Source organism: Gemmobacter lanyuensis (genome assembly GCF_014652355.1).
Lineage (GTDB): Bacteria > Pseudomonadota > Alphaproteobacteria > Rhodobacterales > Rhodobacteraceae > Gemmobacter > Gemmobacter lanyuensis.
In genome coordinates this window covers 1-113,882 of sequence record NZ_BMYQ01000011.1, presented here as the reverse complement: position 1 = coordinate 113,882, position 113,882 = coordinate 1, and the positions used below count along the sequence as shown (strand labels likewise).

Genomic DNA, 113,882 nt, shown 5'->3' with positions numbered 1-113,882 from the left:
TCCCCGATTTTTGCTCTCCTGACGGCAAAGAAACTGAGGCCGGATGACGTCCGGCTCCCCATCCATGCTGGTGAGGTTTCGTTTTTTCGCAAATATCGTAACTGGCAAGTGGCGCTGTTTGGGTGCAGCATGGTCGCGTCATGAAACATGCCCTTGCCCGAAACCTGCGGTTTTTCGCAACCGTCCTTGCCGTCCTTCTGCTGGTGCCGATGTCAGGTGCCCGCGCAGAGGACCCGCGCGCACTTGATGCCAAGGTGAGTAAGGTGGTCGATGGCGATACATTCACTTTGCGCGGGGAGTCACGCCGGATCCGCGTCTGGGGCCTCGACGCGCCTGAATGGGACCATCCAGGTGGTGCTGCGGCTACTGCTGTGCTGCGCGGACTCATCTCTGGCAGCCAGCTTCACTGTGATGTTCTGGATGTCGACCGTTATGGACGGCTTGTCGCCCAGTGCTTCCTTCCAGATGGCCAAGATGTAGCCGCCGAGATGATCCGCTCGGGTGTGGCCACCGAGTATTGCCGATATTCGCGTGGCTTCTACGGTACCTGCTGAGGGATTGAATACCTTCGGCCGACGCGCACGTGGGAGGAAAGTTCACACCCGACCGGGCAGGATCAGATGTACACCCCATACTCGATCTGGGTCAGGTACTGCTCGACCAGCTCCATTCCGGGATAAGTCGCGAGGAGATCGACAGGTTTTCGGTTCTCGAGCCCTATAGCGGGTTTCGTCATCCAAGCCCCTGCAGCTTCTTCAGACCCGATGACGTCGATGGCGTGCGCAAATATTTTTGCTACGCGCCAGCACCGGCTACCTTGATCAACGCTGAGACGTGGAGGGGCGATCTTGGCCTTACGGCGCCGGAGCGTCGTGAGGCTCATTCCGATCGCCCGATTCAAAGCGTCGCGTTCCTTCAGTACTTCGGCTTTCGAAGCAAGATGCTCCAGTGCGCCGACAGGCAGGCCTCTCAGGAGTAGCTCGTGCGCGTCAAGTGCATTGCAAACCTTGGCTTGAACTACCGTCTCACCGCCGAGAAGGCTGACGGTACGTCCGATACCGCCTGCAGTCCTAGATGTCTTCATCTTGTCTGACCTCGCCACCAAGTTGCGGCACGTTTCGTCGGCCCGCCGATCCTTACCGAGATTAGTGTTAACGAACTGATCAGCCTGCGTTCACCAGACGCTTTGTCGTAACTGGATCTTTCTCGATCAGACTGATCAGGAGCCGGTTTCCGTGGTCGGGGATCTTATTGCCAAGCTCCCACCCTTGCAGAGTTTTCTTCTGAAGATTGTAATCCCGGGCGAACTCTTCCTGAGACATGTGAAGGCGGATACGGAGCTCCTTCAGGCGGGTGGCAAAGTTTTCCTTAAGATCACGGTCTAGAACGCTACGGAAGGTGACCGACATTCCTGCCGATTCAAGATCGTCAGCCAGTGCTTTCTTATCGTCTACCATCGGCAGATCGATCACTGCATCACCCTCCTGCAGCGCCTTCTCCACTGCGCGCTTTGCTTTGAGCATCGTTGTCCCGCGCCGTACCATGGCAAGCGTCGCAGCGATGACATCAGGTGAGGCGCGACCGAGCTTCAGTACGATTTCTTCAGGGGAACCGGAGGACACGCGGGGTATGACCTGGACGCGCCCCTGTTGTGCGAGCCGCTCCCCGAACGATGATGTAACCATAACTGGTATCCTCCAATATTCTTTTGGCGATCATGCCCATCATCCTTCGCGTCAGGACGCGTGCGTCCGGCGGCGAGATTGATATGTGCGTGCGATCCACGACAAGGCCGCCGTCTACATCCATGAGTTCCCCCATGACCATGATCATCGCTCCCGGCACTTCGATCGCGATAGTCGCGAGCTCACCTTGCGATCCATCATCAAGCAGATAGTAGGCGATGTCTTTCTTCTGCAGAACATATACTCCAGTGGAGTATAAAAATCAAGACCAGCCATGTTATGGTCACTCTGCTGTTTGGCGTGCGCAAAGAGACCGGTCAAGAATAACGGTACTGCAGCGACCATGTGACCTTGACCGATAAGTGGCGGGGTTTCTCGATCGCTATGTGGCGTGGCCGATAACGAGGGCAGCGGCGGCGACCTCGACGACGTCTTCCGTGATCGTGGTCAGCTCGTTGAACCGCGACCGGCTGCTCACGACCGACATGTCCCGCAAGGTGATGGCAGCGATCCTAGCGCACCGCGAGGTCGCGCCGCTTCTGACGGATGATCACTTCTCGGTCGACGGCACGCTGGTCACGGCCTGGGCGTCGATGAAGAGCTTCCAGCCGAAGGCTGATGACACGCCGCCCGATGACGGCACGGGCAGCCCGCCCGGACCTGTCCCCCCCCGCCGAGGATCAACCCCACATGACTGAGACCGACCTGATGTCCCGCCCAAACCGTCAGAACCGCAATGCCGAAGTCGACTTCCGGGGTGAGAAACGCTCGAATGCCACTCATGCCTCGACCACCGACCCAGACGCGCGGCTCTACAAGAAATCCCCCGGCACCGGCGCGCTGCTGTGCTTCATCGGCCATGCGCTGATGGAGAACCGCTCCGGTCTGATCGTCTAAGGCGACCTGACGCAGGCCAACGGTCATGCGGAACGGCGCGCGGCGACGGACATGATCCATCGCCATTCCCCCGGATCGACACGACAACTGACACTGGGCGCGGACAAGGGCTTTGACGTGGCCGAGTTCGTAGCTGATCTCAGGCAGGCCTGCGCGACCCCGCATGTCGCGCAGAAATCCCGATATTCAGCAATCGACGGCCGCACCACCCGGCATGAGGGTTATGCCTTGTCGATCAAGAACCGCAAACGGATCGAGGAGGCCTTCGGCTGGGCCAAGACCGTCGGAGGCATGGCCCAGACCGTCTATCGCGGCCTCGAACGGGCGCGCTCCCGCTTCATCCTTACAATGACCGCCAACAACCTGGCACGGTTGCCACGACTGCTGGCCGCCTGACGATGAAAAACCGCGTGAGGCACACACGCCTTCCGGACACGAAAGCCAGAGGCGGGCTGCCAAGCCTGCAACGACAGAAAACTGTTCCGGCTCGGCGACTATTTCAGCGGCCTATTCTCATGATCGCTGTCAACCCCTTGTTTCATAGCGAATAATCCGGCGGAGCCGGGCGCAGCGTGATGGAGACGCGCAGGGTAGGAGACGGAACTGAGACGACGGTTGAGCAAGCTCTCATGCGCGGGTTGGGTACCGCATGACCGTGGTTTCGTCTTGGGGCTGCCTCGCTCTAAGGATCGGGCATCGACAGGTCGGCCCATAACAGGCACGAGGGTTCCCCACCGCGTTCCGTCCCCAACCCTGCGCATCAGACAGGGTCGAGTGTCGTTGGTCGTGGCTTTCTCAAGCCTTGGCTGGCGTGGTGGCGCGGGCGATCGCCCAGATGAAGCCTGCCATCTCGCGCGCGATGGCCGTGATGACCACCACCTTGGCCTTTCCGGCCGCAACCAGATGGCGATAGCGCTGGCACATCCTGAGCTGTCCTTTCCAGGCAATGTCGCGGACCGCCTGCGGCAGCGACGCCAGTCGGGCAAGGAGCTTCGGGCTGACGCGGGCCTGCATGCGGTAATTCCAGGCGCCCTCGACAAGTGCGCGCCGGGCAAGACCGCTACCCGCCTTGGTGATCCCGCCCCGCCGGACACTTGCACCGCTGGAATGCTCCGACGGCGTCAGGCCGAGGTAGGCCATCAGTTGCCGCGGATTGTCGAAACGCTGGAAGTCCCCTACCTCGGCCACCACCGTCACTGCGACGATGAACCCGACACCGCGCATCGCCTGAACTGCGTCAACGACCGGTGCGAGGCTCCAGGTCGGCAAAAGATCCGCGATCTGGCCCGTCAGACGCTCCACCCTTGCCTCCGCATCCGCAAAGTCAACCTGCGCCTGCTGACCTGGCTCGGTCTCGAAGCGTCGTTCGAACTGTCGCGGGACCGCCGGACGGATCAGGCGCAGGTATTCCGTCAGCGTCGAATAAGCCCCCTCATAGCCCATCGCCCTGATTTCACGATGCAACCTGCGTCCCGAAAGTCCAGGGAACGCTTCCAGCCGTTCCGTCAGATACGACCGGAACCGAAGCGCCAGCCGTTCGCCCGGCTCTCGGGGCCCATAGACCGGCGCCTCCAGGCCACGCTCGAGATATTTCCGCACCGTCTTGCGATCGAGACCCGTCTGCCGCGCGATCGCGCTCACGCCCAGGCCCTGACGATTCAATTCCAAGATCATCACGATCTCCCTCAGTCCTACCACCTGCGCGCCCTTCTCTTGGCATCAACAGGGGGAATTCTGCGCCGCCGATGGTCAGGGGGGCATGCCCCCCCTGACCATCGGCATCAGCGCCAAACTGGGGAAATTTCATCCAGCACTCACAGCGGTTGCGGTTTGAGCTGCCATAAACTCGCGGGGCGCGCGCATTTTCAGCCCTGAGTGCGGGTGGTTGGCCAGAACATAAACCCATGTCAAAATCAGTCGAGTTTTGGGAAAGTTTTGTCCATACTCTTGGGCAGCACTCGGGTTGCAACGCGGGACCAGAACCTCGACGTCCAGCGCGACGCCCCAACTGCCGCCAGAACGGAACAGATTGGCAATCCGGCGTGACCTGATCGAGTGGCAGTTGCACCATGGTAGCGGGGCGTCCGTCACCGTGCTGCCGAAAATCGACTTCGCGGCCAACCGGCAATCCATTCTGGTCGAAGCTGCCATCGCCGGGCTTGGCGTCGCGAATCTGCCGACCTTCCTGGTGGATGCTGCTTGCCAGTCGGGCAGCTTGGTGCGGCTATTTCCCGACTGGGAGCCCACGCCCATCGAGATGACAGCCCTTTGGCAGAGGGACCGGATCACCGAGCGGCTCGTCAAAGCCATCGTCGCCGAGTTCGTCGTGGCGTTCGACTGAGCCCGCGTGCCTCCCCGGTTCATCAGACCGGGGAGGCGCCTTTGTTCAAGACTATGCGCTGTAAAATGACGGTCTTCAGGGAGTGGGCCCAAACGCAGGTTGCGCCCGCGACCGATGGCAATCCGGCTCAACGTGCCGGCAGTTCGGTCAAAACGTATTGTGCCGAGCCGCACGTATAAATTGCTGCTCTCATCCGCCTCTCAGCCCGAAGTGCCAGATTTGTCCATGGAGAAAGTTCGGATTCTGCGGGTTGATCATGGCAGAGAAGTCGCGTCATCGGGCACTTGGGCGCGGGGTCAGGTGAACACCCGCCAGCATGCAGCGCACGGATCCGCCTGCCAGTTCGATGGTGGGAATATCCAGCGGCAGTAGCGCTACATGGGCTTCCAGCCGCGCCTTCTGGTCCGGTTCCAACGCCCGCAGCGCGCGGGCCGAAATCGCCAGGACTGGTCCCTGATCGCCGGTCAGTTCGATGGCATTGCCGGCAAACTCCGTGATCTGGCGATGCGACAGGTCCAGGATATCGCGACCGCTATCCGCTAGGCGTTGCTCGATTTCTGCCCGGCGGGCGGGCAGGCGGATCGTGTCCAGCCCGATCAGCGCAAAGCCGGTGCCAATGCACATCAGCACATTTGTGTGATAGACTGGCTTGCCTGCGCCATCCGCGGCATCGAAGACAATGGGTTCGAAGTTGAAATGCGTGCAGAACCGCTCCAGCGCCACTTCATTGGTGCGATGTGATCGCGCAGCGTAGGCCACACGCTCGACATGGTCCAGCACCATTGCCCCGGTACCCTCTAGAAACACATCGTCTTGTTCCAGCCCGGAATAGTCGATCACGTCCTGAACGCGGTAATTGTGCTTCAGCATTTCGATCACATCGGCCCGGCGCTCCAGCCGCCGGTTGGGAGAGTACATCGGATAGATCGCGACATGGCCGCCCGCATGGGTGGAAAACCAGTTGTTGGGGAAACAGGAATCCGGCGTGGTGGTGCCCGCGTCGTCAAACAGATGCACCCGCACCCCGGCGGCCTGCAGGCTTTCAGCGGCCTTGGTTGCCTCGTCATATGCGGCCTGCGCAATTGCGCGGGCGCTGCGCGCTGAATCGGTGCCCTGAAAGGCGTTGTCCACTGCGGTTTGCGGATTGGGGGTGAAGTGGTGCGGGCGGATCATCACCACGCCGCGCGGGGCCTGAACGCTGGACGCGGCGGAACGGGTCGGGGTCATCACAGGGTCTCCATCAGGGGGGCAGGGGCGGCGGCGCGGATCAGCCCGTAGAGGTTGCGCGGATCGGTGGGGGCCGCCACAAGGTCGATATCTTCAACAAAGGGTGTGCCTTGCACCACATCGCGCAGATAGCGCAGGGCCGACAAGTCTTCGGTGGCAAAGCCAACCGAATCGAACAGCGTGATCTGGTCGCGGCTCGTGCGCCCCGGCAATTCACCCGCGATCACGCGCCAGAGTTCGGTCACCGGGAAATCCGGCGCCATCTGCTGGATCTCGCCCTCGATCCGGGTCTGCTCGGGGAATTCGACGAAAACCGCCGCCCGGTGCAGGATATCGGCCTGCAGTTCGGTCTTGCCGGGGCAATCGCCACCGACCGCGTTGATATGCACGCCCGCGCCGACCATGTTGTCGTTCAGCACCGTGGCATTCAGCTTGTCGGCGGTGACCGTGGTGATGATATCGGCGCCGAGCACCGCTTCGGCCGCGGAGGCGCAGGCGGTGATCGTCAGGCCCTGATCCGCCATATTGGCGATGAACTTGGCTGTCGCCGCGGGGGCGATGTCATGGACGCGCAGCCTGTCGATGCCGCAAAGTGCGCGGAAGGCCAGCGCCTGGAATTCCGATTGCGCGCCCAGCCCGATCATCGCCATCACCTGCGCATCCGGCCGCGCCAGATATTTCGCCGCCAGGGCCGAGGTTGCGGCGGTGCGGATCGCGGTGGTGATCGTCATTTCCGACAGGAAGCGCGGATAGCCGGTGGCCACATCCGACAGCAGGCCGAAGGCGGTGACGGTCTGCAGCCCGTCATGGGTGTTCTTCGGGTGGCCGTTCACATATTTGAACCCGTAAAGCGTGCCGTCCGAGGTGGGCATCAGCTCGATCACCCCTTCCGCCGAATGGCTGGCGACGCGCGGGCATTTGTCGAACAGCGGCCAGCGGCGGAAATCTTCCTCGATATAGGCCGCCATGCCCCGGATCGTGGGTTCAAGGCCCTGATGCGCCAGCAGGCGCAGCATGTTCCCGACCCCGAGATAGGGCACCGTCTGGCAGATTTTCGCTTGGGCTTGCATGGATCTTCTCCGGTTGCGGAAGCTCCGGCAAAGGATAGCTTCCGACGATAGTTGGCATAAATTGTGGTTATTACTGAAAGCCGCGCCGAAACTGTACAATTTGCCCGGCTTCGGCTAACAGTTTGTCATGCACATCTTTGATGACCTTGACCGCCGACTGATCGCCATGCTGCGCGAAGACGGGCGGGTGCCGATCTCCAATCTGGCGACCATTCTTGGCGTGTCGCGGGCCACCGCGCAGGCGCGGCTGGACCGGCTGCTGGATACCGGCGCGGTGCTGGGCTTCACCATCCGCGCGCGCGAGGATCACAGCGACAACAGCATCCGCGCCATGATGCTGATCGAGGTGAATGGCCGGTCGACCACCGCAGTCATTCGCCAGTTGCGCGGCATGCCGGAACTGCATTCGCTGCACACGACCAATGGCAAATGGGATCTCGTCGCCCAGCTCCGGGCCGAAAACCTGCATGATTTCGACCGGGTGCTGCGCGAGGTGCGCACCATCGAGGGCATCACCAACAGCGAGACCAGCATTCTGCTCAGCTCGGTCTGACATCAGCTGCCCCCGTGCAGGCAGAGCCGGTCGTTCAACCGGCCCCAGCTGCAGAACAGATCGGCCAGGACGCGGCCCGAGATGCGCTCCACCTCGGCGGCGGCGATCGCCTCTGCGCCCTGCGCGCCAAAGGCCACCGCCACATCGCCGCCCTGCACTGCAGGAATGTCGGTGACATCGGCCATGATGGCATTCATCGACACCTTGCCCATCACCGGGGCGCGGCATCCGCGGATCAGCACCTGCCCGAGATTGGAAAAGCTCCGCCGATAGCCATTGGCATAGCCTAGCGGGATATTGGCCAGCCGGGTATCGCGGGCCAGCCGGGTGGTGCGGTCATAACCCACTGTGCTGCCAGCCGGAAACTCTGCCACCATTGCCACTCTGCCGTAGAGCGACAGCACCGGCGCGAAATCCGGCGGGGTGCCGATGCAGCCATAAAGCGCGGCGCCGCAGCGCAGATTTTTGCTGACATGGTCAGCGGAACTGCCCTGGACAAGACCGGTGCCCGGTGAGCTTCCCGTCAGTGCTTGCGTCTTCCAGTCGACTGCCCCTTTTCTTTAAGGCATTTGTCCCTGTCAAAACCGGATGGGCGGGCAGCCAATATCAGAGGCGCGTCCGAGCTAGCAGCCTCTTCCCTCAACGAGATCAAAGCCGACTGCCGTCATCCACTTGCCAAACTGCCATCTCCATGCCGATCATGGCCTCGAAGTCTGCGCGGGCCGCAGAAAGGTTCTTCTGCCGCCGCCGATCAACAATCAAAGGCCATGGCTTCCCCCGCTGCCCAATGGGTCGAACCTGCAGATAGGTCAGATGTTCGGCATGATGGACCAGCGCCTCGGAAATATCCGTGCGCTGCAGCCATTTTTTCGCGGCTTCGAGGCTGGGAAATATTTCCGGAGCGATCTGCACCAGCGCCTTGGGCGCGACGGGCAGGAAGCCACCGCTGGCCTCCAGCACGGCTTCAGCCCGGTTTCCACCATTACGAATCTCCGGCCAAGACATGCACCGGTCAGCAGGTACACCGAGCTCCTCGGTCGCGGGATCATCATCAAGCCTGCGCAAGTCCAGTGCGTTGAGAAGAAGAACCCTTCGGGGAAATCGGACGGCCCGGACCCGATCGAGGGCCTGAATGACTTCAGCCTCGCGCACCTGCCACAGGATCCTGTTGATCCGAGAATCCAGATGCACCTGGGTCGTCACTGAATGCGCCCTGCCCATCTTGTCCTGCAAGGCTCTGCGGCGGACATCATAGCTCCCGTCGCCCAGATCGAACGGTCGAGCATCGAGTGCGAAATAAGCCCGGGCGATCGCCTCGACGGCAGAAGCGGGCGGTTGTTTGCGTCCGATCAGGATGATCGTTTGCCGGTTGGTGAAAGCGTTGATACCACGCACGGCGCCGAAGTGGGTCCATGCCAGAGGCATCCCCAGAAGGTCGTCGCAGCAGCCCCGCCGCCGCGCCTCCTCGTCGACGGCAAGCGTGGACACCACCAGCACGCCTGCAGGCGCGGCTGCGACCTCCCGCCTCAAGACTGTGTCCAGCCCCTGCCAAAGCTGCTCCCGTTCCGCAGCTATCTTTGCCGAAACCTGATACCCTGGGATCGGAACGAGAGATCCGGTGCCGAACCCTCGCCCAATGCACTGCACGACCTCGCCCTGCCGCCGCAGATCGATCTTTGACACCACCATCCGCCGCCGCAATGCCCGACCCACCAGAACCGGATCGGCCGTCCCGTCGAGCACGATCATCGGCACGTCAGCCTTGATCGCGGGCCGCGCAAGACGGTGCGCCGTGATGGATCGAAGTTCGCCAGTCGCGTCCCTGCGAAAGCTGAGCCCGTTGAAGTCGGACCGGTCGATCACCCCGGAAACGAACAGCCGGACTTCCTCGAGGATGGCAGAAAGGACCACCAGCAGGGATTGCAGGTCCGGCAAGGCCGTGACCGCGAGATGCTCTCGCAAGGCCTGTTCCGGAAGGCCCGGCTTGAGCCCGCCGCGCAGCTTGCGCTCCAGACCACGCAGCATTTTCAGCGCAGCTTCAATTTCTTCGACCATGATGCTCGTTGCGATTTCCTGCAAGGGAGCCGGGCAAGCCAAGCCATCGCGCAGCCTCTCGAGCAGGTCCATTACCGAGCTTGGCGTTGCGTCGTCCGTCTCGTCAGATACCGCGCAGTCACACTCCTGCAGTGACTTTCGCGGTTTGGGCTCATCGCCATCGTCCGGTAGCAGGGTTGCCCAGTCCGCTGCCATCCCCAGCGCCTCGACCTGGATTGTAATAGCTTGTGGCAAGCTCGCGGACGGATCCTCATCAATGATGACAAGATGCGGCGCAGGGAAGGCGGGCAGCTGCGTGAGGCTGGCATGCGTCAGGATGAACACACCGCCTCCGACGTGATCTTTCAGCGTCTTCATCTGGGCGAGATAGGCGCACCCCGCGGCATGCGGGCAGATGGCAACCGCTCCGGGCTCCGAGCTGCCACAGAGGATGGATTTGACGGGATACCCTTTCCCAGCCAGCTCTGCAGCGGCCGCGTGACGTCGGCACATCCGCTCGCTCGCGCCCTCCTGCACAGGCGCCCCCCTGCCCCGAAACACATGGACGGGGCGGGACGATGCCGCCATATCCCGCGCAAATTCATCGGCCTTTTTCAAAGTGGGTTGGAAGACCGCCACGACCGCCTCAGTGGGGAGAGCGTCGATCAGACCCACGACAGACCGGGTCTTTCCGGTACCTGGCGTGGCGAGGGCGAGGTGCGCTGTGGCAGAATCCGCAGATCCGGTTACAGCGGGAAGGAGATCAAGGGTGATGCCGGGGACATCTTTCAGCAGCCCCTGAACGATCCCGGCCATGGCTGGAAAAGATCCAGAATACCCGCCCATGGCGAAAAACGCCGCCAGTGCCTCGAAGCAGGCGGATCTGCTGGGGGGCTCAGGCTTGGTCTCCCTGCCCTCTTCAGTCGCGTTAAGCTCCTGGGCGCGCGCGGCAATCAGTGCAGAAACTTGCGGAACCACCTCGTCCTGGATCGCCTGCATGACCTCGCACAAGCGTGCTTCGCCCTCGGCAAGATCCACCACCTGCTGATCCGGCCGCGCGGAGGCCGCACCTCCGTCGGCCTCCGCCCACTCGAGAAATTGCTGGTCGGACAGTTGCTTGATCGTGCCTGGGCCGGTCTTCGACAGCAGGGCGTAGTTGCCGGACCGTCGCCCTTCCAACCGGACGACGACCGGGCGTTCATCCAAAAGAGCGAGCGCAACACCAGAGGCAGCGTCAAGAATCCGCCCGCCGCGCAGGAGCAGCAGGGCTTCTATGTGTGCTGCCTCGGTGTAGTCCTCGTGACAGTCGAAGGAGAAATGGCGTGACACGCTGCTGGCGTACCCAGGGTAAGAGGGATCGGATGATCTGCCTATTCTACCCCACGAGGACACACCCGCGAAGCCGGGTTGGACCCGTTGTCCACAGGCTTGTACTTACCCGCAGAAATACGGTCTTGCGGCGTTTAACCAAAAATATCCGGCCCGGACGAATGGTCCAGATCGCTCATGGTATCTGGATCTCCGGCATCAGGGGCATCCGGCACGATATGCGCGCCCAGGATCGCCATCGCGTCAGCGGGTCCGCTGAGACAACAGTATTCCCCCGGCGACATGAGGATATGGATCTCCCTACCCTGCACATATTCTGAAGAACTCAGGGCGGCCTGCGCGCCATCTGCCTGCAAGATCCTGAGACTGATGGAACGGCCGGGGGCAGCCCGCGCGCAGACTTGGCGCAGGTTCCTCAGGAATTCGGCCCGGCTGCCCGGGGGAGCGGAGCGCCGAGCCAATCGATCAAAAGCTTCATGTTCTGGTCGATGGCGGTGATGCCCAATGCTTGCTGCCGCATCCGCACCTCCATCTTCTGCACTGCTTCCGCCAAGGTGGACACCGACGTCTCCTGGTCCAGCATTTGAGACATGGCTTCGGCCGTGGTCTGCAAGCTCGTCGCGATCGTACCAAGGGAATGCATCATTGCTTCCATGCGCTCCGTGATCGTGCTGTCCATCCCTTCCTGCGCCTCCAGCAACTGGTGCAGCGGCAGGATCAGGCTCATCAGTCTCTCCACCATAGTCGTCAGGGTATCGAACTGGGCCTGCGACAGGTTTGGCGCGATGTTCGCGGCGGGCAAGGCTTGCATTCAGGATCTCCAGAGTTCGGACAAGTCGCGGCAAGGTGGACAGGCTATCAGGGATGGCGCGCGCGAACCGCAGCAGGCTCAGCCGGGCACCCAGACGCGGCAAGACCGCCAGAAACCGCACCGTCAACGCGGCGAGAATTCGGCCCGGGCCGGCGGGCCCAGCAAGCGTCCGAGCGTATCGGTCAAGCTGTGGATCGCCTCGTCGCGCGCCCGAACCTCCGCTTCCAGAGCCGCGATTTTGAGGTCCTGCTCCGATACCCGCGCCAAAAGCGACTGCGAGAGGGTCTGAATCTGTTGCAGGAGCTGACGCTCCATCGCGGTCAAAGTCGGTGGCGGCTGCAGCATGGGCGGGTTCCAAGGATATGGGGGACAGACGGTTGGCGGGAATCCATCGGGGGGGCCAAGCCAATGGCCCGGCGGACCAGTCGCGCGCGTGGAAACCCGGCTCCGGCCAAGCCCCCAGACCATAGCGGCTCGCATTGAATAGCGCGCGTTTGCGCCAGGCTGTTTCAAGCCGCGTGTTCGCGGAGGTCAACTCTGCCGCACGTGCGGCGACCGCCTCGGGAGGAACGACCCCAGCGCCGGCGAAATCCTCGGCAAACATCCGACCCGTCAGGCGGATCCGCTGCGCGGCTGGGGCACCCGGAGCGGTAATTGTCATGTGATCTCGCCCGACGCCATGCAGGACCAGTCCGTGGCGCCGACAAAGGTCCCGCACATGTGCCAAGACTGTCGCGCGATTGCAGAGATGGCCCGCAGAAGCGGCGTCGGAGAGCTCGGTGACCAGCTGTGACCGCAGGTCAGGTGTCCAGATGTCTCCGGCGCGTTCGGCCGTCTTTTGCTGTTTGATATGCCAGTCGGGGACATGCACGAGACGGCGCCTCGCCGGATCGCGGGGATCCGCCCAGGCAAAACGGAAGTTGAGCAGATCCTCGAACGCATCCCACATGGCGCGGCTTGCCGGACCCGGCGGATCGATATTGAAGGACCGCAGGGACCCGTCGGGTCGCGTTACCCAGCGCGCCACCAATAGATTGACCTCAAGCCGGCCGAGATGCGTGTGCGTCGTAGCAAAGACCGGGGGTCGACACCGGGGCGGGACGCCGGCAAAGGCGATCTCGCACCAAAGCCCCACAGCCAGATCGATCGCACCGCGTGCCGAAGGATCGCCCCGGTTGAACGCGGCGACATCGACATCTTCGGTCGCGAAGGTCAGCACGGCCGACCGGTATTTCAACTGGCCGGGTGCCATGCGAATGGCGGCGCGCGCCAGGGCCGGATCGCCCATCAGGATTTCTGGAACCGGATCGCGGCGTACCATGATGACACCCCCAAACGTCGGCTTGGGCACGGCATGGGCGGATGGGTATTCCACGGCGTCTTGGGCAGACGGCCCCTCAGGATCTTTCGCATATTTCGAAAAGCTCATCAGCATGGCGGCGCGCCATGATCGCAAGCATCATCAAGGACGAGCGACCATGGCATGGCCACATGCCGAAACGCCCGCTCGATCGCTACAAGATGCGCCTGCAGCAGGAGCGCATCCATGGCCGCCTCTTGGTGTTGGATCTGGCGGGCAAGAGATGCCAATTGCCGCTCGGCCATCACCAGAGCCTGCATGATCCGAACGGTTTCGGAGGATGTGTTGCGGGGCGCGCCGCGATGTGCCGCAAGCAAATACTGGCTAACCGACTGCCCTGCCCTCTCCGCCGCAGCGGTCACTTCCGCGCGCTCGGCCTTGGTCACATAGAGGGCGTCCCAGCGGGTCCGCATGTCATCAGCAGCTTTCCGGGGCCGCGCCATAGCCAATAGGTCCAGTTCAGGGGGGAGTTTTACCCCGGTGGTGCGAGGTGTCTTGCTCCAGGGTGGCCGATCCGAACCGCACAAGCACGTCTTTCCCCCACATCAGCATGCATCAAAATTGCATTAACCCTGCACATCGACCGCACAGTTTTGCATCGGTGAGACCCTGGTGGCGCAGCGCGGGTCAACATCTCCGCATGATCGCTGCATCATGCCAAACCCTTCGGGGTTGCGCCCCAATGCGCCCAGCGTAAGGGCGACTCGCGAAAACGCAAAACTATTTATTATCAATGCGTTGCACGATTTTATATTTGGAGGAGACCCTTTTTCCGGCATCATGTTGCGCAAGTGAACACCCAGAAATGCCGACGAGAATACCACGAATGGAACGCGGACGACCCCTGAGCGAACGGCTGAAAATGCGGGCGGAAGACCTGGAGCCCGACAAGGCTACCGCCACCATTTTCAAGATCATCGAAGCCCGGTGTGTGATTGCCGAACAGCGATTGCGGGGGCTGTCCTGGGCCGCGCTGACCCGCCTCCTGGAAGAGGAAGGTGTCAATCTGTCGGAAGGAACATTGCGCAACTACGCGCGTATGATCGGCATTGCCGAAGCCGCCTTGCGGGCCAAGGGCAATCCCGATCCGACGGACAAGGAAATCCACGCCGCTCTCTATGCACCTGGGAACGCGGGGCGCGCAGCGCCGTCCCGGATGCGGCCCCTGCCCCAAAAACCGCTGCCGTCTGCCCCTGCCCACTTCGGTGCACAGCAAAGTACGCCGACCCGCCCGGATCTGTCGCCGCCCCCGGCGCGATCCTCCGTCAACCGCAATCCAGATCGAGACCTGTAAAGGACAAAACCGAGATGAAATCCTTCAAGAGCTATCTGATGCTCACAACGAGCCTCAAGGGCGGGGGCGGCAAGAGTACCTTTGCCTGCGCCCTCCTCGATAACATGCGCGACCACGGCATCCCGACCGCTGCCTATGATGCTGATGGCGCCATCGGGTCGCTGAGCGACATGCATGCCCGGCGAGATGAACACGGCCGCAAGTTGGACAAGCAGGACGCCCTGGAGGGCGTGGCCGGTTACAACATCCGCGATGAAAGCAGGGCGGAGCTCATCAATTCGCTGGACTTTGGCCATCAGCACATCTTGCACGACGTGGCGGGCGGCGCCCTGGTCGAGCTTCAACGGCTCTTCGCCGACCGGGACAGCCTGCGGAATTTCGCCCGGGCCTTGCGGGACTGTGAGACCTGCGTTGTCTTTTTTCACCTCGTGACGCCGGACATCAGCACCATCGAATCCGTCGCACGTCATATGAAGTTGACGGACGATCTTGGCGATCTGGCGGCCTATTTCCGCCATATTGCGGTCCTGAACATGCAAGGCAATCGCAGCGATCAGGATTTCCCCGTATGGTACGGATACACCAACCGACAAGGCGAGATGCGGGGCGGCAAGACCCGCCAGCGCCTCCTCGAAAACGGTGGGGCCGAGATGCATTTGCCCGCCTTGAACGAGCGCACGATGGTCTTGCTCAAAGATCTGGGGCTCCCCTTCGCGCAAGCCTGCCGCGATCGCGGCCTCTCGCTGATCGATCAGCAGCGCATCAGCATTTTCCGCCAGGATTTCGACGAAGCGATGACCGCCGATGTGCGCCAGTTGATCGGGCTCTAACCATGGTTCCCGAAGTGAAGCAGACGCGGCTGGCACATCTTCTCGAGGGGTACGCTCCCCTCGAGAAAGAGCTCGAGGCCAGAATTTGGGACCGGGTCTTTCGAGCGGGCTGGTCGCCCGATGATCCGATGAGCCTCCAGATTGCCCATGATACGATCCAGGAAAGCCGGATGGACAGCTTCGGCGCCAAGATGGCGGCTTTGCCTGGGCAACTTGACCGGGCTGTTCAGTCCGCTCTGGACAAGGTCGAGGCCGCGCGCGCCCGCGCCGCCAAGGCAGATCGCCAGGCCATTGCCGAGCAGGTGGCCCAAGATACGACGGCGGCGCTGCAGGCCGCCCTGCCGCGCTTCGAAAGGACCCTTCATCGCCGCACCGCGCAGCGCCTCGTGCTGACCTTGGCCTTCGTCACGCTAGTCACAGGGACCGGCGGATACATCTGGGGACGTCACGACACCGCCGAGTTGGAAACCCGGTTCGCCGCTTTTGCCACGCGTGCCGATGCGGTGACCTGGATCAGCCTGCTGACTTCCAACGGAAATCTGGACCAGAATATGTCTGAAGCCTGCACACCCGGTGGCTCCGGGTTCGTCGTGACCCCGGAAGGCAGACGGGCCTGCCATGTCCCGCTCTGGCTCGATGCCCCGGACGTGCCGACGCACGGCCCCCTGACCGTCACCGATTTTACCACGGATCACCTGACGTCCTTGCAGACCCGGGCGTCCTCTTTCGTCCTTCTCGCGGTCGGTCTTTTGCTCGGGGCGGTCCTGCGGCCCCTGCCGCGCAAGCTCCGGCGCTGGATGGCGCAGAGGTAAACCTCGAGACTGAGATGGCGCCACGCCATTTGGCGGGGACAGATTCCTCAAAGAAGAACGGCAGCCAGAAATTCAGCCAGTCAAGACCGCTTCGGAACTTTGGTCGAAGCAAGGACCATAATGAGGGCGCACATCGCCCTCACCGTTCCTGCAGCCGGTTGCCATCGGCTTTGGCGATGACCATGACCATGACCATGACCATGACCGGCCGGATAGTCAGGACGGCAGTCCATCAAGATAGACCGCATCCAACCCGGAAAGGCATGTTCAGCGGACCAGCTTGTGCCAGCGCGTGGTGCGTACCCAAAGCCCTATCGGGTCAATGCCGCAGAGCCACGATGCCCGGCTGGCGGCGTAAGCTGTGGCATCCTTCCAAGACATGGGGGCGGCTCCCATCTTTGAGGGCAGAGGACCATCCCCCGCGCGACAGGCGCCCGAAGTGTCTGACCGGATCTGCAATCACCCTCGTGCGTTTGGCCCAGTCCTTTCTGTTCGGGGCCGAATCCGCGAGGGCGGCACGCCCGCGTAGCCGACCCCCCCAGCCTGATGGGAAATCGGGGTTGAGTGTCAAAGAGACGGATCAGACCAAGGTCAGCGAATGGAAGCGGGGGATGGGGCTTCGACCCAGAACTGGAGCCCCTGCCCCGTCCGAGGATGCCCACCGCTCGCTAGCCCTGCCGCCATGCGGGTCTCAAAGATCGGTGGGTTTCAGGCCAGAAAGTAACAGCGGAACGCTGCAACTGATGAATACCGGCGGGCCTGCCCGCCACCTGGAAATCTCTGGCATCAGGCGGAAGCGCCGAACCTGTCGGCACCGTTTTCCTTCCGGCCAGACTGGCCGTCGCGCAAGAGATCGTTACCCGGATGGGGGGAGACTGCCCGGCAGGCTCCAGTCGGCTCGACCAGAGCCCGGTCCCGGCCCTGCCGGGATGTGCCATATTCAATTGCTGGAACGCTTTTGCCCGTACGCCTCACTCATCCAAGCCTAAGATCGCCACACTTGATTGTCAGAAAAATATAGCCTATTTTCTGACACATGATGACGCCATCCTCCTCTGTTGCCGATCGGGTCATGAAGCGTGTCCGTGCAAACGGACGCGGCAGCGTCTTCACGCCGCGCGATTTCCTCGACATCGCCGCCCGGGCCGCTGTCGACCAGGCACTTTCGCGTCTGGCGAAGTCCGGCCAACTGCGAAGGCTTGCCCGCGGGCTTTATGATTTTCCGAAGCTACACCCCAAACTGGGGCCTCTGTCCCCTGCGCCGGATGATGTGGCACAGGCCCTCGCCCGGGAAACCGGCTCGCATCTGCAGATCGATGGCGCCCGCGCTGCAAACGCGCTCGGCCTTTCGACGCAGGTTGCCGCACAAAGCTCCTGGCTCACCGATGGCCCCTCCCGGCGCGTCGTGCTGGGCAAGCGCGTCGTGGACCTTCGCCATGCCTCGCCCAAGCATCTGATTGCGCCCGGCAGCCCAGCCGGAACCGTCGTTCAGGCGCTGCGCCATGTAGGGGCTTCCCGCGCGGCAGATGTGGCACAAGTGGCCGCCCGCACCCTGTCGGATGGCGACAAGAGAATCCTCAGCAAGAGCGCAGCTCAAGCGCCTGCCTGGATGCGCGCAACACTTCTGTCGATTGCCGGTCACGGATTGGGCGACCTTCGTGGATAAGTTCGCCCGTCTCCCCACCGCCGAACGGGCCGCGCTCTTCGGAGAAAGCGCCGCAGCTCGCGGGGTCGCCAACACGATCATCGAGAAGGACTTCTGGGTCTGCTGGACCCTGAGGCGCATCTTTGCATTGCCAAAGGGCGAGACGGCCTCCCTTGTCTTCAAGGGCGGGACTTCGCTTTCCAAGGCATACAACGCAATCCGGCGGTTTTCCGAAGACATCGACCTGTCATTTGACCGCGCCGACCTCGGATACGCAGGCGAGCGTGACCCCGAGAAGGAAGGCCTAGGCCGAAAGAAGGCGGAGAAACTGATCGACGATCTGGGCGTCGATGTCGCTGCGCATATTGCAGCCAAGCTTCTCCCCGCCCCGCAGAGCGCCTTCGTCAGCGCGTTGGGAGAACCTTCCGAGGGTGAATGGTCGCTGGTCATCGATCCTGCCGATGCTCAGACAGTGAACTTCCACTATCCGGCGGCGTTCACCGGCGCCGACTATGCCGGAATGTCCTACATCACCCCCCGCGTGAAACTCGAACTCGGAGCGCGAGGCGATCCCTGGCCCACTGAAGAAAAGGTGATCCGGCCCTATGCGGCTGAGGACTTCCCCGCCTTCTTCGAGGAGCACGACACAACCGTGACCGTTCTCTCCGCGCAACGCACCTTCTGGGAGAAGGTCACGGCACTTCACGCAGAGGCCCATCGGCCCGACGGCTCACCCACGCCGCAGTATTTCTCGCGGCACTTCTACGACATCGTGATGCTGCTTGAGACCGTCGAGGGGAAGGCCGCCGCGCAGGATTTCGACCTCCTGGCACAGGTCGCGCAGCACAAGTCGATTTTCTTCCGATCAGCATGGGCAAGCTATGGCGCTGCAAAACCCGGATCGTTGCGACTCCTGCCCAGCGAGGCGAGGATCAAGGACCTCCGCGCCGACTATCGGGCCATGGCTCCGATGATGTTCGATGCGAAGGCTCCAGCCTTCGACGAAATCCTGGCACGGATCAGGCAGTTCCAGGACGATGTGAACCGCTGAGACCCATCGGGCGCCGAACATCGGTTATCGCGGATCTGGAAGAAGCCATCGGTCCCGGTCTTTCAACCGGGGCCTTTTGCTTTGGCGATCAGTCGCCGCGGCGGGAGTTGGGGCGGGACCACATAATGGTCGAGCCCTCGCCGTCTTCGTCATCGAAAAGGTTGGCGTAGATCGGGGCCGCAAAGCTCGGATCGTCCAGCTTCAGGCCCGGGTATTCGCGGCCTTCGTTCGACGTCTTCGTCCAGGCGGCGCCGATCTCGGCGCGGCCGACCAGGACCCGGTGAGAGGGCGCCTTCTCGCCCGAGACCCGTAGGTCGGGGACCAGCGCATTGGAGCTGGCTGACCGGCTTGGCGCATCAAGGCGCAGCGAGTGGGTCTTCCAACGCGGCCAGTGTTCTGGTAATGTTCTTGCCTCCCCGCCCCCGCGAATCCCGGTGCTGCCCATGTGCAATCTTTATTCACAGCCACTGGGTCTTGGCCGTGGCGTGGTCGGGCTGCGCAAAGGCCGTGGCGATAAAGGCCGAGACCACCCTACGGCTGCTCTTACCGGCGTGGGCCAAGGCATTGCGCTGGAAAGGCACTCGGCAGCGCTGCCAGGTGGTCGACAGCACTCGCGCCGTGGCCGCCTTGATGCCCTCATGCGCATCGCTGATCACCAGCTTCACACCCGAGAGGCCGCGGCGCACAAGATCGCGCAGAAACTCGGTCCAGAACGGCTCAGCCCTTGGCGCACATGCTGTTCCACTTCCGCCTACCGTGGTCGGGCTTCGAACATGCCCATGTCATCTTGGGTGGGGAAAGCCATGTCGCTCTGGCCGAGGGGCTGCAGAATGCGCTCTGGTCAGCAGGTGGCGCGCCGCATCAGCATCGCACAGACAGTCTCTCGGCTGCATTCCGCAACCTCGATGCAGCCACCGAGGCGGATCTGACCAAGCGGTATGAGGCGCTGTGCGCCCATTATCGGATGTCGCCGACGCGGAACAACCGCGGCGTCGCCCACGAGAACGGATCAATCGAAAGCGCACATGGCCACCTGAAGGCCGCGATCCGTGACGCTCTGCTCATGCGCGGCACGCCCGACTTTCTGGATCTGACGGGCTATCGGGCCTTCATCGACGAGATCGTCGGGCGCAGGAATGCGGCGCGGGCTAAGCGGATCGCGGCGGAACGGGCCTATCTTCAGCCCCTGCCTGCAACCCGCACCACGGACTTCGAGGAGGTGATAGTCACGGTCTCGAGCACCGGAGGCTTCACCCTGCGCAAGGTCTTCTACACCGTGCCATCCCGCCTGATCGGCCACCGTCTGCGGGTGCGCCTTCATGACGACCGGCTTGAGGTCTTCATGGGCGGCACCCATCTGCTGACGCTGCCCCGGGGGCGGGCCCATTCAGATGGGCGACATGATCAGGTGGTCAATTACCGTCATGTCATCCATGCCCTGCGCAAAAAGCCGATGGCGCTGCTGAACCTGGTCTACCGTGACAAGCTCTTCCCGCGCCCGGCCTATCGACGTGCCTTCGAAGCGCTGTCAGCCCACCCAACTGCCCGAGAAGATGGCCTGCAAGATCACCGTCGACCTTTTAGCCCTTGCCCATGATCGTGGCTGCGAGTGTGACCTGGCCGAGGAAGTGGACAGAGTGCTGGACACCGGCAGCCTGCCTGATCCGGTGGCCCTGCGTCGCCTGTTCGGTCCAGACCCTGCCGATTTGCCCAGCATCTCGGTGCTGCCGGTCGCCCTCGACAGTTATGACGCGCTGGTTGCCAACGCTTGTGTGGAGGCGTTCGCATGAAGACCGCGCATCCCATCGACGAGGCCCGTCTTGGCATCATGCTGAACGAGCTGCGCCTGCCCACCATCAAGACCCTTTGGCCCCGGTTCGCCGAAACGGCCGACCGGGAGGGCTGGCCCGCAGCGCGCTTCCTGGCTGCCATCGCGGAGCATGAACTGGCCGAGCGCGCCAACCGCAGGATCGAACGCCACCTGGCTGAGGCACATCTGCCGCCGGGAAAGACCTTCGACAGCTTCGCCTTCGAGGCGGTGCCTATGATCTCGAAAGCACAGGTCATGGCCATGGCCGCCGGGGACAGTTGGCTGGCCAAGGGTGCCAACGTGCTGATGTTCGGCCCTCCGGGGGGTGGCAAAAGCCATCTCGCAGCGGCTATCGGCCTGGCTTTGATCGAGAACGGCTGGCGCGTTCTCTTCACCAGAACGACCGATCTGGTCCAGAAGCTCCAGGTCGCCCGCCGCGAATTGCAGCTGGAAGCGGCCATCGCAAAGCTCGACAAGTTCGATCTGCTTATCCTGGATGACCTGGCCTACGTCACCAAGGATCAGGCCGAAACCAGCGTGCTGTTCGAACTGATCTCCACTCGTTACGAGCGCCGGTCCATCCTGATCACCGCAAACCAGCCCTTCGGCGAATGGAACAGGGTCTTCCCGGACCCGGCCATGACCCTCGCCGCCGTCGACAGGCTCGTTCATCATGCGACCATCTTCGAGATGAACGTCGAAAGCTACCGACGACGCGCCGCGATGGAGGCAAAGCGATCCCGTGGCAGGCCAGCCGCATTCGCGACAATCAACAACACGCCCCAGATTGTCGCGGAGCGTCAATCAACTCCGCGACAATCAGGCTGATACCGTCCCTAACACCGCGACGTAGAATCTCATCCAGATTGACGCGCGCATCTCACCCAGATTGTCGCGCTATATGTGCGGCGCGACAAACAAGTTGAGACTCAGCGTCAATCAGGATGGGACGCGGTGTTGGGCCTGTGACGGAAGGAGGGCGTAGCCCGACTGGAGGAACAGGCCCAACACCGCGTGCGCTTCGAATTTGCGTCTGCGATTGCGGCCGGACCGATACGCTGGTGGTTTTCAGGCCTGCGCCAGGCCGCGATTTCCACTCCGCTCGGCCTTGCGCCAGACCCGCTCCAGCACCGGGCGAAATTCCTCCCAAGGCACGATGGCATCGATTTTCGAAACCGTCCCGTTGGGACCTCAACAGCCGACGTCGCGGATTGTCGCGCCATGCTTCAACAGGACCCAGACGAATGACACCGCCAGATAAGTCCGTTTGGACAGTTTGACCGGATCGTCCTTTTTGAAGGACCTTGGCGCTGTATGTCAGCGCGGACCACCAGCATGTCGCGCCGCATGAAAATTTTCAGCAGGAGCGTCCTTGTCATGGCAACAGTTACCCTCAACGAAGCCTTCGGCTTTTTCCAGGATTGGCCTGGGCAGTTGTTCCGGGCGGATGCAGATGCTGCAATTATCACACGGACCAGCACCCGCTTCGTTTACGAGTTTGAAGGTCCCGCGGGGGAGTTCGCGGGCTTTCAGGTCGAAATGACGGGCACGGGGTTCAGCTATGACCGTGGCGAGCCGGTCGGCGGTACGATGAACCGCGTCCGGGTGCTCGATCCGTCCGGGAATGCCATCCTGACTTACAGCAATCTCGGATCGCATCCGATATCGCGTGACTTCGACCAGTTTTGCACCAGCATCTTCGGCACGGTGGGTGATGATGGTCACGGCATCACAGCCAATCCTTATGTCGCAGCCAGTCTGCTCACGGCCGGAAATGACACGGTCACCGGATCAGAGGGCGAGGATGGTCAGGGTGTGATCGGCTTTGACCTTGGCGATGACGTCTATTTCATGCGCGGCGGCGATGACTGGATCACCGCTGGCATGGGCAACGACACGATCGACGGAGGGGACGGGTTCGATACCTATGCCCTGACCGAAAGCAATTACATCATGGGGGGCATCGCTTTCCGCGGGGCCATCGTCAATCTTCAGACCGGCATGGCGCAGGATCCCTGGGGTGGTACCGATACCCTGTCCAATATCGAAGCCGTGCAGGGATCGCGGTTTAGCGATGTGCTGATTGGTCAGAACCGCGATCGTTCGAACCTGATGGGGCTACGCGGGCGCGACACACTTGACGGTGGAGCGAACACTTTCACGCTTTCCGGTGATATCGACGAGGATCGCCGCGACGAGGTGCGCTATGATCAGGATGCCAGGGACGGGGGGCGGCGCGGCATCGTCGTCGATCTCGAAACCAATTTCGACAATAATTCGATCACAGGAACGGCCCGTGACGGCTTCGGAAATCTGGACACGTTGCGCGATATCGAGCGGGTGACCGGGACGCGGTTCAACGACAGCTTTGTCGGTTCGCAAGTCAGAAACGTCTTCGCCGGAGGGCAAGGGGTTGACAGTTACGATGGACAAGCCGGTTTCGACAGCATCAACTTCGACCGCAACACGGGCGATGCCGGTCCCGGAGTCGGGATTGTAGTGAACTTCACTCTGACCTCAGGGCAGATCAGGAATGACGGCTACGGCAATATCGAAACGGCGCGAAACATTGAAGGTGTCTGGGGCACCTCGATGAATGATTGGGTCAAGGGCAATGCGCGTGTCGAGGAGTTCTGGCTGGGAGAGGGACGTGACACCATGACCGGCGGCGGGGGCAGTGACAGCTTCGTCTGGGAAGCGGCGGATGAACTCGGAGATGGTGATCGCATTACAGACTTCCAGACCACCGGTCCCTCCGCAGACCGTCTGGCCTTCGATACCCCCGGGATTACCGGAATGACCACCGACCTGACTTTGGTGAATGGCACCGCGGCCACGGTTACGGGGGTTGGAACCTTCGTGTTCAACACCGCGAATGACACGCTATTCTGGGATTCCGATGGCGCGGGCGGTGCAGCACAAGTTGCGATTGTAGTTCTGGTTGGGGTCAACAGTCTGACGGCGGCCAATTTCGAATTCTGGGGTTGATCAGGCGCGCCGCGATGGCAGTGCGGTAATGGGCAATCATGAATTGAATGCCCTCCTCTGTCACCGCCGCGGAACAACCTGAGCCCCGAGCCGTCGGCGGACGGCCGCAACAACCAGAAGAGATCACTTACCGTCTTTTGGATCATTGACGGGATGGTCCACTCCCATGTTCAATTTTCCGTGATGGTTCGGAGCGGCAGATTTGAAGTGATAAAGAAGTGTCCCGAATTCTGAAGTTGATGAAAGCCGAAGGCCTCAAACACGAAAGGGCAAAGTCCACCGGCCCAAAGGCTCGTGTCGTGCGCCACGCCGACGCCAAACTGACAAAGCAGAGCAAAATGATTTCAGATGATTAGGGTCCAGCCTCATTGAATTTCACAGCCAGAACAAGACGGTTGCGGCGAGCATGATCGCGGAGAAGAAGGTTTCCGGGCAGCGGTCGTATCGGGTGGCGACGCGCCGCCAATCCTTCAGACGGCCGAACATGATCTCGATGCGGTTGCGCCGTTTGTAGCGCCGCTTGTCGTATTTGACGGCCTTCCTGCGGGACTTTCGACCGGGGATGCAGACCTTTATCCCGCTGTCTTTCAACGCTTCTCTGAACCAATCAGCGTCGTAGCCCCTGTCAGCCAGCAGCCAACCCGCCTTCGGCAGACTGCCCAGAAGAGCCGCGGCGCCTGTGTAGTCGCTGACCTGGCCGGCCGACATGAAGAACCCGATCGGCCGCCCCGTGGCATCGGCAACGGCGTGCAGTTTGGTGTTCATGCCGCCTTTTGTCCGCCCGATCTGGCGTGCGCGCCCCCCTTTTTCACGCACAGGCTCGACGCCGTGCGGTGTGCCTTGAGATAGGTCGCATCGATCATGATCGTCTTGTGATCGGCGCTCTCAGCGGCCAGGCCGACCATGATCCTGGCGAAGACCCCGTTGTCACTCCAGCGCTTCCAACGGTTGTAGAGGGTCTTGGCGGGCCCATATTCCTTCGGCGCATCACACCACCGCAACCCATTGCGGTTGACGAAGATTATGCCGCTGAGAACGCGGCGATCATCGACGCGGGGCTTGCCATGACGCTTGGGAAAGAACGGCTTCAGGCGTTCCATCTGGGCATCGCTCAGCCAGTAAAGATTGCTCATCGATCAGGTCTCCTTGCGGAGCCTCAATCATGCCAAACGCCTGAAATCAATGGGTCTGGAGCCTAGTACGGCGGTGTGCGGGCTTGCGCTGTGGCCTTTCGCCTTCAGCGGCATGCGCATGACGCCGTAGAGGACGAGAGCCTGGAAACAGATCGTGGCTTGGCTGCGGATGCGATCAGGCAGACGATGATGCACCGGCGCGATATTGAATTTGAATTCTGCACGCAGAAGCTGCGCTCGATATCCCTTATCGCGGTTCATACGGCGCGTTGCAACTGCCGGTCGGTTGCACTGGATCACCACGCGCACGGGCTAGCGCACCCCATACGGCGGGCATGCAAATGGCGGCGAGACCTCGGGCGAGCTCAGTGAGGCGAAATTGCCTGCTTGCCGGATGGCGCTATCGGGAAGTCGGACCGTACCTCGATCTGACGAGGCCTCGCATGGCTTTCCAACGCCGCGCGACAGTGTTCCCGCAGATCAGCTACAACAGAAGACGAGCCGTCTCTCAGCACGACCTCAGCGACCGGAACAAATCCAAGCAGCGGATGGGCCTGCCGGATGCAACGCGCCTCGGCAACGGCAGAATGACTGAGGAGAACAGCCTCGACTTCAGCAGGGTTGACAAGTTTGCCCCCCGATTTGAACAGCCGGTCCAGCCGTGCGACGTAGTGCAGCGTGCCGTCGGCATCCGCCCGAACCAGATCGGTCGAATGGAAATAACCTTCCGCATCCAGCCCCTCGTAGCCACCATCGGCACAGATGTAGCCCAGAAAGACCGTGGGTCCACGGATCAGCAGCCGCCCCGTTCCGGCAGGAAGGCCGGGGGTGTCGACCGGCGCGATCCGCCAGTCGAGATGGGCGAAGGGGTGTCCCACATTCCCCTCGACAAAGGCATCGGGATCAATTCGCCGGTGGCTGATGCGCGGGCCAGCCTCGGTCATCCCATAGAGATATTCCAGACGGCAGGCCGGAAAGGCCGCGTTCAGCTGGCGGGGCAGATCCTGGCTCATCTGTTCGCCACCCGTGGTGACAAGCCGGACCCCATCGAAGGGTTGCCCATTCCAGTAGGCCAGAAACAGCCGCAGGAAAGAGGGTGGCCCTTGCAGCACGGTCAGATCCTCGCTGCGGAGGGCCGCCTGAATTTCCGTGGGCGGGGCAGCCGGGCCAAAAAGGCGCACAGAGGCCCCAGCCCACAGCGCGCTCATCGCGCCGCCCATCAGCCCGTACATATAGGTGAGAGGCGTCGGCACCGCGACCCGGTCTTGGGGCTGAAGGCCGAGACGGGCGCTGATCTCGGCAGCGTTGCGGGTGATGGCCTCGGCCGGAAGGGCGACCAGCTTCGGCGCGGCCGTGCTGCCCGAGGTGCAGATCACCAGCGCCTCGTCCCTCGGGCCAAGGCTGCGGGGCGGCGCCTCCCCCACCTGCGGCCCGATCCGCGTGACGGCCGCGCCGTCCATCCGTGCGGCGGGATGCAGGAAACGACAGAGGTCTGCGATGCTTTCGGCGGTGCGCCCTTCCCGTAGGATGACGGGGACCAGACCGCGGCTCCAACAGGCAAGAAGGTTAAGTAGCAACTCGAGCGGCTCTGCCTGTGTCAGCAGAACGCGCGCCGCGCCCTGATCGCCTGCCTCGGGAAGCGGCATCGCCCGCGCCCGTACAGTAGCGACCATTTCGCCATAGCTTAGCCGCCCCCCGTCCCACAGCACCGCCGGCCGGTCAGGGATTTCGGCGGCACGGGCGAGAAACGCCTGCCAGATCATGTGCCAAATTCCTTGCGGAACATGCTGCAGAGAAACCGCAAATTCTCGGGCGAGGAGCGTATGATTTCTGCCGCGTGCTGCCAGTGGCTCTCGATCCAGGCGCGGTGCCAGGCATCTGGGGGCAAGTCATCATCGGGGGCCGGAACCGGTCGCGTCCGAAGACGGATTGCGTTCCCCTCCCAGAGCGCGAGTGTCGTGAAGGCGGGTCGCCTGATAATACGCGCGAGCGCCGCGAGACCCGGCGAAAATCGCCAGCTGCGATTGAAGGCCTGAAGCTCAATGATGGCTCCGCTGAAGCCACCGTCGGGCGCGGCATAGACCAGCCCGCCCTGCCGCAAATGCAGCGCCGCCCGCAGCATGATCTGCGCCCGATCAGCGGTGGCCGGGTCGATCAGCAGATCTGACAGGTCGGGCAACCAGTCCGGCATATCCCGGCGGTTGGTCAAGATGAGGGGGTTGCCAGATCGGGTCAGAAGCGCATTCATGCCAAACTTTGGTGGCCCCAGATGAGAGGCTGCAAGGATCACGCCGCCCGACGCCTGCGCGTGCTCAATGTCGGACCAGTCCGGGTTTTCCAGAAGGGCCAAAGCCTCGTGCCGCTGCTTCCGAGTGTAGAGGTAGACCCGCAACAACTCACCAGCAGCAATGCCCCACCAGGCGCGCGCAACCCAGGGCGCAAGGTCATCCCCAGTCAGGTCAAGATGACGGCGCCCCCAGTCGACCAGCCGGGCGTCAGGCTGGCGCTCTCGTGCGTGCTCGCGCAGCCAGTCTAGCTTTTCGACAAGCGATCCCATCGCGCCTGCGTGATGCGGCGCCGAATAGGCGGGGTCAGTCATGCGCCAGACCATCCAAATAGGCCGCCAGGTGCCCGATAGTGGCCAGCGCGTCCGCGGTCAGGGTTTCACTGCGCAAAGGCAGGCCAGTTTCAGCCTCGATCCCGAGCAAAAGTTCGAGAAGCCCGATGGAATCGATGCCTAGCCCTTCTGGGCCAAGCACTGTCTCCGGGGTCAGGTCTTCCGTCCCCTGCCCCATCTGCCGCGCAACCGCACTGAGGACCGTCTCCAAAGTTGCCTGTCCGCCCATGCTTTCTTCCCAACATGCCCTACACGCGGCACTTTTCGCCCTGCACATATACGCTGGGGTTTGCTCTGTGAACCCCTGCTCTGGTCCTCCCTCACAGGGCAGACAGCGAGGACCAACGGGTCGCCAGGATCCACGATGACCGCAGAGGAAAGGTGCCCCTCAATTCCCCCCGGGCTTGTGGCGCGTCAAAAGGTGCAAGAATTAGTGCAGTAAATGAAAAGATCGGCCCATACCGGATAACAAAAGCTTCTCTTCGCTGCGGCAAATCATCTGTGAAGCGGACGTCAAGTCATGTTTGGCTACATGTTTGGCTAGATCTGCCTGCAATATGCTGTTGAGGAATCAGCAGCCTGCCAAAAGCTCTCAAGTGGCCAAGTCGCCGGAAGCGTTTGTCGGTTTTGTGGCGACGCACTACTTATGCCAGTGTCCAAGCCCGATGTTCAAATTGTTCCTGACTTCGATGCCCGTTACGACACCAGGGCCTTGGCCGTTTGTTCATCAGTGATGAATGTTGTCGGGTTCAGAATCTTGATAGCCCCGCGCACCGCAACCCGCTTTTCCTTGCCCCCCGAGATCAATACCCGCTCGGCAGTCCGGCGCAGGATGGAAAGGTTGACCGAGATCACTCGTTCGTTGACGTCGTGCGGTACGAGATTGCCGTTTTCATCTATGAAATTGTAAAGTACGTCCCCCACGGCCCCGGCGTCGATCAAAGAACGGCGGTCTGCTTCAGTGATGTAGCCGGTTCGGTAACTTGTTGTCAGATTGGTGATCCCGCCGACGGAAAGAAGAGCGACGTCCAGTTTGGTTGCCATTTCGAAAGTTGCAGAAAGACCACACCTTTCGAGCAATGCGTGTTTGGTTTCGGCGCTGTCGACAACAGCGGGGGCGGGGATTAGAAAGCCCTCGCCTTGAAACAGTTCCGCAAATTGCCACGCAAATTCCGCAGGATTGAAACGGCGCGCGGCGGCGATCCCGCCGAGCAGAGAGACGACCCGAAAATCGTCCAGCGTCTCGCCCGTGATGAACGGTAAAGTGTTGTAGAGTGTTCGCCCCCAGCCCACACCAACGGTCATACCAGACTTCATCTGACTGGATATGAAGTTTCCGGCAGCTGCCGCGATGACCTTGACTGGGTCTTCATCTGCGTCGGCGAAGGGCGCGATTATGACACGAGCAATGTTGAAGCGGGTTTCAAGGCGACGCTCCAGTTCGATCAGTTCAGCAAGCGGCGCAGAAACCGTGACCCGGACTTCGTTCCGCCTGCGCGCGTCGGCCAGCAACCGCACGACCATGACCCTACTTATACCCAGTTGTGTCGCAATGTCGTTCTGGGTGCTGCCTTCGACGTGATACAGCCAGACCGCCCGCGCCCGCAGGCGGTCGGTTTCACTTTGCGCGATCGTGGCCTGTTTTGCAGGCTGCATGCGGGATCCTTGGCTTCAAACTCATCTCTTGCCCGCCAAAGCGCCGGATTGGTGCCGCTCGACGATGCGGGCGACTCTATCAGGACATTCGATCTGCGGAACATGACCCGCATCGGACAACAGATGAATAGCAAAATCTCCGCCCGCAGCAAGGGAATGCCGATAGGGCAGGATATGGTCTTTGCGCCCCCAGATCAGCGCCGTTGGGCATTCGACTCGCGCAAGAGCCGGACGCAGGTCAAACGGCTGCACGCCATCAGGGAAGAGAATCTCGGCCATATCAGCTTGAGTCGCCCGAAGCGCGGGGTCGTTTCGCTGCTTCATCGCAGCACGGGCATAGTCATCACTGATCCCCTCAGGGGTGGCCGTCAATCGCCGCAGCCAAGGTGCAAGGCTTTCCGCGCGCGATGCACGGGTGATGCCCAGAAGGGATGCACCATCAATTTCTGGGCCAAGACCGGCGGGTGCGATCAGGGTCAGGCTGGCCACATTGCGCGCACGGATATCAGCGATTGCAAGCGCCAGCGCGCCACCAAGCGAGTGGCCAAGAAGATGCACGCGATCGTGCGTCCGCGTTGCCTCGTCAAAAGCCTCGACCAACATACGGGCCAGATCGGCAAAGCTGCGCAATCTGCGTCGTGGCGAACGGCCATGGCCTGGCAAGTCAATGCGGATCAGCGGCTGATCAGGGCCAAGCGCCTTTTCAAAGGGTGCCCAGCTCTGGCTGTCGGCGGTAAAGCCATGAAGCAAAACCAGCGGGATGCCTGCCCCCATGCGATGACTAACATGCAGCGGGCCGGGTTGGGGGGACCAGATCGCTGGGCCGACAGGAGTGCTGCCACAGATCTCACCGGATTGCCCTTCCAGATGCATAGTAACATCGTCGCTCTGAATGCGGCCCATGGGGCCGGTGCCCTTAACCTCTGCCAAGGTCAGCCCGGCCTGACGTGCCGAGGCTCGAGCTGCGGGCGTAGCGCGCACGTTTCCATCGATGCCTGAATGTGCAATCGATTTGGCTGCCATCATCGGCGCGGGCATCGGCGCTGGGTCCGATGGAGTGGGCGGCAGCTCAGCAGGCGTTGCAATTGCGGCTCGCGCGGGGCGGGGGCCAACTGCCATACCAGGTGGGTAGATATGGGCGACAACATCCCCGACCGGCACTTTGTCACCCGGAGCGGCCATGAGATGATGTAAAGTTCCGGTGGCCGGAGCTTCAACCTCCATCGCCGCCTTGTCGGTTTCAATGTCGAAAAGCGCAGTCCCTTTGGTCACACTGCCGCCTTCGGCCACATGCCAGGCGGCCAGGGTGCCATGCGACATATCCATGTCGACTTTGGGCAGGATAACCTCGATGGGTTGCGGCCCGCTTGAGGGGACCTCCGCCACGGGCGGAGCTGGAACTTCGGCCACGCTCTCGCCTTCGGTGTAGATCAGGGCAACCACCGTACCGACCGCGACTTTGTCACCGGGCTTGGCCGTTACCGCATGTAGCCTGCCAGAAGCGGGCGATTCCACCTCCATCGCAGCCTTATCGGTTTCGATGTCGAACAGGGCGGCCCCTTTGGCAACTTGATCGCCAGGGGCCACATGCCAGACGGCAAGTGTGCCATGGGTCATATCCATATCGACCTTGGGCAGGATCACTTCGACGGGCATGGATCAAACCTCGCGGCGCGTCAGGCGGCGGGCGGCGGCCTCGATGGAGTCAACCTGTGGCACAGAGGCGCGCTCTAGATCAGGGTTATAGGGCACGGGTGCGTCCGCTGCGCCGAGGCGCAGGATTGGCGCATCAAGAAAATCGAAAGCATCACTTTCGGCCACCATTGCGCTGATCTCGGCCCCGACGCCAAAGGCTTTGACACCTTCGTAAACCACCATCAGCTTTCCGGTCTTGCGGACAGACGCCAGAATGGTTTCGTGATCAATCGGGCGGATGCAGCGCAGATCAATCACTTCTGCATTGATGCCGTCTTTCGTCAGCTGTTCCGCCGCCTCAAGCGCGCGATGCAGCATGATAGAGCCTGCAACGATGGTGACATCAGTTCCCTCTCGACGCACCAGCGCCTTGCCGACGGGCGTCAGATAGCTCCCCTCGGGCACATGCCCCTTCATTTTGTAAAGTAGCTTGTGTTCAAAGATCATCACCGGGTCAGGATCGGCAAGCGCGGCCAGAAGCATCCCCTTGGCATCTTCGGGCGTCGCGGGTTGCAGGACCTTCAGGCCCGGTACATGGCCGAACCACGCCTCGATCGACTGGCTATGCTGAGCCGCGGCCCCGGTGCCCGATCCCGCAGGCAGACGAAAAACCACCGGAACCGAGGCCTCACCGCCCAACATGTAGCGCAGCTTGGCAGCCTGATTGACAATCTGCTCCATCGCCAGCATGGCAAAATCGGAAAACTGAAATTCGAAGATCGGCTTCAACCCGGTCAGCGCGGCACCAACAGCCACACCCGCGCCCCCCAACTCCGAGATTGGCGTATCCATCACGCGGTCCGTCCCGAATCGATCGACCAGATCCAGCGTCACCTGAAAAGCGCCACCGTAAACCCCGATGTCTTCGCCCATCAGGATGACGGTCGGATCGGCCTCCATGGCGATGGCCATGGCTTCGCGGATTGCCTCGGAATAGGACAGAGTGCGAAGATTTTGCGGCTGGCTTGACGGCTTGTCTGTCATGGCGTTCATCTCAATTCTCCGCATAAACATAGCGGGTCACGTCCGAAATGCTGGGCGCAGGGCTGGCTTTGGCGAACTCGATCCCTGCCTCCATATCCGCGATGGCCGCAGCTTCGATTGCGTCTGCACTTGCTTCATCTAACACACCATGGGCGATCAATTCGGCACGGAAGCGGGCGATCGGATCACGCGTCATCCACTCTTCGATTTCTTCCTTGGTGCGATAGCGGTTGCGGTCCGATTTGGAGTGACCGCGCCAACGATAGGTCAGGTTCTCGACCAATGACGGCCCTTCTCCCGCCCGCGCCCGCGCAACCGCATGGTGCACGGCCTCCGCCACGGCTGAGAAATCATTGCCATCTACGGTCACGCCGGGCATCGAATAGGCGACAGCCCGGTCAGCGATATGCTTGACGGAAGTTGATCGAGCAATCGAAGTAGACATGCCGTAGCCGTTGTTCTCGCAAATGAAAACTACGGGAAGTTTCCAGACGGACGCCATGTTCAGTGCTTCGTGAAATGCGCCTTCATTGTTGGCTCCGTCGCCAAAGAAGCAGATCGTCACGTCAGATTTGCCCAGACGCTTCGCAGACAAGGCCGCGCCAACTGCAATCGGCAGACCGCCCCCGACAATCCCGTTTGCTCCAAGGTTTCCAGTCTTTACATCGGCAATGTGCATCGACCCGCCGCGCCCGTGGCAATAGCCGGTTTCCTTGCCGAAGAACTCGGCGAACATCCGGCCAACCTCGGCCCCCTTGGCGATGCAATGGCCATGACCGCGGTGGGTAGAGGTAATCTTGTCATCGTCCGTAAGTTCCATGCAGGAGGCCATGGCGCTGGCCTCTTGTCCGATGGAAAGGTGCATTGTGCCGTGGATCAGCCCGCGCATATAGCTGTCCTCGGCGCCTTCTTCGAACCGGCGGATCAAATACATGCGCTTGAGCGCTTCGCGCAACTGATCGGGCGCGTAGGTACGGATGGCGAAGGGGCGATTGTCGGGCTGTGTCATGGCTTACAGGCCCAGCATTGCGTCTTGCTGCGCCCGCAAGGCGGCAATCTTGCTGCCCGCAGGAACAGTCGTGTTGGCATAGGTGATCAGTTCACCTTTGCGAATCGGCGCCGTCACTTTGGCCCCTGCCAGCAGGCCACAGGGAATAGCCGCCGCATGGCGTGCTTCACCTGCCTCCATAATCCAGGCGCGGTAGCAATACTCGCCGATCTGGTCGAGCATGTCGCCAACGGCGAGGTCCTTCTTGGCCACGGCGCAAACCTCGGCTACTGGTCGCGCCATGGGAACCATGTCCGCCTTACCGTAAAGAACAACACGGGCACAGGTCAGCGGCACCTCAAGCGAGGTCAGGTGATAGGGGCGGAAGAAGGTGAAATAGGGGCCTTTGCCCATCTTCAAATCTTCCATGCGCTCCCAAATCCGGGGATGGTCCATCTCGGCCACCACGAACACACCCGGCGCCACCCCTTTGCCGATGGTATAGTCCACCCGTCCCTCGGCAGAGGACAGAAGCCCACCCGCCGATTCGGGGACCAACACCTTGTTCAGCTCATCGCGGCCCGCTGCGGGGCCGTGCATCCCCGGCTTGTCCGGGATAAGGCCAGTGGCATTAGCGATGGCGGCCATTTCCACCATGGTTTTCGACCCATCGACAAATTCGACCAACATCCGCGGGTTCATGTGACGGCGGATTGCCTCTTCGGTGTAAGCATCCGGGGTAGCGTCGATGTTCAGCGGGTTGTTCTTGCCCTTGCCCGCTGAAATTATGCGGTGCCCCATGGCGCTTACAAACTCGATCAATTCCATGCAGGACGACGGCTCGTCGCCCGCGCCAAGCGAATACACGACCCCGAGGCGTTCAGCTTCGGCGCGCAGATAGGCTCCGATCGTCACATCCGCTTCGACGTTCATCATCACCAGATGTTTGCCGCGCTCCATGGCCTGCAAGCCAATTTCAGCGCCGACCGCAGGCACACCCGTGGCATCCACCACCACGTCGATCAGACCCGCCTCCAGCAAGGCGCTGACGTTGTTGGTGACGGCAATCTTGCCCTGCTCCATCGCGGCGTTTGCTGCGTCAGCGGTGGAAACCTCCTGCACCCTGTCAGCATCGCCATAAGCAATTTCGACCGACTTGGCGGCCGCCCCCGCCTTCAACTCGCTGATCGCGCCGATTTCGATGCCGCGCATGTGGGCGACCCGGCTGACGATGTCAGTTCCCATCTCTCCCGCGCCCACCAAGCCGACACGAATCGGCTTGCCGCTTTCGGCGCGTCCGGCCAGATCCTTGGCCAATCCGGTAAGGGCGACATTCGTAGGCATCGGGTTCCTCCATTGCGTGTTTGATCGACAATACGTGAACTTATGTTCTGTTGTCAATCAAGAGTTCACGCCGCATTGCGGCACAATCCGCCAAACAAAGCCTATTGACAGAATAAATGACTGCACACATGCTAATCTTGCGAAACGAAAGTTCACGCACCGTAGTCTGGGCCGTCATGGCGTCTGAGGAGATCGCACTGACGTATGGCTTGCGCGGCATGCGGGTAACCGATCAAGTATCGCCAAAGGGAGGATGACAATAATGACCAATCGTTTGGGGGGAATGTCCCGCCGTTCGTTCTTGCGCACGGGGGCGGCTTTTGGCGCTGCCACGGGCGTTATCGGGCTGAAAACACCGGCTTTTGCCCAGTCGGGCCTGCCGGACATCCAAGCAACTCTCGACAGCATTTCGGTCGAGAAGTATGTCCGCGAGGATTATCGTAAGCTTTACGGCCTTGATAACACCCCGTTGTGGGATCCGGCCAAAGACTGGATTCGCACCGTCGATTGGGACAAGGTTCGCACCGAGCTTGGCGGAACCACTGTGCGCTTCGCCGTCGGTGCAGCCGACCAGGAATCTGCTGCCGAGGGCCTGAAGCCGTTCGAAGCCCTGTCGGGCATCAAGGTTGAACTGGTTCCGATCCCGGACGATAGCATCTATGACAAGGCGATTTCCGAATTCATCTCGGGCAATGCCTCTTTTGACGCGCTGCAGTTCTTCTCGGCTTGGCTGGGTGACTTCGCTGCACCGGGCTTCCTTGCTCCGCTGGATGACTATGCCGCCAAATGGGCGCTGCCGCTTGACGATTTCTATGACACCTATCGCCTGAACTATGGCTACTTCGGTGGCAAACTGGTTGGCATTCCTTTCGACTGCGACATCCAGATGGTTCACCTGCGCAAGTCGTCGATGGAAAAGATTCTTGGCGGGTCGATTGATCTGGCCAATTCGGTGCCGACCTACGATGAACTGATCCGCATTACTGCCGAAGCCAACAAACTGGGCGGCGGCGTGGCCGGTATTGGCCTTTTGGGCGCCCGTGGCTTCTGGTCGACCTATTCGTGGGAACACATCGCGGCGCAAGCTGGGATGCAGCTCTTCGACGCGAACTGGAATCCGACGCTGAATACGGATGCGGGTATCAAGGGTCTGGAAACGCTGCTGGCCTTGTCGAAGAACGCGATCGAAGGCGTTTCGGGCGCAGGCTGGGGTGAAAACCGTGCCGCCTGGCTGGGCGGTCAGGTCGCGGCCAACATCTCGTGGCAGGACTCGGGTACGCAGGCGATGCGTCCCGACCAATCCCAGATCGTCGATGACTTTGTCACGATCTATGAACCCCGTATCGCGGGCGGTGTCTTTGCTCCGCCGAACATCGCGGGCTCGACGTCCGTGGTCACCGCGACCAGCCAGAACCCCGAAGGCGCGTTCCTGATGCTGGCCTTCCTGACCACCTCGTCGATCATGGCGATGAACGAAGCCAACGCCAATGGTGTGGCGCCCGGCTATCGTTCGGTTCTGGGCAATGAGAAACTCCGGACCGTTTCGCAGCCGATGAAGGTCTGGGCTGACAGCCTTGACCATGCCTGGTGCTCTCCGCGCCTTCCCGGCATGTTCGAAATGGAACAGGCCCTTGGAAACGAGATCAACCGTGCGATCACCGGTCAGATCACCGCCAAAGAGGCGCTGGACAATGGTCAGGCCGCTTGGGCTGCCATCATGGCCAAGAACGGCTTCAAGGATGGCGGCGGCCCGGTGGCCTATGCGGATGCAGCACCCGGCCTCTATGTGGGCGGCGGCAAAGCCTTGCCGTTCTGATCCGATGAGAACTGACGCTCCCTCAGTTTCGGCGAACGGGGTGGCAACAGCCACCCCCAAGCCCGCGCCGCGCCGCCGCAGCCCTGCGCTGCGCAAGGCGTTCCCCTATCTTTTGCTGGCCCCAGCGCTGGTCTATCTTCTGGTTATCACGCTTTATCCGGGTATCTTTGCGATCTATCAAAGCCTGTTCGTGGTGAAGTTCTTGAATTGGGAATGGGCCGGGCTTGGCAACTATTCGTCGATCTTGCAGGATCGCGAGTTTTGGGCGGCCCTCGGCAATACCGCGCTGATCGGTGCAATTTCATTGTCTTTGCAGACCGGCATCGCGTTGGCCATCGCCTACTTCGCCTACCGCGACCCGTTCATCCGCGGCTGGCGGATTGTTTATCTGATGCCGATGCTGTTTATGCCCTCGGCCGTCGCCTTCATCTGGAAGCTCGCCTTCAACGATGGGCGTGTGATTTCTGACCTTCTGGGACGTTTGGGCCTGATCGAAGGCAACATGGACTGGCTGGGCAGCATCCCACTGGCCCGCATGACGCTGATTGTAGCCGATGTCTGGCAGTGGACTCCATTTCTGTTCATCATCTTTGTCGCCGCCCTTCAGGGGCAGGACCAAGAGATCGAGGAGGCCGCCCGTCTGGACGGCGCAAGCTGGCCCAGCATCTTCTGGAACATCTCGCTGCCAATGATGCGCCCGGTGATCGTGGTTGCCATCACGCTGCGGGGGATCGACATCACCACCATGTTCACCAACGTCTTCGTCATGACCCAAGGCACACCCGGCGGTGCGACCGAAACGATGAGCTATTTCATCTACCGGCAGGGGTTCCGCATGTTCAACTTTGGCTATGCCTCGGCGGCATCAGTTCTGATGCTGGTCCTGACGGTGATCATCGCTCAAACGGTCGTGAAACGTGCCTTCCATTCGGGGAAGAAATAAATGGCCAAAGCTCGTAAATCCCGCGGCGAAAGCATGCTTGTGCGTTACCTTGTTCTTGGGGGTTGGGCTGCGGTCTGCCTGCTCCCCATCCTTTGGTTCTTGTCCATTGGCTTTCGCCCCCGGACCGAAGTCATCACCCCGCAACCGATCTACTGGCCGACCTTCAGTCTTGATGCCTGGCATTTGTTGATGAGCGATTGGCCCATCGCGCAATATCTGCGCAACTCGGTCATCGCGGTGGCCGGATCGGTCGTCATTGACTTGGTTCTGGCCATTCCCGCCGCCTATGCGCTGGCGCGGTATGAGTTCAAAGGGCGTGAGGACATCGGGTTCTACATCCTGTCCACCCGCATGATGGCACCGGCTATTGTTGCCGTCCCTATCTTCTTTCTGTTCAAGACGTTGGGCTTGCTGGACTCTGTCTGGGCGCTGATGCTGATCTATGCCGCGATCAATCTGTCATTGGTCACTTGGATCATCCGCAGCTACATGCTGGATATTCCGAAAGAGCTTGAAGATGCCGCCCGCACCGATGGCGCAGGCGATCTGACGATCCTGCGCGAAATCATCGTTCCGGCCTGTCTGCCCGGCATCATCACCGCTGCCGTGATCGCAGCCATCTTCGCGATCAACGAATTTCTGTTCACGCTGCTCATCGCCTCGACCTCGAACGCCTATACCATGTCGGTGGCACTGGCGAATTTCACCGGCGGCTCTGACGGCATCATCTATAACGCAATTGCCCTTGTCTCGTTCATCGCCTTTGTGCCGATCCTGATCCTGGTGATCCTGATCCAGAAGCACTTGTCGCGTGGCCTGACGATGGGCGCAGTGAAAGGCTGAACCATGGCTTCGATCCACCTGCAAAACATCGAAAAGCGCTATGGCGGTTTTGTCGGCGTGCAAAATATGTCGCTGGAAATCGCGGATGAGGAGTTTCTGGTGCTGCTGGGGCCTTCGGGCTGTGGCAAGACCACCACGATGCGAATGATTGCCGGGCTTGAACTTCCGACGGGCGGTAAGATCGTCATCGGCGGCGAAGAAATGACCGAAATCGACGCCCGTGACCGCGACGTGGCGATGGTGTTTCAGGGCTATGCTCTTTATCCCAACATGTCGATTTACGAGAATATCCGTTTCCCGTTGAGGATGCGCGGCGTTCCGGCATCCGAGCATGACGCTCGCATTCGCCAGGCTGCCGACATGGTGGAACTGGGCGGCTTCCTTGACCGCAAACCCGGCGCCTTGTCGGGCGGCCAGCGCCAACGGGCAGCACTGGCTCGCGCCGTGGTGCGTCAGCCACAGGTCTTCCTGATGGACGAACCGCTGTCGAACCTCGATGCCAAGCTGCGTCAGTCGATGCGGGTCCAAATCAAGCATATGCAGCGGCAACTCAAGGTGACCACGGTTTACGTTACCCACGACCAGATCGAGGCGATGACTCTCGCCGATCGCATCGTCATCATGAACAAGGGTGCCATCCAGCAGGTCGGCACTCCGGATCAAATCTATTCCGATCCGGCAAATACCTTTGTGGCAGGCTTCATCGGCAGCCCGCCAATGAACCTGATCGAGGGCACAGCGCAAAATGGCACCTTCGTCGCTCCAGGCGTCACGGCTCCTTGTCCCGAATATGTGCGCGGCAAGGTCACCTTGGGTGTTCGTCCCGAAGACTGCCATGTTGGCGGCGACAATGTGCAAGGTATGGTCTACGGCGTCGAACCCACCGGCGACACGACCTATCTGACCGTCCTTGCAGGGACCAAAAAGATCGAGGTCAAGGCCGCGCGCGAGTATCGCTCTGATATCGACGTCCCTGTGGCGATCCATTTTGATCCGGCGCATCTCTACTTCTTTGGCGAAGATGGCCAGCGCATCCGGGGCGCAGCATGAGCACGAAGTTTGATTATACATCGATGGGCTTCATAACATTCGACGCCCTCTGCCGCCCGGTGACCCAGATTCCGCCGGGCGGAGACACCTATTTTGTCGAGGACTACACGCTGGCTGTGTCCGGCGCAGCGGGCAGTGCCGTCATTGTCGCGGCAAAGCACGGTCTTCGCGCCCGCGCTGTAGGCGGAGTGGGCCATGACGACATGGGCGACTGGGTGCTGATGAAGCTGGCGAAATTCGGCATCGACATTTCGATGATGGCGCGGTGCGAGGGGTTCACCACCTCGTCTTCCATCGTGACCACACGGCCCGACGGGGTGCGGCCCGCCTTGCACAAACGCGGCGCAACGGATGGCTTTTACATCGAGGATTCCCAGATTGACGATCTTCTGGACACCCGCATCCTGCATGTGGGCGGCGTTGGCTTGATGAACAGGATGGATCAGGGCCGAACCGAAGAAATCATGGCCGAGGCCAAGCGGCGTGGCGTCATTACAACGTTGGATGTCTTTGCCTCGACCCCCGACGACTTGCCCAAGGTCGCACGGCTATTGCCGCACACCGATTACTTTCTGCCGTCCGAGGAAGAGGCACGCGCTCTGTCTGGCCTATATGAAAACCGAGATCTGGCCCAGTTCCTGATCGACCGGGGAGCAGGTTGTGTCATTCTGACACTTGGCGCAGACGGCGCTTATTACCGCCACCGCAACGGGACCGAGTTTCACACCCCGGCCTTCTGCGTGGATGTGAAATGCACCTGTGGTTGCGGCGATTGCTTCAACGGCGGTCTTGCGACAGGCCTGATCAAGGGCGTGTCCATGCCTGAAGCCATTCAGATCGCTCAGGCCTCGTCGGCGCAGAACGCGACGGGTCTTGGCAGTCAGGCCGGGGTCAAAGATTTCGCTACTACCATGGCATTTATTCAGGCAACGCCACATGGCGCGGCAAAGGACACATTGGTATCCTCGTTCGGCTAGGGTATGCTAGGCTGAAAGAGGATGATGCCTTTGTCCAATCAGACGTTCCCTAGACCTGACGTCATGCCGTTGCGCGAAGCCTTGCGCGGCCTGAGGTTTTTTTTGCGCCGTGGTGGCGAAACACTCGCTGAAACCATTGATCTCGCGTCCCTGCCCAAGCCCGCCTTTGATCTGGCTACAGTCGCCTTGCGCGAAGCGGGGGGTATCGTGCGCTCGGTTGACGACATCGCATCAGATGTGGCCAAGACCGTCCTTGGAGGAACCACACAGTCTTCGGCACCACTACAGGACTTCATAGGCAGTGAGAGCAGTAGTGCCGAATTTGCAGTGGCATTCTATGTCGCCCTAACGGCTGTCTTGCGGCATCTGGGTGCCCCGGGCGTTCTGGTGAGTGAAGCCGCCGCGAGGAGTGCGTTAGAGGGTATGGCGGTGGCGAACCCAGACGAGACGGTTGAAAGCCGGGCTGCCCGACTGACGTTTCGCTTATTGGATTCGCGGGTCTTGCGCGGTACTACCGCACAGCAGGCAGCGCTGGTTCCGGGTGCGGGCCTTGAGGCCGTGAGTCTCTTTGCCGTATTGCTTTGGCTGCAAGCCGTGCGATCAGAAGATGAAAATGAAGCAGCCCTGATGGCAGCATGCGATATGGCCGTCGCCCTGGCACCAGAGATTTCGATGGCAGTCCACCAGAAAAACACCGACCAGATTGCGGCACTTTATCGAAAGTACGTGTCCCATGTCTGAAATCAAGCTGAACACCGGGGCGCTTCCACCTTCCAACGAACCACTACGTATAGCAGTGCGGCGGTTGCGCTGGTTCAAACTTGCGTTTCAGCGCTTTTCCGAGGCAACCGCCCGCGATATCGGCTGCACCTTCGAGATTGACGAAGTGAAATTGGCTGCGGCCTTCATGCGCTGGCTGGACGCTATTGAAATACAAAGACCGACTGACAAGGCCGAGCGCAAAGCGTTTTTTGAGTTTGCCGCTGCGTTGATGCTGCGGGAATTGATTGCCGATGCTCCCCTGAAGGTTCTAGGACCAACCACACGCGCCGCTGCCAATTCTGCTGCTGCCTTCTGGCCTGAAGGTTATTGCTGCACGATGTTTTGTCTCTCTGTGCATGCTGCCGCAATGCAACAAGAGTTTCAGGATCAAACAGCGCTTGATCCTGCCATTGATGATCTGCGTCACTGGTGGTCGTTCAAGGAAAACATCGCGCAGGATGCCAGTTTTTCAGCGGGCTTTCTGCAGTTGCTGCTTGGGCACCAACCCAACTGGATGATGCCGGACGTTTTTCGCGCCCGCCTCCACTCCGAACTTGTCGCACCTTGATAAGGCGCAGGAAAATGATCTTCTCAAAACTGTTGTAGACCATCTGACTTGGCCCGCATTGATCTCACAGACTAACTCGAGCGAGATGCGACCAATCGCTCGGAGGTCGTGCCTTGCAAAAGCTCGGATGGCCAACATTTGGGCAAACACGAACTGATACCAAGTATAGCGTAGAGATCGGGATGCCATAATGCCGTCAAGCGGCCTTCCGTCCATCGCACTAGCGCGCGGGACGCTTGAGCTACGTGATGGCAATGCGCCCGGCGCGCTTGCCACACCCGAAACTGAGGCCTATCAACACCAAGGACTCTCGTTATGAACGAGGGACGACCGGGGGGCAGGTCAGCGGCAATTGCATCAGCGTTGCCTTTCTTTGTGTGCACGTTCGCACATGCTGAGGATGCTCCTATCCTTGAAGCCCGTGTTAGGGCCTGTTGACGTTTGAGGATTCCCAAGTCGGCCTCTGTCTGATTCAAGCTTGCCAACAGGGGAGGCAAGCTTGATCCGCACCGTTCTGACCGACGCCCAATGGGCGGCCATTGCTCCGCATTGTCTTGGCCGGGAGTGCGATCCCGGGCGCACTGGCCCCGATCCACGGCTGTTCGTCGAAGCGGTGCTTTGGATCGCGCGCACCGGCTGCCCTTGGCGCGACCTGCCGTCCGAGTTTGGGAAGTGGAATACCGTATTCAAGCGGTTCCGCCGCTGGGTGAAAGCCGACGCATTCTGCATCATGTTCAGGGCGTTAGCCGAAGACACCGACTTCGAATACGTGATGGTCGACGGCACCATCGTCAAGGTCCACCGCCATGGCCAAGGCGCAAAAGGGGGACTGAAGGCCAGGCCATCGGTCGTTCTCGCGGCGGCATGACGACGAAAATCATGGCGCTGACCGACGCCCTTGGTAACCTGATCGACTTCCGCCTGCTGCCCGGTCAGGCGCACGACCTGCGCGGCACTCCGGCGTTGATCGAGGGGCTTTCGGGCGGACAGCTGCTTGCGGATCGTGCGTTTGACGCGAACTGGCTGCGCGAGACCTTGGCCGAGGCAGGAACCGAGGCGGTGATCCCGCCCAAATCAAACCGCCGCTTCCCGGCAGAGTTCGACCGCGACACCTACAAGTGGCGCCATCTGATCGAAAACTTCTTCGGAAAGCTCAAGGAATACAGAGGCATCGCTACGCGCTGCTGCAAAACCGACACCAGCTTCGCCGCATTCATCGCCATCGCGGCCACCATCATTCGCCTGCGGTGAACTTCAACAGGCCCTAGTCTCCATGGCCCAAAGCATGCGGGCCATCTTGTTGGCGAGCGCGATGGCGACAACCATGCGAGGCTTGCGCAACAGCATGGCATGAAGCCAGGATCCCGGGGTCGCGCCCTTTCGGCTCGCCCAACGAATGACCGACATTGCGCCCGTGATCAAAAGGCGTCGGATGTCACGCTGGCCCATTTTGGAGGTGCGCCCCAAAACCTGCTTCCCTCCGCTGGAATGTTGGCGCGGCACAAGCCCCAGCCAGGCGGCAAAATCCCGGCTCTTCTGGAATACCTTCAACGTGGGGGCAAAAGCTTCGATGGCCATGGCAGTGATTGCTCCAAGGCCCGGCATCGTCATCATCCGCGATGACGCATCAGACTGCGCGGCTTCTTTCTTCAAGACCGCCTCCAGTGAGGTGATCTGAGCCGACAAGGTCGCGATCTGCGCAAGATAGAGCCGCGACATCTCGATCACCAACGGCTCGATATCTTTACCGGCCTCATTGATCAGCCGTTGGATACCTGGCAGGTTCCACACCCCCTGCGGGGCAATAATCCCATGCTCCGCCAGATGGGCGCGCAGTGCGTTGATCGATTGCGTCCGCTGACGCACAGGCTTCCATAGCGACGACACACGGCGGCAGTTGCGCAAAGAAAGTGCGGAGCTGGCCTCGAGACAGCTTCTTGCGACACACAACGCGACCGTCCAACGCGGCGCCGTGAACCTGAAAAACCCGCTTTGCCAGATCCAGCCCAACGATGCTAACATCTTCCATGGATATTCCCTCCCTCCCGTGACGTTACCCAACATCACCTTGGCACATTGCGATGCCGTCGGGAGGGGGTATCCACCCCATCACTTCTGGGTGAAAATCAACATCCTCAGGGTCTGTGCCGTCGACGGCTTTGCTCCGGAGCAGACCTTGATGAGCCGGTCTTTTTCAGGACCGGATCCACTCAAAATGCCGCCGCTGGACGAGACTGATAGCGAGCTTCGTCTCTACCTCTATCACGTCGTCAGACAACCGGGTCCACAGAAGAAGCCGAGTGACGTCTGGCACGCAGATCAAGACCAGAACGTCGAGGAAGGCCGCTGGGATGAAATCCCGGGCGGCTATGCTGTCGGAGCATATTGGATCGTGCCGCTGGCAGAGCTGTTTGCGCCGGAGGGCACTGAAAGGCTCATCCAACGCGTTCGCGCAGCACTGCGTCAACAAGGCATCGCACTTACGGATGCTCTCGCGCGATCGGCCTGAATGATCGTTACAGCAGACTGTCCAGACCGATTGACCAGCGCCCTGCCACGATGTCTGGAGGGGATGCACTTGATTGTGTGTGCGGACCATCCAGCAGACCTTGGCCGAAATGCTGGGCGTTTCGCAGACCGCGGTTTCGAAATGGGAAACTGGCAAGGACGTTCCCGCAAAGCGTCTAATGACGCGCCTGCTGGATGCGATGTCCTTTTCTGCAACCGGACGCTTTGAGGCCGACCGACTTAGTTCGCCCTAGACAATCCCCATGTCATTGATTTTGTTTTGAGATGTGGCTTTTTCGCCTCTGGCCGCGGTGTTTTGTTTGCTTATAGTCCCAACCCTCTAGAATCCGCGCTGCCCGCGTCAAGCTGGCTTGTCACTGCGGCATCTCAGGCATGGCGGGATCGGCGCGCGAGGGAAAGCGCGCTAGGGCAGAATACGCGCAAGAAGGGACCCCGACATCACGGTTGCGCCCGCCTGTGCCGTGATTGTCAGGCGACCGGCGCGATGGGCCTCGATCCGGGTTTCCATCTTCATCGCCTCGACAACCGCAATGACCTGACCCGGCTCGACAACGGTCCCTTCGTCGACCTGCCAGAGCGTCAATGTGCCGGCAACCGGCGCCAGAACGGCGGCCGCGTCCTCTTCTGGCTGAGGGGAAGCCTCGGGCACGGCACCCGCGGCCGGGAGCGATGCCAGCAGACCCGCAGGCAGGCCCAGTTCGTGCCGTTTGCCATCAATCTCGACCGTCAGGCGCAGCATCGGCGCAGGGTGCGCTGGGGTCACACGCCCATGTGGGGCAACCGCACGGGCGAGCGCCTCGGCGAAGTCGGTTTCGATCCAGCGGGTATGCACCCGAAAGTCACCCTCAGGCGCGCGGAAATCGGCGTGTTCCAGAACCGCCCGGTCAAAGGGCAGGACCGAGGCAACCCCTTCGATCCGGAATTCACGCAGGGCGCGGGCGGCCCGGTCCAGCGCCTCCTCGCGGGTGGCGCCGGTCACGATGAGCTTGGCCATGAGGGAATCGAAGCTGCCCGGCACGACCGAGCCTGCGACCACACCGCTATCCACGCGGATGCCGGGGCCAGACGGCGCGTCAAAGATCTGCACAGCACCGGGGGTCGGCAGAAACCCACGGCCCGGATCTTCCGCATTGATGCGGAATTCGATGGCATGGCCGCGCGGTTCAGGGACCGTGTCATCGGCCAGTTGCGCCCCCTGCGCCACGCGGATCATCGCGCGCACCAGGTCGATGCCGCTGGTTTCCTCGGTCACCGGATGTTCGACCTGCAGGCGTGTATTCACCTCAAGAAAGGAAATCGTGCCATTGGCGGAGAGAAGGTATTCCACCGTGCCCGCCCCGCTATAGCCTGCATGGGCGCAGATTGCGCGGGCCGAAGCATGGATGCGCGCGCGCTGATCGGCCGTCAGGAAGGGGGCCGGGGCTTCCTCAACCAGCTTCTGGTTGCGACGCTGCAGGGAACAGTCGCGGGTGCCGATCACCTTGACCATGCCGTGACGGTCGGCCAGCACCTGGGCTTCGACATGGCGGGGACGGTCGAGGAACTGTTCGATGAAGCACTCACCGCGCCCGAAAGCCACCAGCGCCTCGCGCGTGGCGCTTTCGAACAGCTCTTCGACCTCTTCCAGCCGCCAGGCCACCTTCATTCCGCGTCCACCGCCACCAAAGGCCGCCTTGATCGCGATGGGTAGGCCATGGGTCTTGGCAAAGGCCAGCGCCTCGGCGGGGGTTTCGACCGGGCCGGGTGTTCCCGCAACCAGTGGGGCGCCCACAGCTTCGGCAATGCGGCGGGCTTTGATCTTGTCCCCGAGAACCTCGATCACCTGCGGATCCGGGCCGATCCAGATCAGTCCCGCATCGATCACCGCCTGCGCAAAATCCGCACGTTCGGACAGAAAGCCATAACCGGGGTGGATCGCCTCAGCCCCGGCAGTGCGCGCAAGGGCGATGATCTTGGCCGCATCAAGATAGGTTTCCGCGGGGCGTTCCCCGTGCAGGGGATGGGCCTCATCAGCCATGCGGACGAAGAGTGCATCACGGTCGCTGTCGGCGTAGACGGCAATGCTGGTGATGCCTTCATCGCGGCAGGCGCGGATCACGCGGACGGCGATTTCCCCCCGGTTGGCAATCAGCAGGCGACGGATGGGCCGCGTCGGGCCAGTGGCAAAAAGGGTCATTGGGGCCTCGGGACAGAAAGGGGCGCAAATGGAGCGGCGGCGGAAAAGCGGATCAGGGCGCCGGGTGGGGCTTGCCCGGCCAGATCGAGTGCCGATGGCAGCAGCGTCGCAATGACCGGGTAGCCCCCGGTCAGCGGGTGATCGGCAAGAAACAGCACCGGTTGCCCGGAATGGGGGACTTGAATTGCACCTGTTTCCGTCCCCTCGGAGGCAAGTTCGCGCGCCTCGGGACGGAAGAGCGGCACCGCCCCCTCCAACCGCGCCCCAACGCGCGAACTTTGGGGCGTAACGAGCCACTCTTGCGTGAGGAAACGGGTCAGGACGTCGGGTGGGAACCAGTCGGCCCGGGGGCCGAGCGTGACGGGCAGCACCAGCACCTCGCCCACCTTGGGCAGCGCGGGCTGGGGTTCCGGGGCGCGGGTTGCCTGCGCTGGTCGATGGGCGCAGCCGATTGACGCCCCCGGCCGCAGCGGATCAGGGCCGATGCGCGCCAGAGTATCCGTGGCGCACGAACCCAGCACCGGGGCCAAGGCATACCCCCCCCGTAGCGCCAGATAACTGCGCATTCCGGCGGCCGGAAGATCGATGACCAACTCATCGCCCGCATCCATTGCAAAGGGCGCGCCCGGCGCAATCCGCTGGCCCGCAACCTGCGCCCGCCCCGCACCCGTGAGCGCGAGAGTGACCGGCGCCACAGCGCGCAGCCGCACGGGGCCAAGGGTCAGCTCGAGCGCCGCTGCAGTCGCGGGGTTGCCCACGGCCCGGTTCGCCAGGTGCAAGGCCCCATGGTCCAGCGCGCCCGAGGCCGATACTCCCTGCTGCGCCAGACCGGGACGGCCATCATCCTGAAACAGCACCGGAAAGGCGGAAGAGATCAGGGTCAGCGCGGGATCCACCGGCGGCGGGGGCGGGACGACTGATGGGTAGACGGTGGCATGACCCTCAACAAACCGGACCTGCAGACCCGGTCGCAGCATGGCGGGCGGATCGCGCGCCAGATCCCACATCGGCAGACGTGTGGTGCCGATGATCTGCCAGCCGCCGGGCATATCCTGCGGATAGACGCCGCAGAAGCGTGCGGCCAGCGCGACCGACCCGGCAGGAATGCGGGTTCGGGGCACGGCGCGGCGCGGCAGGTCGAACCGGGGGTCATCACCATTCAGATACGCAAAGCCGGGGGCGAAACCACAAAAGGCCACCTGCCAATTCGCCGCCTGATGGGCTGCAATCACCTCGGCCACCGTCAGCCCCAGATGATCCGCCACGTCTGCCAGATCAGCGCCATCGTAAGACATCGGGATTTCGACGACCGCCCCGCCTTCGACCTTGGGCCGCAGTCCGGACGCAGGTTGGAGGGCGGCGATCCGGTTGGCCAAAGAGCTATCGGCCGCGACACCGGGCGCGGTACGGATCATCAGGGTGCGGGCGGCGGGCACGATCTCGGCGATCTCCGGAAGATCGGCGGTCGTCAGCGCCGCAAACAGGGCCAAAGTCTCGTCAAGGTCGAGAAGCTCAACCAAAAGGGTCCGCGGCCCGATGGGAAGCACACGCATGATCAAACCTGCCAATGGGTATCGGGAATGTCGGTGATGAACATGTGGCCGGGTGCATGGCTGATTGCAAAAGGCGGTTTTGAGGCCATAACCGCCGCCTGCGGTGTGACACCACAGGCCCAGAACACCGGAATCTCGCCCGCGCGCACCTCTACCGCATCACCAAAATCCGGGCGCGCGAGATCATGGATCCCGAGGGCCGCCGGATCGCCGATATGCACGGGTGCACCATGCACCGCCGGGGTCCGGCCGCTGATCATGGCGGCCTCGGCCACACGGCCTGCCAGAATTGGGCGCATGGAGACGACCATCTCGCCATGGAGCCGACCCGCCGGACGACAGGCACAGTTCGTACGGAACATGGGCACATTGCACCCCTGCGTGATGTGGCGGACCTCGATCCCAGCCTGTTGCAGCGAGGTTTCGAAGGTAAAGGAACAGCCAATCAGAAATGTCACCAGATCCGGGCATTCGGCCCAGGCGGCGCTGGCATCCGGCGTTTCCTCGGCCAGAACACCGTCGCGCCAGATGCGATAGAGCGGCAGATCCGTTCGGAGATCGGCATCTGGTGCAAGGGTGCTGCGGAAACTGCCGGGGTCGGTCACGTCCAGCACCGGGCAGGGCTTCGGGTTACGCTGCGCGAACAGCAGAAAGTCCCATGCCCAATCCCTGGGCAGCGAGATCATATTGCACTGGGTCAATCCCGGCGCTACGCCCGCGGTAGGGACGATCTGGCCCTGACGGTAGGACAACCGCGCCAGCGCGGCCTGCGCGGGGTCAGGAAGCAGACAGGTCATGCGGATACCTCGGTGAAAGAGCGGATGGAGACGCCGCCTATTTGCAGCACCGCACGGATGCGGGCGGCGACGGATACGGCGTCGGGGCTGTCGCCGTGGACGCAGATGCTATCGGCATGGAGGCGCAAGGGGGATCCGTCGATGGCCTCGATCACCCCCTCGGTTGCAAGACGGAGCATGCGCCGGGCGATCATCTCGGGGTCGTGCAGCACGGCACCCGGCTCTCTTCGAGAGACGAGTTGCCCCGTAGGCGCATAGGCGCGGTCGGCGAAGGCTTCGGCGACCGTGGCAAGCCCGGCCTCTGCCGCCTGCCGCAAGATCGGCGCCCCGGCCAGTCCCATCAGGATCAGATCGGGATCCACGGCGCAGATCGCTTCGATCACGGCAGCACCCTGACGGGCATTGATGGCGATGGTGTTGTAAAGCGCGCCATGCGGTTTGACATAGCGCAGGCGGGTTCCGGCGGCGGTGCAGATCCCCTGCAGCGCCCCGATCTGATAAATTGCATCAGCGCAGAGCTCCGCCTGCGACAGGTCCATCGGGCGGCGCCCAAATCCGACGCGGTCCGGGTAAGAGATATGGGCCCCGATCGCCACGCCCCGTGCGGCGGCAGCGCGCACCGTGGTCAGGATGGTCTGGGGATCGCCGGCATGGAAACCGCAAGCCACATTGGCCGAGCTGACCAGGTCGAGCATCCGGGCATCATCGCCCATCTGCCAGATGCCATAGCCTTCGCCGAGGTCGCTGTTGATGTCGATTGTCAGGGTCATGGGGCACAGACGTCAGGCGATGCAAAGTGGCATCGGCATGAGGGTGAAGAACCAAAGGGAAATGAAGACGGGCCTGCCCAAGGAAACCTGCCGGCAGGCCCGGTTCTGGCGGACGGCGAGAGGAGGCCCGCCCGCCCCGCCCTGTCAGACGCGATCCTTGCGCGACCGGCGGTATTGGTCGATCACGACGGCCGCCACGATGATCGCGCCTTTCATGATCTCTTGGTAATAAGATCCGATCTTGAGGAAGGTGAACCCCGACATGATCACGCCAAGGATCAGCGTCCCGATCACCGTGCCGAGGATGCGCCCGGACCCACCAGCCAGAGAGGTGCCTCCGATCACTGCCGCGGCGATGGCGTCCAGCTCGTAGGCGGTACCCATGGTCGGTTGGGCGGAAGCCGCGCGGGCCGCCGTCACCACACCTGCAAGGCCCGACAAAAGCCCCGCAATCGCATAGACCTTGATCAGGTGGCTGCCGATATTGATGCCGGACACGCGCGCCGCCTGCGGATTGGCGCCGATGGCATAGGTGAACTTGCCGTACCGGGTATAGCCAAGCGCAACATGGAAGATCAGCGCGACAAAAAGGAAGATCAGCACCGGCAGCGGCACCGGAAAGCCCAGCACGTTGAAGCTGCGCCCGATCCAGCTGAATTCGGGCGTGAGCAGACCAATGGGCTGGCCCAGCGTGTACCATTTGGCAATGCCACGAACGCAGACCATCGTACCCAGCGTCGCGATGAAGGGCGGGATATTGGTCTTGGCCAGCAGCCCGCCATTGATCACCCCCACCACAAGCCCTGCAAGAACCCCCGCAAGGATCGGCCACACCGGCATGAGATCGGTCAGGGCCGGAAAGAGCGCCCGCGGATCGGTCGAGCTTTGTGCGAGCGAGGCCGCCACCATTGCAGAAAGACCCACGACCGAACCCGAGGACAGGTCGATCCCGCCGGTGATGATGACCTGCGTCACCCCGACCGCCAGAATCCCGATCACGGATACCTGCAGGATGATGATCGACAACCGCTGCTGGTTCGCAAGGAAGGAATCCCCCACGAAAATCCAGCCGAGGATTTCGAACATGATGGCGATCCCGACAAGGACCAGTGCCATCGACAGCTCATTCTGGTATTTCGATTTCGACGCCGTCGTCTCAAGGGCGCCGGGGTCGATTGCGCGCGCAGTCATTGTGCTACAAGCTCCATTATCTTGATCTGATCGGCCTCGGCGCGATCCAGAATTCCGGTCAATTTGCCTTGGCGGATCGTCATGACCCGGTCGCTCATCCCCAGAATTTCGGGCAGTTCGGAGGAGATCATGATCACGGCGAGCCCCTCGGCCGCGAGGGAAGAGATCATGCGGTGAATCTCGGCCTTCGCGCCGACGTCGATGCCGCGCGTCGGTTCATCCAGGATGAGAATCCGCGGCTTTGTCAGAAGCCAGCGTCCGATCAGCGCCTTTTGCTGATTTCCCCCCGAAAGGTTGACGATCTTCTGCTCCATCGAAGGCGTCTTGACGCGGAGCGCCTCTCTCAGGGTCTGGCATTCCTGACCCAGACGACGCTGCTCGACAAAACCGTTGCGGTGAAAGCCGCTTTGCAGCGCCGCAATCTGCATGTTTTCCTGGATTGTCAGGTTCAGGAAACAGCCGGTATCCTTGCGGTCTTCGGTCAGGAAGGCCATGCCCTGTTGCATCGCGGTGCGCGGCGTATCGATCACCACATGCCGCCCGTCCACAAGCATCGACCCGGAGGTCGCCGGGGTCACCCCAAAAATCGTTTCGGCGATATTGGACCGGCCCGCCCCCACCAACCCGGCCACGCCCAGAATTTCGCCCGCGCGAAGATCGAACGAGATATCGTCAAACACGCCGCGCAAGGTCAGGTTGCGGACGCTGAGGACCACATCGCCGATTTCCGCGGGAACCTTGGGGAACATCTGCGAGATGTCGCGACCAACCATCATGCGGATCACGTCATCGCGGGTCAGATCGCTTGAAGCGCGCGTCGCGATGTGTTCGCCGTCGCGAAAGACCGAGACCTCGTCCGCGATCTCGAACAGCTCGTTCATCTTGTGGGTGATGTAGATGATACCCGTACCCTTGGCCCGCAGCGTATTGATGATACGGAAGAGGTGTTCGACCTCGCGTTCAGTCAGGGTCGAGGTCGGTTCATCCATGATGAGAACCTGCGAGTTGTAGGACACCGCCTTGGCGATTTCGACCATCTGGCGGTTCGCTACGCTCAGGTCGCCGACCAGACGGTCGGGATCGATCCGGATATCCAACTCGGCAAAGAGCGCCGCGGTGCGGCGGTTGAGTTCCGCATGGTCGATCAGACCGAGGCGGTTGCGCGGCTCGCGGCGGATCCAGATGTTTTCGGCCACCGTCATCGGCGCCATCAGATTGAGTTCCTGGTGGATCATGGCGATCCCCAGATCCAGCGCCGCAAGCGGGGTCGTCAGTTCGACTTCGCGCCCGTTCAACAGGATCGTGCCGCCGTCGGGCCGGTAGATCCCCGAGATGACCTTCATCAACGTGGATTTGCCTGCGCCGTTTTCGCCCATCAAGGCATGGACCGTTCCGGCCCGAAGCTCGAAAGAAACGTCATTCAAGGCGACGACACCGGCGAACTCTTTCCGGATACCCCTGACACTCAGCAGTGCCGGTCCTTCGCGGTCGGTCGTGATTTTAGTCGGCCGCGTCGCGGCCGCGATGGATGGCTCTGTCATGGAGGGTCCCTCTGCGATGCCAACCCGATGGGTGCATCCAAGTGGATGCACCCCCGAGGCTTTGCCGGTCAGTACTTCGCGAGATATTCTTCCACGTTCTCGGGCGTGACCAACTGATAGGGGATCCAGTGGGGCGACTCGACCTTCTCGCCCTTGGCAAGGCTGATTGCCATGTCGACAGCGCTGGTACCTTGGGCGCGCACGTCCTGGAAGACGGTCACGTCCAGATCGCCGCGCTTCATGTATTCGAGCGCCTCATGGACCGCATCGATGCCCGCAATCTCGACCTCATCCATGTTCCAGCTGACCGCTTTCAGCGCGTTGATCGCACCAAAGGCCATCTCGTCGTTGTTCGAGATCACGGCGGCGGGCTGATATCCGGCGGTGATCCAGTTCGTCATCAGATCCTGCGCCTTGACGGGGTCCCAGTTGGCGGACTGTTCGTCGATGACTTTCATGAAGCTGCATTCAGGGCGGGCTGCCACATCATGCACGGCCTTGCTCCGCAGCACTGCGGTTTCATTGGCGAGAATCCCCTGCAGGATCAGAACACCAGCCTCACCCGTCACGCCGCGCGCGGTCAGGCGCTTGCAGACGCCTTCGGCCTGCAATGTGCCCGCAACATATTCATCGGACCCGACGAAAGCGGCGGTATCGCCCAGGCTCTCCACGTCACGCGGCGTGTTGTTCACATAGACCAGCGGGATCCCCGCATCTGCGGCCATCTTGGTGATGGTCGGCGAGGTCGAGGTTTCGATCACGTTCACGATGATCGCGTCGACATCTGCCGCGATGAAGTTCTGGATCTGAGACAGCTGCTTGTTGACATCGCCATCCGCGATTTCGACCTGCACCGGCTGGCCCAGCTCTTTCGCATGTGCCTCGATCCCCTGGATCAGCAGCGCAAGGTTGGAATCCGAAGTGGCAATGGTGACACCGATGTCGCCTGCCAGAGCAGTGGTTGCGGAAAGCGTGGCAAGAGCCAGCCCCGGAAAGAACTTTTTCATCAGTCGCTCCTTGTTGGTTGTCGATGGGGTTCGCGTGTCTTTGACGACATCTTCCTGAACCTGCGCCGAAAGCCGGCGCAGGTCTTGAACGCGTGCTTAGCGATGCGCGCGGCCATTCCTGTCTTTGCTAATGAGGTTGGGCATGACGTCGGGCGCATGCCTCCCCTTCCCGTCAGGCTGTCATATGGATGCTCTTCTGGCCCCTTCGACTCGCCTTATGTTAACGTGTACATCAAGACAAGATGCCATGTCAACGTGTACATTTGAGGGAAACCAATCTTCCCAAGCGGTAATTCACTTGAGTTGGCGCCAATCGCCGCTGTCGCCTTTCCATCCGGTCACACGCCCCGCAACCCGCTCCAGTGTGTTGCGGAAAGCGTTGACCAAACCTTCCCATTCGACTGCGGAAATCCCATCCACCGCCGCTTCGGGCGCCATGAACATGCCGTCCACCCCTCCGAAGGCAACACAGTGTTCAATGCAGCGCCGCTCAAGTGCCCCATCATGGAAGATCGAGGGCTTGTTAAGATATGCCGAAAGCGCCGCAATCAATCCGGTTGCGCCCCAATTCGATACATTCGCCACGATCAGATGATCGGCAGCCGTCGCTGCGGCCACCCCCCCGCGACCAGGAGTGCCGCAATCACGGGCTTTGGGCGAAAACGTCTTCAGCTGCTCGGCGACGACCCCCATGCCCAATTCATTCCCGCCATCCCCGATCGCAAGAAACGGCACCCCAAGCGACTGTGCGCGCCGGAAAAACTGATCGTAATCCGCCACCATCCCATCCAATGGGCGTCCGCCGAGCCCATGATAGAGCCCGTTTTCGTTTGCGCCGGGGCGCTCAATGGAGATCACGAGGGACGGGCGCGTTTCATCCAGAATCGCATCTGTCACCGCGCGGCAACCCGCGTCATCTTTCGGCGTGGTGCAGATATAGATCGGCCGGATGAACTCGACAGGGCGGATCACTCCATCCTCGGGGAATGGCAAGGGCGCAAGGCCGGCACCACGGCAAGTGCCCTCCATCATCGTCAACCAGTCAGCATCGGTCAGGATCACCGTCTCGACCCCAAGCCCGAGAAAGAGCGCACGCGCCAGAAGCGCCGCGCCCACGGGACCATCCGTTTCCGGAACGCCCGCGCCCTCGGGAAAGCCGCTCGCGATGACCACCGGCCCCGGCTGGTCACGCAGGCGCTTCACCACGATCTGCGCCGCGATCATGCAAGCAGGGCCAGGCTGCACCTGCTGCAATGCGGCATAGATCTTACCAATCAATCCGACGCCCGTCAGGTCAAGCGTCATGAAGTTTTCGATCGTTGTTGCCGTCATTGCTCCTTTTCCATGGGTGAAATCGAGCATCGGGGGTGCAGCGTTCATGAGGGACATTTCTTTCTTGGGATGAGGTTGGGGTGTTTCCCACAGCAGGGGCTTCGGTGCGAACCGCCTTTTCCCATAGCCGGGACAGCCCATATTCCAGGATCAACGTTCTTCAAGTAAAATTATAATATCTGATAAAGCTGCATCAGGTTAGCGAATGGCTCAGCCCAGCTGTTGTGCCACCGTCTGCGCGATTGTGGTAAGATCCGAGAGAACCCCATCTCCCAACCCAGTCAGATAAAACGAATAGAATGGAAGCACGGGTATAGGCAGATCACTTTTCAAAGCCACAAGCTTGCCTTGCTCAAGGGACAACTGGAAAGCCCCCTGCGCCACCAAGGCCACCCCTATTCGATCCACAGCCATTCGCTCCATCGTTGACAAGGATGAATTGGGAAAGATACGGGGCTGTTGTCCACCCCGGCGCTGCAACAATTCGCGCACTTGGCTATGCGGATAGGCATGTCGAGGATAGGTCAGGATCGGAAAATGACCAATATGTTCAGACTTGAAATGGTTGCCCGGTATCAAATCTGGTGCAGCATAGAATTGCATCGGTGAGTCCTGCAGATGATGGCAGGCAAGTCCATCAACACTGGCTGGCCCCAGCATGAAGGCGATATCAAGCTCACCTTCGCTCAGCCCACGTTGCAATTCCGGAGTAACATCGACGGAAATTTCAAAGTCGACCTGCGGAAAGCGCTGATGCGACGCTTCCAGAAATGATCCCAACCAGGTGTGGACAATCGTTTCGGACACACCCAGACGGACAGATCCGATATGGCCGGGTTGATCAAAATCTTGATTCAACTTTGCGATCTGCTGCAGTATCAGCTCGACATGTGCAAACATCCTTTGCCCGTCTCGTGTCAACGAAACAGGCTTGCTCGCACGGTTCATCAACTGGCGTCCGAAATGCTCTTCCAGCGCCAGGATTCGCTGTGACACCGTGGGTTGCGTCGTGTTAAGCTTCTCTGCAGCACGGGAAAAGCTGCTCAGCTTGGCAGTCCAGTAGTAGATCTCCAAAGCACGGAGGCTGATCATCTGGCAACCGCGTTCATTTTCTCAACGGCAACGCTCACCGAGATTTGAGACGCCGTTGAAACAGGCGGCTCCAAAATCCGGTCTCCTTACCATCCACCCCATAGGTGGAGAATTCAAATGTCGGCGAAAGGCTGGCGAGGATGAGAACCTGGTTGAACATGTGACTACCCTTTTCATCATGCCGGAGTTTAAGCAGACTCGCGAAGGATCATTTCGAACGGGAAGATTTCATTTGGTGCCGAAGCACCAGCCTTAGGGGGGATGTCGATCAGTCTTGCAATTGCCGGACCATACAGATCAGTTCTGACGCGCAAGGTGGACAGCCAAGGGGCCAGCCACTTGTTCATATGACAGCCATCAAACCCAAAAATCCGAACATTTCCCGGTACGGTCAGGCCGTTTTCGATCGCGGCCCGATAAACACCATAGGAAATCATATCGTTTCCACAGAAGATGGAATAGCTTTTCCCTGTTCCGGAGAAAAGCTTCTGCGCCACCTGATAGCCATCCTCGGTGCGATAGCTGCATTCTATCTGCGTCACGGACTCAGCCTGGCCACAGCCCTGCAAAAATCCGTCGAGACGAGAGGTGCTGCCAGGATAGTGTTTTGGTCCATGAATGGCGATGATATTGTCATAACCTTTGGACCTGAAATACTCACCCACTGCCCGGCCTGCGGCAAAGTTGTCAACGCCCACATAAGGCGCGACGATCCCTTCTGCTGGACGGCGATTCACAAAGATGCAATGGGTATTCTGTTTTACGACGGCCCGCAGCTGCGGCGTGTCGATGGCACCCTGCAATATGATCGCCTCGGCGCGCATTCCAATGGCATCCGTCAGAAGCTTGTCCTGATTGGCACCGTTTTCAGAGGTATTTGCCAGAACAAGAGTGCGTCCCATGTCCCGCAAGGCGCTTTCGACCGACACGGCGACGTCTGCGGTAAAGAAGTTCGTCGCGTCCGGGACCAACATCACGACAATATTGCTCCGGGACAGCCGCAATGAACGGCCTACTTCGGACGGCGTATAGTTCAGATCCTGAACAGCCTTTTTGACCCGTTCCAGCGTTTCGGGGGACAGAATGTCATGCTTGCCGTTGAAGTACCGCGACACGGTCGCCGTCGAAACGCCGGAGAGTCGGGCCACATCATGCACTGTTGGCGGCTTCGTCATTCAACCATCTCTCGATCTCGCTCCACGCGGGTGGCAAAGGAGGGAACAGAATAGGCCTGCCCCGGTAGGTCGTGCAATCACCCATGACGGGCGTCGTCCAGGCCAAAAAAGGCCCGGACATCTGTTATCGCGCGTTCGCGGCGTCCACCAAGGGCTTGGTGTACTCCAGCGACGTTCTCGCCACCCAGTCAGGCGAAAGACCACGCTGGGTCCAGCCGCATTCCATCGACAGATAGCCATCAAACCCAGTGTCCCGCAGGGCCGTGATCAGGCCCGGGAAATCGCCGATGCCCTTGCCAGGCGGCAAGCGGTCATTGTCGGACAGGTGGATGTGCACAAGATTGCTGCCCATGCGGTAGACGTAGTCGCTCATCACCTCGCCCATCACGATCAGGTGGTGGGTGTCGAACATCAACTTGACGTTCTTGCGCCCCACCTCCTCCATCATGCGGATGGTATCTTCGCAGGTATTGACGATATTGCTGTCTTCGGGCGTGGGCTCGATGATGATCTCGATGCCGAAATCATCTGCAAAGGTGGCAATTTCTGTAATGGCATCGCGTGCCCAGTCCCAGCCTTGTTGGGCCGAGGTTCCAAAGATCGTCCAACCCGGCAGGCAAATCAGCCGCTTGCCACCCCAGTCCGAGGTCAGCTGGACCATCTCCTTGTAGTGGTGCATCGCCCACTGCCGTTCCTCGGCCACCGGCGAGGCGACGTTGTTGCCCGGACCACCGCCATGCGCGGGCAGCATTGCGCAAAGATGCAATTCATAGTCACGAAGCATCTGCGCAATGTCCTTGCGCCGCTGCGGGCTGAGCGATTGCGGAAAGACATGGGGGCTGGCGGCACCGATCTCGACGGCGTCATAGCCGATGGCCTTGATCCGTTTGAGGGTCTCTTCCAAGGTATAAGCCGGCAACCACCTCGGATTGCTGGCATAGGGCCATGTGTGCATGGCAAGCTTGATCGTCATCTCTGTGTCCCTGTGCGAAGTAAGCCGCCTTCCCGCAATCGGGAAGGCGGTCGGGCCTTGGCCCTCAGACGGCGCTCTGGTCGATCTTTTCCCACTGCCGGGTTTCGCCGGACTTGAGGATGGCCTCGGCGATGCGTTCGATCTGCACGCCATCGGCAAAGTTGGGCGCAGCCTCGCGTTTTTCCGCGATGGCCTTGAGGAAGTTATACCACTCCAGCGACTTCACATCGATGTAGCCCTGCCCCATCCCCGCAATCGGCCAAAGCAGATCGCCATAGGGTTGGTTCGGACCCGAGTAGACGGTCCGCCAGCCGAAGGTGTCAGACTTGGCATCTTCGCCAAAGGCCACGCGCAATTCGTTCAGGCGCTGATAATCAAAAGCAATGGACCCCAGCGTGCCATGGATTTCAAAGCCGAGCTGGTTGTGATGGCCCCAGGCATTGCGGGTCACTTCAATGGTGCCATAGGCGCCATTGTTGAACTGGATCATGGTCAGGGCGGCGTCATCGACATCAACCTTGCCCATCTCAGACGAAGCCTCGCCCCGCTGACCGAAGAAGCGCCCCGAAGGCAGCGGGCGTTCGGGGACGAAGGTCTTGACGATGGAATTCACCGCTTCGAATTCCCCCACCAGCATCCGTGCCGCATCGACAATGTGGGTCCCGATATCCCCCAAAGTGCCTGATCCTGCCTTGGCCTTGTTGAACCGCCAGGACAGCGGTGCCATCGGATCGGCACCCCAGTCCTGCAGGTAGTGCCCGCGGAACGTAAGGATCTTGCCGATGCGCCCGTCCTCGATCAGGCGCTTGGCCATCTGGATCGCGGGCGTGTGGCGATAGTTGTAGGACAGCATGGTGACGACGCCGGTTTTGCGCGCCTCGGCCTGCATCTCCTCGGCCTCGGCCACGGTCATCGACATCGGCTTTTCACACAGGATGTGTTTGCCCGCCTTGGCGGCTGCGATGCCAATCGGGGCATGTGTATCGTTGGGGGTGCAGATGTCGATGATGTCGATATCGGGGCGGTTCACGACCTCGCGCCAGTCGGTCGCGTATTCCTCGAAACCATAGGTCTTGGCCGCATTGCGGGCCAGTTCCTCGTCAATGTCGACCACGACCTTGCGGACGACCTCGACCGGCGCGCCAAACAGGATCGGGACGACAGCCGTGGCAATCGAATGGGCCTTGCCCATGAAGCCCGTGCCAATGAGTGCGACGTTCAGCGGTTTCACCTTGTTTCTCCTTTGGTGAAGTCACCCCACCCCGGCGGATGGGTTGTGCGGTTCTCATCGGCCTTATGTAAACGTGTACATCTTTACACATGAAGATGTCAACGTTTTCATAGGCGGCGCGATGCGTTTGAATGAAACAGCGCCGGGCTGTCAGCGGTTAAGTTTGCGGACCAGCTCGACGCCCGCCTCTGCCACCCAGTGCCGGGTCAGGGACTGGTGCGCGCGCATGTTTTCGGTCGCGGCATGCAGATCGAGTGCAGCCTTGTCTCGCCAGATTTCGTAAAAGGTGAAACGGCCGGGCGTGGCCAGATCCTCATGCAGGTCATAGCGAATGAACCCCGGCTCGGACTTCGCAAACTCGACAAGCTTGAGCAGCGCCGCCCGCAGGGCATCTTCGTGTCCGGGCCGTGCGCGGACATGGGCCACAACATAAATCGGATCGGACATCAGTCGCCCTCCAGCACGATCAACACATCGGACTTGATGGAATTTGCGATGAAGCAGCCCGTGTGGGCGCGATCGTGCAAGCGATGCAGCGCCTGTGCCGTTGGCTGCTTGTCACCACCAAAAACGGCCCGGGGGCGCAGCGTTATGGTCGTGACCCCGAAGCCCCCTTCCGGCAGCTTCTCGACCCGGGCGGTCGCACGGTCTTCGTAGCTTTCGACCCGGTAGCCGCTGCCCTCGCAGAGGGCGAGGAAATAGAGCAGGTGGCAGCTTGCGAGAGCATTGGCCAGCAATTGCTCCGGATCGGCCAGCGCGGGGTTACCGAGATAATCCGGCGCGGCAGAAACGGCGATGCGCGTATCGCTGCCGTAGTCTGCCAAATGGTCGCGGCTGTAAGTGCCGGATGTCGTGGCGTGTTCGGCGCGCCGCCAGGTGACCCGGATCTCGTGTTCGGACATCAGACCCTCCTTTCCATGGTTCTGGATGCATCAGCCCTGCAGGGCGACGATCATCTCTTGCGCAATCTCGATATCGATCTCGGCCGGGCCACCCGAAACACCGACCGCGCCCATCAGCCGGGTGCCGTCAAAGACGGGAAGGCCGCCGCCGAAGAAGATGTAAGGGCGCGCGGCGCTCGTCTGCTCCAACCCATAAAGCGGGCCGCCGGGCTGCACGGCCTCCATCCACTGATGCGTGGGCGACCGAAGACAGGCCGCCGTATAGGCCTTGCTTTGCGCAATGTTCAGGGTCGAGATGGCTGCATCATCGACCCGCAGAAAGGCAAGAAGATGCCCGCCCGCATCGACGATGGCCAAGGCCGAAGGTTCGTTCAGCGCCCGACATTTGGCTGCGCCTGCGGCAAGCGCACGCTGGGCAAGATCATGGGTGATCCGTTTGGACATGAAGGTGATCCCTGGGTTGATCCGCGTCAGTTATAGGCGCCGCCGTCGATGTTGATGGCCTGCGCGGTGATGTAAGAGGCCTCGTCCGAGGCGAGGAACACGAACATCGGTGCGACCTCGGCCGGGCTGGCCTGTCGGCCCAGCGGCACGGCGCGTGCGACCAGCGTGTCCTGCGCCCCGCGCCCACCCATGAAATCGATGATGGGCTTATTGAAGGGGGTGTCGATCCAGCCGGGACAGACCGCATTGACGCGGATGCCATGGGGCGCCAGTTCCAGCGCGAAGGAGTTGGTCATGCCAATGACCGCCGCCTTCGAGGCGGAATAGGCCGTGATCCCCGGCCCGCCGCGCTTACCCGCCAGCGAGGACATCATCACGACAGACGCCTTGCCCGCAGCCTTCAGATGCGGCAGCGCCGCGCGCACGAGCAAATAGTTGGCACGGACGTTGATGGTGAAGGTCAGGTCCCATTTCTCGACCGGCAGCTCATCAATCGCGCCCGAAAGCTGGATACCTGCGTTCAGGACAAGGGTATCAAGCCCCCCCATCCAATCCTGCGCCGCATCGACCGCCGCCGCGATCTGGCTGGCGTCGGTCAGGTCGGTGCGGATGAAACGCACCCTGGGGGCCAGCTCGCGCTCCAGCGCCTCGCCCCGGGTGGCGTCAATGTCCACTAAGGTTACGGTCGCACCTTCCGCAAGGAAGGCTTGCAGGATCTCGAGGCCGATATTGGCCACTCCTCCGGTAAGAAGGACACGTTTGCCCCGAAGCCGGTCAGTCATGTTTCACCCTGTCATGGTTTGGGGCGGCCCCGGTCTGCTGAGGGGCGCGCCACTGGAATGCGAGATCACCCGGCCGACCGGATGAGCGTGAGCAGTTCGCGGTTGACCGAACCCGAGGCTTCCATCTGCGGCATATGCCCAGCCCCTTCGAGGGTGATCAGACGGGCCGACCCAAGCACCTCGGACGGAACGGGCAGGATCTGGTCCTGTGCGCCCCAGATCAGCTGCACGGGGCATCGCAATGCGGCGAGATCGCCACGAATGTCGCGGCGCTGCCGGTTGCCATCGGCAATTGCGGCGGCAATCTGCGTGAGCGCCTCGGGCACCTCCTCCAGCCGTTTGAAGCTGAGCGTGCCTTCCACCATCTCGGCGGTGATCTTGCCGGGGTCAGCGACCAGCCGCTCCAGAACCTTCTGCAGCGGTCGGCGCCGGTCGGCGGCAATGAAGTCGGTCAGGAAGTCACCGGCCATCTGCGGGCCAAGACCAATTGGTGCGATCAGGCTGACCGTGGCGGCACGATCCCCCAGCGCGCGGGCGACCGCAGCCGCAACGCCGCCCCCGAAGGAATGACCCACGAGATGCACCCGGTCGGTGCCCAGCGTCTCGATCACCCCCAGAACAGCAGCGACGGCCCCGGCAAAGGCGTCCGTATTCCGCGTGGGCGCCGAACCGCCGTGGCCCGGCAGATCGATCGCCACTGTCCGCAGTTCGGCGGCAAGGTCATCCTGATTGAACATCCAGGTGCCCAGATCACCGCCAAAACCGTGCAGCAGGATCGCAACCGGCCCCTCGTCCGCACCCAGAGACAGGAAATTGACGGCGGCCCCGTCGACCTCGACCTTGCGGGCGGTGGGGACATCGGCGTCCTCACCCCCTGCCCCGGCGCGCGAAGCATAAGAGGCGATAAAGGCCTCAAGCTCTTCCTCGGTCGCCGCCGGGTCAGCGACAACAGCGGCCAGCGCCCCGACCGGTGCCGTCACGCCTTCCGCCAGCACGATACGGCGCAGGGTGCCCGCGGCGGTCGATTCCACCACATTGGTCAGCTTCGAGGTTTCGATCTCCACGATCTCGTCGCCTTTGGAAATCACGTCGCCTTCCTGCACCAGCCAGGTGACGATCGTGCCTTCCGTCATCGTCATGCCCCATTTCGGGACGGTCACAGCTTCGATTTTGGACATGGCTCAGCGGGTCCTCAGCAGGGATTGGGCCGCCTCGACCACCCTCGCAGCCGAGGGGATATAGGCGTCTTCCAGATTGGGGGCGTAGGGCACGGGGGTATGGGGCGCCGTCACCATGCGGATCGGCCCTTTCAATGCGTCAAAGCATTGCTCACACAGAATGGCGGAGATGTCGGCCGCCACGCTGCACCGCGGGTTCGCCTCATCCACGATCACGACCCGACCGATCTTTTCGGCGAATTCGACCAGCGTCTCGACGTCCAGGGGCGAGGTGGTGCGCGGATCGATCACGCAGGCGGAAATTCCGTTTCGGGCAAGCTCTTCCGCCGCAGCTTCGGCGATATGGGCCATGCGCCCAAGACCGATGAGCAACACATCCTTGCCATCGCGCACCACGCGCGCTTCCGCAAAGGGGATGGTGTAGGATCGGTCCGGGACCTCGCCCACCATGTCGTAAAGCATCTTGTGTTCCAGAAACATGACCGGGTCATCATCCCGGATCGCCTGGATCAGCAGGCCCTTGGCATCATAGGGTGTGCTGGGCATGACGACCTTGAGGCCCGGAATATGGGTCAGGATCGGGTGCAGCGCCTGGGTGTGCTGGGATCCGGCCCGCGTCCCCGCGCCATAGGTCGCGCGGATCACCAGCGGCGTGCGGGCCCGGCCCCCGAACATGTAGCGGAACTTGGCAGCCTGGTTCATGATCTGGTCAAAACAGACGCCCAAGAAGTCGATGAACATGATTTCGGCCACAGGGCGCAGGCCGGTCAGTGCGGCGCCCGCCGCCGCCCCGATGAACGCGGCCTCGCTGATGGGTGTGTCACGCACCCGTTCGGGACCATAGGCGCCGAGCAGACCGCGCGTGACGCCGAAGGGTCCGCCCCAGGCATCTTGCACACCGCTTCCCCCGGCCCCGCCGGTCAGGTCCTCACCCATCAGGATGACGTTGGGATCGCGAGCCATTTCCGCATGCAGGGCTTCGTTGATCGCTTGGCGATAGGATTTCTGTGCCATGGATTGCGCCCTCTCACATGTATTTCACGTAAACATCGGTATGCAGCGCAGCGGCATCCGGCCGAGGGGCTGCGCGCGCGGCGGCAACGGCCTGGTTGATCTGGTCTTCAACCTCTGCCTCGACCTGATCGAGATCCGCACCTTCAAGCAAAGCCGCGCCCTCAACCCGGGACCTGAAGAGGCGCAGGCAGTCGCGGTTCTTGCGCATCTCGCCCTTCTCATCGGCGCTGCGATAGGTATCAGGATCGCCGCTGTAATGGCCGAAATAGCGCGGCACATGGATATGGAGCAGGGTCGGCCCGCCGCCGGTCCGCGCCCGTTCGACCGCGACGCGCGTGGCCTCATAGACGGCGAACACGTCGGTGCCATCGACCTCGTCGGTCGGGATGTCATAGCCTTCGGCACGGCGCGTAAAGCTTCCGGCCGAAACATGCGCATTTGCAGTCGCTTCGCCGTAGCCATTGTTTTCAATGACGAAAATGATGGGAAGCATCCAGATCTTGGCCAGGTTGAAGCTTTCGGCCATGACGCCTTCATTCATCGCACCATCGCCTGCGAAGGCCACGGCAACCTGTTCCGTGCCGCGAAGCTTCGCACTCAGGGCAGCGCCACAGGTGATGGGCGCACCCCCGGCCACGATGCCGTTGGCCCCCAGCATCCCCTTCCGCAGATCGGCGATGTGCTGCGAGCCACCCTTTCCCGCACACGTTCCGGTGGCTCTGCCGAACAGCTCCGCCATCATCGCGTCAATCTCACAGCCCTTGGCGATGCTGTGTCCATGTCCGCGATGGGTGGAAGAGATATAGTCATCCTCGCGCAGCGCCAGACAGACGCCGACCGCACTGGCCTCCTGTCCGGCGTAAAGATGGGTGTTGCCAGGGATGTCGCCGGTGGACATCTCCTCCATCAGCCGTTCCTCAAATCGGCGGATCAGACGCATCGAGCGATAAATGCCGATGATACGTTCGCGCGGAAACTGTAATGCGGACATGCTTTTTTGCTTCCCCCAAGGGCTTGTCGTATTCCGGGTTCAATTCGATGCAGACGATGAGGCACCTATGCCGCAAGCAAGCGCGCGGCATGCGGCGAAGGGATGCGCCCTTCAGCCCGACAGTTTGTATGAAGGCTTCCCTGTTCGCCGTCTTCTTCGTTATGTCAACGTGTACATCAGATTCTGTATCTATGTCAACGTTTACATTTCGGAACAGCAGGGAGTGATTTTCCACCGCCGGCGGCGGGTTCAGCCGCCGAGCTTGCGTGACGCTTCGGCGGCAGCCTCAACGACAAGGCGGCCCATTTCCCGGACACTCGTGTCGGACATGCGGCTTGTCGGCCCCGAGACAGAAATCCCGGCCACGACCTCGCCATACCCGTTGCGAACGGGCGCCGCGACGCATCGCATGCCCAGCGTGCGCTCCTCATCATCCAGCGCATAGCCACGCTTGCGAATCTCGGAGATGGCGTCGCGCAGCTGCGCGGCGCTGGCGATCGTCTTGTCCGTGAAGCGAACGAAGGTCGCTGCCTTGATGAAGGCTTCCACCCGCGCATCATCAAATGCGCCGAGCAGCGCCTTCCCGATCCCGGAGGCGTGCAGCGGCGCGCGCGTCCCCGGCGGAAAGAAGGCGCGGATCGACTCGTGCGTTTCAACCTGGCTCACGAAGAGCACATCGCCGTCGCGCTCGATCCCGAGGTTCGATGTCTCTCCCGTCCGCATCATCAGATCGCGCATCACCGGCCGGCAGGTTTCAACCACATTGGTGCGCCGCAGGAAGGCCGAACCCAGGCGGAACGCCTCAGGCCCCACGAACCATTCCTGTCGTGCGGTGCCGGATTCGACGTATCTGCGGCGTTCAAGCGCCGCAAGCACCCGGTGCATCGTCGCCGGGGCCTGATCCAGATGGGCCGAAAGCTCCGACAAGGTTGTGCCGCCGCGCGTGGCCAAGGCCTCAAGCACATCAAGCGCCCGGTCCAGGGCTTGAATATTGGCAGGCTGCTGGGCTGTTTTCAGCCCCTTCGGACGCCCGCGCCGACGGACGGGTGTTTGCATGAAAAACCCCAGATTTGCAGAACCAGAGGATAGAAAAATGCGCGGTCAAAATCAATTGAACTGTATTGGAAAAATATAAATACTTGAAAAACATATATAATATTATTATTTTTCCATTTAATGGAAGTATTTTTCAGAAAAATTTACCGTGCGACCTGCCCATGCTACACCAGCAGCATCAGCAGAGAGCGCCCCCATGAGCCCCCAGAACCCGATCTTCATTCCCGGCCCGACCAATATCCCCGAGATCCTGCGCAAGGCGGTGGATATGCCCACCATCGACCACCGCAGCCCGCTGTTCGGCGACATTCTCCATCCCGCCTTGAACGGGGTAAAGAAGGTCCTGAAAACCAGCAGCGCCGAAGTCTTCGTCTTTCCCGCCACCGGCACCGGTGGCTGGGAAGCGGCGATCACCAACCTCCTCTCGGCCGGGGACCGCGTTCTGGCGACGCGCAATGGTATGTTCAGCCACCGCTGGATCGACATGTGCCAGCGGCACGGTCTCGACATGACGGTTGTGGACCAGGTTTGGGGCGAAGGCATCCCCGTGGACCGCTTCGCAGAAATCCTGACCGCGGACCGCGGCCACACGATCAAGGCCGTGCTGGCAACCCACAACGAAACCGCAACCGGCGTGCGGTCCGACATCGCGGCCGTTCGGCGGGCCCTGGATGCAGCGGGTCACCCGGCGCTGCTTCTGGTCGATGGCGTCAGCTCGATTGCCTGCTACGACTTCCGCATGGACGACTGGGGGGTCGATGTGGCTGTCACCGGATCGCAAAAAGGGTTCATGCTGCCGCCGGGGCTGGCCATCGTAGGGTTTTCGCCGAAGGCGCTGGCGCAAGTCGAAAACGCGGGGCTGCCGCGCACCTTCTTTGACATCCGCGACATGACGAAGGGCTATGCGGCGAATGGCTTTCCCTATACGCCGCCGGTTGGACTGCTGAACGGCCTGAAAGTGGCCACCGACATGCTGCTCGCCGAAGGGCTGGAGAATGTCTTTGCCCGCCACCACCGCATTGCCGAAGGCGTGCGGCAGGCGGTCGCCGCCTGGGGCATGAAGCTTTGCGCCGCGCGAACCGAACTTCACTCCGACAGCGTCAGCGCGATCTGCACACCCGACGGCTTTGACGCCAACCGGATCGTGGCCCGCGCCCTGCACACCTATGGCGTGGCCTTCGGCACCGGGCTGGGCGATGTGGCGGGCAAGGTGTTCCGCATTGGCCATTTGGGCAGCCTGACCGATGTCATGGCGCTGTCAGGCCTCGCCACGGCCGAAATGGTCATGGTCGATCTGGGCCTGCCGGTTACGCTTGGCTCAGGGGTCGCCGCGGCGCAAGAACACTACCGCCAGACCGCACGGAAGGATGGCTGATGTATATCCCGACCCTCGCAGACATGCGTGCAGCGCGCGCGCGCATCGCACCCCATGTTCACCAAACCCCGATCCTCACCTCGCGTATGCTGAACCAGCTGACGGGGGCCGAGCTTTTCTTCAAATGCGAGAACTTGCAGAAAGCGGGCGCGTTCAAGGCGCGCGGTGCCTCGAACGCGGTCTTCGGCCTGTCGGATGATCAGGCCCGCAAAGGGGTTGCCACCCATTCCAGCGGCAATCACGGCACCTGCCTGAGCTACGCTGCCGGACGGCGCGGCATCCCTTGTACCGTGGTCATGCCGCACACTGCCCCGCAGGCCAAGAAAGATGCCGTGCGCGGCTATGGCGGTCGGGTGGTGGAATGCGAACCCTCGACCACATCGCGTGAGGCGGTCTTTGCCGAGGTGCTGGCCGAAACAGGGGCCGAATTCGTGCACCCCTACAACGACCCGCGCGTGATCGCCGGCCAGGCGACCTGTTCGGCCGAGATGATTGAGCAGGTCGAGGGGCTGGATGCGGTGATCGCCCCGATCGGCGGCGGTGGCATGGTCTCGGGCACCTGCCTGACGCTGTCGCACCTTGCACCGAAAACCCGCATTTTTGCCGCAGAGCCGGAACAGGCCGACGATGCCTGTCGCAGCTTCAAGGCAGGATATATCATTGCCGATGATGCCCCGAATACCATCGCGGACGGCCTGAAAGTACCGCTCAAGGATCTGACTTGGCATTTCGTGCAGAACCACGTGACGGATATCCTCACCGCGTCGGAACAAGAGATCATCGATGCGATGAAGCTGATCTGGAAGCGGCTGAAGATCGTGATGGAGCCGTCCAGCGCCGTGCCGCTGGCCGCCATCCTGAAGAACCCCAATGTCTTTGCCGGCCAGCGCGTCGGCATCATCATCACGGGCGGGAATGTCGATCTCGACAGCCTGCCCTGGAACTGAGGAAGTCATCATGTTTGCGAAAACGGAATTCGAAGGGCTCGAAGTCGGTTATGACGTGCCCGCCCTGCCCGGCATGGATGAAAAAGACATCCAGACGCCCTGCCTGATCCTCGATCTGGACGCGCTGGAGCGCAACATCCGCAAGATGGGCGATTACGCCAAGGCACATAACATGCGCCACCGCGCGCATGGCAAAATGCACAAATCGGTCGATGTGATGAAGCTGCAGGAACGGCTGGGCGGCGCCAGCGGCGTTTGCTGCCAGAAAGTGTCCGAGGCCGAGGTGTTTGTCCGCGGCGGCATCAAGGATGTGCTCGTCTCCAATCAGGTACGCGACCCGGCCAAGATCGACCGCCTTGCCCGCCTGCCCAAGCTTGGCAGCCGCATCCTTGTCTGCGTCGATGACGTGGCAAATGTGGCCGACCTTTCGGCGGCGGCGCAAAAGCACGGCACAACGCTGGAATGCCTGGTCGAAATCGATTGCGGCGCCGGACGCTGCGGTGTCAAGACCGCCGATGCGGTCGTTGAGATCGCGCAGGCGATTGCAGCCGCCCCCGGCCTGAAGTTCAGCGGCATCCAGGCCTATCAGGGCGCAATGCAGCACATCGAAAGCTTTGAGGACCGGCAGGCAAAGATCGACATCGCCGTGACCCAGGTGAAAGAGGCGGTGGCAGCACTGGAGGCCGTCAACCTCCAGCCCAAACTGGTAACGGGCGGCGGCACGGGGTCCTATTACTTTGAAAGCACCTCGGGCGTTTACAACGAACTGCAATGCGGGTCCTACGCCTTCATGGATGCGGATTATGGCCGCATCCGCGACAAGAACGGCAATCGCATCGATCAGGGCGAATGGGAAAATGCGCTCTTCATCCTGACAAGCGTCATGAGCCATGCCAAGCCGCAACTTGCCGTGGTGGATGCCGGGCTCAAGGCGCAATCCGTGGACAGCGGGCTGCCGGTGATCCATGGCCGCAGCGATGTGAAATATGTCAAATGCTCTGATGAGCATGGCAATGTCGAAGACCTCGGCGGGGTGCTGAGGATCAACGAAAAGCTGCGCCTCGTGCCCGGCCATTGCGACCCCACCTGCAACGTCCACGACTGGTATGTCGGGGTCCGCAACGGCAAGGTCGAAACGCTCTGGCCGGTCTCAGCCCGCGGCAAGGCTTACTGAGCGCACCGGATCGGCGACCAAACCGCCGATCCCTCCCCTCGCAAAGGCGCAAGAATGTTTATCGTTCCTGAACACGAAATTTCCGGGCTGATCACGGCGGCCGACTGTGTCGCCGTGGTCGAGCAGGTCTTTGCCGCGATGGCCCGCGGATCGGCCACCAACTTCCCGGTGATCCGCGAAGCAATCGGCCATGCCGATGCGCTTTACGGCTTCAAATCGGGGTTTGACCGGGAAAACCTCGCACTTGGCGTGAAAGCCGGAGGGTTCTGGCCGCAGAACATGGCGCGCGGCCTTCCCAACCACCAATCCTCGATCTTCCTTTTCAACGCCGATACCGGACAGCTGCGCGCGGTGGTCGGTGGCAATCTCTTGACTGCCCTGCGCACGGCCGCCGCTTCCTCGGTGTCGATCAAACATCTGGCGCGGCCCGACGCGCGGGTGATCGGCATGATCGGCGCAGGGCATCAATCCACCTTCCAGCTGCGCGCCGCGCTGGACCAGCGCCCCTTCGAGAAAGTGCTGGGCTGGAACATCGACCTGCGCGATCTGCACCGGCTTGCCGCCATCGCCGCCGAAAAGGGCCTGCCCTTCGAGGCCGTCGATCTGGATCGAATGGGGGCCGAGGCCGAAGTGATCATCACCGTCACCTCGTCTTTCGCCCCGATCCTGCAGGCCGCCCAAGTCCGTCCGGGCACGCATCTGGCCTGCATGGGCACCGATACCAAAGGCAAGCAAGAGGTCGAGGCTGCACTGCTGGCCCGCGCAACTGTGTTTACCGATGAGGTCGCGCAATCGACCTCCATCGGCGAGGCGCAGCATGCCATCCGGCAGGGGTTGATCCGGGCCGACCAGATCACCGAAATCGGTGCCGTGCTGAATGGCGCCCATCCGGGCCGGACTGCGGCCGACCAGATCACGCTCTTCGACGGCACCGGCGTCGCACTGCAGGACCTGGCAGTTGCCTCGGCGGTGGTAGAGCGTGCAGTTGCGCGCGGCATAGCCATTGAGGTGACGTTCTGATGCAAGAAGCTGGGATGGCGTCTGACTGCCTTGCCCGCACCATCCCGAGGCAAGGTATCCAGCCAATTTGCCAGGACGAGGGGCTCTGATGATGGGTTGGGTAGCCCCTCCTGACGGCACTTGTGCCACTGTGATCCATGAAGGATCAGGAGGAGTTGGCTATGAAGGAAGTATCGATCATCGGCGTGGACTTGGCCAAGCAAGTCTTTCAACTGCATGGCGCGACAGCCGAGGGTGAAGTTGTGTTCCGCAAGAAGCTGTCGCGCAAGCAGTTCCTTGCTTTCATGCAGACCCATCCGGGATGCCGGGTGGCGATGGAGGCATGTGCGACCGCTCACACTGGGCGAGGACATTGATGGCTCTTGGGCATGACGTGCGACTGATCGCCCCGAAGTTCGTCAAGCCGTATGTCATGTCTGGACGGCCCCTGATGCGCAAGCTGGGAATTTGACGAGCCCATGCCGAAAGCAGTCATGTCTACGGCCTGTTTGCGCGGCAGTGCCGCTGGCCCAGATGAAGTCCGCAGATCAGGTCCCAATCAAAATTACGCGTTCGATTTGACGCCTTGACCCCCTGGGGTGTCCTGATCCCCGGTTCGACCGGTTTGTCATCTTTCCTCAGTCTCGACGCATTCAGTTTCGTCTGTCTCGCGCCTTCGTCAGGCGGATCGAGCTACGAATACTTCGTTTCTTCGCAAAATTGCCCAAGCGATGCGCGCGGTTTTGTTCGCCTGAGCGACCGCAGCAACCTTTGGCCGCTTACGCTCCTTTATTCCCGCCAGCCACGCTTTGCCGGGATCGCCCTGACGCGTGAAGCGCATGACGGCACTCGCACCTGAGACGAGCAGTCGGCGGATATAGGCATCGCCCTGTTTGCTGATGCCCATCTGCCTCTCCTTACCGCCGCTGGAATTGGCCCTCGGCGTCAACCCCAGCCACGCCGCGAACTGTCTGGCAGTCTTGAAGAGGCTCGCATCTGGCACATTGGCCGCGATGGCGCTGGCTGTGATCGGGCCAATGCCCGGGATAGTAGCAAGCCGACGGCTGGCATCGTTGGTTCGGTGCCAATCCAAGATACGGCTCTCGAGCCTTTCGATCTCGTCGACAAGCCCATCTGCCATTCGGATAAAGGCTTGAAGAGCCTCTGCGGCATGTTCCGGCAGCGATCGCATGACCCGCTGGAAGTGGGCCTTTAAGCTGCTCAGCCCGTCGACGCCCTGAGCTGCAACGATGCCCAATTCCGCGAGATGGGCCCTGAGCGCATTGGTCTGCATCGTCCTCTGCCTGACCAGAAGTTCCCTCGTTTTGTGCAGGATCAATACCGCCTGCTGCTCTTCGCTCTTCACAGCCACAAATCGCATGGTCGGTCGCGTCACGGCCTCGCAGATGGCTTCTGCATCCGAGGCGTCGGTCTTTCCCCGTTTGACGTATGGCTTGACGTAAGCCGGAGGCATCAGCTTCACCTCATGGCCGAGGCGTGCAATCTCGCGCGCCCAGAAATGTGACGACGCGCAAGCCTCCATTCCGACAAGACAAGGCGACAGTTCACCAAAAAATGCTGCTACTTCCGCACGCCGCAGTTTGCGACGAACACAAACTCTCCCGTCAGCGTCGACGCCGTGAACCTGAAACACATTCTTCGCAAGGTCGAGACCGACCGTCACGATCACATCTGACATGGTGGAACCTCCCTATATTGGAACCCTGATCATGAACCGCGGCCGCAAAGCACGCCACGGTTGGGTCAGGGGCCGTCCACCTCATCAAAATTGCACGCCGAAACACAGCCGATGACGGCCGAGGCGCAGCACACCAATGTCCGCATCGCGGCGGCGGCACTGGCCGACCTTGCGCGCGATCACCAGATCGTCGTGGCCCATGGCAACGGCCCCCAGGTCGGTCTGATGGCGTTGCAGGCAGCCAGCTTCGCACCCGATACCCCCTGGCCGCTGGATGTGCTGGGGGCGGAGACCGAAGGCATGATCGGCTACCTGATCGAGCAGGAACTGATGAACGCCCTTCCCGCAGGCTCCAACGTCGCCACGCTTCTGACCCGCGTCGAGGTCGACCCGGCGGATCCGGCCTTCGACCAGCCGACCAAGCCCATCGGCCCGGTCTACACTGCCGAGGAAGCCGGGCTGGTCCGGGCCGAGCACCAATGGTCGATGGTTGCAGAAGCCTCGGGCGGGTTGCGGCGCGTCGTGCCCTCGCCCCTGCCGGTCGCGATCCTCGGGATCACCCCGATCCGGCTGCTGGTCGAGGCCGGGGTCAGCGTGATCTGCGCCGGCGGGGGCGGCATCCCGGTGACGCGCGGTCCGGACGGGAAGATGCGTGGCGTCGAGGCGGTGATCGACAAGGACCGCACCGCCGCCCTGCTGGCCAAGGCTCTGAAGGCCGAAGTCCTGCTGATGCTGACCGACGTGGACGCGGTCTACCGCGATTGGGGCACGTCGGATCAAGCGGCGCTAGGGGTTCACCTTCTCATGGAGCGCGTTGACCCCGAAGCTGAGGCAATGCGCCAAGAGTGCCAGACGGCTGCCCTGATCGAGCACGGTCAGATAGTCCCAAAGCACGGCATCGTCGCCGAGGGGCAGATCGGTCTCCCAAGCTGCGTGACGCTCGTCGACCAGCTTCGCCACCACGCTGTCCTTCAGGTTCGGTGCCTGCGCCGACATGTAGACGTGGCGGACAGAGACTTCGAGGCAACTGCCCGTGCCCAAGGAGGTGCGGAAGGTGTCCGTCACCAGCTTCAGAAGCAGCAGCGTTAGCGCCACGTCGGGGGAACGCCCGATGGCCTCGCGGAGTGCGAGGGTCCGGTGGGCCGTCAGTTCCATGACCAACCGCTCGGGCAGCGGCTTCAACGCGCCGTCATCTTCTTCCTCCGACAGGTCAGCACCGATCGGCTGACCACCCGAAGTGATGACGGTGCCGCCGACAGAGGTCTCCGAGGGTTTCCAGCTGGAAACACCGACATCACCCCCCTGCCCCATATCATCCGCGCCATCACCATCCTGGACCGCGGTTTCCTCGCGCGGCTCGTCCTCGGGCCGGACATAGCCACGATAGACCGCGAGACTGCCGTTCCGATCCAGCGTGACGAAGACGCCCGCGCGCCCGACCTCGGTTGGATCGTAGATCAAGGGCCGCTGCTCGAGCGCTTCCATCGCCATTTCGAGCTGACCGAGCCGCGCATCGATCTCTTCGGGGTATTCGTCCTGACCGGAGTATTCCTCTTCCAGCGCACGATACTCGGCGAGCAGCGAAGCGTGTGCCGCGCTTTCCTCGTCGATCATCGGGGCGGGATCACCGGCCAGACGCCGCAGACCGTGGCTGTAGCAGTAGGGCAGGTCGGCCGCGACCTCGATCCACTTCCAGCCCTCGGAGACCAGAGCCTCGGCTTCGGCCTGGAGCTTCTCGGCAACCAGCCGGTCCAAAAGGGCAGGGTCCTCGAGCCAGCCACCTTCGTCGCCCTGAAACAGATCGCGCAGGACGACGCCACCTGCCGCCTCATAGGCATCGACACCGACGAAGACCGTGCGACGATCCGAGGCCCGGACCGTGGTCTCCGTCAGCATGCGCCGGATGGCGTAGGGCTCCTTGTTCCAGGAGTTCCTCACCGCGTCCCAGACCTGGACCTGACGCCCGTGGTCGGGGTTCACCGTGAAAGCCGTCAGCTGCTCGAGCGTCATGCCGTCATCGGCATAGACCTCGAGAAGGGTAGGGGCGACGGAGGCGAGTCTCAGGCGCTGCTTCACGATCTGCGGCGTGACGAAGAAAGCTGCCGCGATTGATTCCTCGCCCTGACCTTTCTCGCGCAGGGCCTGGAATGCGCGGAAATGGTCGAGCGGATGCAGGGCAACGCGCTGCATGTTCTCCGCCAGCGAGTCATCCTCGGCTAGGATCTCCGAACCAGAATCTCGCACGATGCAGGGGATCGGCGCAGTCTTGGCCAGCCGCTTCTGCTTCACCAGCAGTGACAGCGCCTGGAAACAACGACCACCGGCCGGGATCTCGAACAGCCCGGTTTCGACGCCCTCGGCATCTAGCATCGGCCGCACGTTCAGGCTCTGCAGAAGCCCGCGGCGGGCGATGTCCTCGGCAAGTTCTTCAACCGACACGCCGGCCTTGATGCGCCGTACGTTAGACTGGCTCAGCACGAGCTTATCGAAGGGGATATCCCGCGACGGGGACAGGGTGATTTTCTGGGCTGCTTTCGCCATCAGATCTTCTCCACGACGGGCGCCGGAAGCCACTCTCCCGATCTCGCTTCCCGTCACCCCTCCAACCCCCAACCTTTCTCTCTCAAAGCGGGCGGCATGTTTACCGGGGTATACGTGGAGCAAGAGGGGGTTATGTTTACCCGGGTATACATCAAGCAATGGTCATACTACGCGCTGACGGGGCGCGGCAGGTTGTGAGCGAGCGGAACATACGGACGAAGTCCATGCTTTCACTGGCTGCCCGATTGGTTAGCGCTTGTAGATAGGCCCTCGGTTGCCGGATTCTGTCGAACGCCTCAGTAATACCAAGAATGGCGAGTGCTGAGCCAAGCGCTCCCATCGCTTTTCGAGCAGTCTCTACGTCGGTTCTCGCTAGTCCAATCGCCGGAGCAAGGGTGTCGGACAATCGAATGACATCGCCCCAATCCTTTGCAGTTACGGAAGCGAAGGATGCTGCATTCTTGGCCAGGGCCATGCACTCAGACACCGTGATATCGTTGGTTTGTCCGACATCAGTGCTTCTTGGATAGCTGGTTCGATTGGCTGTGCTTACTTTCTCAGGCGCAACTTCAGATTCATAGTTTTCTTTCTTTGACTTCTGAATGTGCCGGTCATTTTGTCTGTCGCTGACGGTCACTGCATCTGCAACGGACGATGTCTCAGCGCCTGTCTGAGGAAGGTTTTCCTGTAGTTCCTGAATGAGACCGGCCAGTTGGTCCGAAGACAATGAACGACGCAGTGAGCGGCACGCAAGGTCGTGCAGTGCGGGCTGAATGGTCGCAGCCCTGTGGTAAAGAATGTCCCTGATCACTGATCGGAGCGCTTTGCACCGAATTTCTTCTCGGGAGCATTCTTCTGCAAGTGCGATGAGGTGATCGCGGATGGCGAACAGCGGCGCGAGGTCGATGCCGTAGGTTAGTTTGGCTTCGGCACACTCATCCTGTACCCGATATCGCTTTCCGTTCGGGCTCGACTTTCGAGCCAGCAATCCGTTTGCCTTCAAATTGGTGAGGCGGCGCCTTAGTGTGCGTTCGTCGATACCGTCACAGCGCTCGATCAACGCCCTGTTGGAGGCAAAGACAACAAGTGAGTTTGGGTCGGCCGACTGGGGCACGAACGACAGAAGGCCTCGCAGAACCGCAACGTCACGGTCTCTCAGACCAAGAGGTTTGCGGCAACGGCGTACCAAATCCAGAAGCGACCAGCGCGCGTCCTCCGCCTTAACCGGCGTCACATTGCTGCGGTCGTTCAGATATGAGGAATTGGTGCGCCGAACGTGCCGCTGCACGGGCGAAGACATGACATGTTCCATGTTGAATCCGGCGGAACGCTCGGGTCAGCCGAGTGAAGACCTTGCAACCCTGCCTGTCGGTGTCCGTTCTTCTCCAGAAAAAGGATAAAAGATATCAGATCACCGCGAAGCGATGTTGCGTGCGATTCGGGCCTGCGCTAGTCTGCTCGTGCTAGAAGATGAGCATTCTCAGGGTTGGCGCCCTGTGTTTTGCGCGGGCCTTCCGGGTGGTTTCCATTCGGGAGGCCTATCCTTTTCCGACACTGCTCCTCTGTTGTTTTCGTTGCATTCCATCAGTCCTTCTTCTTGGACTGACTGAGAAATTCTTCATGCAGGCGTGAAAAGACGTCATCCGCATTTGCATGCAGCCAAGCCGCGAAACCCCTATGTTGCGCCGATGGCCGGAAGCCCAATGCCCCTTTGGTAAGGGCGACCTCTCCCAGGGCGGACCCATCCTGTGCCATCAGCGTGAAGGGCGTTGTGCCCTTCTCTTGGCGTTTCTCCTTAGGGGTATCCGCCTTTGGAAGAGCTTTCACCCAGGCCGCAAATCGCTCGTCTGAGCTGGAACCTTCAGGGAAGGGGGCAGGGTGGACGGAAAGAACGTCGATCTTCTTCTCAAGTACCACAACGGCGAGTTCGTACCAGCGTTTCCATCCGATCGAGGGCGCGGCACCGATGCGTTCCAGCACTTGTCTCGGAAATGCCTCGCGCACCTTACGCATGTGCGACGTGTGGCTGCGGTTCACGTTCAGCGCGTCCTGAACCACGCGCGCATCGTAACCCGCCTCCTCCAAGTCGCCCGCAAACAAGGCTTTCTCGATGAAGGACGGGTCCTTGCGAAGGTTGTTTTCCTGGCCCTGCGCCAGGACCGCCTCTTCGTCGGAAAGGGTGCGGATCAGCGCCTTGACCGGCGTTCCCAAGCCACGGATTGCGGCAAGCCTGCGGCGCCCGTAAACCACCTGATACCGACCGCTCAGTTTCGGGTGCGGTCGCAACAGGATCGGAACCTGCTGGCCGTGTTTGGAAATGCTTTCGCGCAGGTCGGCGATGTCGTCGTCTAGCGCTCCGATGCGATCCTTTAACCCGGTGTCTTCAATCAGTTCGGGATCGATGTCCTGCACTGATCGAGCCCCGACACTGCGCAGATCGTTGCGGATGGCTGCGATCGGCCCAGCACTTTGAAACACCTCTGGCATCTTGGCGGTCGGGCGGGGCAGGGGTGCATTTGCATCTTCTTCCGGCCGAGGGACAGGAGTGATGCCTTCGAACATGTTCTTCCTAGCCATCTCAGCCGCGCCCCCATGCTCTGTGGATGTCTTGTTCCATCTCCCGCGCGACAGCGTTGATCGATTCCATCGCGCGGTCATAAGTGTTGCGGTTCATGCTACCTCGACCGACTTCGAACAGCGTCTGATGTGTAAGGCCTGCGTCCGAGACGGCGGTGGACTTCAGGAACGTCTCGGTCATCACGCGTTTGCCAAAGTTGGCGCGTAGCAATCCGGCAACCTGCGCTTGCGGCCCGTCCGAAGGTTCGAAGCGAGAGACCAGGTAGCGGAGAAAGTCGTATTCCAACGTCATTCCTGCTTCCCTGATCGTATCGAGCAAGGATGAGGTCATGGTCAGAAACTGGGCCAAGGATGCCACGTCGATAAAGTTCGGCACCACTGGAATGATGATCGAAGACGAGGCCACAAGAGCCGAGAGGGTCAAGAACCCAAGCTGCGGGGGGCAATCGATGAACACCAGATCATAGCTGGCTTCAACCGAGAGGATTGCTTCGCGAAGCCGCAGGTAAAAGGGTGGCTCGGAGCCACGGCGAAGGGCGTAGGGGGTCTCGGTCTCGTATTCCGACAGGATCAGGCCACCTGCGGCTATGTCCAGGCCGTGGAAGTAGGTTTTCCGCACCACCTCGCTCATCGGCACAGGGTTCTCATACCGGATGGCATCATAGATCGTGCCTTGATGCGTGAAGTCGATTTCAGGCCGCAAACCGGTCATCGACGAAAGCGAGGCCTGCGGGTCCATGTCGATCACCAGCACCCGGTAGCCGTGCAGGGCATACCATTGGCTGAGATATGCCGCTGTGGTCGTCTTCGCTGACCCGCCCTTGAACGACACGCAAGATATAATCTGCAGCGGCTCTGATCCGACCCGCCCACGTAGATAAAGCGAAGGGTCGCGCGTGGTTCGCGCCAGAGCCAAACGGATCTGTGCAAGGTCGTCGGCCGAGTACAGTTTCCGTCCACGCTCATCGAGCGGGACGTCAGGGATCTTGTCCTCCGCGTGGAGTTTGCGCAGGTGACCAGGCGCGAGCCCAAGAAATTCGGCCGCTTCTGTCGATGAAAAGCTTCTCAAGTACTTCCTGGCGTCAGGCGCAAAATTGCGCTCCAGATGCATCCGGATAGACTCATGCAGTGTGGATGCGTCGCTCTGAAGCTCTGCAAAAACACGCTCTTCGGTCATACTGCCCTCATCTAGATCGTGGTGCGGTTTACCCACACTCACTGTGCCCCTTGGAGCGACATTTTCTTTGTAGCGCAGAAAACCGCAATTCTCGCGATTTTCCGCTACGACAATAAATGCGTCATGTCTGGCAGTGGTGCAAGAAAATTCTACAGCTCGTGGCTGATGCTGACGGATGAGCGGGCGTGTCATCAGCCTTACTGACCGTCATGACATTGAAAAACAAGAACTTCTACCAGATCAAGCAGAGTTCACGCTTGCTAAATGTTGTGGTGCGCCCGCCAGTACTGCCTTCTAAGGATGAGCGCACTTTCGAATCGTCAAAGCATTAGCCCCAGCTTCTCCGCCCGCTCCAGCAGCATTTTCACCGAAGAAGGCTGCCAGCTTGTCCGCCCACGTGGCGTTCGTTCGCGCATCGCTTCCAGTCGGGTGCAGATCGCCTGAAGCGTAATGTCGGGGTCCGCGCCCTTGATAGCGGCGACGATTGCGGGAAGGCGGTCGTCAGTCTCGCGACGGCCGGCGCGGACCAGCACGGTGTCGGGAAGAAAGCCGTCGCGGACATAGGCATTAACGGCGCGGAGCAGACGGCTTTGCGTCCATTGGCGCTCGCGGGGCAGGGGGCCGTTGACGATCCGCAGTACGTCTTCCCAGGCCATGTCGGGCCGCAGGCGTCGCACATGGGGCACCCAGTCCTGCGCCGTCTCGTTCAGGCTTTCCATGTAGCCGTCCTGCCGCGCCAGCCGGACCTTGCGCAGCGCCGCCGGATCACGGGCGCGCAGGCCCGGGTTACCGCCGACCCTGCCTTTGGTCCGTGCGCTGGCCAGTCCGGCCTTGGTGCGTGCGGCGCCCAGGACCTGGAGAGTGAATTTGCCCTGCGGGGAAGACGTGTCGATCGGGTCCATGAGCGAGCGGAAGAAGGCGCCCTTGGCTTCCAGCCGCTCGATCACCTCCAGCAGATGCGAGAGGGATCGCGCGAGACGGTCGATCCGCACGACGACCAGCGTGTCGCCCTTGCCGATGCGTTCCAACACCCGCGCAAGCACCGGTCACGCACGATTGCCGCCCGAGGCCTGCTCCTCGTGGATCTCGACGCAGCCCGCGGATTTCAGGGCCTGCGACTGGGGCAGGGGGGTCTGATCCTCGGTCGAGACGCGGGCGTAGCCGATCAGGGGCATCAAAACAGGCCGTTTGCAATTTCTTATGCCAGCAATAAACGACCGATTGGCCCCACGCCCAACCTTGCTCAGTCGTCGGATGGCGCAATCAGAGCGTCAACGTCGAGCCCGGACTCCGCGATCTGCTGGTTGATGTCCATACGGCCGTCGAAGACGAACAGGACGAAAGCTACGTCGGCGCGCAGGGTGTAGAAGATGTTATGACGGCGCCGGAAGATCAGTCGTCGAATGCCACGTGGGGCGTGCCAGAGATGGCCGATCTCGGGGTTCGCGCCGATGGCATTCCGGATGAAGCGGTCGATGTCGCGCTGGAAAGCCTCCGCGAGCGCCTCGGAATAGAGCCGGTCATGGTCCCAGATTGTCCAGAGGCAGTCCTCGGCGGTCTGGGTCAGGAAGACCTTCATGCTTCGGGGGGCTGCGTCCGGAAGCGCGCAAGGCGTTGCTCAAGGGCAGCTTCGGTCATCTCCGTGACACGCCCCGCGGCAACATCAGCGAGGCCGGCTGTAATGCCGCGCTCGATGCGCAGGGCGGTCAGCTCCTCCCAATCGGCCACCGACACCGTGACGGCGACGGGACGGTCTTTCCTGGTGAGCAGAACGGGTTCACGCTGCGCGGCGTCAATGAAGCGGCCGAATTCCTTGCTGGCGAGGGTGGCGGACATGGTTTTCATGGCAGGTTCCTTGGTCTCTGGTCCGGATTATACGGATATTCCGGATGAAGGAAAGGCGCTGGTGGTGGTCAGAGCCCGGCCGCCTTGGTCAGGTTGACGCGAAACCTGTCGCGGCGGCGCTGGTAGCGCCGGGTCATCTCGGCCGAGGCATGGCCAAGCTGCTTTTGCACGTAGCGCTCGTCGACCTCGGCCGAGGAAGCGAGGCCGGCCCGCAGGGAATGGCCGGAAAAGAGCCGGACACGCTCTGCCTCGGGCAGATCGGGGCGCAGGCCCGCCTCGCGAACGCAGGACTTGATCAGCCTGGCGACATGCTTGTCGGAGAGCCGTTCGGAGGTTGCTTTCAGCCCGTTGCGGCTGACAGCCACGAAGACCGGCCCGAAGTCGATGCGTCCGTAGTGCAGCCACTGGCTCAGGGCATGGACCGGGCAAGTCTGATCGCTCGACCCGCGGGCGACTTCCACCTCGCGCCAGCCGGTCTTGCCGCGCAGGGTGATCAACGCACCATCGTCCAGCACCTCGACCCAGCCACCGGAATCGGCTGTGTCGTCCTTGCCGTGGTCGAGGCTGACGATCTCCGACCGGCGCAACCCGCCGGCGAAGCCGATCAGCAGGATCGCCCGATCTCGCAGGCCCCGCAGGTCGTGGGGCAGGGTGGCCAGCATGTCGCGCAGGTCTTCCGGCAGGATCGCTTCTTTCTGTCGGGGTGGCCGTGCATGCTTGCGGCGGATGCCCGCCAGGACGCTGGCAATGTGGCGGTCCTTGCGGTCGAGGCGCTCCCCGCGCTGCGTGTAGCCCCAGGCAAGACCCGAGAGGCGGCGTTCGATGGACGACACCGAAAGGGCAGGGGCCTTGCCGCCCGGTGCTGCCAGATCGGCGATGTAGAGCCCAATCACCTGGGGCGAAGCGGGCAGGGGGTCCGCACCGCGCATCCGGCACCAGCGGGCGAAATGGGCCCAGTCCTTGGCATAGGCCTTCAGCGTGTTCTCAGAGGCCGCGGCCTGGGCATAGTCCCGCGCGGTTTCGACCAGGCGGTCGAGCGTGCCCGAGCTAGCGACATGGGACGGCAGGGCGATCGTATCGCGCTCCAGATCAGCGCTGTCGCTTCCTTCATGGCGATCGGGGCGTTGTCGCGGCTCTGAGGGTGCTTTCTCCATATCGCCGAGCCTATCCTCATTGGGTCCGATAATGCAAGATTATTGGACATATTAGCGCTGACAAAGCTACGGCGCTATTGGTGCATTTACCTGGTAGAAAGCGCCGTCACAATGTAGGCTACCAGCATGGGAAAACCGCGCACCGAGCCTTTGGAAACCTTGCCGATGTTGCCCCCGCTGCCGGGCTGGATCGTCTCTGCGCCGTCCGAGACGCCGGAGTGTTGATTTTCACCCAGAACTGAGCCGGTTAGGCGCATAATTTTTACTGAGAACTGAGCCATGTGAACCTTTCCCCGAAGCTTTGAGCGGCGGGGGCAACGGAGTGATCCACATGGGACTATTGAACATCATCCGCCGGATGCACTTGCGGCAGAAGCTGTCGATCCGGGAGATTTCACGGCTGACGGGCGTGTCGCGGAATACCGTGAGCAAGCATCTGGCGGCGAACACGATCGAGCCGAAGTTCGCGACGCCAGACCGACAGAGCAAGATCGACCCTTTTGCCGAGAAGCTGGCCGGCTGGCTGAAGACCGAAGCTGGCAAGTCGCGCAAGGAACGACGGACCATCAAGCAGTTGCACGCCGATCTCGTGGTTCTTGGCTTCACAGGCTCATATGCCCGGGTGGCAGCATTTGCGCGCAAGTGGAAGGCGGATCGGCAGCACGAACAGCAGACGACGGGGCGCGGGACCTTTGTGCCGCTGTATTTTGCTCCTGGCGATGCCTTCCAGTTCGACTGGAGCGAGGAGTTTGCGGTTCTGGGCGGCGAACGCACGAAGCTGCAGATGGCGCATATCAAGCTGTCGCACAGCCGGGCCTTTTTGCTGCGGGCCTATCCCTTGCAGACCCACGAGATGCTGTTCGATGCCCATTGGCACGCGTTCCGGGTTTTTGGCGGCGTCCCCGGACGTGGGATCTATGACAACATGAAGACGGCGGTTGATCGGGTTGGCCGTGGCAAGGAGCGGCAGGTAAACCTCCGCTTTCTGGCCATGACGAACCACTATGTCTACGAGCCTGAGTTCTGCAATCCCGCCGCGGGATGGGAGAAGGGGCAAGTCGAGAAGAACGTTCGGGATTCCCGCCACCAGATGTTGCAAGGCATGCCAGACTTCCCGGACCTTGCCGCGTTGAATGCATGGCTGGAGCAGCGTTGCCAAGAACTGTGGCGGCAGACGGCTCATGGCAAACAGCCCGGCACCATCGCCGATGTCTGGGCTGAAGAGCAGGTGGCCCTGATGCCGCTGCCTGTCGCCTTTGACGGCTTCATCGAGCTGAGCAAGCGCGTCTCGCCCACCTGCCTGATCAGCTTTGAGCGCAATCGCTACAGCGTCCCGGCGTCGTTTGCGAACCGGCCTGTCAGCCTGCGGATCTATCCCGACCGGCTGGTCGTGGCGGCCGAGGGGAGCATCCTGTGCGAGCATGTGAGGATCATCGAACGCAGCCACCACCTGCCGCAGCGGACCATTTACGACTGGCGACATTATCTGGCGGTCGTCCAGCGCAAGCCTGGATCTCTCAGAAACGGCGCACCCTTTCTGGAATTGCCGCACGCGTTCAGACAGTTGCAGGATCACATGTTGCGCAAGCCCGGTGGCGATCGGGAAATGGTGGATATCCTCGCATTGGTGCTGCATCACGATGAGCAGGCTGTGCTGACCGCAGTAGAAATGTCGTTGGCTGAGGGCGTGCCCACCAAAACCCATGTGCTGAACCTGTTGCACCGGCTGATCGACGGCAAGGTGGTGGGCGGTCCGCCTCTGGATACCCCGCAAGCACTGGCCTTGCATCGCGAACCCAAGGCCAATGTCGAACGCTATGACGGCCTGCGCAGTCAGATCGCCGGAGGCCGCCATGCGTCATGATCCCGCCGCCGGCGCCATCGTCATCATGCTGCGCAGCCTCAAAATGTATGGCATGGCTCAAGCCGTGACCGACCTGATCGAACAAGGCGCGCCAGCTTTTGAAGCCGCCATCCCAATGCTGTCACAACTGCTGAAGGCCGAACTGGCCGAACGTGAGGTGCGTTCCATCGCCTATCACATGAAGTCCGCGCGGTTCCCGGCCTACAAGGACCTCTCGGGCTTCGACTTTGCTACCAGCGAGGTGAACGAAGCCACCGTCCGGACACTGCATCGCTGCGAGTTCATGGACGGTGCCCAAAATGTTGTTCTGATCGGCGGCCCGGGAACCGGCAAGACCCATGTCGCCACTGCCCTTGGCATCCAGGCCATCGAACATCACCGCCGCAAGGTCCGCTTCTTCTCGACCATCGAACTGGTCAACGCCCTCGAACAGGAAAAGGCCAAAGGCAAGGCCGGCCAGATCGCCGAAGGCATGACCAAGCTCGACCTCGTCATCCTGAACGAGTTGGGCTACCTGCCGTTCAGCGCATCTGGCGGCGCGCTGCTGTTCCATCTGCTGAGCAAACTCTACGAGCGCACCAGCGTCGTGATCACCACCAACCTCAGCTTCAGCGAATGGGCCACCGTCTTTGGCGACGCCAAGATGACTACCGCGTTGCTCGATCGTCTCACCCACCGCTGCCACATCCTTGAGACCGGAAACGACAGCTTCCGCTTCAAGGCAAGCTCAGCTGCTGCATCAGCTGCCAAGAAAAAGAAGGAGACAAACCCGCCCTTGACCCCAGCATGAACCGAAATCCATAATCAGAGGTGGCTCACTTCTCGGTGAAAAAACCGGCTCAGTTCTGGGTGAAAATCAACACCCCGAGCGCCTTTTTGTGAGGCCGAAGAACTTCTACGCCGATAACGGCATTGATCTTCGACTTGGCCAGTGGGTGAGCGACATCGACCCCGCTGCCAAGACCCTAAAGGTTGGCGGAGACGTGCTCGCCTATAGCCAGCTGGCTCTTACAACCGGTTCCATTCCACGACGCCTGCCGGCACGGATCGGGGGAAGCCTAGGCGGTGTGTACGTCATGCGCGGCTTGGCCGACATTGATGCAATGGCACCGGAATTCGTGGAAGGCCGGAGGCTTTTGATCGTGGGAGGCGGCTACGTCGGGCTCGAAGCCGCCGCAGTCGCCACCAGCCTTGGCCTTGAGGTTACGCTCATTGAGGCCGCGCCGCGTATTCTTCAGAGGGTGGCGTCTGCGGCAACGGCCGACTACTTCCGCAAACTCCACACAGACCATGGGGTGCGAGTACTCGAGAGCACCAAACTGGATCATCTTCTTGGTGATGACAGAGTGCGAGCAGCCGTATTGGCGGACGGAAGGGAGATCGCCGCCGATTTCGTGCTGGTCGGGGTTGGTGTGGAACCAGCGACCGCCCTTGCAGAAACGGCCGGTCTCAAAGTTGAGAACGGCATCTGGACAGACGCCCTGGGCCGAACCTCGGATCCCTCAATATGGGCCGCAGGCGATTGCGCCTCGTTTCCGCACAGCAGCGGGCGCATGCGGCTTGAGAGCGTTGGACACGCAATCGATCATGCCGAATGCGTCGCCCAGAACATGGTTGGCACCGGCATGACCTATGTCGCGAAACCCTGGTTCTGGTCTGACCAGTACGATACCAAGCTCCAGATCGCCGGGCTGAATTCTGGATACGACCAGGTGGTTGAACGGCTCGGCCAAGGTGGCTCTGCCTCAGTTTGGTACTTCGGGGGAAAACGGCTATTGGCCGTCGACGCCATGAACGACCCGCGGGCCTACATGGTCGGCAAGCGGATAATCGAGGCGGGCCAAACTGTTCAGCCCAATCTGGTGCGGGACCCAACCACGGATTTGAGAACGCTGGCTCCGTCAGCCATTGGCAGTTCATAGCATCCACTGTGACTTGATCTCCCTGCAGACCGGTAACGATCTGCAAACTGCGGCACCTTTGGGTGCCGCTTCTTTTTGAGCGGGGTGATCAATCCTGTTCATCGATTCCGGTCGTAAACGCATGCACGCTCGTGCGGCTTGGATCATTGCCAGCCACTCGAGCACTCACAAGCCTTGAGTGATGCTTTGACGGCCTATCCATGCGCAGCCGTTGGAGATACAAGGGCTGACCCGGCGCATCAGCCGGGTCTGTTCTATTTCGCGGCATAGTCTGCGCTCCCAAATCGGCATCGACCAGCAGCCGAGCGGAGATCAACCGGATGTGAGCCTAAAGACGCCTAGGATTACGGGCGACGACGATCATCTCGACGCGCATACCTGCACGCGCCAGAGCAACGCCACCTGTCGCCCGGGCCGGAGGGTTGCCCAGATCGACCCAGGCGTCCCAGACGGCGTTCATCCCAGCGAAATCCGCCATGTCGGCCAGCCAGACCTGGACCGACGCGATGTCGGCCTTGCTGCCGCCCAGTTCTGCCATCACGGCATCGACATTCGCCAGAACCTGCCGGGTCTGGGTCGTGATGTCCGCCGTCAGATCGTCGGGCACCTGCCCGGCCAGAAAGACGATGTCGCCGACCGTGACGGCCTCGCTCATGCGGGGGCCGGGATTGAGGCGGGTCAATGTCATAATTCTTCCTTCGGTTTCAGTCATTGTCGCTGACCATCGCGCCAGCGCCCCGGCGCGAGGTTTCGGATGCCGGAACTGTCGTGCGCATTGACAGCGCGTTGAGTCCGGCTAGCGTCTCTGCCGAGAGAGGGCACATGTCGGGGGCAGGGGGCGCGATCCTGTGTTCCGCCCGGCACGTCACCAGCACAACCTGTGCTTCCTGCAGCTTGGAAAGCGCGGTCAGCTGTGCCGGATCCACCTCACCGTCGGCCGAAATATAGGCCTTTTCGCCGTTCCAACCGATTTCGATCGCCGCATTGATCGCCTTGGCGATTCGCGCCAGATGTGGAACGGCAAGCACCGGATGACGCAACGCCCCGACCATGACAGGCGCGGCAGAAACGCCTTCCGGCAGGCCCGCGTGGTCGTCAAGCGACGCGCCGGCCGTGATCGGGCAAAGCGCGCGCCCGTCCTGCGCCGCCCAGATCCGGCCAGAGATGGTCAGGGCACCACCTCCCGAAGGCCGCGCCGCAAGATGGGCCAGCAGGGCCGCCGGACCATCAATACTGCGGGCAGCCAACCAGCCGGCCGCGAAGCCGGCTTCCTCGGCCAGCCCCCATGGCATGCCGGCACCGCGTGCGGCCTTCAAGCACAGGGTTTCCACTTCGTTGCGCGACAATCGGGTCAGCAGCGCGGGATGTTCGGGAAAGGTCGTCGCCGAGGCTGTCGGATCATGGGCTTCCGTCAAGGACATCACCGACTCCTCCCGGCCATTTCATCGGGATAGGGCATGTCCTGGAACATGCTGATACGGACCCATTTGTCGGACCGCGGATCAAAGCGGCTGGCGCCGAAGAAGGCCAGCTTGCAGCGCATCAGGTCGATGGGCAGCATGTCCTTGCCGATCAGGTTGTCACGCACTTCGGCGAAGGGGTGGCCTTCGGCAATCTGCACCCGCCGAGCAGCATAGCGCTGGCCGGGGTGGCGCATCAGGAAGGCGGCGACGGTCGTGTCACCGTCTTCACCTTGAAGTGCGATGTGCAGCTCCTGCACCAGCCGGGCGATGCAGAGCGGTTGTTCCAATTCGGCACCGTCTTCGCTGTGACGTTCGCCCAACCGCGGTTCGAGCTTTTCCTCAGACACATACCAGAAGCGGGCATCGTTCGCGGAATCACGGAAGTCGATATCCAGCGCCCAGCGGAAATGCTCGCGGATCAGCCGACGCAGGGTCTCGACGGTCATTGCACCATCGATGCGCGCTGCAATGGCCTCGTCAGCGGACATGGTCGGGCCGAGATCGTCGATGAGCTTTCCATGCGGTTCCAGCATCAGGGACAGAAGAGCCTCTTGCCCCTCCAGCGTCAGCGTGACCTCGCCCCAGCGCCAAAGATCGTCCCACGGATAAGGTGAAGTTCGGGGCCAGTTCGTAAGCTTGCTTGCTATCAGGTCCAGATCGGCATCGAGATCCTTCAGCTTTGCAACCTGGATGGGGTGCTCGGACTGCCACAGTCCGGCGTTGCGACGGGCCTCGGCCAGCGCAGCATTCAGGGACTGAATGGTGTCGCCATCGGCTGTCGGCAGGGCGCGGACGCGGGCTAGCGCTTCTTCCCGTGCGCGCATCCAGTTGTTCATGAGAACCGGATGGCGCACAAGGAACGGTGCCATGCCGAGGCCGGTGGAATTACCAACGCCAAGGATGCGGCGGGTGGCAGGATCCAGCCGCGCCGCGCGCTCGCCGCCCCTCGATGCCGCCAGATGTTCAACAAGGTCGGTGGTGAACTGGCGGGTAAGCCAGACGCTGAGCATCTCGGCCTGGAAAGGGGCCGCCATTTCCGGCCGGTCGGCGATGATCGAACGGTCGGCGGCGCCGAACTTGCCCGCGCCATAGACGGCGGTGGTGCGCATCAGATAGCCGACGGCGGCGACCTCGGCCGGGTCGGGCTGTTCGCCCTGCGCCAGCCGGTCAACCACATGTGCAAACAGCCGGACGGAGCGGTTGGCGCGGCTGAGCGACAGCTCGTGCGGGGTGATCCGGCCCGCCTCCTGCAGGGGGACATTGGCTTCGAGCCGCGCAATATCCTCGCGCGTGGGGTTACCATCGAACAGGGCAAAGGTCGCGTCCCAGGCGGTGGCAATCACTCTGTCGGACCGCATCTCGTCAGGCAGGTCATGGGCAAAGGCCACCAGGCTGTAGGTGCGGACGGGGCCGATGGCGCGATAGACCGCGCGGCCGACACCCTTCGCATTGATGTCCCACAGCGGGCGGTCAAAGCGCCAGCCTTCGCTTTCCATTCGGCGCAGCAACTGGCGCAGGAACGAAAGCCGCGTCGGATGGGCGGCCCCCATGCGAGCAAGCGTCATCACTTGATCTGGCGAACGGCGGAACCGGGCCAGATCGCCGGTCGGTTGGGGCAACATGCGGTTCATCTTCTTCTCCGGTTCCGTATGGCCCGGGGGCTGGCGCCCCCGGGCGAAGACTCAGGCCTTGCGGCCCAGCATCAGGGTGATTCGCAGCGCGTCCCATAGCGATGGCAGCAGGATGATCGATACCGGAACTGCCGTCACGACGATGAAGCTTTGCAGCTTGCCAATGCCGCCCGACCCGGTCGAGATCAGGATTAGCGCCATCACCCCCATGGCAATCCCCCAGAAGGCGCGCAGCGCAACTGAGGGTTCGCCCTCGGACATCGCCGCCGAGATCACATAGCTCATCGAATCGCTGGTGGTGGCCACAAAGATCATGGTCAGGATCAGAAACAGGATCGACAGGATGAACCCGGCCGGCATGGCGCTGGTGATTGCCAGCAGCGCGGCGGGCAGGTTGAAGCCCTCGAACGGTCCGGCAATGACCCCGGGCGAGGCCATTTCGAAGGCGATGCCCGACCCGCCGATAATGGTGAACCAGAAATTGGTGATCAGCGGTGCCGCAATTGACAGCATGAGGACGATCTGGCGGATCGACCGGCCACGGCTGACCCGGGCGATGAAGATCGCCATCAGCGGACCATAGCCCATGAACCAGCCCCAGAAGAACACGGTCCACCAGCCCAGCCAGCCGGGTTCGCCGAACATCCCCGCCTCGCCGCGATACATCGACATCTGGAAGAAGTTCTCAAGATAGACGCCCATGCCGCCGAAGAAGCTGGTCAGCATGGCCGTGGTCGGCCCGAATACCAGAAGGAAGACCAGAAGGCCGAGCGCCAGGATCACGTTCAGCGTGGACAGCATCTGGATACCCTTGGCCAGGCCCGAAATGGCCGACAGCGTATAGACCGCGACCAGCGCCATGATCACCACGGCCTGCGTGGCGAAGGTATCGGGAATGCCGGTCAGTGCATTGATGCCATAAGACATCTGCAGACCAAGGAAACCGATCGGCCCGACCGTGCCCGCAACCACGGCGACGATGCAGGTGGCGTCCGCAATCAGGCCGATGGGACCGTTGATCGCCCGGTCGCCGAACACGGGATAGAGCAGCGTGCGCGGCGCCAGCGGCAGGCCTTTGTCATAGTGGTAATGCATCAGCATGACGCCCGAAAGCGAACCGAGGATCGCCCAGGCCAAAAAGCCCCAATGCAGAAAGCTTTGCGCCATTGCAATATTGGCGCGGGCCTGAAGATCGGTCGGCGCCTCGCCGAACAGCGGCGGGGTGGACAGGAAATGCGCGATCGGCTCCCCTGCGGCCCAGAACACGCCGCCACCGGCCAGCAGCGTGCACATGATCATCGACGCCCAGTTGAAGGTCTTGAACTCGGGCATCGACAGCCCGCCAAGGCGCGCGCGACCGCCAGGCAGCGCGCAAAGGACAAGGCTGATCAAGAATGTGGCCAGCATCAGGATCTGCCAGTAAAGGCCGAAGTACTTGGCCGAAACGGCAAAACCCCAGTCAACCGCCGCCGAAAGCCCGTCAAGGTCCACCAGCGCGTATAGGCAAAACAGCAGGATAAACCCACCCGACAGCGCGAACAGCGGTCTGTTGATCCGCTGCAGGGCGCTGCGTCCTCCCTCCATCGAAATATCTGCCATGTCGTTCCTCCCTGAACGTTGTGTCATGGGGCCGCCGTCAACCGACAGCGCGCCTCGATAGTGTTTGTGGCATCTCAGCGGGGCCGAAACTGATCTCAAAAAAGCGATGCCAATTGCCGCCCATCACGCCGTCGATAGCAGCGAGATCCAGCCCTGCCGCCTTGAGCCCCGCGCGGAGGCTGCCGAAATCGCGGTTGTCGTGGAACCATGCGGGCATCGGCGGAAACCCCGGCGCATCGGCACTGCCTTCGCCGTAATCCACCGTCTTGGTCCAACGCCCGGTTCGCATCCATTCGACGATGCTGTCGGGCTGGTCTTGGCACAGATCGGTACCGATCCCAACCTGACGGGGACCGACCAGATCCAGCGCGCGGGCCACCATGTCGCACCAGTCCTGAAGCGTGCAGGCGCTGCCGCCCTTGAGGTGATGCGGATACACCGACAGACCCAGAAACCCGCCGGATTGGCCAAGCGCGCGCAGCAGCGTATCCGACTTGTTGCGCAGCGCCGGGTGCCAGCTGTGCAGATTGGCGTGGCTGATGGTGATCGGCCGCGTCGAATGCTCAATCGCCTCGAGCGTGGAACGTTCGGCCGAATGGCTCATGTCCACGACCATGCCGACGCGGTTCATCTCGGAAACCACGGCGCGGCCCATGCGGGTCAACCCGCTGTCGGTGTCTTCGTAGCAGCCCGAGGCCAGCAGCGACTGATTGTTGTAGGTCAGTTGCATGAACCTCAGGCCTAGCGTGTGCAGCACCTCGACCAGGCCGATGTCGTCCTCGATGCAGGACGGATTCTGCGAGCCGAAGAAGATCGCGGTGCGCCCGGTGTCGCGGGCGCGGCTCACATCGGCGGCTGTCCGCCCCTGAAAGATCAGGTCGGGGAACAGCTCGAACCATCGGTTCCAGCGTTCGATCACCTGCACCGTCTCGCGGAAGGTCTCGTGATAGGTGATGGTGACATGCACCGCATCCACGCCACCGGCGCGCATCTGGCGAAAGATCTTTTCCGACCAGTTGGCGTATTGCAGGCCGTCGATCAGCGGCGTCATTCCGGCGCCCCCGCGGCGACATAGGCGGTCTTCACGCTGGTGTAGAACTCGGCTGCGTAGCGTCCCTGTTCGCGCGAACCAAAGCTGGACGTGCCGCGTCCGCCAAAGGGCACATGGTAATCGGTGCCGGCGGTGGGCAGGTTCACCATGACGCAGCCCGCCCGCATGTTAGCGCGGAAATGACTGGCGCGCGAGAGGCTGCGGGTCATGATCCCGGCGGTCAGGCCGAACTGGCTGTCATTGGCGATGGACAGCGCCTCCGCATAGTTGTCGGCCTTGATCAGGCAGGTAATCGGTGCGAACATTTCCTCGCGGTTGACGGTCATGTCATTGCGGGTTCCGGCCAGCACGGCAGGGGCCATGAAATAGCCCTGGGTCTCGCGTTCCACACGGTCGCCGCCGCACAGCAGCTCTGCGCCCTCGGCGCGGCCCTTTTCGACATAGGCGAGGTTCTGGGCAAGCTGGCTTTCGCTGACCACCGGGCCAATCTGGGTGCCGTCTTGCAGCGCGTGGCCGACCTTGAACGCCTTGGTCGCCGCGACCAGCCGCTCCGCGAACTGGTCATGGATCGCGGAATGCACGATCAGCCGGCTGGCTGCGGTGCATTTCTGCCCCGTCCCGCCAAAGGCCGCATTGGCGGCATGAGTGACGGCCAGATCCAGATCACAATCGTCCATGATGAGCATGGGGTTCTTGGACCCCATCTCCATCTGCACCTTGGTCATGTTGGCCACGGCTGCGGCCGCGATGCCGCGCCCGACACCCACCGAGCCGGTAAAGCTGATCGCATCCACCTTGGGGCTTTCGACCAGCCGCTGCCCGACCTCGCGGCCCGAACCCAGCACCAGGTTGAACAAGCCCGGCGGAATATCCTGCCGCGCGATGATTTCGGCCAGCGCGACCGCACTGGCGGGGGTCAGGTTGGCGGGCTTCCAGACCACGGCATTGCCAAAGGCCAGCGCGGGCGCGATCTTCCATGCTGGCGTCGCCACCGGGAAATTCCACGGGCTGACGATCGCTACCACGCCCACCGGCTCGCGCCGCACGTCGATCTCGATGCCGGGGCGCACGCTTTCGGCCAGATCGCCCTGATTGCGCAGACATTCCGCCGCGTAATAGGTAAAGAACTGGCCGGCGCGATAGGTCTCGCCCTTGCCCTCGGCCAAGGGCTTGCCTTCCTCGCGCGCGATGATGCGGCCGATTTCCCCGGCGCGGGCCATCAGCTCGGTGCCGATGGCCATCAGCACGTCATGGCGTTTCTGGATGCCGGCCGCCCACCAGACCGGCTGGGCCGCCCGCGCCGCGTCCAGCGCCTGATCCAGCTGCTCGGCGCTGGCCTGGTCATAATGGCCGATCAGGTCCGACAGGTCGGACGGGTTGCGGTTCTCGATCGTCGAGATGCCGGACTGCCAGCGGCCCGCGATATAAAGATGCTGATTCTGGGTCATGGCGCCTCACTTTCCTTTGCATCCGGTTTAGGGTGCGCCTATCAATTCAGGCAATCTTGAAGTTCTGAATGAAATTGCAGGAGAACTGAAATGAAACTCGAGATGCTGCGCGTCTTCCAGACCACCGCCGCGCAGGGGTCGCTGGCCCGTGCGGCCGAGGCCCTGGGCAGAACGCCCTCGGCCGTCTCGATGATGCTCTTGCAACTGGAACAGGAGGTCGGCGGCGCGCTTTTCGAGGCGGGCCGCAAGAGCCGCCTGACACCGCTCGGCCTTCTGGTGCTGGAGGAAAGCCGCCGCGCCAACGAGGCGTTCGAGCGCAGCGTCGGCGCGATCCGCCGCTATGCCACCGCGACCGGCGGGCTGGTGCGGATCGCGGCGGTGCCGTCCGCGACCATCGGTCTGTTGCCCCCGGTGATCCTGCGGTTTCGCCGCGAACGCCCGGATGTGCGGTTGGAAATCAACGATGTGGACAGCGCCTCGGTCCGCCGCCGGATCGAGAATGACGAGGCGGATATCGGCATCGTTTCGGCGGCACCGGAAAACGCCGGCGAAGGAACGCTGATCGAACGCACGCCGCTGGGCATCGTCTGCCGGGTGGGTGGCCCCATCGACCGCGCGGCAAGCGAGGGCCGCAGGGATTGGGCACTGATGGAACTGGAGCCGATGATCGTCAACCCGCTCTGCGGGATGGTGAAGAACCCTGCCGTCGAAGGGCTGGTGCTGCGCTCAGGCCTTGAATCGCGCAATACCACGGCCCTTCTGGCTTTCGTTCATGCCGGGCTGGGCGCCACGATCCTGCCCGAAAGCGCGATGCGTGCAACGGGCGGCGCGCTCTCCTTCTTGCAGCCCGACGACCCTGGCGCCTTTCGGCACCTGTTGAAGATCCGCCAGACCACGCGGCCCGCACCCCCGGTGGTCGAGACGTTCTGGCAAAGCCTTCACGCCCTGTCGCCGGGGGATTGAGCCTCTGTCGCGGCAAGCCCGGCAAACCGCTGGCGGACCCGCTGCACCAGATCGCTGACCAGCCGCGAAGCGGGGCGCAGGGCCGGGGTGAGGATGTCATAGGTGAAGGGCTGAACCGGGCGGATCGGACGGGCCACGACCATGCCGAGATGCGCGCAATGCAGCGCCGTCACCGGCTCGACGATCGAAACGCCCGCGCCTCCGGCGACCATGGCGCAGATGGCGAAGGACAGTTGCGCCTCGGCGACCACGCGGGGCTTGATGCCATGATCGGCAAAGAAGCGGTCGGTGTCGGACCTTGTGCTGATCTCGCTGCCAAGGGCGATGAAGGGCCGTTGGTGGAAATCCTGCGGTTCCAGCACCGCCTTGTCACAGAGCGCATGTCCGGGCGGCAGCACCGCCAGCATGGGCATTGTTCCCAGCGGTTCGCGCCGGATCGCCGGCAGATCGAAGTCCAGCGCGCTGAAACCCACGTCGAATTGCTGCGAACTGAGGTGCTGCACCACGGCATGCGAACTGCGCACCCGAAGCGAGACGGCGATGCCGGGCCGCTCAGCGGTGAAGTCGGCTATGGCGCCAGGCAGGAACTGCAATCCAAGGGCCGGCATCGCCGCGATCTTCAGGCTGCCGCTGCGGTATTGCCGGATGTCATCGGCCACGCGGGAGATTTCCTGAAGCCCGACGAAGGACCGCCGCACCTCCTCATATAGCGCGTCGGCCTCGGGCGTGGGCGTCAGGCTGCGGCCGATGCGGGCGAACAGCGCAAAGCCGAGTTCGGCCTCAAGATCGGCCAGCAGGCGGCTGACCGAGGGTTGGGTCAGGAACAGCAGATCGGCGGCGGCCGTGACCGAGCCGCTTTCGATGATGGCGCGGAAGGCCTCGATCTGCCGATGGGAAAGCCGCATGTCAGACTCATAGCATTGGCGTATGGATAGCGCGATTCTTCGGATTTTACATATTCGCCCCTGATCTGTCATCCCTGCAGCAAGGGGAGATCGGCCATGTCAGCGCAAGCAGGCACAGCAATCATTGGCGGGGGCATCGTAGGGCTGTGCGTGGCCCTCGGGCTTGCGGCGCGCGGGCATGAGGTGCTGGTGCTGGACGGGCGCGACGGCGACATGCGCGCTTCGCAGGGGAATTTCGGGCTGGTCTGGTTGCAGGGCAAGGGCGCAGGCTATGCGCCCTATGCGCGCTGGTCTTTTCAGGCGGTGCAGGCCTGGCCCGACTTTGCGAAACGCCTGTCAGGGCTGGTCGACGTCGATCTGGCGCTGTGTCAGCAGGGCGGCTACGAGTTCTTCACCGACGCTGCGGAATATGAGGCTTTCGGCCACGACCTGCACCGGCAGGCCAACGCGCTGGACGACCGCTTATCTTTTGAACTCCTGAACCACGCCGATCTTGCGGCGCGCCTGCCCGGCATCGGTCAGCGCGTGGTCGGGGCGAGTTTCTGCCCGCTTGATGGCCATGTGAACCCGCTGCGCCTGCATTTCGCCTTGCGGCAGGCCTGCCTTGCCAGCGGGGTCCGCATCACTGGCGGCGCCAGCGTCGTATCCGTGCGCCCGGCGGGCGCTGGTTTCGCCCTTTTGGACGAGACCGGCCGTCAGACCCGCGCCAGCCGCGTGGTTCTGTGCGCGGGCCTGGGGGCGGCGCATCTTGGCCCGCAGCTGGAGTTCCGGGCGCCGATCCGGGCGCAGCGGGGCGAGCTGATGATCACCGAGCGGGTGGCCGACCGCCTGCCCTTCCTCTCCAGCACGATCCGGCAGGTCGATGAGGGCGGTTTGCAGATCGGCGGCACCAAGGCCGAGACCGACTGCGACACCGAGACGACCACCACGATGGTGGGACTAGCGCAGCACGCCGTCGCGGTCTGGCCCCGGCTGGCCGATCTGCGCGTGCTGCGCTCCTGGGCGGCGCTGCGCGTCATGACGCCGGACGGCTATCCGATCTACCAGCGTTCCGCAGATCATCCGGGCGCCTTCCTTGTCACCTGTCACAGCGGGGTCACGCTGGCGCCCCTGCACGCAACACGGCTGGCCGAATGGATCGACGGCGATCCCGCCGCCCCGGATCTGGAGGCTTTCGATGAACGCCGCTTCGCGCTTTCGTGACGCCCCCGGCGCCGCCCCGCGCAGCCTGCGCCTGATGCTGGACGGGGTGCCCGTGCTGGCCCGGCCGGGCGAAAGCGTCGCCGCGGCGCTGCTGGCGCACAGCGGGGGCGCCACGCGCCAGACGCCTGTCACCGGCGCGGGGCGCGCGCCCTATTGCATGATGGGGGTGTGTTTCGACTGCCTTGTCACCATCGACGGGCACCCGAATGTGCAGGCCTGCATGGTGAGCGCGCGCGAGGGCATGGTGATCCAGCGCCAGATCGGCGCGCGCCGGCTGGGGGACCAGCCATGAGCGCCGATCTGGTCATCATCGGCGCCGGTCCAGCCGGGATGGCGGCGGCCCGGGTGGCGGCGGAGGGCGGGTTGTCGGTCACGCTTCTGGACGAACAGGAGCGGGCGGGCGGGCAGATCTACCGCAATGTCGGCGCAGTAGCGGGGCGCGGCTGGCTGGGGGCCGATTACGCGCGCGGCGGCGCTCTGGTGCAGGGCCTCGATCATCCCGGCATCACGCATCAGCCCCGCGCAACCGTCTGGCGCATCGACGCAAGGCGCGGCGTGATCTGGTCGCGCGACGGGCAAAGTCATGTCAGCCCGGCCGCGCATGTCCTGATCGCCACCGGCGCGCAGGAGCGGCCCGTGCCTTTTCCGGGCTGGACCCTGCCGGGGCTGATGCCCGCAGGTGCGGCGCAAATCCTGATGAAACAGTCGGGTATGGTGCCGGATGAGGCCATCCTCTCCGGGGCGGGGCCGCTGCTCTATCTGGTCGCGGCGCAGATGATCGCGGCAGGTGCGCCGCCGGTCGCGCTGGTCGAGACGCCGACGGCGATCACCCATGCCCTGCCGAAACTGCCGCGCGCGCTGTTCGGCCTGCCGACCCTGATCAAGGGCCTTGGTCTGATCGCCCGCATCCGCGCGGCCGGCATCCCGTGGTATCGGGGCGCCGCCGACTTCCGGGCAGAGACGACGGAGGACGGCCGGATCCGCTTTGACTTCACCACCGGAAAGCAGAGCCACAGCCTGACGTGCGACCTGTTGCTGACCCATCTGGGCGTGATCCCGCAAAGCCACCTGACCCGCTCGATGGGTCTGGCGCATGAATATGACGCGGAGCAAGGCGCCTGGCGGCCGACGCTGGACCCCTGGGGGCAGTCGTCCGAGCCCCATGTGTTCGTTGCAGGCGACGGCGGCGGGATCGGCGGCGCCGAGGCTGCGCGTGCAAAGGGCGCGCTGGCCGCGCTGGCGATCCTGCACCAGGCCGGAAAGCTGGATGCAGCCGGGCGCGACCGGCGGGCCGCTCCGCTCCGCCGCGCTTTGTCGCGCGCGCTTTCCCTGCGGCCGTTCCTCGATGCAGCTTATTCCGTGCCCTCCGCCTTCCTGGCCCCGCCGGACGAGACCATCGTCTGCCGCTGCGAGGAGGTTACCGCCGGTTCCATCCGCAAGGCCGCCTGCACCGGCGCCGAGGGCCTGCGCCTGATGCGCACCAGCCTGCGCACCGGAATGGGCCCCTGTCAGGGCCGGATGTGCGAGACCACCGTCATCGGGCTGATCGCCGAAGCGACCGACCGCCCCGCGTCCACCCTCGGGCCGGGCCGCATCCGCACCCCCGTCAAGCCCGTCACCCTGGCCGAGATTGCAGCCCTCGGTCCCCAGCCAGAGGAAACCACATGACCGAACCCGCGCTCCGTGTCGAAAACATCCGCAAGAGCTTTGGTGGGCATGAGGTGTTGAAAAGCATCTCGATGAGTGCCGCCAAGGGCGATGTCGTGGCGATCCTTGGCGCCTCAGGCTCGGGCAAAAGCACCTTCCTGCGCTGCATCAACCTGCTGGAGACCCCCACCGACGGCAAGGTCTGGCTGAAGGGCGAGGAGATGCGGATGACCAGCCGCCAAGGCGAACGCCGCCCCGCCGACTTGCGCCAGGTCGAACGGATGCGGGCAAGGCTGGCGATGGTGTTTCAGGGCTTCAACCTCTGGTCGCACATGACCGTGATGGAGAACATCACCGAAGGCCCGGTGCATGTGCTTGGCACCCCGCGCCGCGAGGCGCGCGAGAAGGCCGCGGCACTTCTGGCCAAGGTCGGCCTGTCGGACCGCGCCGACTATTACCCCGCGCATCTGTCGGGCGGCCAGCAGCAGCGCGTGGCCATCGCCCGCGCGCTGGCGATGGAACCCGACGTGATGCTGTTCGACGAGCCGACCTCGGCCCTTGACCCCGAACTGGTGGGCGAGGTTCTGGCCGTCATGCGCGCGCTGGCTGACGAGGGGCGCACCATGCTTGTCGTCACGCATGAGATGGCCTTTGCCCGCGATGTCTCATCCCGGACCGTGTTCCTGCATCAGGGACAGATCTGCGAGGAAGGCCCGCCCGACCAGCTTTTCCGCAACCCGCAGACCGACCAATTCCGGGCCTTCCTGTCCCGGATGAACTGATCACCCAGAGGAGGAACCACCATGATCAGAAAGACCCTCATCGCCGCAGCCACCCTTGCGACCCTTGCCACCGGCGCCTTTGCGCAGGACAAGCTGCGCATCGGCGTCGAAGGCGCCTATCCGCCCTTCTCGTTCAAGCAGGCGGACGGCAGCCTTGCGGGCTTTGACATCGACATCGCCATGGCGCTGTGCGCCGAGATGAAGCGCGACTGCGAGCTGGTCGAACAGGACTGGGACGGGATGATCCCGGCGCTGAAGGCGAAGAAGTTCGACGCCATCGTCGCCTCGATGTCGATCACCGAGGAACGCAAGCGCCAGATCGACTTTTCGGCGAAGTATTACAAGACCCCGGCGCGGGTGGTGGCGAAGAAGGACTCCGGCCTTGAAGGCACGGCGACAGGGCTGGCTGGCAAGCGTCTGGGCGTGCAGCGCGGCTCGACCCACCAGTGCTATGCCGAAAAGATGTTCCCCGAGGCGGAAATCGTCCTTTACGGCACGCAGGAAGAAGTGTTCAGCGACCTTGCCCTTGGCCGGATCGACGCGCAACTGTCGGATTCGCTGATCTCGCAGGAAAGCTTCCTGTCCAAACCCGAGGGCGCGGATTTTGCCTTCCTTGCCGGCGATCATACCGATGTCGATTGCTATGGCGAAGGCGTGGGCATTGCCGTGCGCCAGGGTGAGGAAGAACTGCGCGACGCCTTCAGCGCGGCGATCACCGCGATCCGCGACAACGGCACCTACAAGACCGTCAACGACAAGTATTTCCCCTTCGACATCTACGGCGGCCGTCCCGACGGGATGTAACCGGACCCCGGGGGCGCATCCCGCGCCCCCGGCCTTTGCGTGAGGTCAGGCATGGATCTTCTTATCGAATACCGATCACAGCTTTGGGCCGGGCTGGTGACAACGGTTCAGATTGCGCTGGCCTCGCTGTTCTTTTCGGTAGCTCTGGGGCTGATCGGCGCCTGGGCGAAACTATCGGCCAACCGCACCGCAAGGGCGCTGGCCGGCGCCTATACGACGCTGGTGCGCGGCGTGCCGGACCTTGTGCTGATCATGCTGGTCTTCTTCGGCGGGCAGGTCACGCTGAACGCCATCGGCGCTGCCACCGGCCTCTGGGATTATCTCGAGGTCAGCCAGTTCGCCGCCGGCGCCCTGACCATCGGCGTGATCTTCGGCGCCTACTTCACCGAAACCTTCCGCGGTGCGATCCTTGCCATCCCGCGAGGCCAGATCGAAGCCGGAATCAGCATCGGCATGTCGCGCCCGCTTCTGTTCCGCCGCATCGTCTGGCCGCAGATGGTGCGCTATGCCCTGCCCGGTTTCGGCAACAACTGGCTGGTGCAGCTGAAGACGACGGCGCTGGTCTCGGTCATCGGCTTGCAGGATCTGGTCTACAACGCCTTTGCGGCGGGCCGGTCGACTGACGCGCTGTTCACCTTCATGGCGGCGGCCTTCGTGATCTATCTTGGCCTGACGGCGCTGTCGGACCTGGGCCTGCGTGCACTGGAACGGCGCTACAGCCGCGGCGTGCAAAGGGCCTGAGCGATGGAAACCTTTCTGAACTGGTTCCCGCTGGACCTGCCGCTGATCGCCCAGAATTTCGACCGTTTCCTGGTCGGCGTGCGGGTGACGCTGGGCCTGACCTTTCTATCGCTGGCGCTTGGCGCCGCGCTTGCCGTGCCGCTGGCCATTGCCCGTGCGTCGCGCCACCGGGTGCTGAACCCGCTGGTCTGGACCTATACCTATGTCTTTCGCGGCACGCCGCTGTTGGTGCAGACCTATCTGCTTTATTACGGCGCGGGCCAATTTGCCTTCATCCGCGACTCGTGGCTGTGGGATCCCGTACTGTCGCAGGCCTGGTGGTGCGCGCTGATTGCCTTCACCCTGAACACCGCCGCCTATTCGACCGAGCTGTTGCGCGGCGCCATCGTCGATACGCCCGCAGGCGAGGTCGAGGCGGCGATCGCCACCGGCCATTCCTACTGCGGACGCTTGCGCCGCATCATCCTGCCGTCGGCCTTTCGCCGCGCCATTCCTGCCTACTCCAATGAGGTGATCTTCATGCTGCACGGCTCGGTCGTGGCCAGTACCATCACCCTGCAGGACATACTTGGCGTCGGCCGCTGGCTGAACGGGCGCTACTACCTGGCCTATGAGGGGCTGATCACCGCGGCCGTCCTCTACTTCATCATCGTCTTTGCCATCACCCGGGTCTTCCGTTGGCTGGAGCGGCGCTATCTGCGCCATCTGGAACGCCGCCGCGAACCCGCCGCCGCCGCCGTCGCACCACCCATGGGGATCAAATGATCGAGCGTTTCCACACCACCGCCCGGATGAGCCGCATCGTCCGCCACAACGGCACAATCTGGCTGTGCGGACAGGTCGGCGCAGGCGCCACCGTGGCCGAGCAGACCCGCGACTGCCTGTCCCGCGTCGATGCCTTGCTGACCGAAGCCGGATCCTCGCGCCGCGACATCCTGCAAGCGACGATCTGGCTTGCCCATATGGCCGACTATGACGCGATGAATGCGGTGTGGGACGAGTGGATGCCCGAAGGCTGCGCCCCTGCACGGGCCTGCGGCGAGGCGCGGCTGGCCGGATCGGACCTGCTGGTCGAGGTGATCGTGACGGCGGCGGTGTCGGCATGAGCGGCGGCACCTGCATCCTGATCGGCGCGCCGCTTGATTGCGGCAAGCGCCGCCGCGGCTGTTCGATGGGGCCAGAAGCCTATCGCGTCGCGGGCCTTGCCGAGACGCTGGCCGATCTTGGCTGGCGGGTCGAGGACCGGGGCGACGTGCCCGGCCCCAAGGCGCCGCCGCCCGCGCCCGCCGGGCAGGTCCATGCCCGGTCCGAAAACATCGAATGGACGAGGCTTCTGTCGAATGCTGCCCGTGACGCGATGGCCACCGGCTTTCCGATCTTCCTCGGCGGCGATCATGCGCTGTCGCTGGGCACCGTGGCGGGCGTGGCCGATCACGCCGCGGCGAAAGGCCGACCGCTGTTCGTCCTGTGGCTGGATGCCCATCCCGACATCCACAGCCCGGCCACCTCGGCCTCGGGCAACCTGCACGGCACGCCCATCGGCTATGTCACCGGGCAGCCCGGCTTTGACGGGTTTCCGCCGATGGCGAATCCGGTGCCGCCGCGAAACATCTGCTTCATCGGCCTGCGCTCGGTCGACGGGCCGGAACGCGCGGCGATTCAGTCGGCGGGCATGCGTGCCATCGACATGCGCCAGATCGACGAACGCGGCATCGCCGCCCCGCTGGCCGAGTTCATCGCCGCAGTGAGGGCCGCGAACGGCATGCTGCACCTGTCGCTGGATGTCGATTTCCTCGACCCCGCCATCGCGCCCGCCGTCGGCACCACCGTGCCGGGCGGCGCCACCTTCCGCGAGGCGCATCTGGCGATGGAGATGCTGCACGACAGCGGGCTTGTCACCTCGCTGGACCTTGTGGAACTGAACCCGTTTCTCGACGATCGCGGGCGAACCGCCGCTCTGATGGTCGATCTGACCGCCTCGCTGTTCGGCCGCTGCGTCTTTGACCGGCCCACCCGCAGCCATTCCTGAAGGACCGCCATGACCGCCCCCAAACCCTCGGACCTTGCCTTCATTCGCTTTGTCAGCGTGGAAAACATGATGCGGCTGGTCAACAGCATCGGCGTCGAGACCGCGCTGCGCGACCTTGCCCGCTATATCGAGGACGACTTCCGCCGCTGGACCCTGTTCGACAAGACGCCGCGCGTGGCCAGCCATTCGGCCGAAGGTGTGATCGAGCTGATGCCGACATCGGATGGGGTCAGCTACGGTTTCAAATATGTGAAAGGCCACCCGAAGAACACGAAATCGGGCTTGCAGACGGTCACCGCCTTCGGCCTTCTGGCGCGTGTCGACACCGGCTATCCTGAACTCTTGACCGAAATGACGCTGTTGACGGCGCTGCGCACCGCCGCGACAAGCGCCATGGTCGCGCGCCATCTGGCGCCCAAAGGCGCCACGACCATGGCGATGATCGGCAATGGCGCGCAATCCGAGTTTCAGGCCCTTGCGATGCGCGCAATCTGCGGGATCAGCGAGCTGCGGCTCTACGACATCGACCCCGCCGCGACGGCCAAACTGATGCGGAACTTGTCTGATCGGGGCATCGGGTTGACCGCCTGCAAGACCGCGCAAGAGGCCATCGAAGGGGCGCAGATCGTCACCACCTGTACCGCAGACAAGCAGTATGCCACGATCCTGACCGACAACATGGTGGGGGCCGGTGTCCACATCAACGCCATAGGCGGCGACTGCCCCGGCAAGACAGAGTTGCACGGCGACATCTTGCGCCGGTCCGATGTCTTCGTGGAATACACCCCGCAAACCCGGATCGAGGGCGAGATCCAGCAGATGCCCGAGGACTTCCCCGTCACCGAGATGTGGCAAGTCATCGCCGGCACCGCGCCCGGCCGCACTTCGGACCGCCAGATCACGCTGTTCGACGGGGTGGGCTTTGCCATCGAGGATTTCTCGGCGCTCTGCTATATCCGCGACCGGCTGGAAGGGACCGACCTGTTCCAGCGGCTTGACATCATCGCGGACCCCGACGATCCGCGCGATCTGTTCGGAATGCTCTCGCGGGCGGTCCAGGGCTAGACGCGGCCGGCGCCCGGCCTGATACGACCCGATTGCCGCCCCGGGCGATCATCCCGCATTTCCGGCACCGCCAGCTTTCGATCAAAGCTGTCGCGATCAGGCGATCCAGATCAATGCGCCGGCCTATCTTCCAAAGGTGGTCCTGTCCGTGAGTCGCTGCAATTGAAACCAGTTCACATTCTGATCGCCGTCCTGCCGCCTTTGCTTTGGGCAACCGGTTATTCTTTCGGAAAAGGAGCGCTGGTTCACTTTCAGCCATTGTTCACGACGGCGATGATGTATGCGATTGCTGGTATAACTCTTTTTCGGCCTGGTTCCCCCATCCTGACCCCTTGGCGCTGGCTCATCCTCATCTCTGTCCTGGGGTGCGGCCTGCAAAGTGCCCTTATCTTCTCGGGGGTGGCGCTGGTTGATACGTCGTTGGCCAATCTGGTCGTTCAGGCACAGGTACCCTTCGCAATTATTGCTGCGTCTCTTTTCGGTCTCGAGAAGCTTAGCCCCTTCCGAATGATCGGCGTCGCCGTCTCAATCCTCGGGATTGCTGTGGTCCTCGGGTCGCCGGGTTCTGGCAGCAGCCTGTCCGGGCTGTTGCTGATACTTGCGGGAACCGCCAGTTGGGGCCTCGGCCAAGCACTGATACGGCGGTACTCACGCGATGCTACCAGGCAGCTGATCGGGGTGACGTCCCTGATGGCGACGCCCCAGTTGCTGATCGTGTCGTTTGCCGTTGAGCGGAACCATCTCCACCTTCTGGCGACGGGTTCGGCCTACGAATGGTTTGGAGTGGCACTACTTGGCTTCGGGTCCTTCGTGGCGGCCTATCTGATCTGGTACTGGTTGCTGGAACGCAACCGTATGGATCAGGTTGCCCCATTTGCGCTCTTGATGCCGCTGCTCGGCATGTTCATCGGAGTGACCTTCTTTGATGAGACCCTGACATCCGGTTTCCTTATGGGCTCGATACTCGTACTTTCCGGATTGGTGATCACCTTGATACCTACTGCGCGTCCGATTTTGGGAACCTCAGATAGTCAGAGTGAAACTCCTGCGACGTGATCCAGAAGATTGCCAAGGCGTGGGATGAGATGAGACCCGAGCGCTCCTTCTATCTTGCCAGATGCGCCGCAAGAGTGAACTCTGCCATCCCACCCTCACGCTGCTTGTAGCGGCCCGTCCAGGCACACCCAATCGTGGTCGATATGCTCGCGATCGTTTCCCGCTACCACGAGGAAATCAGTGCGGCGTCGGGCCTATGATCTGACGTCGTTTCTGTTTCTGGGGGCTACGTCTTCCGATCGTTTCGTCGGAGGGAGGTCGTGCAGGCCTCAGTAATGAACCTCCTCATGGCCGTAGCTTCCTTCATAGTCGCGCCACTCGACGAAGACTGACCGGTGCCGATAGTCGCGGCAGTCCGCCGGCACAGCGAGATCTGACGCAGCTGGAACAGCAGAAACACTGCTCCGGCGACGGCTGTAGTCGCCCTGAGCGCCATAGGTGCCCATGTAGACGCTGCCCCAGCTGTTGCAGTCCCCATGCTGATTGCGTCGCTGCTGGTAGGTGATCTCGAACACCCGGATCGACCGGACGAAGTCAAACACCGGATCGGAGATGTCGACATCCGCCCGGTTCTGGACGAGCTGAAGCGCCAGCGGTGTTTCCGGAAACGAGACGAGCGGCACCGGTTCACCGCCAACAGCAATGGCGAACAGGCGCTCGATCGGTTTCGCCTCACCATGGAAACTTGCCCGCATCGGACAATTCCAGATCTGCAGCGGCGGCTCGATCGGCCAGGGTGTGATGCGCCGAATGAAGACCGCCCGCGCGTGGGCGCATTCGGCGGAGGCCGGCCAGCCCCCTGCGAGACAGAGCAGAATCGCGCAGTCGACCGGATAGGCAGCGGCCGGTGAGACGACGGCGGTCGAAAGCCCAAGGCTAAGGAGCAGGGCAGGGAGGTGAGGTTTCACGGGAGATCCTTTCTCAAAGGGATGGTGTTTATGAGGCGGGTGTAGGCCTCGGTCGCAGAACGGGCCTCGTCCAGGACGCGGGCGCGCTCTTCATCGAGGCAGGCGATGTGTTCCGTGATCGACGAGAAATAAGCCTCGAACTCTGCGGCAATCTCGGCGCGGTACTCGACCAGGACGTCGACCGGCAACTCGGTCATCGGTGCTTCGGGGGGGCGTTGTTGCAGAACTTTCGCCGTGAAGGATTCACAACGTGAATCCAAGCGGTTAGACGGGCAACATGAGCAAGCCCAAGCCCGCCCGCTCCACCAACTGGTCCACCTACAACGCTGCGCTCAGGAAGCGCGGGTCACTGCTGATCTGGCTGGACAAGGAGATGGCTTGGCACGCGCCGCATGAGGGCCGTACGGGGCGCCCGCCGGTCTTCTCGAACGCGGCGATCCAGTTCTGCCTGTCGATCAAGGTACTGTTCAAGCTGCCGCTCAGGCAGACCGCCGGGATGGTCGCAAGCCTGCTGCGGCTGGCGGGGCTGGACTGGCCCGTTCCGGACTACTCGACGCTGTGCCGCAGACAGAAGACCCTGAAAGTGCAGATCCCTTATCGCCGTGCCGACGGGCCGCTGAACCTGCTGGTGGACAGCACCGGCATCAAGTTCCTCGGCGACGGCGAGTGGCAGACCCGCAAGCATGGTGTCCAAGGAAGACGCCAATGGCGCAAGGTCCATCTGGCCATGGACACCGCCACATCCGACATCCGCGCGGTCGAGTTTATCCCAAGCCGGGAAGGCGACAGCCCCGTCTTGCCAGACCTGCTGGACCAGATCCCAGACGACGAAGACATCGGCACCGTGACCGCAGATGGCGCCTACGATACTCGCCGCTGCCACATCGCCATCATCGCGCGCGGTGGCACCGCAATCATCCCGATCCGCAAGAATGGTCGACCGTGGAAGGAGGATTGCCCAGCTGCCCAGGCCCGCAACGAAACCCTCCGCGCCACACGCCACTACGGCCGCGCGTTTTGGAAGCGATGGACAGGATACCACGCCCGCAGCCGCGCCGAAGCCAAGATGCGCTGCCTCAAGTCCTTCGGCGACCGCATCGCCGCGAGAGACCCTGACCGACAAACCGCCGAAATCCACATCCGCGTCGCCCTCATGAACCGCTTCAATGCCCTCGGCACAGCCGAGATCGTTCGCGTGGACTGAACCTGAGGGGGAAAGGGGAAGTCACGCGTCAGGCAGCGTTTCTGCAACATGTGTAACCGCCCCTTGCGCAAGAGGGTATTTGCAGGCTCGTCCTGGCGCATCGTCGGGTGCTGACATGTGTCCGGCCTCTGATGCGGCCACTTCCACGCCGCGGGCCCGTATGGTGTTCGCGGATCAGATCCCAAATCAACGCCGCGTACTCGAAGGCACTTTGTTGCAGGCTGGTTCCTCTGATCCTGTCTACGACCGTTGCGCCAAACCACTCCTTGCCCTCTTCCGCTCCGACGTCCTCGCGACCGACGACGGCTATGCCGCCGTGGCCGGAGACTTGTAGACGCCGCCCCGGGCCATCAGGGCCCAGACGATCCGCGCCATCTTGTTGGCCAGTGCGACCCGCACCAGCATCGGCGGCTTGCGCGTCAGCATGCCGCCCAGCCAGGTGCCCGGCCGTGCAGCGGCATGGACGTGTCGCTTGATGATCACGCTGTTCGCGCCGATGATCAGCAGCCGCCGGAGCGATCGCTCGCCCATCTTCGTCGTGGCACCGAGCCGCTGCTTGCCGCCGGTCGAGTGCTGCCGCGGCGTGAGGCCAAGCCAGGCCGCAAAATCCCGCGCCTTGCGGAAAGTCTCGGGCGGCGGGGCCAATACCGCAATGGCCGTGGCGATCAGGGGGCCGATGCCCGGCACGGTCATCAGCCGGCGGGCCACCTCGTTCTTCCTTGCACGCGCCTCGATCTCGACGTCGAGCTTGCCGATCTCGGCCTCGAGATGCGAAAGCGCCGCGACCAGCACCGTCAAGGTCGCGATGGCGTCGGCGGGCAGGCCGCTGTCGGCATCTTCCACAATGGCGATCAGCCGGGCGGCGTTGGCCGCTCCCTGCGGCACGACCTGCCCGAACTCGCCCAGATGGCCTCGCAGGGCGTTGATCGCTTGCGTCCGCTGCCGAATCAGAAGCTCGCGGATGCGGAAGACCATCGCCGCCCCCTGGGTCTCTTCGCTCTTCACAGGTACGAAGCGCATCGTCGGGCGAAGCGCCGCTTCGCAGATCGCTTCGGCATCGGCCGCGTCGTTCTTCTGCCGCTTCACGAAAGGCTTCACGTAGGCGGGTGGGATCAGCCGCACCTCATGGCCGAGCTTGCCGATCTCGCGGCCCCAGAAATGGGCGCCGCCGCAGGCTTCCATGGCTACCACGCACGGCGGCAGGCGGCCGAAGAAGTCCAGCACCTGGTCGCGCCGAAGCTTCTTCCGAAGCACAGCTCGCCCAGAGGCATCAGCCCCATGCGCTTGGAACACGTTCTTCGCCAGATCGAGCCCGACCGTGGTAATCTCCGACATGACCGTCCTCCTCTGTGGATCGTCGCAGACCCACCTTGGCACATCGATGCCGTCGGGGGGCGGTCACATCATCAACGCCCAGTCGGACGACCACTTTCAAAGCTGGTAATGTTCTGTCAATGTTCCAGTCCATCTCCCTCCTGCGAGTCCCCGAGGGCCAAAGTGTGCAACCTTTACTCCCAAACCAAATCCCAGGACGCGATGCGGCATATGTTTGATGGCCTGCTTGGGGATGGCGAAGAGCTGATCGACACCGCCGGGAACCTTCCCCCGATGCCGGGGATATTCCCTGATTACGCCGCACCGATCATCCGAGCCGCGCCGACAGGCTGGCAGCTTTCCCGCGCCCGCTGGGGTATGCCCACGCCGCAAGTGTTTCTGGCAGGCAAGCGCACCGATCCCGGCGTGACCAATATCCGCAATGTGGCCTCGACGCATTGGAAGCGCTGGCTTGGGGTGGAGCATCGCTGCCTGGTGCCCTTCACCAGTTTTGCCGAACCCGATAATCGCCCCGGCGCGCCGCGCAATCATCCGGTCTGGTTTGCGCTTGGGCAGGATCGGCCTTTGGCCTTCTTCGCGGGCCTTCACACGGAATGGACTTCGATCAGGAAGCTGAAGGAGGGCGAGGTCACGGCCGATCTCTTCGGGTTCCTGACCTGCCCGCCCAATGCCGAAGTGGCCCCCGTGCATCCCAAAGCCATGCCGGTGATCCTGACCACACCAGAGGAGTGTCGCCGCTGGCTGACGGCACCCGCGGCCGAGGCTTTGCGCCTGCAGCGGCCTCTGCCGGATGGGATGTTGCAGATTGTTGCTGAAGGAGTTCGGGAAGATGTTGTTGCGTGACGCTACTCCCTCTGACCCGTTGACGCTGCTACGAGCCCGCGTGCATGAGGCCGAAGGCCGTGGCCGTCGGGCCTTTGCCCTGTTTCAGGCGGTGCGTCACCAAGGGCCGCTGGTCTGGGTTTTGCCCTCGCATGTGCCGGAACTGCCGATGTTGCGCGGCCTGCCTGAAGGCGTCGGAGAGCGGTTGCATGTGATCAGACCGGAAGGCGAAGTCGATCTGCTTTGGTGTGTCGAGGAAGCCCTGCGCTCCGCCCCGATCGCCTTGGTCATTGCCGAGCCGGACAAGCCCCTGTCCCTGACTGCGGGGCGCCGGTTGCAACTGGCCGCCGAGGCGGGGCGCACCACTGGTCTGCTGCTGATCCGCGCAGGGGCTGGCAGCAATGCGACCGAGACGCGCTGGAATTGCGAACCTGCCGCCAGCGCCGCTGCGGACTCGACTCTGCACCGCTGGAGCCTTAATAAGAACAAAAGGGGAACGATTGGAATCTGGACCTTGAACTGGAATGGCGCGTCGCCTGCTGTCCATATGGTTTCCGAGGCTCGCCAGCGACACGAGCCTCAGGGCTCGCCCCGTTGAGGGGCCCTTTGCTCTGACCCATCGGTCGGGCAATGCCGATCATCTGCATTGCCTGAATACCGCCGCCAGCGCACGGGGCCTGTCACGCGGCATGTCCTTGGCCGATGCCCGTGCCATCTGCCCCGATCTTGCCACCCGCCCGGCGGACCTTGCCCGCGAAGCTGCGGCGCTGGCGAACCTGCGCCGTTGGGCGGGGCGCTATGCTCCGATGGTGGCGACCGATGGTGTCGATGGGCTGATGGCCGACATTTCCGGCGTGCCGCATCTCTTTGGTGGCGAATCCGGTTTGCGCGACGATCTGCAAGCGCGATTGGAAAAGATGGGGCTGCATGCCACCAGCGCCATTGCCGGAACCCGCGGGGCTGCACACGCCCTCGCACGTCACGGCGGCGGCATCGTTGCCGATGGACGGCTGGCCCAAGGCATCGGGCATCTGCCCGTTACGGCGCTGAGGGTCGACCACGACACCGCCGAGGCCTTGGCGCGTGTTGGGTTGGCACGCATTGCCGATCTGGTGCATCTGCCGCGCGCGCCGCTGGCGCGACGGTTCGGGGCGGGGCTGGTGCTGCGGCTGGATCAGGCCCTGGGCGCGCAGGCCGAGCCAGTGGCGGCAGAGCAGGATGCGCCGCATTTCGGGGTGCGGATGACGCTGCCCGAGCCGATCGGCAAGCAAGAGGATGTGATGGCTGGCCTCTCGCGTCTGCTGGAGCGGCTCTGCGCCAAACTCGCCCAGCATCGGATGGGCGCGCGACGGGTGCGGCTGGAACTGCGGCGGGTGGATCGCGGCACGGCGCAGGTCGAGATCGGCCTCGCCCGTCCGATGCGCGACCCCGCCCGGATCGCGGCGCTGTTTGCCAAGGATGTGGAGGGGGTGGATTCAGGCTTCGGCCTTGATGAACTAAGACTGTCCGCGCCCGTGACCGAACCCCTTGCGCCGGAACAGATCGGCGGTAGCCCGACGACCCGTCACGACGACGCGCTGGCGGACCTGCTGTCCTCTGTCGGCAATCGCATCGGGTTTGACCGGGTGCTGCGGCTCCTGCCCGCAGCCAGCCTGATCCCGGAACGCAGCTTTCTCCTCGCCCCTGCTGCCTATTCGACACCCGAGCCAATCCCACATCGCACGCGGGTGGCGCGGCCGATCATCCTCTTCCCGCCAGAGCCGGTGACAGCCGCCTCTGGCACGCCGCCCGCCAGTTTTCGCTGGCGACGCATGCGCTTCACCACGCTGCGCGCGACGGGGCCGGAGCGGATCACCCCGGAATGGTGGTTCGACGATCCCGCCTGGCGGTCCGGCCTGCGTGACTACTGGCGGATCGAGACGCAGGAAGGCCCACGCCTGTGGCTGTTTCAAACGCCCCAGACGCCGAGTTGGGCCAGCCCAGAGGCCCAAAACTGGTATGTCCAGGGTGAGTTCGCATGACCTCCGCCAGCATCCATCCCTATGCCGAGCTTTGCGTTACCAGCAATTTCACCTTTTTGCATGGCGCATCCCATCCCGAGGAGCTGGTCACCCGCGCAACCGAGTTGGGGCTTGCCGCCATCGCCATCACCGACCGCAATTCGGTAGCAGGCGTAGTCCGGGCCTATTCGGCGCTGAAGGAGCTCGCCCGGCTGCGGGACGAGGCGCAGGCAGCGAGTGAGGCCGTACAGGATGGCCCAACCATCCGGTCGCAACGCGTCACCGACCATTCCAGCCGCCAGACTGTGCCGCATTTCACCGGCCAGACCCATACCCCTGCCATGTCAGACGCCCCCCTGCCGAAACTGATCTCAGGCGCGCGGCTGGTGCTGACCGACACCGCCGTCGAATGGCTGGCCCTGCCCACCGATCTGACCGCCTGGTCGCGGCTGACCCGGCTGCTCAGCTTGGGCAAGCGCCGCGCGCCGAAGGGCGAATGCCACCTGCAACGCGCCGATCTGACGGAATGGGGGCAAGGCATGATCCTGATCGCCCTGCCCCCCGATCCGCTGGAAGACACCCACCCCAAGACCGCGCGCAACGATCTGCTGGCCGTCGCCCGCAGCTTTCCCGGCCAGTGCTTCCTCGGGGCCGCCCCCCGCTATGATGGTCGCGATCAGGCCCGGCTTGACCAACTGGCCCTGCTGGCCCAAGGGGTGAACCTGCCCATGGTGGCCGTGGGCGATGTGCTGATGCACCGCGCCGCCCGCCGCCCCTTGGCCGATGTGCTGACCTGCCTGCGCCTTGGCTGCACCATCGACAACATCGGCGAGCACCGGCTTGCCAATGGCGAACGACGCCTGAAATCGGGGGCAGAGATGGCACGGCTGTTCCACCGGCACCCCGCCGCTCTGCGCCGCACGCTGGAGATCGCCGACCGCTGTGCCTTCCGGCTCTCGGATCTGCGCTACCATTACCCCGACGAGGCCAGCGAGAACGAGCCCGCCCAAGCGCGTCTGGAGCGCCTCACGCGTGAGGGGCTGCACTGGCGCTATCCTGCCGGGCCGCCGCCAAAGATTGTGCATCGCGTCGAGAAAGAATTGGCCCTCATCCGCGAGGTGGACTACGCCCCTTACTTCCTGACCGTGCATGACATCGTGCAATTTGCTCGATCAAAGGGCATCCTTTGCCAAGGACGCGGCTCTGCCGCCAATTCGGTTGTCTGCTATCTCTTGGGCATCACCGAGGTCCCCCCCGAGAGCATCACCCTTATCTTCGAGCGGTTCATCAGCAAGGAACGCGGCGAGCCCCCGGATATCGACGTCGATTTCGAACACGAACGCCGCGAAGAGGTGATCCAGTGGATCTATGAACGCTATGGCCGCGAACGTGCGGGCCTGACCGCAGTGGTCATCCATTTCCGCAGCAGGGCTGCCATCCGCGAGGTGGGCAAGGTCATGGGCCTGTCGCAGGACGTGATCGCGCGGCTCTCGGGGCAGATCTGGGGCTGGTCATCCTCGGCCCCCGGCGAAGAGCGCCTGCGCGATGCCGGGCTTTCGCCCGAGGATGCCCGCGTTCAGCTCGCCACCAAACTGATTGCCGAAATCATCGGCTTTCCCCGCCATCTTTCCCAACATGTCGGCGGCTTCGTCATCACCCAAGGCCGCCTTGATGAGCTCTGCCCCATCGAAAACGCCGTGATGGAGGATCGGACCATCATCGAATGGGACAAGGATGACATCGACGCGCTCGGCCTTCTGAAGGTCGATATCCTCGCCCTTGGTATGCTGACGGCGATCCGCAAGGCGTTCGACCTGTTGGCCGATCACCGCGCGCAGCACCTGACGCTGGCCAATATCCCACCGGGGGACCCGCGCGTCTATGACATGCTCTGCCGTGCCGATGCGATCGGTGTGTTTCAGGTGGAAAGCCGGGCGCAGCTGAATTTCCTTCCCAAGATGCGCCCGCGCAAATTCTACGATCTGGTCTGCGAGGTCGCCATCGTGCGCCCCGGTCCCATTCAGGGCGGCATGGTCCACCCGTTCATCAACCGCCGCATGGGGCGCGAGAAGGTCGAAGATCTTGGCCCGGCGATGATGGAGGTGCTGGGCCGCACCTATGGCGTGCCGCTGTTCCAGGAACAGGCCATGCAGATTGCGGTGGTCGCCGCAGGCTTCACCCCATCCGAGGCCGACCGCCTGCGCCGGTCGCTCGCCACCTTCAAGCGGATGGGAACCATCGGGTCGTTCCGAGACCGCTTCGTCTCGGGCATGCTGGCGCGCGGCTATGACGCCGATTTTGCTGCCCGGTGCTTTGCCCAGATCGAAGGCTTTGGCAGTTACGGCTTCCCCGAAAGCCACGCGGCCAGTTTTGCCCGGCTGGTCTATGTCTCGGCCTGGCTCAAATGTCATCACCAGGCGGCATTTACCTGCGCGCTGCTGAACGCCCAGCCCATGGGGTTCTATGCCCCGGCCCAACTGATCCGCGATGCCCGCGACCACGGGGTCGAGGTGCGGCCCGTCTCGGTGGACCATTCGGTCTGGGATTGCACGCTGGAGACGCGCTCCGACGGGCGGCAGGCCCTTCGCCTCGGCTTCCGCCAGATCAAGGGCCTGCGCGAGGAGGATGCAGGCTGGATCGCCGCCGCCCGTGGCAATGGCTATCCGGATGTCGAAAGCCTGTGGCGACGTGCAGGCGTTCACCCGGACGCATTGGAGCGTCTGGCCGAAGCCGATGCCTTCGCCGCCCTTGGCCTGACCCGACGCGACGCGCTTTGGGCCGCCAAGGCGCTGAAAGCCCCCGCACCCCTGCCGCTCTTCGGCAATGATGGCGAGGGCGGCGCCGAACCCGCTGTCCATCTGCCACAGATGACACTGGGTCAAGAGGTGATCGAGGACTATCTCTCGCTCCGCCTTTCGCTGCGCGCGCATCCGATGGAGATCCTCCGCCCGCACCTGCCCGAATGCTTGCCCCATGACCAGCTGCCCCAGGCCAAGGGCCGCATCACCGTCACGGGCCTCGTGATCACCCGCCAGCGCCCCGGCACCGCCTCGGGCGTCATCTTCCTGACGCTGGAAGACGAAACCGGAACCTCCAACATCGTGATCTGGAAAAAAGTCTACGAAACCTTCCGCAAGGCCGTGATCGCCGGGCGCCTTGTGCGGGTCACCGGTCGGATCCAACGCGACGGCCCCGTGACCCATGTCATCGCCGAGCAGGTCGAGGATGTCTCGCATCTTCTGGCCACGCTGGGCCGACCCGTGTTGATCGAGGCCAATGATGGCCGTGCCGATGAGGTCAAGCGCCCCGTGGGTGGCAGCCTGCGGCCTTCAGCGCGCCATCCGCGCGAACAGGCCAAAAAGCTGTTTCCCAGCCGGGATTTTCATTGAGAACCGTGGTTCCCCGCGCTCTTCCGCTTCCCTTCGCAACCCAGCTGATCCACCGGCTGGGCCAATTTTCGGCGGCCCTGAAGTCGGCGGCGATAGCCTGATCTATGCCGTTTGTAACAGAAGTTGCAGCCTGCGGCAGGGGCTGTTACGACATAACTATATGTTTTTAATGAACAAAAGCCAAAAATAACGCCGTAACGGGATTTCGCCCCCCAGAAATGTATTCATGTGTGCGTGCGTGCATGCGTGTGTACGTATATATAAATCTTTCTCTTTCCTCGTTATAACGTTATAAATATATATATTATTGTTAAATATCATTGACTTACAGGAGATACCTGAAGTGCTACATGATGTAACGCCGTTACGGCATTGATTTCCTTGATCTGGGCTAAACCGTCCACGCCACCCGAACGTCCGAAGCGTATAAAACCCAGCCTGACCAGCGCATTTCTGCCGTAAGTGTGACGGGACCCGACCAAAAGATCGCGTTTTGGCAGACCTGCGCGGTCGCCGTAACAGCGCCAAAGCACCAGCATCATCTGGCAGCACATCTCAGAACGTCGGGGATTGCAGAGCCCTTTGCCCCCTAAAGGCCCCACGAACCCTCAAAGGGGGAGAACTATGCCGGCAAGAGCCAGACTCCCGACCCAATTCACCATTTCTTTCAGGAATATGGAGACGCGCCTTGATTTTGCACACCAATCGTGTGTAAAGTCGCGCTACGGAGGAGCGCGATGATACAATCAGCCCTGGAAAAGCAGCGCACCAACGTCACCCTCACCGCGACCAATCTCGCTGCGGCGCGGGCGTTTGGCCTTAACGTATCTGCGATCAGCGATGCGGCTCTCGCCGAGGCGGTCCGTGCAGCCCGCGCGGAGGCTTGGGCTGCAGAGAATGCAACGGCGATTTCCGAGCGCCGCACTTGGATTGAGTCCAACGGAACGCCGCTGGCTGACTTGCAGGTATTGAAGTTACCTTGATGGCGCAGTTTCATGTCTATCAGGTCCCCGGCGGTCGGCTGGTGCTCGATCTTCAGACAGATCTGATCGACACCGGCTCCCGCGTGGTCGCACCCCTCTTCCTGGCAGCCTCTGGGCCGAGGGCGATAGGAAGGCTCGAGCCTGTGTTCATAATCAACGGTGAGGAGCACGTCCTTCACACCGCCGAAATGGCGGCAATCCCCTCAGCCCTCCTCAAGGGTGCACAGGTCGCCGATCTTTCCAAGGCCGACTATGAGATACGCGCGGCCATCGATATGGTGTTTTCAGGCTTCTGATCTGCGATGCTGAATGGCCTGCACGGCTGGTCCGTTGTTTTCGCGGCGTCTTGGCATGGTTTTCGCCTTGGTCTTTCTTACATCCGGCGCGCGCATGGTGACGGTGAGACTTGGTGCCAATGTGGAGATACCAAGCGCGCAGCTGATGGTTCCGCCTATTGGCGCTTGGCGCGAACTTCTCGCCTTTTGCACAAAATTTTACAACGCTTTGATTACGTCAACACATCTGGGGCGTACTGTTGACCAAAGGTCGTCATTCCAGATCGGAAGACTACTCCTGCTCACTTCACCTAAGCGGCAAGGAAACCCCGTGGGTGCCGCGGCGTGGCTGATTTGGGATAGGTGTTTGGCGTTGGTCTGACGCCGAGGTTCCATGTTTAAGACTAGTTCTACGCCTATGCCTGCGACTGGTAGCTTACAGTTGGTCGAGGCTGTGA

The 113,882-nt window shown here is 62.3% G+C and carries 105 protein-coding genes and 9 pseudogenes; 50 read left to right on the top strand and 64 right to left on the bottom strand.

Features of this window, described 5'->3' with window-relative positions:
* Positions 1-140: 140 nt before the first annotated feature.
* Positions 141-554, top strand: a complete 414-nt coding sequence (locus IE101_RS15430) for a thermonuclease family protein (RefSeq protein ID WP_189634729.1) — start codon at positions 141-143, stop codon at positions 552-554.
* Between the two features lie 62 nt (positions 555-616).
* Here the strand turns inward: IE101_RS15430 and IE101_RS15425 are convergent, their stop codons facing one another.
* Together IE101_RS15425 and IE101_RS15420 are read right to left on the bottom strand one after the other, a co-directional pair.
* The gene (locus tag IE101_RS15425; RefSeq protein WP_189634728.1) at positions 617-1,084 is read right to left on the bottom strand and encodes an Xre family toxin-antitoxin system antitoxin; all 468 of its coding nucleotides are present in this window, start codon (positions 1,082-1,084) and stop codon (positions 617-619) included.
* Positions 1,085-1,163: 79 nt separating this feature from the next.
* Positions 1,164-1,685 carry a helix-turn-helix domain-containing protein gene (locus IE101_RS15420; protein ID WP_189634727.1) on the bottom strand — a complete coding sequence of 174 codons (522 nt, stop codon included), beginning with the start codon at positions 1,683-1,685 and terminating at the stop codon, positions 1,164-1,166.
* A gap of 446 nt (positions 1,686-2,131) precedes the next feature.
* On the opposite strand from IE101_RS15420, the pseudogene IE101_RS15415 reads away from it, so the two are divergent.
* Positions 2,132-2,978, top strand: a pseudogene (locus IE101_RS15415) (IS5 family transposase); the annotation flags it as partial.
* Between the two features lie 399 nt (positions 2,979-3,377).
* Here IE101_RS15415 and IE101_RS20110 read toward each other — a convergent pair.
* A complete protein-coding gene (locus IE101_RS20110) occupies positions 3,378-4,280 on the bottom strand; it encodes a transposase (RefSeq protein ID WP_444542715.1) in 903 nt (300 codons plus the stop codon).
* A gap of 331 nt (positions 4,281-4,611) precedes the next feature.
* Here IE101_RS20110 and IE101_RS15405 point away from each other — a divergent pair, with 331 nt between their 5' ends.
* Positions 4,612-4,923 carry a LysR substrate-binding domain-containing protein gene (locus tag IE101_RS15405; protein ID WP_229804223.1) on the top strand — a complete coding sequence of 104 codons (312 nt, stop codon included), beginning with the start codon at positions 4,612-4,614 and terminating at the stop codon, positions 4,921-4,923.
* Between the two features lie 273 nt (positions 4,924-5,196).
* Here IE101_RS15405 and ctlX read toward each other — a convergent pair whose 3' ends face one another.
* On the bottom strand, positions 5,197-6,150 hold the full coding sequence (gene ctlX, locus IE101_RS15400) for a citrulline utilization hydrolase CtlX (RefSeq protein ID WP_229804221.1): 954 nt from the start codon (positions 6,148-6,150) through the stop codon (positions 5,197-5,199).
* Positions 6,150-7,220, bottom strand: coding sequence for an ornithine cyclodeaminase (gene ocd, locus IE101_RS15395; RefSeq protein WP_189634725.1), 1,071 nt, complete (start codon positions 7,218-7,220; stop codon positions 6,150-6,152). Before ocd (IE101_RS15395) ends, ctlX begins: the two co-directional genes overlap by 1 nt.
* Before the next feature lie 127 nt (positions 7,221-7,347).
* On the opposite strand from ocd (IE101_RS15395), the gene IE101_RS15390 reads away from it, so the two are divergent.
* The gene (locus tag IE101_RS15390; protein ID WP_189634724.1) at positions 7,348-7,773 is read left to right on the top strand and encodes an Lrp/AsnC family transcriptional regulator; all 426 of its coding nucleotides are present in this window, start codon (positions 7,348-7,350) and stop codon (positions 7,771-7,773) included.
* A 2-nt stretch (positions 7,774-7,775) separates the two neighbouring features.
* Here IE101_RS15390 and IE101_RS15385 read toward each other — a convergent pair whose 3' ends face one another.
* From IE101_RS15385 to IE101_RS15365, 5 genes are all read right to left on the bottom strand, one after another.
* On the bottom strand, positions 7,776-8,177 hold the full coding sequence (locus IE101_RS15385; protein WP_189634723.1) for an alanine racemase C-terminal domain-containing protein: 402 nt from the start codon (positions 8,175-8,177) through the stop codon (positions 7,776-7,778).
* A 244-nt stretch (positions 8,178-8,421) separates the two neighbouring features.
* Positions 8,422-11,136 (bottom strand): hypothetical protein, encoded by a 2,715-nt coding sequence (locus tag IE101_RS15380; RefSeq protein ID WP_189634722.1) that lies wholly within the window; start codon positions 11,134-11,136, stop codon positions 8,422-8,424.
* 415 nt (positions 11,137-11,551) lie between these two features.
* Positions 11,552-11,947: a hypothetical protein gene (locus IE101_RS15375; protein WP_189634721.1), complete on the bottom strand. Its 396-nt coding sequence runs from the start codon at positions 11,945-11,947 to the stop codon at positions 11,552-11,554.
* A 123-nt stretch (positions 11,948-12,070) separates the two neighbouring features.
* A complete protein-coding gene (locus tag IE101_RS15370) occupies positions 12,071-12,292 on the bottom strand; it encodes a hypothetical protein (protein WP_189634720.1) in 222 nt (73 codons plus the stop codon).
* Between the two features lie 1,083 nt (positions 12,293-13,375).
* Entirely contained in the window at positions 13,376-13,720 is a 345-nt protein-coding gene (locus IE101_RS15365) for a plasmid mobilization protein (protein WP_189634719.1), read from the bottom strand.
* Between the two features lie 413 nt (positions 13,721-14,133).
* Here IE101_RS15365 and IE101_RS15360 point away from each other — a divergent pair, with 413 nt between their 5' ends.
* From IE101_RS15360 to IE101_RS15340, 5 genes are all read left to right on the top strand, one after another.
* Entirely contained in the window at positions 14,134-14,601 is a 468-nt protein-coding gene (locus IE101_RS15360) for a hypothetical protein (RefSeq protein WP_189634718.1), read from the top strand.
* A 14-nt stretch (positions 14,602-14,615) separates the two neighbouring features.
* On the top strand, positions 14,616-15,431 hold the full coding sequence (locus IE101_RS15355; protein WP_189634717.1) for a P-loop NTPase family protein: 816 nt from the start codon (positions 14,616-14,618) through the stop codon (positions 15,429-15,431).
* A 2-nt stretch (positions 15,432-15,433) separates the two neighbouring features.
* On the top strand, positions 15,434-16,243 hold the full coding sequence (locus IE101_RS15350) for a hypothetical protein (protein ID WP_189634716.1): 810 nt from the start codon (positions 15,434-15,436) through the stop codon (positions 16,241-16,243).
* 1,072 nt (positions 16,244-17,315) lie between these two features.
* Entirely contained in the window at positions 17,316-17,909 is a 594-nt protein-coding gene (locus IE101_RS15345; RefSeq protein WP_189634715.1) for a DUF6088 family protein, read from the top strand.
* Positions 17,902-18,939 (top strand): nucleotidyl transferase AbiEii/AbiGii toxin family protein, encoded by a 1,038-nt coding sequence (locus tag IE101_RS15340; protein WP_189634714.1) that lies wholly within the window; start codon positions 17,902-17,904, stop codon positions 18,937-18,939. The genes IE101_RS15345 and IE101_RS15340 overlap by 8 nt, the downstream gene beginning before the upstream one ends.
* An 88-nt stretch (positions 18,940-19,027) precedes the next feature.
* Here the strand turns inward: IE101_RS15340 and IE101_RS15335 are convergent, their stop codons facing one another.
* Positions 19,028-19,384: a DUF736 domain-containing protein gene (locus tag IE101_RS15335; protein WP_189634713.1), complete on the bottom strand. Its 357-nt coding sequence runs from the start codon at positions 19,382-19,384 to the stop codon at positions 19,028-19,030.
* A 19-nt stretch (positions 19,385-19,403) separates the two neighbouring features.
* Positions 19,404-19,661 (bottom strand): annotated as a pseudogene (locus IE101_RS15330) (transposase); the annotation flags it as partial.
* On the opposite strand from IE101_RS15330, the pseudogene IE101_RS15325 reads away from it, so the two are divergent.
* From IE101_RS15325 to IE101_RS15315, 3 genes and pseudogenes are all read left to right on the top strand, one after another.
* Positions 19,658-20,729: pseudogene (locus IE101_RS15325) on the top strand (Mu transposase domain-containing protein); the annotation flags it as partial. The pseudogenes IE101_RS15330 and IE101_RS15325 sit on opposite strands and share 4 nt — an antisense overlap.
* Positions 20,726-21,577: an IS21-like element helper ATPase IstB gene (gene istB / locus IE101_RS15320; protein WP_189634712.1), complete on the top strand. Its 852-nt coding sequence runs from the start codon at positions 20,726-20,728 to the stop codon at positions 21,575-21,577. The pseudogene IE101_RS15325 and the gene istB (IE101_RS15320), both read left to right, overlap by 4 nt.
* 507 nt (positions 21,578-22,084) lie before the next feature.
* A complete protein-coding gene (locus tag IE101_RS15315) occupies positions 22,085-23,737 on the top strand; it encodes a calcium-binding protein (protein ID WP_189634711.1) in 1,653 nt (550 codons plus the stop codon).
* Between the two features lie 375 nt (positions 23,738-24,112).
* Here the strand turns inward: IE101_RS15315 and IE101_RS15310 are convergent.
* The 10 genes and pseudogenes from IE101_RS15310 to IE101_RS15265 form a co-directional block, all read right to left on the bottom strand.
* Positions 24,113-24,870, bottom strand: a protein-coding gene (locus IE101_RS15310) for an IS5 family transposase (RefSeq protein WP_189634710.1) whose coding sequence is annotated in 2 segments (ribosomal slippage) — positions 24,113-24,546 and positions 24,546-24,870 — 759 coding nt in all. Because the reading frame shifts where the segments join, the coding sequence is not laid out codon by codon here.
* A 66-nt stretch (positions 24,871-24,936) separates the two neighbouring features.
* Positions 24,937-25,124, bottom strand: a pseudogene (locus tag IE101_RS15305) (IS1634 family transposase); the annotation flags it as partial.
* A 111-nt stretch (positions 25,125-25,235) separates the two neighbouring features.
* Positions 25,236-26,633: a class I adenylate-forming enzyme family protein gene (locus IE101_RS15300; protein ID WP_189634708.1), complete on the bottom strand. Its 1,398-nt coding sequence runs from the start codon at positions 26,631-26,633 to the stop codon at positions 25,236-25,238.
* The gene (locus IE101_RS15295) at positions 26,630-27,469 is read right to left on the bottom strand and encodes a hypothetical protein (RefSeq protein WP_189634707.1); all 840 of its coding nucleotides are present in this window, start codon (positions 27,467-27,469) and stop codon (positions 26,630-26,632) included. Before IE101_RS15295 ends, IE101_RS15300 begins: the two co-directional genes overlap by 4 nt.
* Entirely contained in the window at positions 27,462-27,716 is a 255-nt protein-coding gene (locus IE101_RS15290) for a phosphopantetheine-binding protein (protein ID WP_189634706.1), read from the bottom strand. Before IE101_RS15290 ends, IE101_RS15295 begins: the two co-directional genes overlap by 8 nt.
* Before the next feature lie 467 nt (positions 27,717-28,183).
* Positions 28,184-29,143 (bottom strand): sugar-binding transcriptional regulator, encoded by a 960-nt coding sequence (locus IE101_RS15285; RefSeq protein WP_189634705.1) that lies wholly within the window; start codon positions 29,141-29,143, stop codon positions 28,184-28,186.
* Between the two features lie 21 nt (positions 29,144-29,164).
* Positions 29,165-30,799 carry an acetoin dehydrogenase dihydrolipoyllysine-residue acetyltransferase subunit gene (locus IE101_RS15280; protein ID WP_268247286.1) on the bottom strand — a complete coding sequence of 545 codons (1,635 nt, stop codon included), beginning with the start codon at positions 30,797-30,799 and terminating at the stop codon, positions 29,165-29,167.
* A gap of 3 nt (positions 30,800-30,802) precedes the next feature.
* Positions 30,803-31,831, bottom strand: coding sequence for an alpha-ketoacid dehydrogenase subunit beta (locus tag IE101_RS15275; RefSeq protein WP_229804219.1), 1,029 nt, complete (start codon positions 31,829-31,831; stop codon positions 30,803-30,805).
* Position 31,832: 1 nt separating this feature from the next.
* Positions 31,833-32,831: a thiamine pyrophosphate-dependent dehydrogenase E1 component subunit alpha gene (locus IE101_RS15270; RefSeq protein WP_189634704.1), complete on the bottom strand. Its 999-nt coding sequence runs from the start codon at positions 32,829-32,831 to the stop codon at positions 31,833-31,835.
* A 3-nt stretch (positions 32,832-32,834) separates the two neighbouring features.
* A complete protein-coding gene (locus IE101_RS15265; RefSeq protein ID WP_189634703.1) occupies positions 32,835-34,154 on the bottom strand; it encodes an NAD(P)H-dependent oxidoreductase in 1,320 nt (439 codons plus the stop codon).
* Between the two features lie 262 nt (positions 34,155-34,416).
* Between IE101_RS15265 and IE101_RS15260 the strand changes: the two genes are divergently transcribed.
* The 8 genes from IE101_RS15260 (at position 34,417) to IE101_RS15225 (ending at position 42,364) form a co-directional block, all read left to right on the top strand.
* Positions 34,417-35,970, top strand: a complete 1,554-nt coding sequence (locus IE101_RS15260) for an ABC transporter substrate-binding protein (protein WP_229804218.1) — start codon at positions 34,417-34,419, stop codon at positions 35,968-35,970.
* A gap of 40 nt (positions 35,971-36,010) precedes the next feature.
* On the top strand, positions 36,011-36,913 hold the full coding sequence (locus IE101_RS15255; protein ID WP_229804215.1) for a carbohydrate ABC transporter permease: 903 nt from the start codon (positions 36,011-36,013) through the stop codon (positions 36,911-36,913).
* Entirely contained in the window at positions 36,914-37,756 is an 843-nt protein-coding gene (locus IE101_RS15250) for a carbohydrate ABC transporter permease (protein WP_189634700.1), read from the top strand.
* Positions 37,757-37,759: 3 nt separating this feature from the next.
* Entirely contained in the window at positions 37,760-38,806 is a 1,047-nt protein-coding gene (locus IE101_RS15245) for an ABC transporter ATP-binding protein (protein WP_189634699.1), read from the top strand.
* Positions 38,803-39,783: a carbohydrate kinase family protein gene (locus IE101_RS15240; RefSeq protein ID WP_189634698.1), complete on the top strand. Its 981-nt coding sequence runs from the start codon at positions 38,803-38,805 to the stop codon at positions 39,781-39,783. The genes IE101_RS15245 and IE101_RS15240 overlap by 4 nt, the downstream gene beginning before the upstream one ends.
* Positions 39,784-39,804: 21 nt before the next feature.
* Complete coding sequence (locus IE101_RS15235; RefSeq protein ID WP_189634697.1) at positions 39,805-40,524, top strand: hypothetical protein; 720 nt, start codon at positions 39,805-39,807, stop codon at positions 40,522-40,524.
* A complete protein-coding gene (locus IE101_RS15230) occupies positions 40,517-41,113 on the top strand; it encodes a hypothetical protein (RefSeq protein WP_189634696.1) in 597 nt (198 codons plus the stop codon). Before IE101_RS15235 ends, IE101_RS15230 begins: the two co-directional genes overlap by 8 nt.
* Positions 41,114-41,612: 499 nt before the next feature.
* A protein-coding gene (locus IE101_RS15225; protein WP_189634695.1) for an IS5 family transposase occupies positions 41,613-42,364 on the top strand; the annotation gives its coding sequence in 2 pieces (ribosomal slippage) (positions 41,613-41,943 and positions 41,943-42,364; 753 coding nt in all).
* 3 nt (positions 42,365-42,367) lie between these two features.
* On the opposite strand, the pseudogene IE101_RS15220 reads toward IE101_RS15225, so the two are convergent.
* Positions 42,368-43,142: pseudogene (locus IE101_RS15220) on the bottom strand (IS110 family RNA-guided transposase).
* Between IE101_RS15220 and IE101_RS15215 the strand changes: the two are divergent.
* On the top strand, positions 43,086-43,622 hold the full coding sequence (locus tag IE101_RS15215) for a hypothetical protein (RefSeq protein ID WP_189634750.1): 537 nt from the start codon (positions 43,086-43,088) through the stop codon (positions 43,620-43,622). The pseudogene IE101_RS15220 and the gene IE101_RS15215 overlap by 57 nt on opposite strands.
* Before the next feature lie 79 nt (positions 43,623-43,701).
* On the top strand, positions 43,702-43,875 hold the full coding sequence (locus tag IE101_RS20065; RefSeq protein WP_373296125.1) for a helix-turn-helix domain-containing protein: 174 nt from the start codon (positions 43,702-43,704) through the stop codon (positions 43,873-43,875).
* A gap of 170 nt (positions 43,876-44,045) precedes the next feature.
* On the opposite strand, the gene IE101_RS15205 is transcribed toward IE101_RS20065, so the two are convergent.
* The 20 genes from IE101_RS15205 to bhcR form a co-directional block, all read right to left on the bottom strand.
* Positions 44,046-45,818 carry an acetyl/propionyl/methylcrotonyl-CoA carboxylase subunit alpha gene (locus tag IE101_RS15205; protein WP_189634693.1) on the bottom strand — a complete coding sequence of 591 codons (1,773 nt, stop codon included), beginning with the start codon at positions 45,816-45,818 and terminating at the stop codon, positions 44,046-44,048.
* Positions 45,815-47,371, bottom strand: a complete 1,557-nt coding sequence (locus IE101_RS15200) for a 5-oxoprolinase subunit B/C family protein (protein ID WP_189634692.1) — start codon at positions 47,369-47,371, stop codon at positions 45,815-45,817. The genes IE101_RS15205 and IE101_RS15200 overlap by 4 nt, the downstream gene beginning before the upstream one ends.
* A 2-nt stretch (positions 47,372-47,373) precedes the next feature.
* On the bottom strand, positions 47,374-48,168 hold the full coding sequence (locus IE101_RS15195; RefSeq protein WP_189634691.1) for a putative hydro-lyase: 795 nt from the start codon (positions 48,166-48,168) through the stop codon (positions 47,374-47,376).
* Positions 48,165-48,938: a LamB/YcsF family protein gene (locus IE101_RS15190; RefSeq protein WP_189634690.1), complete on the bottom strand. Its 774-nt coding sequence runs from the start codon at positions 48,936-48,938 to the stop codon at positions 48,165-48,167. Before IE101_RS15190 ends, IE101_RS15195 begins: the two co-directional genes overlap by 4 nt.
* Positions 48,939-49,082: 144 nt before the next feature.
* Complete coding sequence (locus IE101_RS15185; RefSeq protein WP_189634689.1) at positions 49,083-50,129, bottom strand: ABC transporter permease; 1,047 nt, start codon at positions 50,127-50,129, stop codon at positions 49,083-49,085.
* Positions 50,126-51,670, bottom strand: a complete 1,545-nt coding sequence (locus tag IE101_RS15180) for a sugar ABC transporter ATP-binding protein (RefSeq protein ID WP_189634688.1) — start codon at positions 51,668-51,670, stop codon at positions 50,126-50,128. Before IE101_RS15180 ends, IE101_RS15185 begins: the two co-directional genes overlap by 4 nt.
* Before the next feature lie 68 nt (positions 51,671-51,738).
* Positions 51,739-52,677 (bottom strand): substrate-binding domain-containing protein, encoded by a 939-nt coding sequence (locus IE101_RS15175; RefSeq protein ID WP_189634687.1) that lies wholly within the window; start codon positions 52,675-52,677, stop codon positions 51,739-51,741.
* Between the two features lie 294 nt (positions 52,678-52,971).
* The gene (locus tag IE101_RS15170; protein WP_229804213.1) at positions 52,972-54,057 is read right to left on the bottom strand and encodes a glutamate cyclase domain-containing protein; all 1,086 of its coding nucleotides are present in this window, start codon (positions 54,055-54,057) and stop codon (positions 52,972-52,974) included.
* Positions 54,058-54,219: 162 nt separating this feature from the next.
* The gene (locus tag IE101_RS15165; protein ID WP_189634686.1) at positions 54,220-55,101 is read right to left on the bottom strand and encodes a LysR family transcriptional regulator; all 882 of its coding nucleotides are present in this window, start codon (positions 55,099-55,101) and stop codon (positions 54,220-54,222) included.
* A 188-nt stretch (positions 55,102-55,289) separates the two neighbouring features.
* Positions 55,290-56,276, bottom strand: coding sequence for a LacI family DNA-binding transcriptional regulator (locus tag IE101_RS15160; RefSeq protein ID WP_189634685.1), 987 nt, complete (start codon positions 56,274-56,276; stop codon positions 55,290-55,292).
* Positions 56,277-56,400: 124 nt separating this feature from the next.
* Positions 56,401-57,249 carry a sugar phosphate isomerase/epimerase family protein gene (locus IE101_RS15155; RefSeq protein ID WP_189634684.1) on the bottom strand — a complete coding sequence of 283 codons (849 nt, stop codon included), beginning with the start codon at positions 57,247-57,249 and terminating at the stop codon, positions 56,401-56,403.
* A gap of 64 nt (positions 57,250-57,313) precedes the next feature.
* A complete protein-coding gene (locus IE101_RS15150; RefSeq protein WP_189634683.1) occupies positions 57,314-58,480 on the bottom strand; it encodes a Gfo/Idh/MocA family protein in 1,167 nt (388 codons plus the stop codon).
* Positions 58,481-58,630: 150 nt separating this feature from the next.
* Positions 58,631-58,927 carry a putative quinol monooxygenase gene (locus IE101_RS15145; protein WP_189634682.1) on the bottom strand — a complete coding sequence of 99 codons (297 nt, stop codon included), beginning with the start codon at positions 58,925-58,927 and terminating at the stop codon, positions 58,631-58,633.
* Positions 58,927-59,382, bottom strand: coding sequence for an OsmC family protein (locus tag IE101_RS15140; RefSeq protein WP_189634681.1), 456 nt, complete (start codon positions 59,380-59,382; stop codon positions 58,927-58,929). Before IE101_RS15140 ends, IE101_RS15145 begins: the two co-directional genes overlap by 1 nt.
* Before the next feature lie 30 nt (positions 59,383-59,412).
* Positions 59,413-59,826 carry a GlcG/HbpS family heme-binding protein gene (locus IE101_RS15135; protein WP_189634680.1) on the bottom strand — a complete coding sequence of 138 codons (414 nt, stop codon included), beginning with the start codon at positions 59,824-59,826 and terminating at the stop codon, positions 59,413-59,415.
* Between the two features lie 26 nt (positions 59,827-59,852).
* A complete protein-coding gene (locus IE101_RS15130; RefSeq protein ID WP_189634679.1) occupies positions 59,853-60,608 on the bottom strand; it encodes an SDR family NAD(P)-dependent oxidoreductase in 756 nt (251 codons plus the stop codon).
* A gap of 65 nt (positions 60,609-60,673) precedes the next feature.
* A complete protein-coding gene (locus IE101_RS15125) occupies positions 60,674-61,786 on the bottom strand; it encodes an acetoin dehydrogenase dihydrolipoyllysine-residue acetyltransferase subunit (protein ID WP_189634678.1) in 1,113 nt (370 codons plus the stop codon).
* A gap of 3 nt (positions 61,787-61,789) precedes the next feature.
* Positions 61,790-62,800 carry an alpha-ketoacid dehydrogenase subunit beta gene (locus tag IE101_RS15120; RefSeq protein WP_189634677.1) on the bottom strand — a complete coding sequence of 337 codons (1,011 nt, stop codon included), beginning with the start codon at positions 62,798-62,800 and terminating at the stop codon, positions 61,790-61,792.
* A gap of 13 nt (positions 62,801-62,813) precedes the next feature.
* On the bottom strand, positions 62,814-63,791 hold the full coding sequence (locus tag IE101_RS15115; RefSeq protein ID WP_189634676.1) for a thiamine pyrophosphate-dependent dehydrogenase E1 component subunit alpha: 978 nt from the start codon (positions 63,789-63,791) through the stop codon (positions 62,814-62,816).
* 249 nt (positions 63,792-64,040) lie between these two features.
* A complete protein-coding gene (gene bhcR, locus IE101_RS15110; protein ID WP_189634675.1) occupies positions 64,041-64,847 on the bottom strand; it encodes an HTH-type transcriptional regulator BhcR in 807 nt (268 codons plus the stop codon).
* A gap of 196 nt (positions 64,848-65,043) precedes the next feature.
* On the opposite strand from bhcR, the gene bhcA reads away from it, so the two are divergent.
* The 5 genes and pseudogenes from bhcA to IE101_RS15085 all read left to right on the top strand — a co-directional run.
* On the top strand, positions 65,044-66,222 hold the full coding sequence (bhcA, locus tag IE101_RS15105) for an L-aspartate--glyoxylate aminotransferase BhcA (RefSeq protein WP_189634674.1): 1,179 nt from the start codon (positions 65,044-65,046) through the stop codon (positions 66,220-66,222).
* Positions 66,222-67,169, top strand: a complete 948-nt coding sequence (bhcB, locus tag IE101_RS15100) for a beta-hydroxyaspartate dehydratase BhcB (protein WP_189634673.1) — start codon at positions 66,222-66,224, stop codon at positions 67,167-67,169. Before bhcA ends, bhcB begins: the two co-directional genes overlap by 1 nt.
* 10 nt (positions 67,170-67,179) lie before the next feature.
* Positions 67,180-68,343, top strand: coding sequence for a 3-hydroxy-D-aspartate aldolase BhcC (gene bhcC / locus IE101_RS15095; RefSeq protein WP_189634672.1), 1,164 nt, complete (start codon positions 67,180-67,182; stop codon positions 68,341-68,343).
* 54 nt (positions 68,344-68,397) lie between these two features.
* Entirely contained in the window at positions 68,398-69,363 is a 966-nt protein-coding gene (gene bhcD, locus IE101_RS15090; RefSeq protein WP_189634671.1) for an iminosuccinate reductase BhcD, read from the top strand.
* Positions 69,364-69,524: 161 nt separating this feature from the next.
* Positions 69,525-69,775 (top strand): annotated as a pseudogene (locus IE101_RS15085) (IS110 family transposase); the annotation flags it as partial.
* A gap of 246 nt (positions 69,776-70,021) precedes the next feature.
* Here IE101_RS15085 and IE101_RS15080 read toward each other — a convergent pair.
* Complete coding sequence (locus IE101_RS15080; protein ID WP_189634669.1) at positions 70,022-71,041, bottom strand: IS110 family RNA-guided transposase; 1,020 nt, start codon at positions 71,039-71,041, stop codon at positions 70,022-70,024.
* A 111-nt stretch (positions 71,042-71,152) separates the two neighbouring features.
* Between IE101_RS15080 and IE101_RS15075 the strand changes: the two are divergent.
* Positions 71,153-71,806, top strand: a pseudogene (locus tag IE101_RS15075) (amino acid kinase family protein); the annotation flags it as partial.
* 21 nt (positions 71,807-71,827) lie between these two features.
* Here IE101_RS15075 and IE101_RS15070 read toward each other — a convergent pair.
* From IE101_RS15070 to IE101_RS15030, 9 genes and pseudogenes are all read right to left on the bottom strand, one after another.
* Complete coding sequence (locus IE101_RS15070; RefSeq protein ID WP_229804212.1) at positions 71,828-73,582, bottom strand: ParB/RepB/Spo0J family partition protein; 1,755 nt, start codon at positions 73,580-73,582, stop codon at positions 71,828-71,830.
* Between the two features lie 151 nt (positions 73,583-73,733).
* Entirely contained in the window at positions 73,734-74,894 is a 1,161-nt protein-coding gene (gene repC, locus IE101_RS15065) for a plasmid replication protein RepC (RefSeq protein ID WP_189634668.1), read from the bottom strand.
* A 272-nt stretch (positions 74,895-75,166) separates the two neighbouring features.
* The gene (gene repB, locus IE101_RS15060; protein WP_189634667.1) at positions 75,167-76,144 is read right to left on the bottom strand and encodes a plasmid partitioning protein RepB; all 978 of its coding nucleotides are present in this window, start codon (positions 76,142-76,144) and stop codon (positions 75,167-75,169) included.
* Between the two features lie 16 nt (positions 76,145-76,160).
* Positions 76,161-77,336: a plasmid partitioning protein RepA gene (repA, locus tag IE101_RS15055; RefSeq protein ID WP_189634666.1), complete on the bottom strand. Its 1,176-nt coding sequence runs from the start codon at positions 77,334-77,336 to the stop codon at positions 76,161-76,163.
* A gap of 320 nt (positions 77,337-77,656) precedes the next feature.
* A pseudogene (locus IE101_RS15050) lies at positions 77,657-78,511 on the bottom strand (recombinase family protein).
* 68 nt (positions 78,512-78,579) lie between these two features.
* Positions 78,580-78,915, bottom strand: coding sequence for a type II toxin-antitoxin system RelE/ParE family toxin (locus tag IE101_RS15045; RefSeq protein ID WP_189634665.1), 336 nt, complete (start codon positions 78,913-78,915; stop codon positions 78,580-78,582).
* Complete coding sequence (locus tag IE101_RS15040; RefSeq protein ID WP_189634664.1) at positions 78,912-79,181, bottom strand: type II toxin-antitoxin system Phd/YefM family antitoxin; 270 nt, start codon at positions 79,179-79,181, stop codon at positions 78,912-78,914. Before IE101_RS15040 ends, IE101_RS15045 begins: the two co-directional genes overlap by 4 nt.
* Positions 79,182-79,249: 68 nt before the next feature.
* Positions 79,250-80,335 carry a tyrosine-type recombinase/integrase gene (locus IE101_RS15035; protein WP_189634663.1) on the bottom strand — a complete coding sequence of 362 codons (1,086 nt, stop codon included), beginning with the start codon at positions 80,333-80,335 and terminating at the stop codon, positions 79,250-79,252.
* 86 nt (positions 80,336-80,421) lie between these two features.
* A complete protein-coding gene (locus tag IE101_RS15030) occupies positions 80,422-80,616 on the bottom strand; it encodes a hypothetical protein (protein ID WP_189634662.1) in 195 nt (64 codons plus the stop codon).
* Between the two features lie 50 nt (positions 80,617-80,666).
* Here IE101_RS15030 and istA point away from each other — a divergent pair, with 50 nt between their 5' ends.
* The 3 genes and pseudogenes from istA to IE101_RS15015 form a co-directional block, all read left to right on the top strand.
* Positions 80,667-82,199 carry an IS21 family transposase gene (gene istA, locus IE101_RS15025; protein WP_189634661.1) on the top strand — a complete coding sequence of 511 codons (1,533 nt, stop codon included), beginning with the start codon at positions 80,667-80,669 and terminating at the stop codon, positions 82,197-82,199.
* Positions 82,189-82,989: an IS21-like element helper ATPase IstB gene (istB, locus tag IE101_RS15020; protein ID WP_189634660.1), complete on the top strand. Its 801-nt coding sequence runs from the start codon at positions 82,189-82,191 to the stop codon at positions 82,987-82,989. Before istA ends, istB (IE101_RS15020) begins: the two co-directional genes overlap by 11 nt.
* 52 nt (positions 82,990-83,041) lie before the next feature.
* A pseudogene (locus IE101_RS15015) lies at positions 83,042-84,121 on the top strand (NAD(P)/FAD-dependent oxidoreductase); the annotation flags it as partial.
* A 328-nt stretch (positions 84,122-84,449) separates the two neighbouring features.
* On the opposite strand, the gene IE101_RS15010 reads toward IE101_RS15015, so the two are convergent.
* From IE101_RS15010 to IE101_RS14985, 6 genes are read right to left on the bottom strand one after another with little or no spacing between them, the layout of a single operon-like run.
* Positions 84,450-84,809 carry a RidA family protein gene (locus IE101_RS15010; protein WP_119136345.1) on the bottom strand — a complete coding sequence of 120 codons (360 nt, stop codon included), beginning with the start codon at positions 84,807-84,809 and terminating at the stop codon, positions 84,450-84,452.
* A 16-nt stretch (positions 84,810-84,825) separates the two neighbouring features.
* Positions 84,826-85,542 (bottom strand): DUF3726 domain-containing protein, encoded by a 717-nt coding sequence (locus IE101_RS15005; protein WP_189634659.1) that lies wholly within the window; start codon positions 85,540-85,542, stop codon positions 84,826-84,828.
* On the bottom strand, positions 85,542-87,215 hold the full coding sequence (locus IE101_RS15000; protein WP_229804211.1) for a hypothetical protein: 1,674 nt from the start codon (positions 87,213-87,215) through the stop codon (positions 85,542-85,544). Before IE101_RS15000 ends, IE101_RS15005 begins: the two co-directional genes overlap by 1 nt.
* Before the next feature lie 51 nt (positions 87,216-87,266).
* Positions 87,267-88,814 (bottom strand): BCCT family transporter, encoded by a 1,548-nt coding sequence (locus IE101_RS14995; protein ID WP_189634658.1) that lies wholly within the window; start codon positions 88,812-88,814, stop codon positions 87,267-87,269.
* A gap of 37 nt (positions 88,815-88,851) precedes the next feature.
* Positions 88,852-89,865 (bottom strand): membrane dipeptidase, encoded by a 1,014-nt coding sequence (locus IE101_RS14990; RefSeq protein WP_108129942.1) that lies wholly within the window; start codon positions 89,863-89,865, stop codon positions 88,852-88,854.
* Complete coding sequence (locus IE101_RS14985; RefSeq protein WP_189634657.1) at positions 89,862-91,313, bottom strand: aldehyde dehydrogenase family protein; 1,452 nt, start codon at positions 91,311-91,313, stop codon at positions 89,862-89,864. The genes IE101_RS14990 and IE101_RS14985 overlap by 4 nt, the downstream gene beginning before the upstream one ends.
* Before the next feature lie 90 nt (positions 91,314-91,403).
* Between IE101_RS14985 and IE101_RS14980 the strand changes: the two genes are divergently transcribed.
* Complete coding sequence (locus IE101_RS14980; protein WP_119136350.1) at positions 91,404-92,276, top strand: LysR family transcriptional regulator; 873 nt, start codon at positions 91,404-91,406, stop codon at positions 92,274-92,276.
* On the opposite strand, the gene IE101_RS14975 is transcribed toward IE101_RS14980, so the two are convergent.
* Positions 92,252-93,181 (bottom strand): LysR substrate-binding domain-containing protein, encoded by a 930-nt coding sequence (locus tag IE101_RS14975; protein ID WP_158589885.1) that lies wholly within the window; start codon positions 93,179-93,181, stop codon positions 92,252-92,254. The genes IE101_RS14980 and IE101_RS14975 overlap by 25 nt on opposite strands.
* 96 nt (positions 93,182-93,277) lie before the next feature.
* Here IE101_RS14975 and IE101_RS14970 point away from each other — a divergent pair, with 96 nt between their 5' ends.
* The 11 genes from IE101_RS14970 (at position 93,278) to IE101_RS14920 (ending at position 102,508) form a co-directional block, all read left to right on the top strand.
* Positions 93,278-94,384: an NAD(P)/FAD-dependent oxidoreductase gene (locus IE101_RS14970; RefSeq protein ID WP_119136352.1), complete on the top strand. Its 1,107-nt coding sequence runs from the start codon at positions 93,278-93,280 to the stop codon at positions 94,382-94,384.
* The gene (locus IE101_RS14965; RefSeq protein WP_108129937.1) at positions 94,359-94,676 is read left to right on the top strand and encodes a (2Fe-2S)-binding protein; all 318 of its coding nucleotides are present in this window, start codon (positions 94,359-94,361) and stop codon (positions 94,674-94,676) included. Before IE101_RS14970 ends, IE101_RS14965 begins: the two co-directional genes overlap by 26 nt.
* Entirely contained in the window at positions 94,673-96,052 is a 1,380-nt protein-coding gene (locus tag IE101_RS14960; protein ID WP_189634656.1) for an FAD/NAD(P)-dependent oxidoreductase, read from the top strand. Before IE101_RS14965 ends, IE101_RS14960 begins: the two co-directional genes overlap by 4 nt.
* Complete coding sequence (locus IE101_RS14955; protein WP_189634655.1) at positions 96,049-96,813, top strand: ABC transporter ATP-binding protein; 765 nt, start codon at positions 96,049-96,051, stop codon at positions 96,811-96,813. The genes IE101_RS14960 and IE101_RS14955 overlap by 4 nt, the downstream gene beginning before the upstream one ends.
* Before the next feature lie 21 nt (positions 96,814-96,834).
* On the top strand, positions 96,835-97,617 hold the full coding sequence (locus tag IE101_RS14950; RefSeq protein ID WP_108129934.1) for an ABC transporter substrate-binding protein: 783 nt from the start codon (positions 96,835-96,837) through the stop codon (positions 97,615-97,617).
* A 51-nt stretch (positions 97,618-97,668) separates the two neighbouring features.
* Positions 97,669-98,358, top strand: a complete 690-nt coding sequence (locus IE101_RS14945; protein WP_108129933.1) for an ABC transporter permease — start codon at positions 97,669-97,671, stop codon at positions 98,356-98,358.
* Between the two features lie 3 nt (positions 98,359-98,361).
* The gene (locus IE101_RS14940) at positions 98,362-99,123 is read left to right on the top strand and encodes an ABC transporter permease (protein ID WP_108129932.1); all 762 of its coding nucleotides are present in this window, start codon (positions 98,362-98,364) and stop codon (positions 99,121-99,123) included.
* Positions 99,120-99,464 carry a RidA family protein gene (locus tag IE101_RS14935; protein ID WP_108129931.1) on the top strand — a complete coding sequence of 115 codons (345 nt, stop codon included), beginning with the start codon at positions 99,120-99,122 and terminating at the stop codon, positions 99,462-99,464. Before IE101_RS14940 ends, IE101_RS14935 begins: the two co-directional genes overlap by 4 nt.
* Complete coding sequence (gene rocF, locus IE101_RS14930; RefSeq protein WP_108129930.1) at positions 99,461-100,387, top strand: arginase; 927 nt, start codon at positions 99,461-99,463, stop codon at positions 100,385-100,387. The genes IE101_RS14935 and rocF overlap by 4 nt, the downstream gene beginning before the upstream one ends.
* Before the next feature lie 9 nt (positions 100,388-100,396).
* Positions 100,397-101,452 carry an ornithine cyclodeaminase gene (ocd, locus tag IE101_RS14925; RefSeq protein WP_189634654.1) on the top strand — a complete coding sequence of 352 codons (1,056 nt, stop codon included), beginning with the start codon at positions 100,397-100,399 and terminating at the stop codon, positions 101,450-101,452.
* Positions 101,453-101,614: 162 nt separating this feature from the next.
* Positions 101,615-102,508, top strand: coding sequence for a DMT family transporter (locus IE101_RS14920; RefSeq protein ID WP_189634653.1), 894 nt, complete (start codon positions 101,615-101,617; stop codon positions 102,506-102,508).
* 269 nt (positions 102,509-102,777) lie between these two features.
* Here the strand turns inward: IE101_RS14920 and IE101_RS14915 are convergent, their stop codons facing one another.
* Together IE101_RS14915 and IE101_RS14910 are read right to left on the bottom strand one after the other, a co-directional pair.
* On the bottom strand, positions 102,778-103,416 hold the full coding sequence (locus IE101_RS14915; protein WP_229804210.1) for a hypothetical protein: 639 nt from the start codon (positions 103,414-103,416) through the stop codon (positions 102,778-102,780).
* Entirely contained in the window at positions 103,413-103,613 is a 201-nt protein-coding gene (locus IE101_RS14910) for a hypothetical protein (protein ID WP_189634652.1), read from the bottom strand. The genes IE101_RS14915 and IE101_RS14910 overlap by 4 nt, the downstream gene beginning before the upstream one ends.
* A gap of 80 nt (positions 103,614-103,693) precedes the next feature.
* On the opposite strand from IE101_RS14910, the gene IE101_RS14905 reads away from it, so the two are divergent.
* Entirely contained in the window at positions 103,694-104,620 is a 927-nt protein-coding gene (locus tag IE101_RS14905) for an IS5 family transposase (protein WP_189634651.1), read from the top strand.
* A 306-nt stretch (positions 104,621-104,926) separates the two neighbouring features.
* Here the strand turns inward: IE101_RS14905 and IE101_RS14900 are convergent, their stop codons facing one another.
* Complete coding sequence (locus IE101_RS14900) at positions 104,927-105,955, bottom strand: IS110 family RNA-guided transposase (protein ID WP_189634650.1); 1,029 nt, start codon at positions 105,953-105,955, stop codon at positions 104,927-104,929.
* A 108-nt stretch (positions 105,956-106,063) separates the two neighbouring features.
* Between IE101_RS14900 and IE101_RS14895 the strand changes: the two genes are divergently transcribed.
* Genes IE101_RS14895 through IE101_RS14880 form a run of 4 tightly spaced genes read left to right on the top strand, consistent with a single transcriptional unit; the run spans position 106,064 to position 112,166 of the window.
* On the top strand, positions 106,064-106,798 hold the full coding sequence (locus IE101_RS14895; protein WP_268247285.1) for an SOS response-associated peptidase: 735 nt from the start codon (positions 106,064-106,066) through the stop codon (positions 106,796-106,798).
* Complete coding sequence (locus tag IE101_RS14890) at positions 106,785-107,375, top strand: ImuA family protein (RefSeq protein WP_189634648.1); 591 nt, start codon at positions 106,785-106,787, stop codon at positions 107,373-107,375. Before IE101_RS14895 ends, IE101_RS14890 begins: the two co-directional genes overlap by 14 nt.
* The gene (locus IE101_RS14885) at positions 107,302-108,798 is read left to right on the top strand and encodes a Y-family DNA polymerase (RefSeq protein WP_189634647.1); all 1,497 of its coding nucleotides are present in this window, start codon (positions 107,302-107,304) and stop codon (positions 108,796-108,798) included. The genes IE101_RS14890 and IE101_RS14885 overlap by 74 nt, the downstream gene beginning before the upstream one ends.
* A complete protein-coding gene (locus tag IE101_RS14880; RefSeq protein WP_189634646.1) occupies positions 108,795-112,166 on the top strand; it encodes an error-prone DNA polymerase in 3,372 nt (1,123 codons plus the stop codon). The genes IE101_RS14885 and IE101_RS14880 overlap by 4 nt, the downstream gene beginning before the upstream one ends.
* A 317-nt stretch (positions 112,167-112,483) precedes the next feature.
* Here IE101_RS14880 and IE101_RS14875 read toward each other — a convergent pair whose 3' ends face one another.
* Complete coding sequence (locus IE101_RS14875; protein WP_189634645.1) at positions 112,484-112,708, bottom strand: hypothetical protein; 225 nt, start codon at positions 112,706-112,708, stop codon at positions 112,484-112,486.
* A 195-nt stretch (positions 112,709-112,903) separates the two neighbouring features.
* On the opposite strand from IE101_RS14875, the gene IE101_RS14870 reads away from it, so the two are divergent.
* Together IE101_RS14870 and IE101_RS14865 are read left to right on the top strand one after the other, a co-directional pair.
* Positions 112,904-113,149, top strand: coding sequence for a type II toxin-antitoxin system CcdA family antitoxin (locus tag IE101_RS14870; protein WP_189634644.1), 246 nt, complete (start codon positions 112,904-112,906; stop codon positions 113,147-113,149).
* Complete coding sequence (locus IE101_RS14865) at positions 113,149-113,445, top strand: CcdB family protein (protein ID WP_189634643.1); 297 nt, start codon at positions 113,149-113,151, stop codon at positions 113,443-113,445. The genes IE101_RS14870 and IE101_RS14865 overlap by 1 nt, the downstream gene beginning before the upstream one ends.
* Positions 113,446-113,882 lie beyond the last annotated feature (437 nt).

Bases quoted from the DNA above. Each gene is read 5' to 3' on its own strand.
- IE101_RS15430 (WP_189634729.1), top strand. From the start codon at position 141: ATGAAACATGCCCTTGCCCGAAACCTGCGGTTTTTCGCAACCGTCCTT.
- IE101_RS15425 (WP_189634728.1), bottom strand. From the start codon at position 1,084: ATGAAGACATCTAGGACTGCAGGCGGTATCGGACGTACCGTCAGCCTT.
- IE101_RS15420 (WP_189634727.1), bottom strand. From the start codon at position 1,685: ATGGTTACATCATCGTTCGGGGAGCGGCTCGCACAACAGGGGCGCGTC.
- ctlX (WP_229804221.1), bottom strand. From the start codon at position 6,150: ATGACCCCGACCCGTTCCGCCGCGTCCAGCGTTCAGGCCCCGCGCGGC.
- ocd (WP_189634725.1), bottom strand. From the start codon at position 7,220: ATGCAAGCCCAAGCGAAAATCTGCCAGACGGTGCCCTATCTCGGGGTC.
- IE101_RS15390 (WP_189634724.1), top strand. From the start codon at position 7,348: ATGCACATCTTTGATGACCTTGACCGCCGACTGATCGCCATGCTGCGC.
- IE101_RS15375 (WP_189634721.1), bottom strand. From the start codon at position 11,947: ATGCAAGCCTTGCCCGCCGCGAACATCGCGCCAAACCTGTCGCAGGCC.
- IE101_RS15370 (WP_189634720.1), bottom strand. From the start codon at position 12,292: ATGCTGCAGCCGCCACCGACTTTGACCGCGATGGAGCGTCAGCTCCTG.
- IE101_RS15365 (WP_189634719.1), bottom strand. From the start codon at position 13,720: ATGCGGACCCGCTGGGACGCCCTCTATGTGACCAAGGCCGAGCGCGCG.
- IE101_RS15360 (WP_189634718.1), top strand. From the start codon at position 14,134: ATGGAACGCGGACGACCCCTGAGCGAACGGCTGAAAATGCGGGCGGAA.
- IE101_RS15355 (WP_189634717.1), top strand. From the start codon at position 14,616: ATGAAATCCTTCAAGAGCTATCTGATGCTCACAACGAGCCTCAAGGGC.
- IE101_RS15350 (WP_189634716.1), top strand. From the start codon at position 15,434: ATGGTTCCCGAAGTGAAGCAGACGCGGCTGGCACATCTTCTCGAGGGG.
- IE101_RS15345 (WP_189634715.1), top strand. From the start codon at position 17,316: ATGAAGCGTGTCCGTGCAAACGGACGCGGCAGCGTCTTCACGCCGCGC.
- IE101_RS15335 (WP_189634713.1), bottom strand. From the start codon at position 19,384: ATGGGCAGCACCGGGATTCGCGGGGGCGGGGAGGCAAGAACATTACCA.
- istB (WP_189634712.1), top strand. From the start codon at position 20,726: ATGAAGACCGCGCATCCCATCGACGAGGCCCGTCTTGGCATCATGCTG.
- IE101_RS15315 (WP_189634711.1), top strand. From the start codon at position 22,085: ATGTCGCGCCGCATGAAAATTTTCAGCAGGAGCGTCCTTGTCATGGCA.
- IE101_RS15300 (WP_189634708.1), bottom strand. From the start codon at position 26,633: ATGATCTGGCAGGCGTTTCTCGCCCGTGCCGCCGAAATCCCTGACCGG.
- IE101_RS15295 (WP_189634707.1), bottom strand. From the start codon at position 27,469: ATGACTGACCCCGCCTATTCGGCGCCGCATCACGCAGGCGCGATGGGA.
- IE101_RS15290 (WP_189634706.1), bottom strand. From the start codon at position 27,716: ATGGGCGGACAGGCAACTTTGGAGACGGTCCTCAGTGCGGTTGCGCGG.
- IE101_RS15285 (WP_189634705.1), bottom strand. From the start codon at position 29,143: ATGCAGCCTGCAAAACAGGCCACGATCGCGCAAAGTGAAACCGACCGC.
- IE101_RS15280 (WP_268247286.1), bottom strand. From the start codon at position 30,799: ATGCCCGTCGAAGTGATCCTGCCCAAGGTCGATATGGATATGACCCAT.
- IE101_RS15275 (WP_229804219.1), bottom strand. From the start codon at position 31,831: ATGAACGCCATGACAGACAAGCCGTCAAGCCAGCCGCAAAATCTTCGC.
- IE101_RS15270 (WP_189634704.1), bottom strand. From the start codon at position 32,831: ATGACACAGCCCGACAATCGCCCCTTCGCCATCCGTACCTACGCGCCC.
- IE101_RS15265 (WP_189634703.1), bottom strand. From the start codon at position 34,154: ATGCCTACGAATGTCGCCCTTACCGGATTGGCCAAGGATCTGGCCGGA.
- IE101_RS15260 (WP_229804218.1), top strand. From the start codon at position 34,417: ATGACCAATCGTTTGGGGGGAATGTCCCGCCGTTCGTTCTTGCGCACG.
- IE101_RS15250 (WP_189634700.1), top strand. From the start codon at position 36,914: ATGGCCAAAGCTCGTAAATCCCGCGGCGAAAGCATGCTTGTGCGTTAC.
- IE101_RS15245 (WP_189634699.1), top strand. From the start codon at position 37,760: ATGGCTTCGATCCACCTGCAAAACATCGAAAAGCGCTATGGCGGTTTT.
- IE101_RS15240 (WP_189634698.1), top strand. From the start codon at position 38,803: ATGAGCACGAAGTTTGATTATACATCGATGGGCTTCATAACATTCGAC.
- IE101_RS15235 (WP_189634697.1), top strand. From the start codon at position 39,805: ATGATGCCTTTGTCCAATCAGACGTTCCCTAGACCTGACGTCATGCCG.
- IE101_RS15230 (WP_189634696.1), top strand. From the start codon at position 40,517: ATGTCTGAAATCAAGCTGAACACCGGGGCGCTTCCACCTTCCAACGAA.
- IE101_RS15205 (WP_189634693.1), bottom strand. From the start codon at position 45,818: ATGACCCTTTTTGCCACTGGCCCGACGCGGCCCATCCGTCGCCTGCTG.
- IE101_RS15200 (WP_189634692.1), bottom strand. From the start codon at position 47,371: ATGCGTGTGCTTCCCATCGGGCCGCGGACCCTTTTGGTTGAGCTTCTC.
- IE101_RS15195 (WP_189634691.1), bottom strand. From the start codon at position 48,168: ATGACCTGTCTGCTTCCTGACCCCGCGCAGGCCGCGCTGGCGCGGTTG.
- IE101_RS15190 (WP_189634690.1), bottom strand. From the start codon at position 48,938: ATGACCCTGACAATCGACATCAACAGCGACCTCGGCGAAGGCTATGGC.
- IE101_RS15185 (WP_189634689.1), bottom strand. From the start codon at position 50,129: ATGACTGCGCGCGCAATCGACCCCGGCGCCCTTGAGACGACGGCGTCG.
- IE101_RS15180 (WP_189634688.1), bottom strand. From the start codon at position 51,670: ATGACAGAGCCATCCATCGCGGCCGCGACGCGGCCGACTAAAATCACG.
- IE101_RS15175 (WP_189634687.1), bottom strand. From the start codon at position 52,677: ATGAAAAAGTTCTTTCCGGGGCTGGCTCTTGCCACGCTTTCCGCAACC.
- IE101_RS15170 (WP_229804213.1), bottom strand. From the start codon at position 54,057: ATGAACGCTGCACCCCCGATGCTCGATTTCACCCATGGAAAAGGAGCA.
- IE101_RS15165 (WP_189634686.1), bottom strand. From the start codon at position 55,101: ATGATCAGCCTCCGTGCTTTGGAGATCTACTACTGGACTGCCAAGCTG.
- IE101_RS15160 (WP_189634685.1), bottom strand. From the start codon at position 56,276: ATGACGAAGCCGCCAACAGTGCATGATGTGGCCCGACTCTCCGGCGTT.
- IE101_RS15155 (WP_189634684.1), bottom strand. From the start codon at position 57,249: ATGACGATCAAGCTTGCCATGCACACATGGCCCTATGCCAGCAATCCG.
- IE101_RS15145 (WP_189634682.1), bottom strand. From the start codon at position 58,927: ATGTCCGATCCGATTTATGTTGTGGCCCATGTCCGCGCACGGCCCGGA.
- IE101_RS15140 (WP_189634681.1), bottom strand. From the start codon at position 59,382: ATGTCCGAACACGAGATCCGGGTCACCTGGCGGCGCGCCGAACACGCC.
- IE101_RS15135 (WP_189634680.1), bottom strand. From the start codon at position 59,826: ATGTCCAAACGGATCACCCATGATCTTGCCCAGCGTGCGCTTGCCGCA.
- IE101_RS15130 (WP_189634679.1), bottom strand. From the start codon at position 60,608: ATGACTGACCGGCTTCGGGGCAAACGTGTCCTTCTTACCGGAGGAGTG.
- IE101_RS15125 (WP_189634678.1), bottom strand. From the start codon at position 61,786: ATGTCCAAAATCGAAGCTGTGACCGTCCCGAAATGGGGCATGACGATG.
- IE101_RS15120 (WP_189634677.1), bottom strand. From the start codon at position 62,800: ATGGCACAGAAATCCTATCGCCAAGCGATCAACGAAGCCCTGCATGCG.
- IE101_RS15115 (WP_189634676.1), bottom strand. From the start codon at position 63,791: ATGTCCGCATTACAGTTTCCGCGCGAACGTATCATCGGCATTTATCGC.
- bhcR (WP_189634675.1), bottom strand. From the start codon at position 64,847: ATGCAAACACCCGTCCGTCGGCGCGGGCGTCCGAAGGGGCTGAAAACA.
- bhcA (WP_189634674.1), top strand. From the start codon at position 65,044: ATGAGCCCCCAGAACCCGATCTTCATTCCCGGCCCGACCAATATCCCC.
- bhcB (WP_189634673.1), top strand. From the start codon at position 66,222: ATGTATATCCCGACCCTCGCAGACATGCGTGCAGCGCGCGCGCGCATC.
- bhcC (WP_189634672.1), top strand. From the start codon at position 67,180: ATGTTTGCGAAAACGGAATTCGAAGGGCTCGAAGTCGGTTATGACGTG.
- bhcD (WP_189634671.1), top strand. From the start codon at position 68,398: ATGTTTATCGTTCCTGAACACGAAATTTCCGGGCTGATCACGGCGGCC.
- IE101_RS15080 (WP_189634669.1), bottom strand. From the start codon at position 71,041: ATGTCAGATGTGATCGTGACGGTCGGTCTCGACCTTGCGAAGAATGTG.
- IE101_RS15070 (WP_229804212.1), bottom strand. From the start codon at position 73,582: ATGGCGAAAGCAGCCCAGAAAATCACCCTGTCCCCGTCGCGGGATATC.
- repC (WP_189634668.1), bottom strand. From the start codon at position 74,894: ATGGAACATGTCATGTCTTCGCCCGTGCAGCGGCACGTTCGGCGCACC.
- repB (WP_189634667.1), bottom strand. From the start codon at position 76,144: ATGTTCGAAGGCATCACTCCTGTCCCTCGGCCGGAAGAAGATGCAAAT.
- repA (WP_189634666.1), bottom strand. From the start codon at position 77,336: ATGACCGAAGAGCGTGTTTTTGCAGAGCTTCAGAGCGACGCATCCACA.
- IE101_RS15045 (WP_189634665.1), bottom strand. From the start codon at position 78,915: ATGAAGGTCTTCCTGACCCAGACCGCCGAGGACTGCCTCTGGACAATC.
- IE101_RS15040 (WP_189634664.1), bottom strand. From the start codon at position 79,181: ATGAAAACCATGTCCGCCACCCTCGCCAGCAAGGAATTCGGCCGCTTC.
- IE101_RS15035 (WP_189634663.1), bottom strand. From the start codon at position 80,335: ATGGAGAAAGCACCCTCAGAGCCGCGACAACGCCCCGATCGCCATGAA.
- IE101_RS15030 (WP_189634662.1), bottom strand. From the start codon at position 80,616: ATGGCTCAGTTCTCAGTAAAAATTATGCGCCTAACCGGCTCAGTTCTG.
- istA (WP_189634661.1), top strand. From the start codon at position 80,667: ATGGGACTATTGAACATCATCCGCCGGATGCACTTGCGGCAGAAGCTG.
- istB (WP_189634660.1), top strand. From the start codon at position 82,189: ATGCGTCATGATCCCGCCGCCGGCGCCATCGTCATCATGCTGCGCAGC.
- IE101_RS15010 (WP_119136345.1), bottom strand. From the start codon at position 84,809: ATGACATTGACCCGCCTCAATCCCGGCCCCCGCATGAGCGAGGCCGTC.
- IE101_RS15005 (WP_189634659.1), bottom strand. From the start codon at position 85,542: ATGTCCTTGACGGAAGCCCATGATCCGACAGCCTCGGCGACGACCTTT.
- IE101_RS15000 (WP_229804211.1), bottom strand. From the start codon at position 87,215: ATGAACCGCATGTTGCCCCAACCGACCGGCGATCTGGCCCGGTTCCGC.
- IE101_RS14995 (WP_189634658.1), bottom strand. From the start codon at position 88,814: ATGGCAGATATTTCGATGGAGGGAGGACGCAGCGCCCTGCAGCGGATC.
- IE101_RS14990 (WP_108129942.1), bottom strand. From the start codon at position 89,865: ATGACGCCGCTGATCGACGGCCTGCAATACGCCAACTGGTCGGAAAAG.
- IE101_RS14985 (WP_189634657.1), bottom strand. From the start codon at position 91,313: ATGACCCAGAATCAGCATCTTTATATCGCGGGCCGCTGGCAGTCCGGC.
- IE101_RS14980 (WP_119136350.1), top strand. From the start codon at position 91,404: ATGAAACTCGAGATGCTGCGCGTCTTCCAGACCACCGCCGCGCAGGGG.
- IE101_RS14975 (WP_158589885.1), bottom strand. From the start codon at position 93,181: ATGCGGCTTTCCCATCGGCAGATCGAGGCCTTCCGCGCCATCATCGAA.
- IE101_RS14970 (WP_119136352.1), top strand. From the start codon at position 93,278: ATGTCAGCGCAAGCAGGCACAGCAATCATTGGCGGGGGCATCGTAGGG.
- IE101_RS14965 (WP_108129937.1), top strand. From the start codon at position 94,359: ATGAACGCCGCTTCGCGCTTTCGTGACGCCCCCGGCGCCGCCCCGCGC.
- IE101_RS14960 (WP_189634656.1), top strand. From the start codon at position 94,673: ATGAGCGCCGATCTGGTCATCATCGGCGCCGGTCCAGCCGGGATGGCG.
- IE101_RS14955 (WP_189634655.1), top strand. From the start codon at position 96,049: ATGACCGAACCCGCGCTCCGTGTCGAAAACATCCGCAAGAGCTTTGGT.
- IE101_RS14950 (WP_108129934.1), top strand. From the start codon at position 96,835: ATGATCAGAAAGACCCTCATCGCCGCAGCCACCCTTGCGACCCTTGCC.
- IE101_RS14945 (WP_108129933.1), top strand. From the start codon at position 97,669: ATGGATCTTCTTATCGAATACCGATCACAGCTTTGGGCCGGGCTGGTG.
- IE101_RS14940 (WP_108129932.1), top strand. From the start codon at position 98,362: ATGGAAACCTTTCTGAACTGGTTCCCGCTGGACCTGCCGCTGATCGCC.
- IE101_RS14935 (WP_108129931.1), top strand. From the start codon at position 99,120: ATGATCGAGCGTTTCCACACCACCGCCCGGATGAGCCGCATCGTCCGC.
- rocF (WP_108129930.1), top strand. From the start codon at position 99,461: ATGAGCGGCGGCACCTGCATCCTGATCGGCGCGCCGCTTGATTGCGGC.
- ocd (WP_189634654.1), top strand. From the start codon at position 100,397: ATGACCGCCCCCAAACCCTCGGACCTTGCCTTCATTCGCTTTGTCAGC.
- IE101_RS14910 (WP_189634652.1), bottom strand. From the start codon at position 103,613: ATGACCGAGTTGCCGGTCGACGTCCTGGTCGAGTACCGCGCCGAGATT.
- IE101_RS14905 (WP_189634651.1), top strand. From the start codon at position 103,694: ATGAGCAAGCCCAAGCCCGCCCGCTCCACCAACTGGTCCACCTACAAC.
- IE101_RS14900 (WP_189634650.1), bottom strand. From the start codon at position 105,955: ATGTCGGAGATTACCACGGTCGGGCTCGATCTGGCGAAGAACGTGTTC.
- IE101_RS14895 (WP_268247285.1), top strand. From the start codon at position 106,064: ATGTTCTGTCAATGTTCCAGTCCATCTCCCTCCTGCGAGTCCCCGAGG.
- IE101_RS14890 (WP_189634648.1), top strand. From the start codon at position 106,785: ATGTTGTTGCGTGACGCTACTCCCTCTGACCCGTTGACGCTGCTACGA.
- IE101_RS14885 (WP_189634647.1), top strand. From the start codon at position 107,302: ATGGCGCGTCGCCTGCTGTCCATATGGTTTCCGAGGCTCGCCAGCGAC.
- IE101_RS14880 (WP_189634646.1), top strand. From the start codon at position 108,795: ATGACCTCCGCCAGCATCCATCCCTATGCCGAGCTTTGCGTTACCAGC.
- IE101_RS14875 (WP_189634645.1), bottom strand. From the start codon at position 112,708: ATGATGCTGGTGCTTTGGCGCTGTTACGGCGACCGCGCAGGTCTGCCA.
- IE101_RS14870 (WP_189634644.1), top strand. From the start codon at position 112,904: ATGATACAATCAGCCCTGGAAAAGCAGCGCACCAACGTCACCCTCACC.
- IE101_RS14865 (WP_189634643.1), top strand. From the start codon at position 113,149: ATGGCGCAGTTTCATGTCTATCAGGTCCCCGGCGGTCGGCTGGTGCTC.